This window comes from Salinivibrio sp. AR640, from assembly GCF_001995405.1.
In the GTDB taxonomy this organism is placed as follows: domain Bacteria; phylum Pseudomonadota; class Gammaproteobacteria; order Enterobacterales; family Vibrionaceae; genus Salinivibrio; species Salinivibrio costicola.
This window is the reverse complement of record NZ_MUFD01000012.1, coordinates 1-86,746: the sequence shown is the minus strand read 5'-3', so window position 1 is coordinate 86,746 and position 86,746 is coordinate 1. Positions and strand designations below refer to the sequence as shown.

Sequence of the window (86,746 nt, the reverse complement as noted above, 5' to 3'; positions counted from 1 at the left end):
TGATAAGAGTTTGCTGATATATTCATCTGTTCTTTAAGAAAATTTTCAAAAATATTAAATTTACTTTCATTAAAATAAGTTGGATCTTGTTCGCGAAGCCTAAATGCTTCTTTCATAATCGCGGCTTGAGTTGGTGCTCCTGCCTCTACTGAAAATCCAGCTCCTAATATATAAACCGTCTTCACTAACTTACTTTCTCCTTAGCTGAATAAAGTTAACGCTTTAATAACCGGCAGCCATCGGCGAAGCCGTGCATTTGGCTGTCCGGCGCCGTAGGCGCGAAGTTAATTGACTTGTTAGGTTTACCACTTGTAGACGCTATTGATCTCACATTCTATAGAGTCGATTTTTACGTTAATAACTTCTTGGTACGAGCTAAACGAAAAGTCAAAATCCATATCACCAGATTCTGAACCATATGAATAAAGCGAATGACTATCTGATTCGCTATCTGAATCTGTACTCCACGAATAGCTATCTTTTTTCTTGTATTCGATTTCTACTTCACACTCAACATCCACATCAAGGTAGTCATCGCCCTCGTAGTCTGTTGAAAGATCGTATTCGACTTCTATTTCACAACTACGATAATAGGAACCATCATAAGATTCTCTACAATCGATATCTGCATCAGTTGCTGTGACACATACCTGTGCATTTGAGTCATACTCATATTCGCAATCGTCACCAGACACACCATAAGATTGTGATGTTCCTGAACGATTTCCGGAGTTAACAACTTTAAGGTAGGCGCTACTTACCCAACCATATCTGGCTTTGCTGGGATCATTCCCAGGCAGATGCATAATCATTGCCCAGCTCCCTTGCACACGTATCACGCCTACGATTGAGTTTTGCGGCAAAGAAAACAGTGCTTTTCCATTTGGCTCTGATCTTACATTTAATGAGGATGCTGTTGTTTGAGCGATTGTTGTTGCTAAAACACTCAAAGAAAAAAAGGTCGTAAAGAAGAATATTATCAGTTGTTTCAAATCTGCCTCTCTGGAAACCTAACATTGTATTAGTGTGCGTGCTCAATTTGTCAAAATCGTTATACGCCCTGTTTTATCCATAACCTCATGATACGCATGTTGTTTTTCCATCTCTCTCATCAAGCTCTCTTCGGTGATAGTGTGCATGCCGCCTATCCCGGTTGAGGTATTCACATTATCCCCGCGCTTGTACTTTTAACCGATTGATTATTCGTGCTTTTTATTTTTTCGCCTAGGGAAAGTGTGAATCAGTCATGAGAAAGCGTGCATCCATGTGGGTGCTTTTGTTGCGTTCCACGCTACCGCCCTTCGGTTGGCGGCGTCCAAAAGGCCATGTAAGGGACATAAATATAAGGGTTAGCGTACCAGAGTGCAGAATAGCTGTTTAGACAGAATCGCCTAAAATGTTGGTGAGGTCAGAGTTTGGGAGTTTGCGGGGGAGTAAATGCAAAAAAGCCGCTGACTGAGCAGCGGCTTTTTAGTATGTGGCGGAGAGATAGGGATTTGAACCCTAGAAGGGCTATTAACCCTTGCCGGTTTTCAAGACCGGTGCTTTCAACCACTCAGCCATCTCTCCGGAACGGGGCGTATAGTAGAGGCTACTCAGTGCGATGTAAAGTGTGTTTTTACTTTCTCGCGCTTAAGTGCTGAAATTATCAGCAAACACCTATTTGAATAGGTTTCCCCTCTGCCACCCCGTTGCTTATTTAACCAAAACGACCATTGATATAGTCAGACGTCAGCTTATGCTCAGGATCATTAAACACTTTTTGTGTTGTGTTAACTTCGACCAAGCTACCAAGATGGAAATAAGCGGTGCGATCGGACACACGAGCTGCTTGCTGCATGGAATGCGTCACAATCACAATGCTGAAGTTCTTCTTCAAATCCGAGATCAGCTCTTCAATCACCCCAGTGGCAATCGGATCGAGGGCTGAACACGGCTCATCCATCAAAATAACTTCCGGTGCGACCGCAATAGTACGTGCAATACAAAGTCGCTGTTGCTGACCACCAGACAAGCCGGTTGCCGGCTGATCCAGGCGATCTTTAACCTCATTCCACAAACCGGCGCGTGTCAGCGATTGCTCCACCAGCTCATCCAAGTCAGTTTTACTGTCGACCAAGCCGTGAATACGCGGCCCATAAGCAACGTTGTCATACACGGATTTAGGAAACGGATTAGGACGTTGGAACACCATACCGACTTGTGAGCGCAATTCGACAATTTCACTCTCGCGGTGGTAAATGTCAGTGTCTCCCAAAATGATGTCCCCCGTCACCTCACAGCCCGGGATCGTATCATTCATACGATTTAAGCAACGCAAGAATGTCGATTTACCACAGCCTGATGGCCCAATCATCGCAAGCACTTCTTTCTCGCCGATATCAAGGCTCACATTTTTAATCGCCGGCTTAGATCCGTTGTCATAATTAACGAACACATTTCGTGCTGTCATGCGTGGCATATCAACAAACGGAATGCCACAGGTTTCATTCGGTGCCTGTGTGCTTTGTGGTGCGGCTTCTACTACATCTTCAGTCATGGTTAGGTTGTTCATTGTTGTCGTCGTCATGATTTTCTCTCCCGACTTACCAGCGTCGCTCGAGACGCTTACGCATAATCACCGCACAGGCATTCATAAAGGCTAAGAATGCCAGCAGTACCATGATTGCGCCTGAGGTATTTTCGACAAAGCCCTTTTCAGGATTCTCTGCCCATAAATAGATTTGCACGGGTAACGCTGTGGCCGCATCGAGCGGACCGGATGGCACATCAACGATAAACGCGATCATCCCGATCATCAGTAGCGGTGCCGTTTCTCCGAGTGCTTGTGCCATCCCGATAATGGTACCGGTTAACATGCCTGGCATCGCCAATGGCAAGACGTGGTGAAGCACCATTTGCATCTTAGATGCACCTACACCCAAAGCCGCATCACGGACCGAGGGCGGAACCGCTTTAATCGCCGAACGACTCGATATAATAATCGTCGGTAATGTCATGAGCGTGAGCACTAAACCACCAACGACTGGCGCCGAGCGTGGCAGATCAGCAAAGTTCAAGAAAACAGCCAGACCCAGCAAGCCAAACACAATCGAGGGGACGGCTGCTAAGTTGTTAATGTTAATTTCAATAATTTCGGTAATGCGATTACGTGGCGCAAATTCTTCCAAGTAAATCGCGGCTGCTACACCAATCGGGAAACTCAACGCCAGTGTTACCAACAAGGTGTAGAAAGACCCAACAGTCGCGCCCCAAATGCCCGCTAATTCAGCATCACGGCTATCACCATTGGTGAAGAAGCGCGTGTTGAACACGGTGCGCACGCGATTATCATCTTCTAGCTGGTTAAACCAGTTTATGTGCTTGTCTTTAAACTGACGATTTGACTCTGGGAGTTTGCCGTCGATGTTGCCTTTGTTAAATTGGTTGACGTTATCACCCGCCAATGCCCAAATCTCAATCTTTTGTCCGACCAGATCGGGGTTTGCGGCAACGCGGTCACGCAAATCGTATTCCGCGCCCGTAGAGATAAAGCGAAATAGATCACGTTTATCGCCCCGCGAGGTCACCTCTGGCATCGCATTAAATATGGCCTTCGCCAATACCGAACGATAACTGAGGTACTCCAATGTTTCATCGTTCAGTGGTTTTCCCTCAATGCCCAAGCTTTGCTCACTGAGATCAACCGTTAAACGGATTTCGGTGGTGTAAAACGCCGTATACCCTTGAGAGACAATCGACCCAATCAGCAATACCAAAAAGGTGAAAGCGAGAAAAATCGATGTCATACCATACCAACGGAAACGCTTTTCTTTTCCGCGACGTTTCGCAAGGCCTGCTTTTACCCTAGCACGCTTCTCTTGCGCAATTTTTTCGATTTTATCAGTCATATTGTTCTCGATATTTTTTCACGATGCGTAGCGCCACGAAGTTGAGCGCTAGCGTCACAACAAACAGCGTGAGACCCAAAGCAAATGCAGCCAACGTTTTAGGGCTATCGAACTCTTGGTCACCGACCAACAATGTCACGATTTGAACCGTGACTGTGGTCACCGATTCCAAGGGGTTCGCCGTTAAGTTAGACGATAATCCCGCCGCCATCACCACGATCATGGTTTCACCAATTGCGCGTGATACCGCCAGCAATAAACCACCGACAATGCCTGGTAACGCGGCAGGAATCACAACCTGACGCACGGTTTCAGAGGGGGTAGCGCCTAGCCCTAATGAACCATCACGCAGTGACTGAGGCACGGCGGATATCACATCATCGGACAGCGAGGAGACAAACGGAATGATCATAATGCCCATCACCGCACCAGCTGCGAGTGCACTTTCTGACGATGCACTGGTAAAGCCGATCGCATGAGCCACATCACGAATAAATGGCGCCGCAACTAACGCTGCGAAAAAGCCGTAAACCACTGTCGGGATCCCCGCAAGGATCTCTAAAATAGGCTTAACAATGCCACGAACACGGGGCGACGCGTATTCAGCCAAATAAATGGCACTCATTAACCCAACCGGTGCCGCGATACACATGGCGATGAATGAAATCATCAAAGTGCCGGTAAATAGCGGGATCGCACCAAAAGAACCACTTGAGGCTTGTTGATCTGCACGCAGTGCAATCTGTGGCGACCATTCGGTGCCAAAGATGAACTCGGTCACGGGGATCATTTGGAAAAATCGCATCGCTTCAAACAACACCGAGAGCACAATGCCGAATGTGGTTAAGATTGCGAGGGTTGAGCAGAACAATAAAAAGCCCTGCATAACGTTTTCGACCCGGTTGCGGGCACGTAAACGCAGTCGTAGCGAGCGCCAGCCAAAGGCTAATCCCGCCAACGCAAGTGCAGTCATTGCGGTGAATCGTAATGTGGTCCCTAAATGGTTCAGGGTTTGATAATGGTCCGCCGCAGCCAACAAGACAGCATCGTCAGTTTGGGTGATGCCACGAGCAATATTACCGATTTGACTGTATAACAAATCCGCATTGCCGAACTGCGTGACGTACGTATCGGAAATTTGTGCCATCACCAAACTGTGGATCAAGTTCGGTTCTACCGCTTGCCACAACAATAAAAGAACCAGTGCCGGAATCGCCGCCAAAATGGCGACATATGAGCCGTAATAGTTAGGTCGAGAATGCAGTTTGCTCAAGCCACCAGCCATGTTGGCAAGCTTAATAGAACGCGTTCGAGCAATAAAAAAGCCGGAAATTGCAATAATAGCAATCACGGTCATCAGCATGGGTGTTGTCATTGTTCCTCCTGAACACGAATAAAGGGGGTACGTGACACGTACCACCCTTTCGTATTCACAATGCGCTTACAAGTTTGGTTTTAAATCGACGGCAGCACTGCGTACTTGTTGCCACTCGTTTTCACCCAGTGGAATAAGGCCACGGTCAGCGAGATATCCCATGCTGCCCATTGCTTCTTCTGAGGTGAACGCTTTCACATAATCGGTCAGGCCAGGAATCACGTTCTCATGCGCCTTTTTAACGTAGAAATACAGTGAACGTGATACGGGATACTCGCCGGTACCAATGGCATCAAATGTTGGCAGAACACCCGAGATTTTAGAGCCTTGTACTTTGTCTGCGTTTTGCTCAAGAAAGCTGTAACCGAAGATGCCAAGCGCATCTGGGTTTGCTTCAAGCTTTTGCACGATCAAGTTATCGTTCTCACCGGCTTCGATGAAAGCACCGTCTTCGCGCATGCCGTGACAAATCGCTTTGAATTTGTCTTCGTTACTGTCTTCAAGTGCTGCGACTTCGGGATACTCGGAGCAGCCCGCTTCCATGGCTAGCTCAACAAACGCATCACGTGTCCCTGATGTTGGTGGTGGACCTAGCACCTCGATTTTGGTGTTAGGCAGTGATGGGTTCACGTCTTTCCACGTGTCATTGGGGTTGTCGATAAAGTTGCCGTTAGCGTCTGGGACGGTTTTAGCGAGTGCGGTGTAGATATCTTTTAGGGTGAGATCATACTGTTGCGATACTTTCGAGTTTGCGATAGCGATACCGTCATAACCGACTTTGATTTCGACAATCTCGTCGACGCCATTTGACTGACAGCGTTCAATTTCCGAGCTTTTGATTTTACGTGATGCGTTAGTCACATCTGGGGTGTTTTCACCGACGCCCGCACAGAACAACTTAAGTCCACCGCCTGAGCCAGTCGATTCGATTTTGGGTACTGAATATTGCGACGTGCGACCGAAGCGCTCAGCAACAACAGTAGCAAAAGGGTAAACAGTAGAAGAGCCAACGATGCTAATGTAGTCACGGCTTGCAGCCGTTGCGCTACCTGAGGCCAGCACGGCCATTGATACTGTCGTCGCTGCAAAGAGAGCTTTAAGTTTCACATCAACCTCCAAGTCGATTATTTAAGTTAGTGCTGTGTAAATCAATTTATCTACACATAACGAAGAACTCGGTTAACGAGGAGACACATTAAGCGCACAAAGTGACAGTTCCTTTATGCAATGATGAAGGTTTGATGACAGCCAGAGGCATTGGTAGCACACTCAAAAGTTGCTCAAGGTGCGCTAGCGCTGCGCGCGGAAGTGACTAGGATAGATGAAACATCGATAGCATAGCAGCGAGATAACATCACCATTGAGATGTTAGCTGCGAACAATTTGGATAAAGAAGGCAATGACAGATGCTAACCACAATGAGGACACACGGTTGAACACGGATACCAAGCCATTGGTACTCTTTTTGTGTGATGGAAAATACGGCGCGTCGTTAATGGCAGCCGCAATGATGAAAAGCAAAGCCAATAGTTTTTTTGATGTGCACTGTTATCACACAACGCAAACCATGAGCACCGATAAGGCCGCACAAGCGCTGATCCAGTTTCAAATATCGACTTACGATCTGGCGCCAGCGCCATTGGATGCACTGACACTCGACTATGTCGATTATTTAATTGCTCTGAATCCCGCATCGGTACAATCGGGCCTGCCATTGCCAAGCTACGGCAAATTCATTCCCTGGGATGTGACCGAAAACAGCGACGCCGGGCTTGCTGCCGTTTTGCGTGCTATCAACCAAAATGTGAATTACTTTCTCTCTCTGTATTTATTTCGATAAAAAAATGCGCCACTTAGGCGCATTTTTTGTTGTTATGCAATTACGGGTAACAAACCATGAAAAGCTACCACACTCAAGGTGAGCCGATCGCGCATCGTTTGGTACCCCGCTGGCTGATCGTTTTTCTGTTGACGATGTCGAACCCACCGTTCGGTAAGCCACACTAAAAAGTAACCTGCCGTAAGCACGCTTACGGTCAAGGATAGAGGTGTCGCCCCTTTGACCAATGCGCCCCATGCAAGCAAGGCGAACACATTACTGAGTACCAACGCATACCGACTCAATGTAGGCGATGTGTTATCCAGGCCGTTCCCCCACAACACGCCGGATAGAAAGCTTAAAATCACGGCACTGTAGGTAATAAACAATTGTTCGCCAGCTAAGCCAAAAACTGTCAACCCAGTCCAACTGACCACGAGGGCCCCCGCGAACGGTAATAGGCCAAGATAGCCTAAATTCAACATGGTGCGATCCGCTGACAATGAACGAACATCGGGTTGGGGCATTGTTTTACTCCTACTCATAAACCAGTTCAGCCAGTTTATACGGTATCACTGCCATGATGGCTGATAGCCCGTGTCGGTTTGCTGCTTTTCTCATCACTTTATACTTCACTACCGTGATAAAAGCCTCTTTTTTTTGCAAAGAAAACGCACCTTGCGTAAATTGTTGCGCGTTTTGTTGTTTAAAAAGGAGTTACTCATGTCAGCACGAAGTACGTCGGATGCGAGCAATGCCAGCACATTGCAGCATCCGTTTGCCGATTGCGTCACCCAAACGGGGCCGTTTAAGGGCGTTCATAAAAATATGATGATCGCCGCTACCCTTCTGGTTTTCGTCTTCGTTTTTTTTACCGGGTTTAACACTCACCTAGCAGCCAGTGTGTTTGCTGCTGCTCGCGGATGGGTAGAGTCTACGTTCGGTTGGTATTACATGTTGGTGCTTGTTCTCTTATTGGCCGCCAGCTTCATTATTGCAGTCACCCGTTTTGGTAGTATTCGTCTGGGTGACGACGACGATCGCCCCGAATTTAGTACTTTTTCGTGGCTATCGATGTTATTTTCCGCCGGTGTCGGTGTTGGCATATTGTTTTTTGGGGTAGCCGAACCCACGCTCTACTTTGATACAAGTGGTGCGTTCGGCTACCCCAACAACCCATATGCTGATATGGCAGGCGCAACCACCATGGGATTTGATCGCGCGGCCGCTGCTCTGCGTGTTACTTACTTTCACTGGGGCTTTCATGGCTGGGCCGTGTACGTCATTGTTGGCCTCGCGCTGGCGTATTTCTCGTTCCGTAAAAAACTGCCGCTCGCGCTGCGATCCACCATTTATCCGCTGATTGGCGATCGGATCTACGGCCCCATTGGTCATATCACCGACATCTTGGGTGTCCTGGGCTGCGTATTCGGTGTCGCTACCTCGCTCGGGTTAGGTGTCAGTCAGATCGCGGTGGGGCTCGATCGCTTATTTGGCGTCGACCCGGGTGTCATGACTCAGGTTATCCTGATCGTTTTGATTTCTGTGGCCTCAATCATGTCGTCTCTGTCTGGCGTCGGCAAAGGGATCCGCATTATTTCCGAGTGGAACATTATCGTCTCGGCATTGGTGATCGCCTACTTCTTATTTGGTGGGCCAACTACCTGGTTAATCCACGTCTTTGGTGCTTCACTCAGTGACTATTTGGTCGGTTTTATCCCGATGGGACTGTGGTTTCCTGAAACACCAGGCCCAGCCGCATGGCAAAATGCCTGGACCATTTTCTACTGGGGTTGGTGGATTGGCTGGGCGCCCTTTATTGGCTTATTTATTGCCCGCATTTCTCGCGGACGTACCCTGCGTGAGTTTGTGGTTTGTGTGCTTTGCGCGCCAACGCTGATGATTTTTGCCTGGTTGGCCATTTTTGGCGGCAATGCGTTGCATCAAGAGCTTGTTGCTGAGACGGGTGTCGGTACAGCGGGAATCATTGATTTGGTGAATGGCTGGGACTTGCCTGCGGCATTGTTCGCCACAGCCGATGGCATTACCGGCGGCGGTATCTGGGGTTGGATACTGAACGCCATGATGATCTTTTTGCTGTTTAGCTGGTTTATTACCTCGTCCGATTCCAGCACCTTGGTGCTCACCACCATTCTGTCGATGGGCAATGATGATCCGCCGAAACGCTTCCGTGTTTTCTGGGGCACCATGATCGGCGCCGTCGCCGCGGTGCTTTTGGTCGCAGGCGGCTTAAGAGCCTTACAAACGGCCAACATGGTGACTGCATTACCTATCAGTGTATTGGTGATCTTAATGACCATCAGTGTGATGAAGTCTTTACTGGCAGAGCCGGTTGGCAAGCCCACCGCCTCGACGCCATCACAAGCGAATCACTAGACCGGTTTCACTGACCAACGAAAGCGCCACCTCATACGGTGGCGCTTTTTATTCAAGGTCGTCTTATTCGAGGTCGTCGTCGCTTTTATGGGTTGGTACCATCGACGGCCATCGCCAGCACACTGACCGGATGCAAGGCTTCCAACGGTGTGTTCTCTTCAATTTGCCATTTGCAGGTTTCACAATCAGTGATAGCAAAGTCGGCTTCTGCAGCTTTAATCTGAGCAAACAAACCACTACCGATGGCAATCGAGGTTTGATAGTTCTCGGTTTTAAAGCCATAGGTGCCTGCCAAACCACAACACTCGCTATCGAGCACAATCACCTCTAGCCCGGGGATCATCCGCAATAGCTCAATGGTGAACATCGCATTGCCACTGCGCTCCAAGTGACAAGGGGTGTGATACACCACCCGTTTATTGACGGGTTTTAGCTTGGGCATCTCGCCATTCATTGCCGCTTTGAGTAAAAAACGGGTCACGAAGCTAATTTGTCCTGCCACATGCTGATTGTCGACGCCCAATACATGCGGATATTCTTCTTTGAGTGTCAGCGCACACGATGATGACGTCGCGATCACTGGGCGCTCGTCGGCAACAGAATCGGCAATCATCGCGGTATTGGCGGTGGCATTACGTCTTGCTTTATCATAAAAACCGTTAGCAATTAAGGGGACACCACAGCATTTGTGTTTCTCTAATAGCTGAACGCCATAGCCCATCGCATTCATTACTGTGACCAAGTCTTTGCCGAGCTGCGGATTGTTAAAATTCACATAACAACCGTGAAAATAGCTGACTTGTTTGGGGTATTCAGCTTGTGCCGCCGTTTGGCTTTTCATCCAGCGGCGGAAGGTACCAAAAGAATACTTAGGCAAGGATTTATGTTTATCTACCCCAATGGTGGCATGCATCACCGCTTTTACCGGTTTTAGATCCGTCATCGCATTCACAATCGGTGCCACCGGGTTCGCCAAGGTACCAAATAAATCAGTGTGGCTGAGCACGTAATCACGCATCAACTTAGGATTGATGTTTTTCTCGCCATGTTTACCCCGAGCGACGGCAATGATATCACCAATTTTTACCCCAGAGGGACAGGCGGTTTCGCAGCGTTTGCAGTTGGTGCATAGTTTGAGTAGGTCGTCATAATACTCTGGATTTTTAATCCGCAGACGCTCGCCGTCCGGCCCACACTCTTTGGGGCCCGGATACGCCGGATTCACTTTCGACACGGGGCAGTACACAGTGCAGACGGTACACTTGATACACTGGTCAAAACTGGTGGGCTGCGGTGCATGGTCGCGATATTCTCGCTGTTTAAGCCATTCAGTTAACATATGGCCTCCTTAGCGTTTGCCATCACGGCAAGTGCTCGTTGTGCCGCGGCGTAGCCTGTTGCAACCGCAACGCCTCCGCCGCAACCTTCAAAGACGGGGTCGTAACCACTGAGTACTGCCCCACATACAAACACGTTTTGACAACGTTTTCCGCGCGCGGTAGGCCGCAGTTGGTTATCGGTGTTAATACCGAAGGCCATAAAAGGATGACTTTTCTGGCTGAAAAAGTCGTCATTGCGCCATTCGCTGCGGTCAGGGCTTTGTACCATATCTAACCCCAGTGTTGGCTCGCTAACTTGGGTGCGATCCGCATTCAAGCCGCGGCTAAAATAGCTTCCCGTCGCCAAGATCACTGCCTCTGCGGTTAACGGAATATCCTCTAACTGACGGGTATGTAATGCGGTGAGGCGGCCACTGTCGTCAAACTCGCCGCTGGTAACTTGATCACCGCGCAGCAACATGCCACCTGCGCTGGCAAACGCGCGCTGCAGGGCCTCTTCTATTCGAATCCCGAGTAACGAAGGCGGCATGGTGGGCACTTCATGGAAGCAACGATCGGTGCGCTGTTTAAGTGCATCCATGCCCTGCTCGCCCGCGACGTTGGCAATAATAGCAGGCAAAATCACGAGCTCATCCGGTCCAGATTGCGCGATTAACTGCTCGCACAGGCTGTCAAAGGCGTTAGGCTCGGCCAGTAAGCGTGACAGATCAACCGAGCGCAATTCATTGCGGTTACGGCGCAGACGCTCCGCACCAGGAATCGAAAGCGTCATGGTACGACTCGGGCAGGAGGCAAAATCACGCTGCGCGGTAATGGTGTCTTTGGCTAACGTCGGTTGCGCATCGCGATAGCCGTCAATGGCGGCAAAACAGAGACCCGAAAAACGGCGCGGGCCACGATGTTGATACACGTGCCCTTGCGATAACCACGTCGGACGCACGGTGCCCAGCGGCGTGATCCGGCCATGATTGGCGTTGTCTTCTTGGTGATACAAACATACTTTTTGCGCACTGAGTTGCTGTTGGAACCAGGTTAACGAATCGGTGATCTCATCAAGGCTCACCTTGGCATAAGGGTGCTCAGGGTGCTGGCGGACCAATTTGGGAATCGCCTCAAACGGTTGGGTAACCGGCTCACCATTAGGAAAATGGCCCAGTACATCAATTGAACCCGAGGAAAAATGCAGTGCACTTTGTCCCGCACTGATCATTACCGTTTTTTTGCCGGCTTCCAATGCACGTATCGCTGCCGTATACCCAGCAATGCCACCGCCAATCACCGCAATATCATAGTGAATCATTGTGAGACCTCCTGATCGACAGCTTGAGTGGACACTTGCTCATTCATTTCCGTTTTTGACTCCTCGCTCGACGACTTAGGCACATCACCGGCGCCAAATAATCCTTGATAAATCCAGTAACTAAATTCGGCTTCGCGTAAAGCGTCCCCCCAGAAGATAGGCTTGACGCCCTTCCAGCGCTCTTCAAGAAAGTCCACCAGCAGCCCAGCACTCGCTTGCCCATCTAATCCTCCGCACTCACTGAATAAGCTGGCGGCGCGATAACTGCACAACTCGCCCTGACACGGCCCCATTCCAAGACGGGTGCGACGGCGTAAATCAGTGATGTTTTTTGCATCCAACGATTGAATGGCGTAATTCACCTCGCCTTTGGTCACCATTTCGCATTCGCAAATCACCGCTTGGCTGTCGTCACTTTCATCCAAGAAATGGCTGACGCGTTCGCCATGGCGATAATAGGCGGATTGATAGACGGGTTTGACCAAGCTTGCACTGGCTTTGCTGATCCCTTTGGAGGGCTCAGAGCCCGGTAGCGGCCGTGTCGCGGTTTGGCAGACATTGCGGTTACCCAGTTTTTCAGCCACCAAATCTGTGGCTTGCTCGGCCATCAGTCGATAGGTCATGAGTTTGCCACCGGTAATGGTGATCAAACCGTCAAGGCCATCGCGCGCTTGGTGGTCAAGCAACACGATGCCGCGGCTAATATTACGACCACTGCCATCATCGTCCACCGAGACCAATGGACGTACGCCTGCATAAGCCCGTAACACCCGAGTATTGGCCATGATGGGAGCCAGCTTGGCGCCCTCGCGCATCAGCACATCCACTTCTTGTGGCGTCACCGCCAACTTATCAATTTGGTCGTACTCAATATGCTCAGAGGTGGTACCGATTAAGGAAATGGTGTCACCGGGCACCAAGATGTCGGCGTCGGCCGGTTTGCGACAGCGGTTGATCACTCGATTATTAATGCGGTAATCGAGGATCAGCAATGAGCCCTTGGCAGGAAACATTTTGATGTTGAGATCGGCATACTCACAGATAGTCTGGCCCCAAATCCCTGCCGCATTGATCACTTGCTGGGCCATAATCGAAAAGCGCTCACCCGTAAGAGTGTGGATACAATGAACCCCTTGTACCGTCGCGCCTTGGCGAATTAATCCAGTGACTTGGGTATGATTAAATACCTTGCCGCCATGCTCTTTACCGTCTAACACATTTGCCGCACACAAACGAAAGGGGTCAACCGTGCCATCGGGCACTTGCACGGCGCCTATCATGGCCGGGTTAGCATTGGGCTCTAGAGCGAGCGCCTCATGCGGTGTGAGTTTTCGTGTCGGAATACCGGCTTTATCACAACTGGCGATAAAGGTATCTTGGTAGGCCAGATCGTCTTCCGGCAAGGTAATAAACAGCCCCTTGGTATCTTCCACGCAATGACGCGCCACAGATTTAAGAATGGTGTTTTCTTGGATGCATTCGCGTGCCGATTCGGTATCCGTGACCGCGTAACGAGCCCCAGAGTGCAACAACCCATGGTTGCGACCCGAAGTGCCTGCCGCAATATCGTCACGTTCGAGCAAAATGCACGAGATGCCGCGAAGCGCACAATCGCGCATGATGCCAGTGCCGGTCGCACCGCCACCAATGATGACCACATCCGTTTCAATATAATGGCGAGTTGGCATGGGGCCTCCTTGTTACTTTATCGTAACCAGAGTGTGGCATTTCCCGTGCAACAATGACGGCGACAACATCACACTATGCGCGAAAGCGAAAAGGAAACTGCGGCTTGTTTGATTTAGGACAAACTTTTGCGTGGCGGATAGCGCGCGAATGGTGACACGGCAAATGGGTACTACAAGAAATCAGGCCGCGTTTATCCGCCATTTGAGGAAAACACCTAGGGATAGCATGGTCGTGAAAAAGAAGACAAAGAAGACAAAGACGCCATGCTCGAAAACGCGCATTGTTAATACATTGTGTATTTATTGGCTATTATTGCCCGATCTCAAATGTTGTCGAGTCATGGTGGCGCGATAACACAGTGCCACCACGAAGCATAATCCCGCCGGAAACAACAAGGCCGTAAAGTGGAAATGCGCAAATAGCGCCGCCCCTACCACGCCGCCGACAATAAACCCCGACGCAATCAGTAAAAACAGCATCAGTTTACGCTTATCAACGCGGTTACCGCGCAGCTTGCCGCCCAACATTAAGCCTAAATCGGTGATAATACCGGTTAAATGGGTTGAGCGTACAATCGCACCACTATAGGTGGTCGCCATCGCATTTTGCAGGCCACAAGCCGCCGATGCCGCCAGTTGACCAATGGCAATGCCGCGGGACAAAAAATAAAACGCCACCACAATTAACCCGGCTTCAACAAAGAGTGCCGAGTCATAATGGCGGCCCAGCTTTAGCGTGCTGCCATGCAATAAGCAGCCGGACACCGCAGCACCAAGGAAAAAGGCCAACAATAAGCCACCCAGCTGAACAACGTGCATCCACTGGCCCGCAAACAGCCCCGAGCCAAATTGCGTCGCAGTGCCTGACACGTGTGAGACGGCTTGGTGTTCAAAGCCCAACAGACCGATCGCATTGATGGTGCCGGCGATCAGCGCCAACACGAACGCCCCGGATTCAACCCACCGAGGCAAACGGGTAATCATTGGCTTTCCTTGCGTTAGTTAGTCGGTGACGATGCTGGCGGGTCGAGCCTATCGAGTTGGTTATGACGGATCATCGCTTGCAACTCTTCCACATAGGCCTGCCCACGCTCAGAGTAGCGCCCTAACCCATTGGCGAGCACCGCGCCTGAAAGCGTTTTGTTTTGCTCTCGCAGACGGGCGCGGATCTCGCGTAGTCCTTGATATGCGGCATGGGTATTAAGGTTGTTGATATAGCTTTCTACCGAGGCTTGTGGCCCTTCAAACGCAGCCACTTCATGGGTTTTGCCTTCCGTTCGCTGCTTAGGCACCAGACCACAGCCTTTGCTGAAACACCACTGCCCAAAGTAGTTATTGCCTTCACGTGCAAACCGTGAGGTGCCCCACGCACTCTCATTGGCTGCCTGCGCTAACACCAGCGACGGCGGAATGATATCCACTCGTTGGATCAGCGCCATCCAATTTGCTTCCTGGCTAACATCAAAGTCTGCTAACTCGTACTGATTCGCCAGCGCTTGGACGCGTTTTGTTTCTCGGCTACTTAACGCATTTTTACGCGCGTGCCATGCCAACAATGCGGTACGATCGGCCCGTATTTGGCTATTTATCGTATTGACAACGGGCGTGAAGTAATCAAAAAATGCCTGCTTGCGCTCTGCCCCCGCGGCAAAAGATTGGAAATCAGGAACAAGGGGAGCTTTGGGCTGCTGACGCGAGATCAAAATGGTGATAGCCACAGCAACAATAGCCATGCCAATCAAGACAAAGTTACGATGTTTCATGATGCCCCTGATGTTGTCGATGTGAGCGGTATTATACGCGAAATACCCGTTGGCGACGAATACCGCCCTCTCAACTTTATACTGGCAGTGCCACATCTATTTTAACAGGGAAAAATCACCCGAAAGCACGCCCCACCTAAATCACTATGGTCAACCTCAACATGGCCGCCGTGACGAGTGACAATTTGTTTAACGATCGCAAGCCCTAAACCATAGCCGGAACGCTTTTTATCGCGGGAACGATCCGCACTGTAAAAGGCATCAAAAATAAACGGCCAGTGTGACGATTCGATCCCCTCACCATCATCGTGTACCGCGATCACCAGCTGAGTGTCCTCACAATAGACACGCACGGCTATTTGACTGGTCGCATACTTCTCCGCATTACCGATTAAGTTTGTGATCACTCGGTTGAGCAGGTGAGGGTCGGCCTTAACACTGGGCAAATCTTGTGGTGCATCCAAACTCACGGACTTAGTGCTCAGCGTTTGCCAACGCGGCCATTGTGCATTCATCCACACAGACGTATCGAGCGTTTGCAGCGAAAATAGCGTGTTAGGATGATCAACACGGGCCAGATACAGAAGCTCATCGACCAGTGACGTCATTTCATCAGTGTCTTCAATAATACTCGCCACTTTTTTTTGCTGCTTGCTATCTAACTGGCTTTCTCCCAACAATTCAGCTTGCCATTGAATTCGAAATAACGGCGATCGCAATTCATGCGCCACCGCATTGGTTAATGCTCGGCTACTCGTAACTAAATGACCAATGCGATCGGCCATATGATTAAAGGTGCGATTCAGTGATCCAACACGCTGGTGGCTCCGCGTGGACGCACGTGCGGTAAGATTACCGTCTGCAAACTGATGTGCTGTTTTCTCGAGCGCACGGACACGACGACTTAAAAACCACACCATAAAGAAGCTATAGATGGCAAACCCGCCGAATAAAAACACAACCAGCAAGTCTTCATTAAACGCAACGGATTGATGTAGCTCAGAGTCTGGCGCATTTTGCATACTGTAAAACGTTTGATGATCCGATAGCTTGAGCCATAGCGTGTCTTCATCATCGTAAAAGACATCAGCGTCACGGCTTTGCTGGTTAAAATAGGTTGCAACAGTTGCCGGGACAGTGTGCGTGTTGTACACATCCAGCTCTAATTCGACCTTGTCAACGTAGCCTCGGAGTACCTGCAAGGCAGCCTCTGTACCAGACGTCGCTTCAATGGCATCGAGCATATCTACAATGCCATCCGCTCTTCTTTGTTCGAGTATGGCGTCATAATCACCGAGCACGCCCTCTTCAAAGACAAAAAAAGAGGTCATGGTGATAAAAAAAACAACCACTAACCCCACATAGAATTCAATATATATTCTGCGCATGCCCGTACCTTAAAACGCGAATGATGAGTATGAATAGACAGTCCTTGCTGCTTGTCCAGATAGTGCTCATGCAGATAATGCTTATGCAGAACCAGACGATATCATGATACTAAATCATCTGCGCATCGACTTCTGTCGGTGGTTTGTCACGATCCTGAACCGTATTTTTCAGCGCATTACCTTGATGGCGACATCCATTGACCACTTGTCGACATAGACAGACAAAAAAGTGACATTCATCGCCCTTTATATTGAGTACCCTGCAGCCCTATAACAATCAGGGGTGTAAATCATGAAAACACATTCAATGCTCGTTATTTTAGCATTAACGTCATCAGCCTCTGCGATGAGTGTCAATGCAAAAGAAAATACAGAAAATCGTTACTTTATCGGTTTTAAACACGGCAACACTATTTTTACAGACGCCAAATCACCGAAAATAAGGCATTGGGACATAGCAGAAGGATGGAGCAGTCATCCTGACTCGCCGTCAGGTGCAGACTTTGATAAAGTGTCAACAACATCGATCAACATCGGGAAAAACGTTTATCAGCATGGCAGCCATAGTATCGACATGTATGGTTTTTATGATTTGGGAGGCTCTACGTTTACGTCCTTGAAAGACCGTTCAGAAACCAAACGTCATATAGATACCTTCGGTCTAGGCGGAAAATATAAGTATTCGATCAGTGCTACTCTTTATAGCTTTGCTGGATTGGAAGTCGGTCATTATAAAGACACGCTCAAGCATAAGGCGATAACCGAATGCAGTAATAGCAGCTATTGCTACGAAACCGAAAAAAGTCAAACCTCCAAATCTGGACTAATGACTGCCGCATTTATTGGTGCAGGTGTTAACTTAAACGAAGATGTAGACGTTGAGTTAGGGTTAAGACACCAACGCCTCAATAAAAACAAATACGATGACGAGTTTGATTTCAAAAAGTCAAACCAAATCTATCTCGGCCTTAACTATCACTTTTAATCTTCTACTAGGCAGTCATACCATGGCTGTCTAGTTCTACTAGTCATACGGTCATGTTAAACAGAACATTAGCCCTCATTGCCACACTTGTTATAGTTTTATATTGTTATTTTATATCAACAACTTATTCGCCTAGCAACCAACGAAACATGGCGCTTGTTGATCGCGTTATGCTCAATGAATTAGACGCATTATTTTCTTTTCCACCTCAGGACATATGGAACAATCAGTATGTGTTACAGGATCACCCTATAGTATTGGTGAGTAAAAAAAAGTGGAATATATACAGCACAATATTTATCGTCAATAAACCGGACAACTACGATAGCGTTTGGCTAAAAAAAGTCGATACCTCACCATACCAGAACATTAGCAACCTCTACAGCACACGCTGGTATGATCTAAGCACGCTGTTATGGCGATTTATTGCGAACTTCACAAACACAATGATTGAGGGTAAAGACGCATTAGTGTTTTATTATTCTGAAGGGTCTTTCCTCATTAATGACAATAAAGGTGCAGCGTTTTCACAATTTATGTCTCATGAAGCATTCCACCTGTATCACCAAAAAAGATGGCATTATGATCAAAATGGTAATGAATTTATCGAACAATACCCACATAATCATGAACACTATCAGCTACTCGCGCGCGAAATGACGCTACTTGACCAAGCGTTAGACAATTTATCAGACAAAAACGTATTAAAAAGCACGCTGCGAGAGTGGATTGCGATTAGAGAAAAACGCTATCAGCAATGGCCCCAACTCGTCGCGGAGACGAACAGTGAAACAATGGAAGGAACAGCAACATACGTAGAGCTCAAACCCTTTCTTCTACACTATGATGAAATGTTTGTTCCTGCCGCAAATGACACTGTTCTCTCATTTAATGACTATTTTAATTGGATCATTAGCAGTAACAATCACCATTTACTCGAACGAAGAATGTCTTATGAAAAGGGATTGGCGCTATGCCTCATACTTGACCAACTCTCAGAGACGTGGAAACAAACCCTTGGTGAAAATGCGCCTACGCTCTACGCGTTGATCAAAACAAGGGTCGTCACGTCAGAGCAAACTTACCAAGTGTCAGGAACAAATAAGTAACCTTTCCCCCGTACCGTGATAATACGGTGCGGGCTCGCCGCGTCATCCATCAGTTTTTTTCGCAGTGTAACAATCTTATTGTCTACCGTTCTGTCGATACCGTCATATTCAATGCCCCGTAGCGCTTTGGTCAGTGTATCTCGAGACTGAACCGCATCGGGGTGTGACGCGAGCTGCCACAGTAAGTCAAACTCACTTTCCGTTAACGTAATGCTTTGTTCATCCAACTGGCACTGTCGGCGCGCTTGATTAAGCACAAGCCCACCATATTGCAACAGCCTTGACGGTGTTGATGGCAGGGTAACTTCTGATTGACGACGCAATAACATCCGTACTCGCGCCATCAGTACTCTTGGTTTAATGGGTTTACTAACAAAGTCATCGGCGCCAATTTCCAGTGCCGCGACATGATCAAAGTCGTCATCACTGGCGGTTAACATCATAATAAGTCCGTGAAAATCATTGCGTATCTGTCGACAAATTGTCAATCCATCATCGCCAGGCAGCATCAAATCCAGCAAGACTAAATGAGGCTGATCCGCTAAAATGCGTTCTGCCGCCCCCGTCCCCTGCTCTAATGCCGTTACTGTGTAATTTTGTGCCTCGAAGTAGTCTGTCAGCATTTCGCGCATTTTCGGATCATCTTCAACCACAAACAAATGTATTTTTTCTTCCATTTTCACTCATAACAACGTGATTATCTTACCTATGGTTACCTCAATTGTAGTCTAATTTCTACCGATTATTTCGTTTACAAACACCAGACAATTCCATACCAACTTAAGATACTTTTATTGCATCGCTGCGTTTAGAGTACTGCCAATCCGAGCGTTAGACACTTTTAAGGTAAAACACATGAAAAAACTAGCTATTATTATCGCAGCGATCGCGTCAAATGCAGCCTATGCGGGCGACACATATATCCGCAACGGCAATATCTACTCACATGAAGGACAAGCGGTCGCTGAAGTGGGTATCAGCACGACAAGTGATCTTTACAAAAGCCAAGATGACACTACCTATCTGAACCTAAACCTTGGCTATCGCGGTGAAGACTTCAACGCTGATCTAACAAATGGCCTTAACTACCGTTTTTTCGGCAATAATGATGACAGTGTGAATATCAACGCTTTTATCGGTCATGCATCAAAGGGTTACGAGAGCAAAGACGCTGATAGCCTGGCTGGCATGAAAGATCGTAATGCAGGGATCAATGGCGGTTTTAATATGGATATCAATACCGGTATGGGTGGTGTTCTTTCTACATTTGTAGGGCACGATATCACGGGCGAATACGACGGTCTCAACGCTGGCATGAAGTACATGCATATCACACACTTTGGTAAAATCGACTTTGTTCCATTCGCGGGTGTGAACTGGCTAAGTGATGATTATGTTGATCATTATTTTGGTGTAAAAGACAGTGAAGCGACCATGCAACGTTCGGCTTATAAAGGCGATAACAGCTTTACTTACAACTTAGGATACAAGCTTGTGATGCCAATGGGCGAAAACTGGGATATCAGCCAAAGTACGCAATACACCCGTTTGGGCAGTGACATTGCTGATTCGCCAATTGTAGATAGCGCTAATCAGTGGGATGCACAAGTGACCATGAGTTATCATTTTTAAGATCCCGAGCTAAGATCAGAACTATCTCAATAAGGCCTCCGCTTCATCCGGAGGCCTTGTCACGTCATGGAGTTCGCTTAATGAACACGACGACACACGTTTAGCTATCTCGCTGATTCAGACGTCTCGCTGGTCCCCCATTGCAGGCAGTAATTCAGGTGGTGGCATGGTCACGGTTTGCAGTCCTGCCGTTTGCAAGGCGACTTTTATGATATCAAGATGCGCTTGTGTTGCCTCTAGCCAGTTGCTGGCATCGCCCTTCACGCCTGCTCGATGAAAACCATTTAAACGCACGGAAAACACATTTCCCTGCGTCAATTGCATTTGCTGCAAATTATATAAATAGGCGCAGAGTGACGACAGGTTAGCTTGCCAGTCGGTATACCCGGGGACCAGTAACAGCCGCACTTCCTGCAATTTTCCCTGCTGCGCCAGCCAAATTAGGCTATCACGCACACGGCGGGGTGAATGTCCGGTCAAGGCTCTATGCGCGTCATTACCCCATGCTTTCATATCCACCATGGCACCGTCCATGTAGGATGACAACGCCTGCCAACGCTGACATGACACACTGCCGTTAGTATCGATCAAGCATGTAAGGTGGGCTAATTCAGGGTGCTGTTTGACCGCGCGAAAAAGCGCGCGGACAAAGCGCCATTGCAGACTGGCCTCACCACCACTGACGGTAATTCCACGAATAAAGTGCCGTTGTTGATAAATCGCCGTCACTGCCTCGGCCAAAGACATATCGAATGAGCTTGCGCTGTCACGTTCAATGGTTTCAGGGTTGTGGCACACTGGACAACGAAATTGGCAACCTTGCAGAAAAAACACCATCCGATTACCGGGACCATCGACACAGGAATAGGGCAACACACTCGCCACCCGAGCCACTGACCCCGATGTTTTCTCCTGCTTAGGATGGCTCATGAGTGTCCGTCCAACGCGCGCCGGCGAGAAACTCCGCACTCACAACTCGCGGCTGCCGTGCTGTCACTGTCGTCATATCAGAAGCTTCTGCGCCCAATACCGTGGTGTTGGTCCGAGAGCCCGATTGTTTAAACTGGGCAATCTCGGACTTTTTCACCATATAGCCGGTGATACGCACAAGATCATTCCCATCTGTATTCGCGGTGAATTCACGCAGCCCGGATTGCAGCGCCCCTAAACATAAATCGGTTAATGCATCGGGATTGCTTTTTATGGTTTCATCCAATGTTAGGATCTCGCTCACACCCGCTTCAAAGTAAGGATGTAACGGCGCAAGCGCCTGTAAATGGGTGACAGGATCCGGTTCACAACCGTAACGAATCCTCACCCCCGGAGTGGTCCCTTGGTCAATGGATAACCCACCTTGCGCATGCAGCAACGCTCGTCCACGCCAGCCATACTTCACTGGCGTCTCTGCTACAAACGTACTCAGTGCTTTGGTGATATCGTGTGCCATCTCATTCGCCGCTGCATCGTGACCATATTCGCCACATAGACCTTGGCGTGCCATCAGGGTATTGACCGCTTCAGCCATCGCGTACACGCCAAACATGGGTACAAATTTTTTCTCATCAATTAAGCCTTCCTGCACCAGAAAGCTATTAAAAAAGTGTGATTCTTGATGCAGGAAGTGACTGCGTGCATCGATCAGCTCCACCATCAATGCACCGTAATGTGGCAAGGTGTGCGAGAGCAATGTCGAGAGATCATTGGCTTCTTCTGCGACTTTCTTTAAGTTAAGGCGTACCAAGGTGTTCGCACCGCCTCCAATCGGTAGCGCGTTGTAGCAGCTCACAATCCCCATATTGGGCCAGTGAGCCTCTGCATCACCAAATGTGGCTTGGTGTACCGGCCAGTTAGCAATATGTGGCTTGCTACAGGCAATGATGTTATCTGTCGCCTGCCGAACTAGGGTGCGCGCGGTACGAGACGGATCTACCATCAAGGTCAGGTTGGGGGCAACTTGCTGCAGTTCTGCATCGATGCGCAAAATCATGCGACAAACACGATTATCATCTGGGCCAATATTGGCATGCATAAATGCGTCTGGCAGTGTTCTGTCGAGTTGGATCCAGAATCGCTTGAGCGCTTGATACAAATGTTCATCACTCACATCCTCGCAATATGGCAGCAGGAGTTGATCGAGGTAACCCAAAAACACCGGGATATTGGTCACCGAAGGCACATGATGGTACAGCACCATGAGCTTCATAAGCGCATCCTCTAGATCGGTTGCCGGCGTTAACGCCAAATACTCCGACCCGCGTTTTAAAAAGCGGACATAATCGGGCAACACATAACGCGGTTTAAAGGGAGCGTGACCCTCAAACATATCGCCGATCACACCCTGCTCCATCGCTGCCGTAAGTTCTCGGCTGCAAGGTACGTAGAGTAAAGCAGCATCAGCTTGCGCAGCGAGCGCTAACGTTTTCTGCGATGGGGTTAAGTGTGGATGGGTCACAATGGCGTGCATAGCGTCTGTCATGCGGAAACTCCTGGCGAACTGAATTCTGAAAGTAACCACATGAGGATAAAGGGTTGTTTTCTCAGAATATGTTAGCTTGCCCACACGGTGGGAAACCGCTACCTCTTACGTGATGCTTCCACGTGTGTCGTGTGACCTTGTGCTTGTTCTGGTCGCGTAAATTCAATCACCACAAGCAGCAACCATTCTGGGTGGGAGATCAGATCGTTTACGGTGCATTTCGCTGTACTCGGGTGCTTAGTTTTAATCGTCGCCGTAGTATTGCACGCCGAGCTTAATTCGCTCGCGTCCTTGCGCTAGGCGGTGTTTATTCGTATCCCGCAGCGAATAAATACACCCGCAGTATTCCTGCTGGTAAAAACGCTCGCGCTTGCTGATTTCTATCATTCGCTGACTACCACCTTGCTTGCGCCAGTTGTAATCCCAGTAGCTTACGTCTGGATATGGGGCGGCTGCGCGATGGCCACAATCATTAATTTGCTGCATGTTCTTCCAGCGCGAGATACCCAGTGAACTACTGATAAACCGGAAACCATGTTCGGCGGCATATAACGCTGTACGCTCGAACCGCATATCAAAGCACATGGTACATCGGATGCCGCGCTCGGGTTCAAACTCCATCCCCTTTGCTCTGGCGTACCAGTTATCGGTGTCGTAATCCATATCGATAAACGGCACGTCATGATCTTCTGCAAAGCGAATATTCTCCTGCTTGCGAATTTCGTATTCTTTAACAGGATGTATGTTGGGATTATAAAAAAAGATACTGTAGCGGATCCCGCTTGCTTGTATAGCTTCCATCACCTCTCCCGAACAAGGAGCACAACAAGAGTGAAGGAGTAACTGGTCGTTGTCGCGATCAAAGTCAGGCGGCAAAGGCAACGGCGTACGTGTAAATTCAGGCATGGCAATTCCGTGTTCACAATGCAAAAAATAAAACGCCAATATTCATATATTTGCGTATGTAACGGATTCTAGCACGCCATCGCCCAAATTTGCAGACGTTGTGATTTTCGAGCGGTGTTTTGCGCTTATTTATGATGAACTTTACATCACTTACTCGGGCGAGTGTGAACAGACTTCGGAAAGAGAGGGTTAAAATAGATACAAAAAAGCCGCTGATTTTTCAGCGGCTTTTTTAGATTTGGCGGAGGGACAGGGATTTGAACCCTGGAAGGGCTATTAACCCTTGCCGGTTTTCAAGACCGGTGCTTTCAACCGCTCAGCCATCCCTCCGAACAGTTTTGTATACTAATGATGCCCTAGTGCAATGTAAAGTACTGCAACACTATTTTTTGTTTAAGTGATGGATATTCATCCATTACTGACATGACGCGGCTTCACATTCGGTGAACAAGTTGGTACAACGTGCATATACTCTCCATTGAGAGCTCGCATGTTACTAACTCAGGAACCGACATGACCTTAGACAGCTTTCTCGCCAAGGTAACGCAAACACCCGATATGGTAATGTTTGATGAGACGATGGCGGTGATAGATGCACATTACGACTACGCGCCCACGCGATTTACTAACGGTAACCTCGCCAATAAAGCTGGACAAAATACAGGCTCTTGCAAAGTGCTCGCGTTTTGCCAGCTGCATGAGTTAACGGAAGCGCAAACGCTCGCGTGTTTCGGAGGGTACTACCGCGAGGACGTGTTGAGCCATCCCTCTGGGACTGATCATAAAAATATTCGTAATTTTATGGTAACCGGATGGAAAGGTGTGTCGTTTGACAAAATGCCCTTGAAAGCAAAAACGCGAACGCATTCTTAAAGGACGTCCGATCAAAAACGGCGACCCGCGGTCGCCGTTTGCCTATGACGCCAGACTTGATCGAACGCTAGCTAGTATGCTGACGCGGCAGAAATATCTCCCCCATCATACAACGTACGCTACCGCCGCCAATTGTCTCTATTGTTGTGACATCGATAGGAACCAGTTTCCCAAACTGGCGTAATGTACGCTTTTGCGCTTCTGTAAAAGCACTGTAAGCAGACAACGACATCACAATCACCGATTCGCCATGTCGATTTCGCAATTGCAAGATATTGCCACAAAGCTGATTCATTTGTGATTCACTGATCGAGACGAGCGTTTTGTCTTCGCTCAGTGTATTGCAGACCAAATCCCGCTGCCCGGCCTCTATTACCTCATCACAAACCACGGCAAACGCTTCGCCCACAGCCATCATCACATTGGTATGATAAACCGGATTGCCATCGCTCATCTCGGTGTTGAAGCTCACGACTTGTCGCATGCCCACCTTTGCTGCCCATTCGGTCAATAAAATACTGTCACAACGGTGTGAAAGCGCCGCATAAACACGCTGGTTAAGGTGATCGACAACCATTGCGCCTGTGCTTTCGAGAAACGCCTCTTCTTTATCATGACATTTGACCTTATGCACATGATTAACGTCATAGCCGGCACGATCCAATGCTGCCATTAAACGCTCTGGCTTTACCTCCAACTGACGGTTTGGGCATGCCATAGGGTAAAGATAAAGCTCACCACTGGGCAAGGTGCTAAACCAGTTATTCGGGAAGACGGCATCCGGTGTCGCCGGATCCGAGTCAGGGTATTCCATCACCACCACATCAATACCGTGGCGACGCAAAATCATCACCATGTTATTAAACTCTGCCATGGCGCGCGTTTTTACTTCCTCGTCGGGCAATGAGGGAGCGTGTTGAAAACCATTATCCTCACTGGTTTGTGCATTAAACTTAAAATGAAGCGGGGGCACCATCAACACGGCCGACGCTGCGTGGGGATGGGATAGCGGATATTGGGTATCATAGCTCGCTAAAAACGCCATAAGCAAACCTTCTAAAACAACATGACTGAAAGAGTATAGATGGGCTATGGGGTACGCGATCAGTTTTAAACGCGCAACAGCCTCACCCGGTGGAATGAATAACCGCGGGAAAATATCATTGAAACAAGTTTTTTACAAATCGGTTTTTACACCCCGGTTTATACAAATCATTTTTTTTACAAATCCAGGTGAATCCGCACATTGCAGGGCGGAAGTTTAGTTAACTACACTATTAAAATAAACAGGGAGAACAAAGCATGAAACCAGCGCAGCCAACTCGCCACGAAGATAAGCGTCTTCACGCCTTGTACGATCTAGGGATATTAGATACGGGCCGTGAAGATCGATTTGAGCGAATTGTGCGTGTCGCAGCCTACGTATCTGATTGCCCGGTGGTTGCGATTAGCCTGGTTGATGAAGATCGCCAATGGTTTAAAGCCAAACGTGGGTTAGCCGTTAATCAGACTGGGCGCAGTGAGTCCATTTGTGGGCATGCTATTCATCAACTCGAACCATTTATCATTGAGGACACGCTTAATGATCGTCGATTTGATGATAACCCATTGGTAACCGGTCCTCCTAACATCCGTTTTTATGCTGGATTCCCTTTTAGTCTTGATAGCGAGCACTTGCTTGGTACCCTCTGTGTCATCGATCACAAGCCTCGTCAGCTCACTGACGCCTGTGAGCGCGCGCTGTCAGATCTCGCGCGAATCGTGGAACATGAGCTGGTCATGACTCAACAAAATGTGATCGACCCTTTGACAAGCGTATTTAATCGCCGTGGCTTTTACCGAGAAGTAACCAGCTATTTGACCGATGAGATGGTGATCGAAGATCAACATACTTTGTTGCACTTTGACGTCCGTCAGCTACAAGGCATAAATCGGCACTATGGCAAGCATGCGGGTGATGGCGTCCTGAGAGCATTTGCCGCCTGTTTAAGGGATGTCTTTGATGATACAGGCTGGATAGGACGTTTAGAAGGCTGTGAATTCGCCGTATTATTGATTCAACAAGACGTTGACGCCGTCGAAGCCCAATTAGATCGATTTTACCTAAGGCTCTGCCGGCGTTTATCGTCAGAACGTTATCCGTTTGTCTATTCGGTCGGCCTCGCCCACTTCACCCAGATCGATGAAACAGTGACATTAGAAACCATGTTATTAGACGCAACGAACGACACTCGGACATACCCTGTGCCTTCGGAAACACGTGATATTGGATAACGCTAACAAAATAGGTGAGATAAACGATGAGGAGATTGGAGCGACATACGAGGTTCGAACTCGTGACCTCGACCTTGGCAAGGTCGCGCTCTACCAGCTGAGCTAATGTCGCTTATTCAATCAAGCGCTTAAAAACGCTTAGAAAATTGGTTGCGGGAGGCGGATTCGAACCACCGACCTTCGGGTTATGAGCCCGACGAGCTACCAGACTGCTCCATCCCGCGTCCGTAACATCAATCATGCTTGATGTGGGCAAAACTTGGAGCGACATACGAGGTTCGAACTCGTGACCTCGACCTTGGCAAGGTCGCGCTCTACCAGCTGAGCTAATGTCGCCTATGCAATTAAGCGTTGCATCACGCTTTGTAAAAATTGGTTGCGGGAGCCGGATTTGAACCGACGACCTTCGGGTTATGAGCCCGACGAGCTACCAGACTGCTCCATCCCGCGTCCGTAACATCAATTATGCTTGATGTGGGCAAAACTTGGAGCGACATACGAGGTTCGAACTCGTGACCTCGACCTTGGCAAGGTCGCGCTCTACCAGCTGAGCTAATGTCGCCTATGCAATTAAGCGTTGCATCACGCTTTGTAAAAATTGGTNGGGCAAAACTTGGAGCGACATACGAGGTTCGAACTCGTGACCTCGACCTTGGCAAGGTCGCGCTCTACCAGCTGAGCTAATGTCGCCTATGCAATTAAGCGTTGCATCACGCTTTGTAAAAATTGGTTGCGGGAGCTGGATTTGAACCAACGACCTTCGGGTTATGAGCCCGACGAGCTACCAAACTGCTCCATCCCGCGTCCGATTTTACTGTGCACCTAGAGGAACTTGGAGGCGCGTCCCGGAGTCGAACCGAGGTACACGGATTTGCAATCCGCTGCATAGCCACTCTGCCAACGCGCCTTTGTTTTGTTTCCGTCTCTGCGGTACGGGGAGGCATTCTACGGATAAACGTGATCGAGTCAACACTTATTATTTAATAAAAGTTTCAGATGGCTGTTTTACAAACAAAAGCGTCAAACTTCGACCAATCCGCTGTTATTTTCAGCATTTATTACTGCCATTCCCCTATTCGTTGCTAAAAATCTCACGCGTCTTTCCTAAAAATTTCACGCGATCGCATAGACGAGGCGTAATGCGATAGTGACTTGTTCACCGCAGGCGATCAGCTTGCTTTACTTAGCCTCTTCACTGTTTAACCAACGAAACGTCAGGTTGATTCGCTCACCCAGCGGCTTTTGCGTTTTGGGCACACTATGTTGCCAGTGGGTTTGCGTCTCGCCTGCCATCACTAACAGTGAGCCATGATCGAGTAAAAACTCACGCTTTAGCTGTCGCTTGGGGTGACGGAATAAAAACCGACGACTCGCGCCCAGACTCACCGAGGCAATGGTCGGCTGCCTCCCCAATTCCAATTCATCGTCTCTATGCCAGCCCATGTAATCGCTACCATCTCGATAGAGATTGAGCAAGACGGTATTGAAACGGGCGTGGGTGGCGGCTTCAACACGCGCTTTCAAATCCAGTAACTCTGATGTCCAAGGACGGGGAGATAATGTGAGTCCACTGTAGGTATAAGCATGATCACCATACCAAGCTAACAAGCGCGGCTGCATCACGGTCCGCCCAAACATCGAAATAGGAAGTTGCTGCCAAGCCGTTTGTGCGCGAAGCGATGTAAAAAACGCATCCGCTTGATTGCTCGCTAGCCAGTTTGGGGACCAATAGACGTCAGCTTGGGGCATAGCTCCACCTTGCTGCGGATCAAACGTCGTGTCGGTAAAAAAACATTGTTGCTGTGGGGGGCGTGCCATACACAATTGTCACCTCGGTTCTCATATGGCATTCAGTATGGCTGTGGTTAACGAATTGGATCAACACGTCGGCCGCTCATGCCATTTAACCGATACCAACCCGCAATACTAAACCGTTGCCTTTTGGCCGGGAGCACTTCATGGGGAAACGCTTCGGATAAAAAAGTGACCAGCCGTCCCGCTTTGGGCCACAGCGTTTGGCGATGCGACCCATCAGGGTTGTAAATCACGATTTCACCACCGTCTTGCTCAGACCAATCGTGGTTTAGATAGAGTACCGTCGTGACTTTACGATTTGATCGTCCCTCAAACGCATCATAATGTTTGGCATAAAAATCACCGGGATTGTACTTAGCAAAATGCGCCTCGTACTCAAACAATCCCAAGAATAAATGCCGATTGAAGGCGTACTGCAAATTCGCCATTTTATCCAAAAGCGTATCGATAGCGGGCGCCGTATCACGTTCTAACCAATAGATTTTGTCGCGACGAATTTGGGTGTTGGTATGCTGTTTACGCTCTCGGCCGATTGCCGCTTGATTCCACTGAGCGGGTAAGCATGCCTGCAAATCGCTAACCGCTTGCGCCGATAAAAAATCGTCACAAACACTAAGGCCATGAGTCGCAATATCATCGATGATGGTCAGTTCGTTCAAATACTTATCTCCGCCGCCAATTAGAACGGTTACCTTACTGCCTTTTGACTGGGGGGCAACCTATTTTCTTTATCGTGACGATAAGGACTATTTATAGAACCGTCGGTGTCATCACCCATATCACTCACCTTGTCTTCGGCGCGAGTTTAGGGGGCGAGCACGGCATTATGCTACTGTTTAGCGGAACCTTTAAAAAGGCCGAGATTGATCAAGAAAAGGCTTTTATACAGAGTCTGGGTGCAATATTATGCGCTCGACGTGTACTCGGCCAATTAGCCATTGAAGGACCATGATAATGAAGAAAATCACTCACGGAATCACCGCAACAGCACTTGCACTCACGACTGTATTCGCAAGCGGCGTCCATGCCGAAGATAAGGTGCTCAATCTTTATAATTGGGCAGAGTATATGCCCATGGATGTCATTGAAGCGTTTGAAGAAAAATACCAGGTTGATGTGAACTACTCGACATTCGAGAGTAACGAATCCATGTATGCCAAGCTTAAGCTGCTAAACAGTGAAGGCTATGATCTGGCGTTTGCCTCAACCTATTTTATTGAGCGCATGATCAACGAGGATATGCTCGCTAAAATTGATAAAAGCCAGATTGGTCATTTTGACCAGTTACGCCCAGGCTTGCTCGGCCAATCATTTGATCCAAAGAATGACTACTCGCTTCCTTATGTTTTTGGTGTCACGGGTATTAGCTACCACAGCGATTACATCGACGGTAGCAAAGTGACAAAATGGGCAGATTTATGGCGCGACGATTTTCGTGGCCAAGTCATGCTGCTGAATGATGTGCGCGACGTGTTTGGGATGGCGTTAAAAGCCCAGGGCCATAGCATTAACAGCACCGATGAAGCGGAAATTAAGCAAGCCTATCAGTCCCTGCGCGATCTGCGTGATAACGTGGTGGTTTATAACTCCGATGCGCCACACGTTCCGTTTATTACAGGCGAAGTCAATATTGGTCAGCAATGGAATGGCAATGCTCATATGGCTCAACAAGAGATCGATGGGATTGAGTTTGTCTACCCGCAAGAGGGCGCGATATTATGGATGGATAACTTTATTATCCCGAAAAACGCTGAGCACAAAACCTTGGCGCACCAGTTTATCGACTTTATGTATCAGCCTGAAAACCAAGCAAAATTAGTCGAAGAGTTTGGCTACCCTGCCCCCAACACTGGCGCCGCGGAGTATTTAGATGCCGATCTACGAGAAAACAAAACGATTTTCCCGTCTGATGAAGCCGTCAATAACGGTGAATTTACTGATGATGTTGGTGAAGCGGTGACGATCTACCAAAAATACTGGCAAATGCTGAAAAGCTAAACAGTGACGCTTTTCGAGCTTACGCCAACCGTAGGCCCTCGCTGATAGAGGGCCTTTGATGATAAGGATGTTGCCTGATGATTGATTTTCGTTCTGACACAGTGACTCAGCCTGACGAGGCGATGCGAACGGCGATGGCGAATGCCCCCGTCGGCGACGACGTGTATCGCGATGATCCTAGCGTCAATACACTAGAAGAGTGGGCCGCTTCACGCCATGGCTTTGACGCTGCCCTCTTTACTGCCTCAGGAACCCAAGCCAACCTAATGGCCTTAATGGCCCATTGTGAGCGTGGTGATGAATATTTATGTGGTCAACAGGCCCATAATTATAAGTATGAAGCCGGAGGCGCCGCCGTATTAGGCTCGATTCAGCCCCAACCGATAGACAATGCCCCAGACGGCAGCCTTCCCTTTGATAAGCTCGCGGCTGCAATCAAGCCAAACGATTTCCATTTTGCGCGAACGAAACTCTTAAGCTTAGAAAATACCATCGGCGGTAAAGTTTTACCTTTATCCTACCTGGCCGAGGCGCGCATTTTTTGTGATCACCACAAGCTGCAGTTACATCTCGATGGCGCGCGCGTTTACAATGCGGCAGTCGCGTTAGGCGTCGATATCACCGCCATCAGTTGTCACTTTGATTCAATGACCATTTGTTTATCCAAAGGACTTGGCGCCCCCGTTGGCTCTCTTCTTCTTGGTTCTCAAGCCTTTATCAATAAAGCAAGACGCATACGGAAAATGCTCGGTGGGGGGATGCGCCAAGCGGGGATCTTAGCGGTTGCCGGTCAGAAAGCACTCAATGAAAATGTTGACCGCCTGGCTCAAGATCATGCCAATGCGCAGTACTTAGCGAGTAAATTGCATCAACTTGACGGCTTTTCAACTGACGCTTATCAGGTCCAAACCAATATCGTCTACGTCGATATCGCCGATACGATCGAGCGTACACGGCTTCAAATGCGGCTGATTGAGAAGGATATTCGCGTCACGTTAAGTGGTCATCCCGCTCGTTTGGTGACCCATAAAGACATCAGCCGTGAGGATATCAATACCCTTATTCGTGCAATAGCCGACTCTCTTTAGTCGCTATCATCGAAGCGCAGACTTTCTTCCTTCGCGATAAAATCGATAAAAAGCGGGCGCATAAGTCCGTTTTTTGTTTATAAAATAACCAGCCAATGTAAAACTGTGACCCTATCATCGCTTTCTCCACCAAAGTCACTAAAACAATCACTTACAGTCGCTACACTAAAATCAGTAACGATTAAACGCCAATACGGGGACAGCCATGGCTCTCACTCAGCTCACCAGCGATCGCTTGTATCGTGAATCTAGCTTGAAACACAGCGACATTACGTCAACCAAGCATCTTGCGCCACTTGACGAAATTGTCGGTCAAGATCGCGCTCGCCACGCCGTTGAATTCGCGATGTCAATTAAAGAAAAAGGTTACAACATTTACGCCATCGGTCAGAACGGACTCGGTAAACGCACCATGATGATGCGCTACCTTAACCAGCACTGGCAGACTGATTCACCCGTTTATGATTGGTGCTATGTTGCGAATTTCCAAGAAGCACGTTCACCACAAGTCCTAAAACTCCCCGCGGGAAAAGGTAGTGAATTAAAAAAGCATATTGAACAGCTCATGGGTAAGCTCGCCAATGCCCTGCCAATGGCGTTTGATAATGAAATGTACTACCAACGTGCGGAAACCTTAAAAAATCAACTCACTGAGCGGCAACAAACGATTCTGCAAGGCTTAAGTGAAACCGCAGAAAAAAACAGTGTTAGTCTTTCTATCACGCCACAAGGGGATTATCAGTTCGTTGCCCTTAACGGTGAGGAGCCACATACTGAAGACACCTTTGATGCTTTATCACAAGATGAACAGATGGCCTTCGGTAAAGTGATTGATAAGCTTGAGACTGAATTACGCGGCGTTGTTCGCCAATTGGGTGAATGGGAGTCAGAATACGCAGACAAACAAAAAGCGCTTGATGAAGACATTGGCCAAGAAGTGATTGCCACCCATATCGCGCCACTGAAAAAGACGTTCGCAGAGCTGCCCGAGATCATCACTTTTCTCGAGGCAATGCAGGCCGACATGCTGGAACACCTTGATATTTTTTTAGAAGACAGCGAAGAGCAAGCGGCACTCGCCTACGCGGCGTTAGATAAAAAGCTCCCTCGCCGTTATCAAGTCAATGTATTAGTTAGCCAACACGACGCGCAAGCCCCCATCGTGGTCGAAGACAGCCCCAGCTATCACAATTTATTTGGCTATGTTGAAAACGCCACCTTTAAAGGCACGGTCTTCACTGACTTTTCTCTCATTCGCGCCGGCAGTTTCCATCGCGCCAATGGCGGTGTGTTGATGATGGATGCCATCAAAGTGCTCGAAAAACCTTACGTATGGGAAGGCATTAAACGTGCCTTGAGCAGTCGTCAGCTCAGCGTCAGTGCGCTAGAGCGAGAGGTAACCCTCAGCGGAACCGTGTCACTCGATCCAGCCCCCATTCCACTTGATCTCAAAATTGTTTTATTTGGCGATTATCAAACGTATCAGCTTTTACAACGCTACGATGCAGAATTCAGTGAGCTGTTCCGAGTCACAGCAGATTTTGAAGATGACATGCCGCGAACAGAGAGTACTGAGCACCAATACGCCAAATTTATTTCCAGCATTATCCATGATGGCAACCTGTTACACTGTAGCCGCAGTGCTATCGCTCGTATTATCGAGCACAGTGCACGACAAGCGGAGGATCAAAACCGTTTGTCGCTTCATTCAGCTGACATCGCTAACTTATTGCGCGAGTCCAATTACTGGGCCACGCAAGCAAAAGCGAATACCGTTGGCGCGCTGCATGTTGAAAAAGCCCTTGCCAGTCGAAACATGCGGGTAAGCCGCTTACGAGACAGCATGATGCAGAATGTAGAAAACGGGGTAACTTTGATCAACACCCAGGGAACGGCTCTCGGCCAGATTAACGGCCTGTCAGTGCTCAGCACCTCTGACTACAGCTTTGGTTTACCCAATCGCATTACCGCGACCACCGCGTTTGGCGAAGGTGAAGTACTCGATATAGAGCGTAGCGTAAAACTAGGCGGGCGTATTCACTCAAAAGGGGTAATGATTTTATCCGCGTATCTTGCCACGCTTTTGGGTAAAACCGATAAGATCCCGCTTAAAACGCATCTGACCTTTGAACAATCGTATGGCGGCGTCGACGGTGATAGCGCCTCCATGGCGGAATTTTGTGCGATTTTCTCGGCAATGACTGAGGTGCCACTGCGCCAAGATATCGCCATCACAGGATCCATGAACCAATTTGGCGAAGCACAACCGATTGGCGGTGTGAATGAAAAAATCGAAGGCTTCTTTGACGTCTGCACACTCAAAGGGCCAAACCACCAGCAAGGGGTAATTATTCCTGCCGCCAATATTCAGAATCTGATGTTGCGTAAAGATGTGGTACTGGCGGTTGAAAAAGGCGAATTTCATATTTATGCCGTTTCGCACGTCAGTGAAGCACTCTCGCTTTTATCAGGAGAGAAAGCGGGCTTCGGCCCCGAGGGTAAAGCCCCCAACGGACTATTGACCATCGCGATGGATAAACTGAACAATCAACGCGATGCACATCGTACTTCCGCAAGTTAAAGATAGCGGCCAACACTGGCCGCTTTTTTCTTCTTAGCTCACATCAGGATCGTCACTTCTCATTGTGGCAGCAATCACGTTATTGACTTTCACCATAGCTTGATCCGACGCAAAAAAAATGGCGACCTTTGCGCGTAATATGCAATGAAAACCATTCTTATTTGGATCTCGCATTATGAAACTGTCAACGCTTGGTCGCGGTCAGTCCGCGCGTATTACCAGTGTCCATCATGTGCCCGCTGTTATCCGTCACCGCCTTGCTGTTATGGGGTTAATCCCGGGCACCGCGGTGGAGCTGGTTCGGCGAGCACCGCTTGGAGACCCATTACAAATCCGGCTCGATAACGAACAACTCGTCGTTCGTCGTGACGTTGCCAAATTGATTGATGTGGAGACACTGTGATGAAAAAAAAACGCATTCTTCTTGCCGGTAACCCAAACTGCGGCAAAACCACATTATTTAATGCGTTAACCGGCTCTCGCCAAAAAGTCGGTAACTGGGCTGGTGTCACGGTTGATAAGAAAGTCGGCCAGCTCACGTTCAATCAAACAGCGAACGACAATACAGAGTGTGAAATTACCGATTTACCCGGTTTATACGCGCTAAATGCAGGCTTTGATGCCAGCCTAGACGAACAAATCGCGACGTATTCAATTGATAGCCACGACTGTGATGCGATCATTAACGTGCTAGACGCCAATAGTCTTGAAAGAGGACTGTACCTTACCTTGCAATTACGCGAGCGCGGTGTCCCGATGATAGTGCTGATCAATAAGATGGATCGGTTAGATCGCAACGGACAACAGCTCGATATCGGGAAGCTACAAGAATGGCTTGGTTGTCCCGTGCTTACCGTTACCGCATGCCAAGCCGACAGTGTGGCGACTTTCCGCCATCAGCTCGCCCACATGATGATGGAACTTCCGCATTGCGACGCCATGCAGTTAAACTATGGTGAGCATATCGAGGCATGGATCCAATCTCATCTTGGCGCCCCGTTTGCAGGCTCGGCAGCGGCACAAGTGAATCAACGCGCCCATTTGCTTGAGTGCCTAGAGCGAGATCGTTTGCCCGATGGCAATGATACGTCCCTACAAGCGTCATTTTCCCAGGCTTGCCAATCGCTGGCCGGACAAGATACCGACATTCTTATCGCCGATACACGCTACAGCTATATTCGCGATCTGGTACATGACACACGACGCGAGCACCGCCATTTAAGCCGCAATAAAACCGAAAAACTCGACAAGGTGATCCTCAATCCTTTTTTGTCGCTGCCTATTTTGCTTGCCGTACTCTATGCCATGTTCGTATTTGCCATCAATATTGGCGGCGCCTTTATCGACTTTTTTGATATCGCCGCTGGCGCTGTTTTAGTGGATGGCACCCATCAACTATTAGATGGCATATTGCCCGAAGCGATAGTGACACTCGTTGCAGATGGTGTGGGTGGTGGTATTCAAACCGTGGCGACCTTTATCCCAGTGATTGCTGGGCTGTATCTTTTTCTCACCGTTCTAGAAAGCACCGGTTACATGGCGCGCGCCGCCTTTTTGCTCGATGGTTTGATGCAAAAAATTGGCTTACCGGGTAAAGCCTTTGTCCCCCTGATCCTCGGCTTTGGCTGTACAGTGCCTGCCGTCATGGCAACGCGCACTCTTGAGCAAATTCATGAGCGCAAAACCGCCGCAGCAATGGCCACCTTTATGTCCTGTGGTGCACGGCTCCCCGTTTACGCCTTGTTTGCCGCAGCGTTCTTCCCGCAAAACGGACAAAACCTGGTATTTGCGCTCTACTTACTCGGGATTGCAGCGGCCGTGCTCACTGGTTTGATTTTGCGCCACACCCTTTATCCGGGCCAGAGTGAAAGTCTGTTAATGACACTGCCGGACTACGAGCTCCCCCGTATGCGCCACGTGTTGAGTCATACCTGGCAAAAGCTGCGCCGTTTCGTATTGGGGGCAGGTAAAACCATCGTCATTGTGGTAACCCTCTTAACTTTCTTTAACTCTCTCGGTACCGATGGCAGCTTTGGCCATGAAGATAGCGAGACATCCGTGTTATCGAAAGCAGCTCAAGTTGTCACCCCTGCTCTCTCACCCATTGGTATCGAAGAAGATAATTGGCCAGCTACTGTCGGCTTAGTGACCGGACTATTCGCCAAAGAAGCAGTGGTTGGTACCTTAAATAACCTCTATGCCCCAACCAATGCAGAACAAGACGAAGGCTCGATCAGTGATGCGCTTGTTGACGCCGTTCAAAGCATTCCCGAAAACTTATTTGGCATTGATTACAGCGATCCATTCGCGATGAGCGTGGGAGAGATAGAAAACACCGAAGCCGCTGCGCAAGAGCAAGCAGTGAGTATGGCAACGTTTGACAATTTACACCGCCAATTCACGACGACGGCCAGTGTTATGGCTTATCTGATTGTGATCCTACTGTATACGCCCTGTGTTGCCGCGATAGGAGCCTATACCCGTGAGTTTGGCCGTCGATTTGCGCTATTTATCGCGGGATGGTCAATGCTCTTAGCTGTCAGTGGTGCCACACTGTGCTTTCAAGTCAGTCAAATCGGCGTGGCGACCACTCAGGCGACAGTTTATATTGTCAGCCTTTCTGCCCTACTGATTACCGTGATCGGCGTAATGCGTTATGTTGGTCGCCATCCTCATTGGTTTAAGGAGATCTATTATGATCCTGCAAAAGCTCAAAGCCAGTGTCACTCAGGCGGGTGTCATTAGTCGAGAAGCGCTTGCAAAAGAGTATGGCCTCAGTCCCGACGGTGTTGAGGCCATGATGGAGACTTGGATCAGGCGGGGCACGATCATCCGCCAATGTACTTGTCACGATCAGCAAGAGGTTCAATACCGTTTAGCGCATCATAACGAAATACAATGCTTGAGTATGGTATAGCGAGACATACAAAAACGGCGACCATTAAGGTCGCCGTTTTACTTTGTAATGGTGCCCCGGGCCGGACTTGAACCGGCACAACGCGAACGTCGAGGGATTTTAAATCCCTTGTGTCTACCAATTCCACCACCAGGGCACGCAATTCTTTTCAGCCGCTTACGCCACTGTTTTTAATTTGGAGCGACATACGAGGTTCGAACTCGTGACCTCGACCTTGGCAAGGTCGCGCTCTACCAGCTGAGCTAATGTCGCTTATTCAATCAAGCGCTTAAAAGCGCTTAGAAAATTGGTTGCGGGAGGCGGATTTGAACCACCGACCTTCGGGTTATGAGCCCGACGAGCTACCAAACTGCTCCATCCCGCGTCCGTTTTGTACTAGCCAGAGTTCTATGGAGGCGCGTCCCGGAGTCGAACCGAGGTCCACGGATTTGCAATCCGCTGCATAGCCACTCTGCCAACGCGCCTTCGCGCTTCACCTCTCGGCTAAGTGGTTTGAATTCTACATAAGTTTTTCTGGCTGTCACGTACAAATTATCGTTTTTAGGTTTAACCGTCGATTATTTATCCAAACATCGCATTAATACCCTTTTATTGATCACAATTCGTCCGAAACATGAAGATAAACACGATGAAAAGTACCGCAATAAAAAAGTCGCCGATCCGCAGATCGGCACGCGCGCCTTAAAAAGGAGATCAAACAGCAGATAACAGGCGCTCACGTTCATCTTCTTCAATCAGTTTCCAATGCCGGCCTTGTTGCGCCCCTGCCAATTTCCAAAGCAAACATAAATCAAGATCGTTACCATGCGTCACTTGCAAACGACGAAAAATCTCTTCCGGCGCCATGCTGTAAAATGTGGAAATATCTTCTACCCCCGACTTTTTCAACATCCGCTCTATCGTCAAACGCAGGTTAGGGAGATCGCGCAAACGACGGTGATGTCCCCCAGCTTTATATGCTCTATCATTCAGCGCATGATCGCGCGACGCCTTAACCAAAACCGCCAGTTCAACATCGTCCTCAATAAAGAGTGCAGTCACGTCATAATAATTCACAACCGCAGACGAGCTTTTCTTCACGTGAACAAACTTTTTACACCCTTTATCAACCAACGCATCAGTTACTATGCCGCCACCACGCAGATAAAATCGCTTATCGGTGAGTAGCGCAAACATCGCATCCTGATGGAAAAACCCAGTACCACCAAACATTGAGCGCTGCTCCATCTCGCCGAAAGTGTTTAAAAAACATGTCACTTGGGTTTTTAATTGCTTTTTCATCAAGGGCTCCTCCTATTAGCAAGTGATTAATAATGGCAATAGCATTTTTGACTGATAAATTAATTATTTTGCATGTTTATTTGCGCAAAGAAGAGTGCATCAAATTGATATGAAATACTATGCATTTGATCACTCATCCCCATAAAGACCACTTTCATATTGTGGAATATGTCGCATTTATGACAGGTATTTTCATCAGCTTAAAAAAGTCTTCAATTAAGAAAGCTTTATCCATTGCACTACAGTGCGCTAAATTAGAAGTAAGCCAGTCATGAGTAGGGAGCCGGTATGTCGATACACCCTTTGCTGATTGAAACCAATCATTTATTACCAGGTGGCGTAAACACGTATAGTGTGTCTGAGGCTTTCTACTTAGACGCACTCCCACAAGCAGGCGAGCCACCGCGATTACTTGTGGCCATGATAGATATGGACGAAATCAGCCCCCAGGCTCCGTCGACTCCGCGTCCTTCCACGATTTCCCCGATTGTGACACTTTGCCAAGTGGCTGATTTTAATCGCCATGATCCCCAGCAGATCGCACTGACATTACAGGGCATTGAAAGTGTCAAGGTGGAGGCTATCGAACGAGGAGAAAGGGATATTGACTTGGCACGGCATACTCCATTGCCGATATGGCGACGTCAAACCGTTCCTGAGCCCTATCACTATCTGAGTGACAAGCTAAAACAATACTACCGTTCCAATCCTGGGTTGCATGACCATTTTCATCTGACCCAATATGACGACATAGGTTGGGTCTGTTTACGCTGGTTAGAGCTGCTTCCCATTGAAGTTAAGCAAAAACAATTGTTACTTTCACAGCCTAACGCCTTATTCGTTGCCGAATTTATTGATAAACTATTGCGTTATCCGCTTACCGACCCTGAATAGGCGCGAGTTTGCTGTTTAAACCATCACCAAAGACGCCATCAGGCGCACTGATTCGATCAAAGGCGGTTCTATTTTGCTTTTGGCCGCATTACCATGCCGTCTGGTGACAAACACTATCGGGACTTATGGATCATCTGTCATTTTTCTGGGTCTCACCGGATCGCGATAAATATTTGCGCTCCCTCGAGACCGAATTTTATAAACGCGCTGTCGAAACCGTTCGCGTTAACCGCCTCTCTCTTCCCCCTTTACCGGACGCCATTCTGTCCATACAGCACGCCAGCAAGCAGCCTGAAACCACGATGCGAGATATTGCTAACTTGTTGATGGAAGATCCTAGCTTGTGCGGCGCGGTACTCAAAGCGGCAAATTCCGCCCTTTTTGCGCCGAGGGCAACTGGACAATGCAAAGATGTTCAAACCGCCGTTTCACGTCTAGGGGTCGACCGTGTTTTAGGTATTATTACCGCAGCGGCCATTCACCAATTGAAAAGCGATGCGACGTTTTCTCGCGACTGCAACGCGCTTTTGAAGCAAAGTGCACAGAAGTCGCGTGAATTTGCCGCGGCAATGGCATTAGTGACCCAAACCATCAGACATTATTGTGATGAGCCGCTATCGGTCGAACCAGAAAAAGCACTGATTGTCGGTTTACTGGCCGACATCGGTTTATACAGTGTGATTGGTGAATTCCAGCGCTTTATTCATGAAGGTCACTACCTTCAATTTGATATTGCCGAGCAAGTCTTTTTTGCGCTCGCCGGCGATTGTAGCCGGTTAGTCCTGAAGCAATGGGCATTCGATCGCGATTTTATTGAAGTGGCTATCAATAACAAGCTTTACACCAGACCGCGTCCTGATATCACCTATCTTGATGTGGCAAGAATGGCGAACCACTTATTGATGTTTCGCAACCACGATGACGCGATTGAAGAGCATGAAGTAGAAATGACTGCGCCAGGCGCCGAGGCGTTATACGAACTCTCCAATCTGGATGATCGCGAGTTTTCACGTCAACTCAACCGTGTTATCGACGCCACGAGCATCTAGTAGGATGCAAACGTTTGATGCAAACGTCTCATACTAAACCCGCTGCATACTCCCTCCGCTAGCAAGTAACTAGAGTGGCTCTGATGTTGAAGGCGCAAGTCACTCTGGTCTGATTTTATTGACCTGCCTATTAACTGATTGATAACCTCGAAGTCCCTTTCTTAACACCGAGCATCATCTAATGTTTTCAGGGATGTTATTTATCTTCGCGCCACTTATCGTTGGCTACTTGATCCCACTCAAGCAGCCCCGCCATGTTCATACCGTGAATACGCTAACGATGCGATTGGTCATGGTTATCCTGGTGTTAATGGGGCTTAGTCTCGCGGGCTTAGACAACCTCGGCCAACATATCTCCACCATTTTGCATTTTGCCGCCACTTTCTTCATTTGTATTGGCGCCGCTAACCTTTTAGCGCTGCCAATTCTCGATAAATGGATGCCGACACAAACGCAAGGCCACCAATATAAGCTGACGTTACGTGGCATGATGTCTGAATCTGGAAAACTGATCGGCGCGGTCGCCACAGGTTTAATCGTTGGTCTACTGTGGCAACAAGATCTCTCTTGGGTCGACGCCGCCAGTGAAGGTATTTTGTTATTGTTGCTATTACTGATTGGCATCCAGCTACGCAATAGCGGCATGACGCTAAAACAAATCATCCTCAATAAGCGTGGTTTGATGATTGCCGCACTGGTGGTGGCAACGTCTTTACCTGGGGGGTTACTGGCAGCTTGGTGGTTGGGTATTCCCTATCACCATGGTTTAGCGATGGCCTCTGGGTTTGGCTGGTATTCTTTAGCCGGCATTTTAATGGGCGATGGCTTAGGCCCTGTCTATGGTGGCGCCTCGTTTATTCTCGAGTTAGGACGCGAGCTTGTAGCGATTATGATGATTCCAATATTGATTCGTCGCTATCCACTTACCGCCATTGGCTACGGCGGCGCAACCGCGATGGACTTTACTCTGCCGATCATTCAAAGCACCGGGGGTATCCGCTGTGTGCCGATTGCCATTGTCAGCGGGTTTATTCTCAGCCTCTTGGTTCCCGTCCTTATGCTCTTTTTTCTTTCTTTAGGCGGTTAATCACCCAGCCAGTTGGATCAAAAAAGGGGTAGCACCCGGCTACCCCTTTTGCAAAATGGATAATGGTAGCGCTTATTGCGCGCGCATCCAGTTGTCCATTTCAGTTCGTAGGTTGTCTGACTTGGTACCAAAGATAGCTTGTACACCACCTGATACTTTTACAACACCCGCTGCGCCAAGCTGCTTCAACTTCGCTTCGTCAACAATGTCAGTATCCGCCACAGAGACGCGCAGACGTGTGATACATGCGTCTAAACCAGTAATGTTGTCTTTACCACCGAAAGCTGCAACCAAGTCACCCGCTAGTTCAGAGCCTGTCGCTGTCGATACATCCGCCACGGCTTCGTCTTCACGACCCGGGGTTTTCAGGTCAAGGGCGCGAATCACCACGCGGAAGACAATGTAATACAGCACACCATAACCAAGACCAAGTAGTACCAGAGTAGTCACGTTTTCAGCACGTGGCATCTGTACGATAAAGTCAATGAAACCGTTCGAGAAGGTATGACCGTGAACCACACCCAGTGCGTTCGTCAGCACATAAGCAGCACCCGCCATGATGGCGTGAATACCGTAAAGTACCGGTGCGATGAACAGGAACGAGAACTCAATGGGTTCAGTGATACCGGTCAGGAACGACGTCAGAGCGGCCGATGCCATAATACCCATGATTTTGGCACGGTTCTCTGGCTTCGCTGAGTGAGCGATAGCAAACGCAGCGGCGGGTAGACCGAACATTTTGAACAAGTAACCACCGGCTAGCTGACCAAAGCCGTTACCTGCTTCACGCGTTACGTCGTTAGCGGTCAAGAAACACGTCATGATACCGTTGACTTGCTCACCGGCGTTGTTAACACAGCTACCTGCTTCATAGAAGAAAGGCACGTTCCAGATGTGGTGCAGACCAAATGGGATCAATGCACGCTCTACCACACCGTAGATACCAAAGGCGGTAACAGGGTTTTGCTCTGCGGCCCAGTGAGAGAAGGTAGCGATCGCACCACCGATTGGCGGCCAGATCACAGACAGGATCACACCCAGAGCAATCGAAATAAAGCCGGTGATAATAGGCACAGAGCGTTTGCCGGCAAAGAAGCCGAGGTAGTCTGGCAGCTGAATCGTGTAGAAGCGATTAAACGTCCACGCTGCAACACCACCAGCGAGAATACCACCAAGCACACCTGTCTTGATCGTATCTACACCCATAACGGGTGCCATCACATCCAGCGTAGCCACCATAATGCCGTAACCGACAATCGCAGATAGGCCCGATACACCGTCGTTATTGGTGAAGCCAAGTGCCACACCTACCGCGAACAGCAAGGCCATTTGACCAAACACCGAGCCACCCGCTTGTTCCATCATGTGAGAAATGATGTCTGGCATCCAGCTAAAGTTGGCCGCACCAACACCTAATAGTATACCTGCAACCGGTAGCACAGATACTGGAAGCATCAGCGCCTTACCGACTTTTTGCAGATTAGCAAAGAGGTTTTTTGACATAGTTCTTGCTCCTAACAAGGACGTTTAACAATTGTGTCTCTGAAGACAGACCTTTCGATTCCCCCCGCAAGAGGTCACACGATATAACAGGTGCCCAGAGAACAAACGATTTGTGATTATTGAACTCACCCAAACTATAAGGGGGGAATCAGTACCTTGCCTATCCGTAACGACTTTACTGATTAAAAAGTAAATATAGATCACAAACCGAACGGGTGACAAAAACAGCAAAATAAAACGTAACACTATGACTAAAAAGGACTTTTTACACTCGCGGCGGATAAAAAGACCGCATAAAAAAACAGCGACTTAAAAACCTCAAAAGTTATTTCATGTAACGAAAAATCTCATGCACACGATAAACGTTACAATGGCCACTTTTTCTTTATTTTCCATGTAGTTATGAGAAAATTGCGCCAGATCAAATTTCGAGCCGCATTCAGTGCAAAGCAACAACCTGAGGAAAAAACAACCAATTATTGACGACAGTATAGCCAAATCATCAACAAAACGACGCGCTTGATAGCGATAAAAAGCCGCGCTTTTTGTCGTTATCATTCATGGGGACATTCAGGTAGGAAAAAAGCCCGATTGAACAATCGGGCGACGTGGATTATTGCGGATTCGCATTCGAAAAAAGCGCAAAAAAGTTCCGGCTAGTGATATCACACACCGTTTCAACAGACTCACCTTTTAACATCGCCACGTATTCAGCGACCTCTTTCACGTAAGCCGGTTGGTTTTGCTTGCCACGATGCGGCACCGGAGCCAAATAAGGCGAATCCGTTTCGACCAGCAATCGTTCAAGCGGCAAACGCCGCACCACATCCTTTAGCTCCGCCGCTTTATTGAAAGTGACGATGCCAGAAATCGAAATGTAGAAGCCTAGCTCAATTGCCGCTTCTGCCATTTCATAGCTCTCTGTAAAGCAGTGAAGCACACCGCCTACACGCTCAGCGCCTTCCTCGCGCAAAATCGTCAAGGTGTCCTCTCGCGCGGCACGGGTATGAATAATCAGGGGCTTATTTAGCTCGACGGCGAGGCGGACATGCTGACGGAAAATCGCTTGTTGCTGCTCGGCCAGTTCCGGTTGGTAGTGATAATCCAACCCAGTTTCCCCGATCGCGACCACGCGCTCATCCGCGGCCAGGGCTTTCAGTTGCTGATAGTCAAACCCATTTTCTATATCTAAGGGGTGAACACCACACGAGGCAAAAACATGAGGATAAGGGCGGATCATGTCTAGCATCGCCGGGAAACTATCCAATGTAACGCCAACAGAGAGAAAATAATCGACACCCCTTGCCTGTGCTTTATCCAGAACATCTTCCACATTCTGGTGCAGCGAATCATAGTCCAGTTTGTCGAGATGGCAGTGAGAGTCTATTAACACGTTATTCTCCAATCGATAATAGCCATTGGCTAAGTACCAATTCGGTATTTAGCCCAGTATGCGTTTGCAGCTGACGCTGCAGTTGATGTAATTGTCGCAATTGCGTATGGACGTGCTGAGTCGCCATCACATTCGCCACCTCAGCCACCAAGGCGTGATGATGGCGATGCAAAATAGCGTGTTTTGCGCCTTGTCGCCATTTGAGCACATCAAGTAGAAAATGGCTCAGCCAGTCCAGTGAGGCGGGATAGTGTGCGACCAACACCTCTGACGTGTCAAATAAGCCAGAACGGCTTTTTACGTAGGTCGCAAAGCCATTGATCACCGCATGATGATGATCGAGTCCTCCAGATTCAACAAAATCACGTGCTGCCAATGGCGCACCGCGGTAAAGCGTGACCGCATGATCAGGAACCGTGCGCTTCAACGCTTGCTCAATCCAATGCTTCGCGGTTTCGTTATCCGGCTGTGGCGCTTTCCAGACGCTGCACCGACTGATAATCGTCGCTAACAAGCTATCAAGTGACGCGGTTAGCAACACGAAGTAACATCCTTCTGGCGGCTCCTCTAATGATTTTAATAGCGCGTTAGCCGCCGCCTCACCGAGGTTTTCAACGCGCTCAATCACGATAAAACGGGCACCGCCTAGCTGCGACGTTTCCATCGCTTGACGTTGCACCTTACGCACCGCATCAATGCCTATCTGCTTACCGGGTTTTTCAGGCATCAACCAGTGCATATCAGGGTGATTACCGGCATCAAATAACTGGCAACTATGACAACACCCACATGCTTGATCGGCCTGCTGCTTGCACAAACGCACCTTGGCCAAATGACTGGCCATTGCGCGCCGGCCGCTTCCCGGAGGGGCAGCCAGTAATACGGCATGTGGAAAGCGTGCGGTCACTAACAGTTGCTGCCAGTGCGTCCATACCGTATTAAACCAAGGAAACACGTGCGGGGCGGGATGGTGCGCGACGACTGACTCACTCATAACATTTTCAGTTGCTTAAGCCACGTCGATAACGCCGTTTTAATGCTGGCGGTCACCACCTCGAGTGGTTGACTGGCATCGATAATCACCACACTCGGATCCTGGTGCGCTAACGCCAAATAACGCGCGCGAGTGCGCTCAAAAAAGTCGATCTGCATTTGCTCAATCCGATCGAGCTCACCGCGGCCACGGGCACGCGCCAACCCCATTTCAGGGTCAATATCCATATATAGCGTCAAGGCGGGAGCAAAGTCGCCGAGGACAGTCGCTTTTAAGCTTTCCATTAGTGCAGTATCCATCCCGCGTCCACCGCCTTGATACGCTTGGGAAGACATATCATGACGATCGCCAATCACCCACTGCCCTTTTGCCAACGCTGGTTTGATCACGTTTTCAACCAGTTGAACACGAGCCGCGTATAGCATTAATAACTCGGCTTTATCTGTTAAAGGCTCCTCAGGATGACCTTGTTTTACCAAGGTTCGTAACTGCTCCGCAAGTGGCGTCCCACCTGGCTCACGCGTAGTGATCACATCATGAATGCCGGCATCGTGGAGTACCTGCTTCACTTGACTAATGGCGGTACTCTTACCCGCCCCTTCAAGGCCTTCTACGACGATAAAATGATTGTTCATTGATTTCTCAACACTTTTAGGTAATCACGCACAGCTCGATTGTGTTCGGCCAATGTCGTGGAAAATTGATGGCCCCCTTTGCCTGTCGCGACAAAGTAGTAATAATCAGTATGTGCCGGTTGCGCGGCAGCCATGATCGACGCTTTACCTGGCATCGCAATGGGCGTAGGCGGCAACCCATTAATCACATAGGTATTATAGGGTGTCGGCGTACGCAAATCGCGCTTACGGATATTGCCATCATATTGCTCTCCCATGCCATAAATGACCGTGGGGTCCGTTTGCAAGCGCATGCCTTTGCGCAACCGGTTAACAAATACAGAGGCCACGTTTTCACGCTCACTGGCAACGGCTGTCTCTTTTTCGATGATAGAGGCTAAGATCAATAACTCATAGGGCGTTTTAATAGGCAAGTCGTCGGCACGGTGTTGCCATGCTTTCTCGAGTGTGGCCTCCATGGCGCGCACGGCACGCTGTAACAGGTCAATATCCGTATCATTCACGTCGTACGCATAGGTTTCAGGTAGTAATAGTCCTTCTAACTGATCACGTGATACCCCGAGCTTATCGGCAATGACCGCTTCACTGACACCCTCTAGTGTATGATCTAAGTGCGGTGCTGATTGCAACTGCGCACGCCACTGTGCGAACGTGCTCCCTTCGACAAAAGTGATTGATGCCTGATACTGCTGTCCTGATCGGAGGATGGTGAACGCTTGCGCGAGCGTTTGCCCAGGTTGAAGTTGAAATGTCCCCGCTTGAACGCGGGTTAACTCAGGATACAGATGAGGAGCAAACTTGGCCCAGAGACTTGATGCCACCCAACCTTTGGCTTCAAATTGCCTTATAACGCGTTGATAGTGCGCACCAGCCGGCACAGTGAATAATTGAGGAGATTGAATCGATAAGGGCGTCGCAACGAATGCTTTCGTCTGCCATATTACCACTGCGGCGGCCAGCACAACCAACGCCATTATCGCGCTGATCCCCCCTAAAAGTCGCTTTTTTAGCACGCGTTTAACCTCTGTTGTAACACCCGAGTCAGGGTATGTGTGTTAAATGGTGTGTCGTTGATTGCCGTGACCGGCACCACTTTCATTAAGGTGTTGCAGATAAAGACTTCATCGGCCTGGTAAAGCGCCGTCTCATCGGTGCTCACCATATGGCATTGAACATCCCCGACGCCCTCTAGCACAGCCATCACTTTATCGCGCATCAATCCAGCCACACCGGCATACTGTAGCGCCGGCGTATAAACCACTGGGCCACTACGCCAAAAAATATTGGCAGCTGAGGTTTCCACTACATGGCCAAACATATCGCTTACCACCAGGTCATCGGCTGTGGTGTCGGCGAGTCCCTGTTTGAGTAACACTTGCTCGAGCCGATTTAAGTGCTTTAACCCCGCCAGCGGTGAAGCGCCCAATTGAATGGACGTGGTTGCCAGCGAGATCCCCTGTTGCTGCCACTGGCGGTAATAGGAGGGAAAAGGATGCAGACTAACGATAACCGTCGGTGCCGTGCACCCTTGAGGGCTATAGCCACGTCCACCTTGACCACGGGTGATGATCACTTTCAGAACTTGCTCACCTTGAGCCTGCTGACAGGCCAAATCAAGGGTGTGCGCTAATAGGGGCCAGTCAACGTCTGCAATGGCTAAACGCTGACAGGTATCCTGGAGGCGAAGAAGATGTGCATCGCGATCGAGCAACACCTTGGAATACACATGACCTGTGGTAAAACAGCCATCACCAAATTGTAAGCCCCGATCGGACACCGCAATCTCGGTGCTAAGCTGTCCATTAACCCAGTACATGATTCCTTGCCACCTCACCAATAAAAACGGCCCGACAAATCGGACCGTTATTATATCAAAATCTCTCAATCAAAATCTCTCATCACGTAGCGCTCACTGCGCGTGTCATTAGATTTTTTTGAAGATCAAAGAGCCGTTGGTGCCACCAAAGCCGAATGAGTTACACAGCGCATAATCCATTTTTACATCACGCGCATGATGTGGCACATAATCGAGATCGCACCCTTCATCAGCATTATCAAGGTTAATCGTCGGCGGTACAATTTGGTCAATCAATGACATCGCGGTAATGATCGACTCCACCGAGCCTGCCGCGCCAAGAAGGTGTCCTGTCATTGATTTGGTCGAAGACACCAAAACGCTATCCGCGGCTGCCCCCATCGCACGGCGCACGGCCTTACTCTCGGCGACATCACCCGCCGGGGTTGAGGTGCCATGGGCATTGATGTAACCAATTTGCTCAGGCGTGATGCCTGCATCACGAATGGCAGCTTCCATCGCAAGTGCCGCGCCAGAGCCGTCTTCACTGGGTGATGTCATATGATACGCATCACCACTCATACCAAAGCCGACGAGCTCACAATAAATCGTCGCCCCGCGAGCTTTAGCGTGTTCATATTCTTCAAGCACCATCACACCGGCACCGTCGCCAAGGACAAAACCATCACGATCTTTATCCCAAGGACGCGAGGCCGCTTGAGGATCATCGTTGCGGGTCGACAGCGCTTTCGCTGCAGCAAAACCACCGATACCCAGCTCTGTCGAGGCTTTTTCGGCGCCGCCTGCCACCATGGCATCGGCATCACCAAACGCAATCATACGCGCCGCATGGCCAATATTGTGTAAGCCGGTGGTACACGCGGTTGAAATCGAGATATTTGGACCGCGCATGCCATAGTTAATCGACACGTGACCGGCAATCATATTGACGATGGTTGATGGCACAAAGAAAGGGCTAATTTTACGTGGACCCTTCTCCACAAATGCACGGTGGTTCTGTTCAATTAAACCAAGGCCACCAATGCCCGATCCGATCGCAACACCAATACGGTGCGCATTGTGGTCGTCAACTTGCAGTCCGGAGTCTTGAATGGCTTGAACACTGGCCGCGATGCCGTATTGAATGAACAAGTCCATTTTTCGTGCATCTTTTTTCGACATGTAGTCTTCACAGTTGAAGTCTTTAACCATGCCGGCAAATTGAGTAGCAAAGGCGCTGGCATCAAAATGCTCAATGGCGGAGATACCGCTTTGTCCGGCTAGCAGAGCTTTCCATGAGGACTCAACTGAGTTACCGACGGGTGATAACATACCCATGCCAGTCACAACAACACGACGCTTAGACACGATGATATTCTCCGGAGAATATTAATTTGGATTGTAGAGTAGAGTAAAAAAAACACAGGCGGTCAAGGAGACCGCCTGGTAGGATTCTGAGATTACGCTGAAGCGCCGACTACGTAGTCGATAGCGGCTTGTACAGTCGTGATCTTTTCTGCTTCTTCATCTGGAATCTCTGTATCGAATTCCTCTTCAAGAGCCATTACCAGCTCAACGGTATCCAGAGAGTCCGCGCCCAAGTCGTCTACAAATGAAGCTTCGTTTTTCACTTCTGCTTCGTCGACACCTAGTTGCTCAATGATGATTTTCTTTACGCGTTCTTCGATGTTGCTCATATTAATACTAGTCCTTACAAGATTCGCAGATGCGATATGTGCTGTAGTTTATTCATTAATGTGGAAGTTGCAAGACCTCCACGGCTGGTCAAACCACGATTTGGGGACAAATCAATCGGAGTTTGACGTGTGTCATTCCAGATTGCAACGGTCTCGATCAAATCATGTACATGCCGCCGTTAACGTGCAAGGTTTCGCCTGTCATGTATGCGGCATCGTCTGATGCTAAAAAAGCGACCGTCGCAGCAATCTCTTTAGGATCGCCTAAACGTCCCGCTGGCACTTGTGCCAAGGTTGCTGCACGCTGATCGTCACTGAGGGCCTTCGTCATATCGGTTTCGATAAACCCAGGCGCAACGGTGTTAACGGTAATGCCACGCGCAGCCACTTCACGTGCCATGGATTTAGTAAAACCAATGACACCTGCTTTTGCCGCAGCATAGTTGGCTTGTCCCGCATTCCCCATCACACCGACGACAGAGCCGATATTGATGATTCGGCCGCAGCGTTTTTTCATCATCGCACGCAAGACTGCCTTTGATAAACGGAAAATCGACGTCAAGTTGGTATCGATGATATCTTGCCACTCGTCGTCTTTCATACGCATCAATAGGTTATCACGAGTGATACCCGCGTTGTTAACCAGAATATCAACATCACCAAATTCTTTTTTGATCGTGGCTAAAACGTCCGCCACTGAATCCGATGATGTGACATTCAGGGCCAACCCTTTACCGTTTTCACCGAGGTAGTCGCTGATCGCTGCGGCACCGTTTTCACTGGTTGCCGTCCCGATCACTGTTGCACCGCGCTCAGCCAAAAGCTCTGCCGTTGCTCGGCCAATACCTCGGCTCGCACCTGTCACTAGTGCTACTTTTCCATCTAGTTTCATTCGGTTACCCTTTTAATTGATTCTGCCGACATCGGCCGGCAGTCACAGAATACTATTACCGCACAGTCACACTTAGGCTGTTGCTGCCGCCAAGCTGGCGCTATCGTTAACAGCCGCACTGCTCAATGATTTGTTGATGCGTTTGGTCAATCCCGTTAGGACTTTACCTGGCCCAAACTCGAGAAGCTGCTCAACGTCTTCAGTCGCCATACGCTCAACGGTTTCCGTCCAGCGGACTGGACTATGCAACTGGCGCACCAGTGCTTCTTTAATGGCGGCTGGGTCCGTTGGTGTCGCTACGTCGGCATTATTGATCACAGGAATGACAGGCACATTAAACGTCACAGATTCAAGTGCTTGCGCTAACTTTTCAGCAGCAGGTTTCATCAATGCACAGTGTGACGGCACGGATACCGGCAACGGTAGCGCCCGCTTAGCGCCCGCTTCTTTGCACAGTGTATTGGCGCGTTCAACCGCGTCTTTATTCCCAGCAATCACGACTTGACCGGGCGAGTTGAAGTTAACCGGCGAAACGACCTGATCTTGAGCGGCTTGTTCGCACGCCGTTGCGATAGCGTCATTGTCGAGACCAATAATCGCTGACATCGCACCGACGCCTGCAGGGACCGCTTCTTGCATTAATTGGCCACGTAACTCGACAAGCTTGATGGCTGCTTTAAAGTCCAATACTCCTGCACAGACCAAAGCTGAGTACTCACCCAGGCTATGACCCGCAAGTACCGAAGGCGTTGCACCACCTTGCGATTGCCAGACCCGCCAAATCGACACTGACGCCGCCAACAAAGCAGGCTGAGTGCGGTGGGTTTGATTTAAATCTGCCTCAGGACCTTGTTGAACCAACGCCCACAGATCATAGCCAAGCACCTCAGAGGCCTCTGCAAACGTCTGCTGAACCACACCATATTGTTCAGCTAACTCACCGAGCATACCCACGGCTTGCGAGCCTTGGCCCGGAAATACGATCGCTGTTTGAGTCATATTCGTTTCCTATTAGTTTAGAACCTGACCAGTGCAGAACCCCATGCAAAACCGCCACCAAATGCTTCGAGCAATACCGTTTGACCACGTTGAATGCGTCCATCACGCACCGCTTCATCAAACGCAGTCGGTACAGAAGCCGCTGATGTGTTGCCATGACGGTCTAGGGTCAACACCACTTGATCCATCGACATCGCGAGTTTTTTCGCGGTCGCTTTAATAATTCGGTAGTTCGCCTGATGAGGAACTAACCAATCAATGTCTGATTTTTCGATTTGGTTCGCCTGAAGGGTTTCCGTGACAATATTCGCCAGCTGCGTTACCGCCACTTTGAACACTTCATTGCCGGCCATATAGAGCCAGGCTTCATCCGATACGTGGGATTGGCCTCGTTCGGGATACTTCAGTTTCAAAAGCTCACCAAATTTTCCATCCGCTTTTAAATGGGTGGACAAAATACCATCTTGCTCATCGGCCGAAAGCACGACGGCTCCCGCACCATCGCCAAACAAAATAACGGTAGACCGATCCGCGGGATCGCAGGTGTGCGAGAGACGATCGGCACCAATCACGAGGGCATGTTTTGCCAGCCCATTTTTAACGTATTGATCGGCCACACTCAACGCATACACAAAACCAGAGCATGCAGCGGCAATATCAAACGCTGGACAACCTTGTATCCCCAACATCGCTTGCACATCACAGGCAGCGGCTGGAAACGCACGTTCACCACTGGTCGTGGCAACAATAATGAGATCGATATCATGTTTGTCGATGGCGGCCATTTCAATCGCCTGTACGCCGGCTTGATAAGCCATTGAGGCAACGGTGTCTGTCGGTGCAGCAATGCGACGTTCTTTGATCCCCGTACGGGTCACAATCCACTCGTCACTGGTGTCTACCATCTGTTCAAGGTCAGCATTGGTGCGAACCTGTTCAGGCAAATAGCTGCCTGTGCCCAAAATCTTACTATACATGAAGACTACTAATGCCTCTCGAGAAGAACTGCCTCTAAACGGTCACTTATCTTAGTTGGGATTTGCCGTTCGACCTCGTGCACCGCTTCAAAAATAGCGTTTTCGTAAGCGGCGATATCTGCGCGTCCGTGGCTTTTTACAACGATGCTGCGCAATCCTAGCAAACTTGCGCCGTTGTACTGGTCGGGTTTCAGCTGTTGGAGTTGATTTAAAAGCTCAGAAAATAGCCATTTCGCGATCCAGCGCTTGATAGGATGAGGATTAAGGTGCGCTTTCACCTTATCAGTGATCAAACGGGCGACGCCTTCGCTGGTTTTTAATGCGACATTGCCAACAAAACCATCACAGACAATCACATCCGTTTCACCGGTGTAAATCTGGTCGCCTTCGACATAACCCGTGTAATGCACCGATGGGCTATGCAAAAGCAAGTCAGCACAACGACGCACCCAGTCATTCCCTTTGATCGCCTCTTCACCGATATTTAATAAGCCAACCCTTGGCGTACGGCCAAGCTCTGCTTCGGCTAACACCGCCCCCATCACCGCAAACTGGAAGAGCGTATCCGCGTCACAGGCCACATTCGCCCCTAAATCAAGCAACCATTTACGTTGATGATTGGCACCGGGCAGCGCAGTGACTAGCGCCGGTCGGTCGATACCGGGTAATAATTTCAGAAGGTATTTGGACAACGCCATCAAAGCACCGGTATTGCCGGCACTGACACACGCATCCGCCTCACCACTGGCGACGCATTCAAGCGCGACACGCATGGAGGTATCGGCGCTACGTCGCAATGCGGTAGACGGGCGCATGTCATTAGGGATTACGTCCGGGGCATGGACGATCGATAGTCGAGGATGATGCTGGGCATTAAGTTGACGAAGCGACGCTTGGATGCAAGATTCATCGCCCACTAGCATCACTTTTAGGTCCGCAAAACGCGACAATGCCTGCACGGAGGCAGGCACTGTGACTTGGGGACCAAAATCCCCGCCCATCGCATCGAGTGCAATGGTTAGCCTAGTCAAGGGTCAACCTTACTTGTTGATAACCTTGCGGCCACGGTAGAAACCGTCTGCAGTCACATTGTGACGCAGGTGAGTTTCACCGCTGGTTTTGTCTACAGATACAGCTTGAGTACCCAGTGCATCGTGTGAACGACGCATACCACGCTTAGAACGGGTTTTACGGTTCTTTTGTACGGCCATTGACCCTACTCCTCGTTACTTTGCTTTAAGTTTTTTAGTGCGGCAAACGGATTTGGACGCTCATCAGCAAGTGGGATTTCCCCGAACACCATGTTGTCCGTACTGACTTTGCAGTCTGTATCTTCGTGCATGGCAACTTGTGGCAAAGCCACAATCAACTCGTCTTCGACCAATTGAATCAGATCAATCTCACCGTTTTCGTCGACTAATGCCGGCTCATAAGCATCCGGTAAATTGCCCACCTGGTCTTCATTGAAAACCGGGCTATAAACGAATTCAGTTTCATAGCGATACGAGAACGGCCCCCAACAACGTTGGCACTCAAGACTCACTGAAACGGCTGCTCGACCCGTTACAATTTTCAAGCCTTGGGCATCAATGTCGAATGAAAGCATGACCTCTGCATCACTATCGATGCTTTGGGTTGCCTCACCGAGGCGCAACAATCGCGACTTGTCTACAATACCATCGTAGTCGAGTTGCTTTTGGGCGCAACGGAACGGATCAACCGTCAGCGGTAGCTTTACCTTCTGCATAGGGCGCGAATATTAGCCTCCAAATGCGCTGGAGTCAAAGAAAATGTTACCTACGCGTCGCTGTTTAGGCTCGATAGCCACTCGGCCGGTTTGCCGACATCGCGCAAGTTATCTTTTCAGGTTAGACTGAGTGCGAACAATTAACAAAAATCGATCACGCGCGAGTCGTCTAAACACACTGGCGCGCTTAAAAAAGGAACGGTCATGCATACCACACAACCGCCAAAAATTGTGCTGGCATCAAGCTCCCCCTACCGCCAGGCCCTCTTAAAAAAGTTCGCCCTCCCCTTTTCGACTTTTTCACCTGCCATTGACGAAAGTCGACTCGAGAACGAACGCGCCACTGACTTAGTGGAACGGCTCGCACTCGAAAAAGCGATGGCCGGGATGCCGCTGTTCGATAACGCCATCATTATAGGCTCTGACCAAGTGTGTGTGATTGACGAGGAAGTCTTAGGTAAGCCGCATGAGCGAGACGTTGCTATTGAGCAGTTAAAGCGCGCCAGCGGCAAGAAAGTGACCTTTTACACGGGGCTGGCGGTGATTAATAGTGAAACCGGTGAGCATCAATCGGACGTTGAACCTTTTCATGTCGATTTCCGTGAGCTCACCGAGCAGGAGATTGTCCGCTACATCGATATCGAGCAACCGCTAGATTGCGCGGGCAGCTTTAAATGCGAAGGCTTAGGGATTGCCCTCTTTAACGCCATGCATGGCCGCGATCCCAATACATTAGTGGGGCTGCCACTGATTCGGCTACGCGAGATGTTAGAGAAAGAAAGGATTAGGGTTATCTAAGTTGCAGCAATGGCGTGTATCGAGCAGATCTCGATACAACTTGCTTTCTAAAAAGGCAGAAAGATTTACCACAAGATCGCATGTATGACGAAAAACCAAGCTAGTCAAGCTAGTTTATACGCCAGCATACTGTGCGTATAAAATGTCTGCAAAATCAAGCTCATTAATTTCGCCTATGACAAGATCTCGCACAGCGTCAGCGAGAAGTGAATTGTCATGCGTTAGTTCAAAGTCATTGAGCGATAGATACTCCAGTGCAACCGCTAAACCAGTACGCTTATTGGCATCGGGAAGCGCGTGAGCTACAGCGATACAGGCTGTGTATTTTGCTGCTATCTCGAACACATCATCAAGCCCATCGTAAATAATAGCGTTATCAATGCGACTCAATGCTCCTTGCAGTTTTCCTAAATCAATAGCACCTTTCATCCCAGGGCCTGAATCCAGAATTAGCGCATTTATCTCAATGACACGTTCAAAGGGAAAGCTAATAATATCCATTACATATCAGCGAGCTTTTTAAAGGTATTAGAGTGTGTTCGTAAAGCCAGCTTGGTTTCTGACTTGACAATCTGACGTCCTAAAACACCCGATAAATCAAGACTTTTCTTGGCTTTGATTTTTGGCCTCTGTATTGCACCAACACCATAGGCCTCTAGTTTTCTATTCATGCCTTTTACTTCCTATACAATCTATTACTCAATAATCGCCGATAACATGGGGGACCGCAAGAAGCCGATTTAAGATTTAGCCGGTTGTAACCGGCGCGTGATCTATCAATGCGGTGAGGCTGTCCAATACAGCAACGGGACCAAAGGTCGTTAGGCTAGCGTGATCTTCAACGCCCCAGGTAACAGCCAACCGTGCCATATCCGCATTGACGGCTAACTGCATGTCATGGCCCGTATCACCGATCATAATCGCTTTCTCGCGCGCGATACCCGTTTGCGCCAACACTTCGTCTAGCATTTGTGGGTCAGGTTTAGATGCCGTTTCATCCGCGCAACGCGTCGCAACAAATAAATCCTGCGTGCCTGTCTCTGCCATAGCTCGATCTAAGCCTGCTCGTGATTTTCCGGTCGCAACCGCTAATTGAAAGCCTTGTGCTTTTAATGCCACTAATGTGTCTTTGACGCCAGAAAAAAGCTGGCACGGTGTCGGATTGTCATGGACAAATTGCTGACGATAATGCGCAATCCAGCTCGGATACCAAGCCGGATCAGCGCCGGGATAGAGTAATTGATAGCCCTTTTCCAGACTTAAACCGATCATGGCTTGCAAGCGTTCAGGCGGTAACACTGGCAACTGACCGGTTAAACGTGCTGCCCTATCAAGGCTAGACACAATCCGCCCAATGGAATCCATCACCGTACCGTCCCAATCAAAAATCAGTAACGAATAAGAGGCAATGGCAGGATGCGGCTTTCTTATTGCCATATTTGACGCCGCATCACAATCAACAGTGGTCGGTGGTTCAATGTGCATTTTTACCTCGTGTACTCAACACTTACTGTTGCAAGACGCAGCGACAAAATACTGCGTATTGACGATCTGGAAATACGGAAAAAATTATGCGTTTTTCGCCCGTAGCCCTTCAAGGGCACGCTCAAGCTTGGGCTCCATCGGCGCGCTGAGCGTCATGGTGTCTTCATTCCCCGGATGCACAAAACGGATATTGGCAGCATGAAGGAACAAGCGATCCAGCCCGACTGACCGGGTGTATGCATCAAAACGCGGATCACCATAGCGATCATCCCATGCTAAAGGATGCCCGACATACTGCGCGTGTACCCGTATTTGATGCGTTCGTCCCGTCACAGGGCTAGCCTGCACCAAAGTGGCTTCAGCAAAGCTTTCAATCACTTTAAAACGCGTTTCAGACGGTTTCCCCTTAGGGTTAACACGCACAATGCTATTCACCTCATTTTTTAATAGCGGTGCGGTGACTTTGCGCTGTTTGGCTGGCCATTTGCCCATGACTAACGCGTAATACTCTTTTTGCACCGTCTTTTCTCGAAACTGCGCCTGTAAATGTCGCAGTGCCGAGCGTTTTTTCGCAATCAATAAAATCCCTGAGGTGTCACGGTCGATCCGATGAACCAGCTCTAAAAAACGCGCCTTAGGTCGCAATGCACGCATGGCCTCAATGGCACCGAATTGCAATCCACTGCCTCCGTGTACCGCGGTCCCCGATGGCTTATTGAGCACTAACAGATGATCGTCTTCATGCAAAATACAATGTTCAAGCGCCGCTACTTTGCCTAACTTGGTGCTGGGTGCGGCTTTTTCATCTTTGTCGGGAAGACGAATAGGTGGCACGCGCACCACATCTCCCGGTTGGAGTTTATATTCCGGTTTTATCCGTTTTTTGTTAACTCGCACTTCGCCTTTACGAAGCACGCGATAAATCATACTTTTCGGGACATTTTTCAGCTGATTTCGCAAAAAATTGTCAATACGTTGGCCGGCGATATCATCATCGATGTCGATAAATCGCACTTGAGATTTTTGTTCTGTCATAACTTATTATTCTACCTCTAAGTGTGCTGACATGCACCTGTTGAGCGTGCTAAAGCCGTTAAATCACGTGATAGCTATGCCGCAAAATCGCGGCAAAATCCGTTGAGTTCCGCTCTCTTCCTGCCGGGAAATCGTGCAAAAAAACGCCATATTCACTGGGTTTTTCTATCAAGGCAACATAAGCCAATAAAGCCGATTGCTGGACTCTGGTCTCCCTGCTATAGTTGCGGCGTTAGTCAGAAAAGCAAACGCTTAGCTGACACACGGTTTATCGCCTGCGATAGAGATATCGCGCTTGGCAAACACGTGGCGCTCGGGGTATAAAAACGCGAGCGGTGCGGTTGCGAATCGAGCAGTCGGTAACCGTCATGCGGTTAATCCCGCAATAGCACCATAATTCCGAATGCTTTTAAGGCGTTACGCGGCAATTGGCGTAAGACGTAAACCCAAAGCACCCGTTAGTGTGTTGACACGAGGCAGTGAGTCAGTGTCAGAGCTCTCCGCCATCGGTAAAAAACGGCGGACGCCAACTGTGTAATCCGGTGAGCCATAAAAACCGTTGCAGCTGGCCGATTAAAACTTGCCCGAGCGCACCCCTGATTTTCTCCAGCCGGGAGGCTGCATCATATCAGACTTGGGGTCAGGCAGCATTGGCGACTGCTCTCGTCATCAACCGCTAATAACAACGATAAATAAATGAGAAAAATCAGATGAAAAGAATGTTGATTAACGCAACTCAGAAAGAAGAGTTGCGCGTCGCATTGGTTGACGGTCAACGGTTATACGATCTCGATATCGAAAGCCCTGGCCATGAATCGAAAAAAGCTAACATTTACAAAGGACGCATCACCCGTATTGAACCCAGCTTGGAAGCGGCATTTGTTGATTACGGCGCAGACAGACACGGTTTCCTCCCGCTCAAAGAAATCGCCCGCGAATACTTCCCTTCCGGTTACAGCTATCAAGGCCGTCCCAACATCAAAGATGTGGTGAAAGAAGGCCAGGAAGTTATTGTCCAAGTAGACAAAGAGGAACGCGGTAATAAAGGTGCGGCACTGACCACCTTTGTTTCTTTAGCCGGTAGTTATCTGGTTCTGATGCCAAATAACCCGCGTGCAGGCGGTATCTCTCGCCGTATCGAAGGCGAAGAACGCAGCCAGCTGAAAGAAGCCATGTCGGGCCTCGAGCTACCACAGGGCATGGGGCTGATTGTCCGCACGGCTGGGGTCGGCAAATCGGCCGAAGAGCTTGAGTGGGATTTAAAAGTGCTTCTTAACCATTGGCAAGCGGTGAAAGAAGCGGCAGCGGCAAACCCTGCACCTTTCCTTATCCATCAAGAAAGTAACGTGATTGCGCGCGCAATCCGTGACTACTTGCGTCGCGACATTGGCGAGATTTTGATCGACAGCGAAAAAGTCTTCACACGGGCGCAAGAACACATCAAGCTGGTTCGTCCTGACTTTGTCAGCCGCATTAAGTTTTATGATGGCGAAGTTCCACTCTTTAGCCATTATCAAATCGAGAGCCAGATCGAATCGGCCTTCCAACGCGAAGTACGTTTGCCATCCGGTGGCTCGATTGTTATCGATCCGACCGAGGCACTGACGTCTATCGATATTAACTCTGCCCGAGCCACCAAAGGCAGCGACATCGAAGAGACAGCTCGCCAAACCAACGTCGAAGCGGCAGAAGAAATTGCTCGCCAATTGCGTTTGCGTGACTTGGGCGGTCTGGTGGTGATCGACTTTATCGACATGACCCCAGTACGTCATCAACGCGAAGTCGAAAACATGCTCCGCGATTCGGTACGAATGGATCGTGCTCGCGTACAAATCGGCCGCATCTCGCGCTTTGGCTTGTTAGAAATGTCGCGTCAGCGCTTAAGTCCTTCATTGGCGGAAGCCAGTCATCATATTTGCCCACGCTGTAAGGGCACAGGCGTCATTCGTGATAACGAGTCACTGTCTCTTTCCATCCTTCGTTTGATGGAAGAAGAGGCAATGAAGGAAAACACCGCACAAGTACTCGGTATTGTTCCTGTCCCTGTGGCCTCTTATCTGCTCAACGAAAAACGCCGCTCCGTCCAGCACATTGAGAAGTACCACAATGTCAAAGTGGTGGTGGTACCAAACGCCGAAATGCAGACCCCGCACTTTGATGTGGTTCGTGTGCGCGGTGGTGAAGAGATGGCTGACCTGTCTTATCAATTGCCCGGTCAAATCGACGCGTTGAAAGAAGCAGAAGCACGCGAAGAGCCACAACAAGCACGTCCAGCGAAAAAACGTGAAGAGCCTGTTCTGCAAGGCTTTGCCGCACCCGCGACACCAGCGCCAAGTGCGCCAGCTCAAACGGCGTCGACCGAGGCATCCGTTAAAGCGACAACACCGGGGTTATTGGCAAAAGTCGGTCAGTTTATTGCTAAGCTATTTAGCGCGCCTGCCAGTGATGAGGCGACGAGCCAAACCACACAAAAGCCTGAAGCATCAAGTCAGGAACAAGGTCAGAAATCATCACGCGACCAACAAAATCGTCGCAATCAGTCTCGTGGTAGTCAATCGCGTGGCAACTCATCGCGAAGCAACCCATCGGCTAGCAACCATAAGCCCGACGTGCAAGACGAGCAAAGCGATAACAGCAGTAACGATCGCGGTCGTAACAATAAGCAACGTCGTCAAAATAAATCCCAAGAAGAACGTCGCGACACCAATCGTAAAGGCAAGAAGCCTCGCAACGATAACCGTAGCGACAAAGCGAAGAAAACCGCAGAGCAAGCACCAGCGGTCGAACCACAAGACGACAGTAAAGCGGCTAAACCGCAAGCTGAAAAAGCGGATAATAAAGGTCAGAAGCCAAACGATCAGAAGGCGGAAAAAACCGAACAGGTTAAACAGCGCCGTCAACGTCGTAAGCTAAACCGTAGCGTGCGGATTAATAAAGACATCGCAGAGACACACGCGCCGGTCGAGACTGCCGCCGAGCCAGGCAAAGACTTGCATCAAGTCGGTGCCGAAGTCGCCCAACAAGCGAAACAGCAACCGGAAAACGGCAAAAAAGAAGGCCAGCAGGACAAGCGTCGTAACCGTCGCTCACCTCGCCATCTTCGCGCCAGTGGCCAGCGTCGTCGTCGCCGTCCAATAGTGAAAAGCCCAATGCCGCTCACCACGGGCATGGCCTCACCGGAAATGGCAATGGGTAAAGTGTGGTCAGCAGAGCAACCGGTCAAGGTGAAGCAAGATCGCCGTCGCCAAGATAAACGCCAAACCCATCAACCGATTGTGAGTGGTGTGGCGCGTCCTGAAATGGCGATGGGAAAAGTCATTATCATGCAAAGCAAACCGACTGACGCGGCCCCGGTCTCAACCCGCCCTGCATCTTCTGTAGGCACACCCGCGGCTGAACAGATGCCTGCTGTGCAGCCCGTGCAGACGCCTGAGGTGGAAGCCACACCGCAAGTGGGTGTTTCACCCGCACCGGCCACGACACCGGAGCATGATCCGAACGTCGATTTAGTGACTGAGAAAGTGATTGAGCGCGAGGTGGCAATCAATGCACCGACCGCCACTATCCAATATCGCCGCGCAACATCACCGATGATGAAAGCGCCGGCACCGAATGAGACAGTCGATCACAGCCCTGTGGCTATCGCCGCGTTTAACGCGCCAAACGCAGACGCCAAAGCAGCAGGTAGTGCCTGCGCTCGTGCATCAGCATATGCGCCTGCGACCAAGCCCCAGCACTAATCGCTAGGCTTAACGGCATTCTTCAAAGGCCTCGGCATATGCTGAGGCCTTTTTTTAGATTTATTCCGCCGACGCAATACCTGTCACCCTACCCTCACTTGCAGCGATACATAGAAAAGTGCGTCAATCAACACGCTTCTATCGATACTTCCTTGTCAAAGCGAAAAAACGCAGTAACGTCGTAACAGGATGCGTTCCTCAAGCCTGATTATTCACGTTAACATTGACTCAGACAGGACGAGTGAACCCACAACCTTTATTAAAGTGCTGTAGGGAAAATGCTGTTTATTATGAAGAAGTTTCTCGCTGTCTACCCATTTAAACGCCTTCATCATACCCTGATGCTGGCATTCTTGTTATTAAGCCTTCTTCCACTCACTTTGGTGGCATTGTTTTTTTTAAATGCTTATAGCCAGGATCTGCAAAAGCAAAGTACCTCGCACCTTTTATCGGTTCGAGACAGTAAGCAGCAGCAAATCAATGATTACTTGAATGCCCAAGAAGCCGAAGTGCTAGGCTTTGTGGCCTCTGAGCTAGCCTATGCCAGTGGCGGTCATTTTTATGGTTTGATCGATGCATTTCGCCGCTTACGCCCTGACATTGAACAAGCCCGTCAATACGCCCAACGCCGTTATCTTCCCGAGTCAGGGAACAAAATAAAAACGCCTGTCGCCAAAGACGATCCCAACTATTCAGCCACTGAGCGTTATCGGCTGCTCCATCAACGCTATCATCGCGCTTATCAGGCGTTACTGGCACGCACGGATTTTGATGATGCTTTACTCGTCGATAAACAAGGCAACGTCACCTACTCGGTGAAAAAATACGCCAACTACGGCACCAATTTAATCACAGGGCCATTCCGAGATACCTCATTGGGGCACACCTTCTCAGTCTTGACACAGCACAGCCAAAAGATACAAGGCAAACTTGACCCGACGCCACATGTCGTTATTTCAGATTTCTCACCCGAGCAAGATGGGATACCCGTAGCTTGGCTAGGTGCACCGATTATTCAACAAGGATACCTTCATAGTTATGCCCTGTTTCGGCTACCCAACCAGGCCCTTGCCGCATTAATGGCACCGAGAGAGTCCAATGGTATTCAAACCTTATTGGTGGGAAAAGACGGCCAAGTACGTGCGCAATCAGCAACCTCTAAAGCAATCACCAACAGCACGCCAGTGATGGACAAGGCGCTAGCGGGGAACACAGGTGTCACCCGTTACCAAAGCCCCTCGGGCAACACATTACTCGCCGCTTATACCCCCATTGATAGCCATGGTTTAAAGTGGGGACTCGTCGCCGAGGTACCCACGCAAGTTGCGTTTGCACGGATCCACCAATTAGAGCAGCTATTTATTGTCGCTATGCTGCTCGCGACCCTCGCCGTGGTCGTTGCATCGCATTATGTGTCTAACTTTATTACTCGACCGCTCCTTCAGCTGACGTGGGCCGCCGAAAAAGTCAGTGCCGGTGATCTCGACACCCAAATCCATCACACACGCCGGCCTGATGAAGTGGGTCGGCTAGCAGTGAGTTTTGCGCGCATGCGTCATGCCATTCGCGAGAAAATCCAGTTAATTCAACAGCAAAATCAAACCTTAGAAGCCAACCTCACCATCATCAAAGCTCAGAACCAAGAGCTGCAGTTGGCCAACACGCTAAAAGATGAGTTCCTCGCCACCACGTCACATGAACTACGCACGCCGCTACACGGTATGATAGGTATTGCAGAAGCAATGATTGATGGGGCGAACGGCCCAATTAGTCGCGATCACCAATACCAATTGTCGATCATCGTGAACAGTGGTCAACGGCTAGCAAAACTGGTTGATGATCTTCTCGATTATCACAAAATGCGTTATGGCCAACTGGATCTCGAACAATGTCCTGTCGATGTTAACGCAATGACACAATTGGTCCTTTCACTCGCCAAGCACCTTAAAAAAGATAAACCCTTGGAGATCATCAACCAGCTGAGCGATTCGCCAGTATGGGTATACGCCGATCCGCAACGGCTCGAGCAAGTTATGTACAATCTGCTTGGCAATGCGATCAAGTTCACCGATGCAGGCAAAATAGTGATCAGTGCCGATACCATTGATGACCGTATTCGCGTTCAAGTGGTTGATACCGGCAAAGGGATCCCCGCCGAACAACTCAGCCGAGTCTTTGAGCCGCTTGCCCAAGCAGTAAGCGGCCACTATCACTATCAACACGGTGCGGGTCTAGGGCTATCGATTAGCCGACAACTGATTGAACTGATGGGCGGTCAACTCTATGTCAGTAGTCAACCACAGGTCGGAACCACGTTCAGTTTCACGCTTGCCAAAGCACATGAAATGCCCGCATTGACGGATGAGACAGATCAGCATATCTCGATGTCCGAGCATATCCACCCCTTAGACGCGGATCAACACTTCCCCCACCCAGCTGAAGCCAGCGTCCCCGCTCCAGCCGAAGACGCGCTGCATATTATGGTTGTCGATGATGAGCCGACCAATCAACAAATCCTAACCAGCTTTCTTCACATGGAAGGCTACCGTGTTTCAACCGCCAGCGATGGCCGCACTGCGATAGATAACGTGATCGCCACACCGCCAGATCTGGTACTTTTGGATGTACTGATGCCGGGAATGAGTGGCTTTGACGTCTGCGAGCAACTCAGGACACACTTCGATCATGCCGCACTTCCCATCATTATGCTCACTGCACTCAACCAGCCGGATGACAGGGTCTATGGCTTTAGCGTGGGTGCGAATGATTACCTCAGTAAACCCTTTGATAAACGAGAGCTGGCCGCACGGATTGCCACCCACCTAACCGCAAGTCAAGCTGAGCAGCGACGCCAAGAAAATCAACGCCTTGAACAGGCACTAGAGCAAAGCGCACAACAACAAGCCAGCCTGCTCGAAACACAATCTTGGCTGATCTCACAGCTGTCTCTTGCGCCCGAAGCCATGCTCGGCATGAGTCGTGATGGCCAAGTTAGGTTCGTCAACGAAGCGGCAGCACGCTTGTTTAAGCGCGATAAAGAAGACGTAAAACGCATGCACGGCCACGCACTCGTTACCGCCCCCGACCACGCCCAACATAGCGAACGCTATCAAGGGCCACTTACCGCCTTTATTGACGGAACGCCTGAGCACCTTGATGGCATGTTGTTACGCTTTCCTGCAGAATCTGATATCGACAGCCTCTACGTGATCAACAACGATGCCCCCGTTTCTCAAACCCGTATACAAAGCCTTGAAAGTGCGATTGAAGCCCTCTCTGGGTATGCATTAGGCGGCGACATTCGCCAACTGGACGCATTAAAAGCCATGGGCGGTGAGTTTGAGGCGCTGGCAGAAAAAGCTGAACATCAACAAGAAAGTAAAATCAACACCCGTAGGCAGCTCATTGTCGAAGCCATGATTGCAGGGTTAGATTACTGGGAAGAAGCCACCGGCAAAACCAAGTTCGACTTTGCCGAACAAAGCGGCTTATGGCGCGTATACCTTGATCGTAGCAGCTTACAAACGCGCACTTTAGACAAGTACCTCTTGCTAGAAACCCTTCCCAAAACGCCAAGGTGGCGCACTGTGCTGAATTCCATTCGCTTTATCCTCGATCATTGCGACAAACGTAGCACTACCCGCACTCAGCTAGAATCTTACTACCAACAACTGCGCCAACTACTGTTAGACGACTAACAACACACCCACCAACGCAATAAAGTGCCTCCCCTTCCGGGGACAGACACTTTAAGTCCCGGGGACAGATATTTTCTTACGGGGACAGGCACCTTAGTCATAAGGTGCCTGTCCCCACAATCAATAAAGTGCCTGTCCTCACTATCACCCTCCTATTAAATTAATAATCGACACAAAACAACATTATGAATCTTCCTCTTCAGCATGGCTAAAAGCCATCTAAACCAAGATTAAAAGTGAAAGTGCGCGCTTTATCACAACAAAAATAAAGATAAATTTTTCGACGAGAAATAAGAGAAGGAAGGTGTGTGACATGGGTCGATATATCAATTGATAACACTGTAAATAATTGATAATAAATAATTTAAAGTTTAGTTTATTGAGGATGAGCTTCACGGTTTTGAGACTAACTGCATGGAAAATCGTCTTCTCAAGCCCTTCATTTTAACGAAAATAACGGCGATTAAAGGTGTTTTTACGGTTTTAACGATTTCGACCGTTGCAGCAAAGGGGCAACTGGGGCTTATTGAAGGGAGTTGCTGGCCGACCTCTTGCAATAACACCATGACGACAACCACAGCGGAACGTTAGCAACCGGTAACATTGAGCTCACAGGCGGTCCATTAAAGAGCTCACCACTATCCATCACGTGAACTGAAAGCAACAGTAAGGAATGGCTATGTTTTCGAGTAACAGTAGAATTGCCAGCAAGACCCTACTTGCCTCTGCAATAATTGGTGCGTTAAGCATGAGTGCTGCCGCAAGTGCTGCTGAGCGCAGTGAGCTCACCATTCATCCCAAAGAATTCAATACCTTCGTCCGTAACTTTAACCCCTATTTAGGATCGACCTATCTTCACACGACGACCGACTTTATCTATGAACCTTTGGTCGTCTTTAATGAACTACAAGGCAACGAGCCCGTTTATCGTATTGCGACGGGTTTCAAAATGGCAGACGATTTGAAAAGTGTCATCTTTACCCTACGTAAAGGGGTGAAGTGGTCAGACGGTGAAGCCTACACCGCCGATGATGTGGTGTATTCGTTTGATTTGGTCAAAGCGAACCCAGAACTCGACCAATCGGGGATTAACCAGTGGATCGACGATGTGAAGAAAGTCGATGATTACACCATCCGCTTTGAGCTCACTGAAGCTAATTCGAACGTCCCTTATGAGATTGTCAAAGTCCCCGTGGTGCCTGAGCATGTGTGGAAAAACATCGACAACCCCTCCTCATATACCAACGAGAATCCTGTCGGGTCAGGCCCCTTCACCACTGTCGATACCTTTACCTCGCAACTCTATATTCAGTGCCGCAACCCGCATTATTGGGATAATGATAATCTCGACGTCGATTGCCTGCGTGTGCCACAGATTGCCAATAACGATCAGTTTTTAAGTAAGGTGATCAATAGCGAAATGGACTGGACGTCCTCGTTTATTCCTGACATTGATCGCACCTATGCCGCGGCCAATCCAAACCATCACTATTGGTATCCGGCTGCCGGCACTCAGGCCTTTATGGTCAACTTTAATGACCCCGATCCTGCCAAGCGCGAAGCGCTGACCAATGTCGATTTTCGCCGTGCTTTCTCGATGGCGATTGACCGTCAAACCATCATTGATATCGCTTTTTATGGCGGAGGCACGGTGAATGACTTTGCATCCGGCCTTGGCTATGCCTTTGAAGCCTGGTCAGACGACGCAGTGCATGAGAAATATCGTCAATACAATACTTACGATCTAGACGGCGCCAAAGCCCTGCTCGCTGAAGCCGGCTTTACAGATCAAGACGGTGATGGCTTTGTTGAAACACCATCGGGCAAATCGTTTGAGCTAGAAATTCAGTCGCCCAATGGCTGGACTGACTTTAATAACACCGTACAACTGGCGGTTGAGCAACTTGCCGATGCCGGTATCAAAACAAAAGCACGTACCCCGGATTTCTCGGTGTATAACCAAGCCATGCTCGAAGCCGATTACGATGTGGCCTACACCAACTATTTCCACGGTGCCGACCCTTACACTTACTGGAACAGTGCGTATAACTCTAACTTGCAAGACGGCGATGGCATGCCACGTTTTGCGATGCACTACTACCAAAATGCCGAGCTCGACAAGTTGTTAGACAGCTTCTACAAAACCGCGGATAAAGATGAGCAGCTGGAAATTGCTCACCAAATTCAAGCGATTATCGCCAAGGATCAAGTCACCATTCCGGTGCTTTCTGGCGCGCAAATGTATCAATACAACACAACCCGCTTTACCGGTTGGTGGAACGAAGACAATCCGAAAGGTCGCCCCTCTATCTGGGCCGGCATTCCCGAGCGTCTTCTCCACGTACTGGACCTTAAACCCGTTCAGTAACCAATATCGGGCGCATTGTGCGCCCGCTTTTCCACGGTGTTCACGCCACGAACATCACCACTTCGCTGTGTAAGGTGTGGGTTATGGGTTATTTTTTCCGACGGCTAACTTTTTACATGATTGCCCTTTTAGTGGCAGCAACACTCAATTTTATTATTCCTCGAGCCATGCCCGGTGATCCTGTCACCATGATGTTTGCCAACGCCTCGGTGCAAGTCACCCCAGAGCGGATTGAGGCAATGAAACAACTGCTGGGCTTTGTCGATGGCCCGCTCTATATGCAGTATTTCACCTATATGAAAAACGTGCTGAGCTGGGATTTAGGGACCTCCATCCAATTTTATCCATTATCAGTTAACGAGTTGCTGGGCAAAGCGTTTGGCTGGTCGCTCTTTCTCGCCGGCAGTGCCGTGCTGCTCTCTTTTTCACTGGGCTCGATTTTGGGCATTTTTGCCGCCTGGAAACGCGGCGGGAAATACGATGCCATGATCACCCCAGGCATGCTGATTATCCAAGCGGTACCGCAAGTGGTCATTGCGATGCTCGCGCTGTTTATTTTCGCGATTGGGTTGAAATGGTTTCCGACCGGATACGCCTACACGCCAGGCGTCACGCCCGACTGGACCAGTTGGACCTTTATTAAAGATGTGGCCTATCACGCCGTACTCCCGCTTTTTTGTGCCTCCATCATTCAAGTAGGCGGCTTTTTGGTCAACATGCGCAACAACATGATTAATCTGCTGGCGGAAGACTACATCACCATGGCGCGCGGTAAAGGGTTAAGCGAAAACCGCGTGGTCTTCAACTACGCGGCCCGTAACGCGCTCTTGCCCAGTGTCACTGCGCTGTCGATGTCGCTGGGTATCGCCATCGGTGGCCAGCTGATTGTAGAAATTATTTTTAACTATCCCGGTCTTGGCTCGGTGCTTTTGAATGCGATTAACGCGCGAGACTACCAAGTCCTGCAAGGCCAGCTGCTGATTATGACCTTATTTATGCTCTCGTTTAACTTAATTGCTGACATGCTGTACGTAGTGCTTGACCCACGCCTGCGAACCGGAGGAAAAGAATCATGAAAGATCTCCTCACGCTTATTCTGCGCAACAAAATCGCGCGCGCGGGCTCCATCATTGTCGGCTTATTTATCTTAATGGCGATATTCGCTCCACTGCTAAGCCAGCATGCACCTGATAAACGCACCGGTAACCCGCATGAATACCCAAGCTTTGTGGTTAAAGCCGCACAAGCCAACCCAGATGGCTGGATCGCCACCCACTTAGCAGACCATCCTCGTACCTTGTTAATGTCAAAAGACGCGGAGCATGCCCTCGGCACCACCCGTATGGGCCGCGATGTCTGGTCCCAGTTACTCCATGGTGCTCGCGTTTCACTGGCAGTCGGTTTTGGCGCCGGGATCACCGTGTGTGTGCTCGCCACCTTAATTGGCATTACCGCCGGCTATTTAGGCGGTTGGGTTGACGATGTACTCACCGCCGCGATGAACATCATGTTGGTGATCCCGCAATACCCACTCTTGTTCGTGCTCGCCGCGTTTATCGGCGAAGCCGGGCCGCTGACGATCGCCATCATTATTGGCTGTACCTCCTGGGCGTGGGGAGCACGGGTGGTTCGCTCACAAACCCTTGCCCTGCGCGAAAAAGAGTTCGTGAAAGCCGCTGAAGTGCTGGGCGAGTCGCGCTTTCGCATCACCTTTGTCGAGATCTTGCCTAACCTCGTGCCCATTGTCGGCGCCAGCTTTATTGGCTCAGTGATGTATGCCATTGCCATGGAGTCAATTATTTCCTTCTTAGGCCTTGGCGATCCCAACACCATCAGCTGGGGGATCATGCTCTACAACGTACAAACCTCTTCGTCCATGCTGATTGGCGCGTGGTGGGAGCTGCTCGCACCTTGTATCGCACTGACCTTACTGGTGACAGGCCTTGCGTTGCTTAACTTCGCAGTGGATGAAATAGCCAACCCACAATTACGTGCGCAAAAAGGGATGAAGCGCTGGAAAAAACTTAACCAGCAAGAGAAGAAAGCCCGAGACGAGAATCCCGTTGCCGAACACATGCTGATCAGTGGAGATAAATCATGAGTCGCACCCCACTTATCTCAATCCGTGATCTGTGCGTGGACTACATTACCGATGCCGGTGATGTACGAGCCTGCGATCACGTCAGTTTTGACATTGCCCCCGGTGAAGTATTTGGCCTGGCTGGCGAATCGGGATGCGGTAAATCCACCGTTGCCTTTTCGCTGATGCGTCTGCATAAGCCACCCGCATTTATCACCGGCGGCGAAGTGCTATTTAACGGCGAGAATATCCTCAACTATAGCGATGCCCGCATGCGTGATTTTCGTTGGCGAGAAATGTCGATGGTGTTTCAAAGCGCCATGAATGCCCTCAATCCCGTGCTGACGCTTGAAGATCAATTTTGCGATGTATTAATGCGTCACACCAATATGACCCGTAAACAAGCGGTCAATCGGGCGCAAGGCTTGCTGGAAATTGTCGATATTCACCCCAGCCGACTGACCGATTATCCGCACCAGTTTTCGGGCGGGATGCGTCAGCGCTTGGTGATTGCCATTGCACTGGCCCTCAACCCGAAAATGATCATCATGGATGAGCCCACCACCGCATTAGATGTGGTGGTGCAGCGCGAGATCTTACAAAAAATCTACGCGTTAAAAGAAGAGTTTGGCTTTTCGATTCTGTTTATCACCCATGACTTATCGCTCATGGTCGAGTTTTCCGACCGGATAGGGATCATGTATTCCGGTGAGCTGATTGAAGTCGCGCCGTCCAAACAAGTACTTACCAATCCCTATCACCCCTACACCGAAGGGCTGGGCAGCTCATTCCCCTCACTCACCGGGCCCAAGCGCCAACTGGTGGGTATCCCAGGTAATCCGCTCAACTTACTCGAAATCCCGACCGGCTGCCGCTTTCAAGCACGTTGCGCGCAAGTGCATGAACAGTGTCGAACCACCCAAACCGTGCTGCGCCAAATCGAACCAGGCCGTTATTCCAACTGCCACCTATACGACGGCGAGCCGATCGCCCAACAAAAAGTCTAATATCGTGCCAATGTGAGGAAGTCAGTGATGAGTACAGGTCTTGGAGAACTGCTGGTTGAAGGTAAAAACGTGGTGAAAGATTTCCCTATTAATAGCCATGCCCTTAAACAACCCATGATGCGAGCGATCAATGATGTCTCGTTCAAAATGTACAAAGGCCGTGGACTTGCGGTGGTGGGTGAATCAGGCTCGGGCAAATCAACCACCGCGAAAATGATCGCCAAAATGTACGCCCCGACCGACGGCTGCATTGAATACCGGGGACGCGATATCACCACCATTAAAAAACGTGATGAGCTGATGCGCTATCGCGAAGGCCTGCAAATGGTCTGGCAAGACCCTTTTGGCTCGCTCAATCCCACGCATAATGTGTTTCACCATATTGCGCGTCCGTTATTGATCCACAAAAAAGTCGCCAAGCGCGACAAAGCCCAATTGAAAGAAAGGGTGTTCGAGCTGCTCGAGCAAGTGGGCCTCACTCCGGCCAAAGAAACGGCGGAGAAATTCCCCCACCAGCTGTCGGGCGGCCAACGTCAGAGGATAAACCTAGCGCGTAACATCGCCGTAGGCGCGGAAGTGGTACTCGCCGACGAACCCACCTCGATGCTGGATGTGTCGATTCGTGCCGGCGTGCTTAACCTCATGGAAGAGATGAAAGTGGAGAAGCAAATGTCGCTGCTCTACATCACCCATGATATTGCCACCGCGCGTTACATTGCCGAAGACTTGGCAGTGATGTACGTCGGCCATATGGTCGAATGGGGGGACACCGAAGAGATTATTCATCGCCCTCAACATCCTTACACCCAGTTATTGGTCTCAGCCGTACCCGACCCCAGCAAATCCATTCACGAGGAACTAAAGGGCAACAAGGGTGAGATCCCACTGTGGACACCAGATTCCGTCGGCTGCCCTTTTTCCGGCCGCTGCCCGCATGCCACCGCTAAATGCACCGAACAGCTACCCGGCGTGACCAAGCTCGCCGACAACCACTACGTGCGCTGCTATTTGTACGAGCAATAGCGACCAATAAGGATACCATCATGCAAGTGCTGACCAATCACATTGGCTACTCGTTACACGGTGACAAATACGCGGTAATCGTCAGTGACAGCGACCTTCTCACCGGCACGCCCGTAGCACTGATTGCCCTGCCCCCTCTTAAGGGGACAGGCACATTTCTTAAGGGGACAGGCACATTTAGCACTGCCGATAAAACTGCCTCCTCTTCCGGGGACAGGCACTTTTCTTCCGGGGACAGACACTTTAACGAGGCCGCAGAAAGTGCAAACAATTTTACCGGGACAGGCACTTTAAAATTTACGGGGACAGACACTTTTGTTCGTGGGACAGACACAGTATCACTCGATAAAGTGGTCGCGCAGTTTGAATTACACCAAGGAACACAGTTAAACAACTGGCAGATGGGCACGGCTTATATCCTCGATTTTTCTGCCTTTGCGCATCGCGGACGCTATCAACTCGTGCTATTAACAGACACACCGGTATATTCGCATCCGTTTGAGATCCGAGATGATTGCCTGTTTCACACCACGTTTTCCGACCTGCTGCATTACTTTAAATCGCAGCGGTGTAGCGGTATCTATGAACACGCGGATCAGCACGCTAAGGTATTTGGCTCTGATGAACGTGTGGATGTATCCGGCGGTTGGTACGATGCCTCTGGGGATGTGAGCAAATACCTGAGCCACCTTTCCTATGCCAATTACTTTAATCCGCAACAAATCCCGCTGTTGGCTTGGGGGCTGGCCGATCTTGCCAGCCAATTTAGCTCGGACACGCTGTCTGCGTTTATGCGCACACGCTTAGCTGATGAAGCGAAACACGGCGCCGACTTTCTTCTCCGTATGCAACACCCCAGTGGCTTTTTTTACATGACGGTGTTTGATCAATGGTCGAAAGATCCGGAGCGCCGCACCCTTTGCGCTTACGCGACGCAAGATGGGGTGATGAGTGAAGCTTACCAAGCCGGCTTTCGTCAAGGCGGCGGCATGGCGATTGCAGCCCTTGCCGCCGCAAGCAGAGCCTCACTTTGCTCAGAGCCTGACCAACAAGCACGCTATTTAGACGCTGCCATTCGTGGCTACTGGCATTTGGTTGAACATAACCATCACTACCTTGATGACGGTGACCCCAATATTATTGACGAAACCTGCGCCCTTCTCGCCGCATGTGAGTTGCATCACGCCACTCGGCAATCTACCGAGGAGCAACCTACCGGGGACAGTAACCTACCGGGGACAGGCACCTTTCAACCTACCGGGGACAGTCACGCTTATTTAACGGGACAGGCACCTTTAGGTTCTGGGGACAGACACATTAGTGCGAACGGTGACTGTCCCTTCTTGAGCGAGGCTCGAGGCTGGATGACAAAGCTGGTCGCGCGGCAGCGCAGTGATGATACTTGCCAGTATTATTGGTCAGCAAATGCTGATGGCGGCCGCCCGTTTTACCATGCCGCTGATGCCGGTCTGCCCGGCTTAGCATTAGTTCGCTATCTCGATATAGAGACCGATCCTCACCACCAAGCTATCGCACAAACAGCATTGGAACGCGCCTGCCAGTTTGAGCTGAGCCTAACACAAACCGCCGATAATCCATTCGCGTATCCACGTCAGTACGTCAAACCCGTCGATGGCGTTAAACAGGTGCGTCACTTTATTCCTCACCACAATGAAACCGGCTATTGGTGGCAAGGCGAGAATGCACGCTTGGGATCCCTGGCAACCTTTGCGTGTCATGCCACGCGCCATATTCAAGACGATGCGCTGAATGCGGCCCTCCACACCTTTAGCCAACGGGCGCTTAATTGGATCCTCGGTTTAAACCCATTTGATATCTGTATGCTCGATGGACATGGCCACAACAATCCAGATTACCTACCGCACTTGGGCTTTTTTAATGCCAAAGGGGGGATCTGCAATGGCATTACCGCAGGGATGGAGAATGAAACACAGATTGCATTCAACCCCGCGCCATATTGCGATGATATGGCGCAAAACTGGCGATGGGGCGAGCAGTGGTTGCCACATGCAAGCTGGTTTATGCTCGCCATCAGTGCGCAAACGCTGGTTGGCAACGGCCACTCGAACAAGGAGAACGCGTGATGACTTACCGCCTCGATCTTAGTGTGATCAACGAGTATCCCAATGACACCCCGCCGCGCAGCCGAATGGGGTTAACCTTGCATAATCTCACCGACCGTTCGTTGGAAGCGCTGTCCATTGCGGTATTGTTTGATCGCTTCATCAACCCCAATACCCTGTCACAAGGCAGTATTGAGCAAGTTGGCAGCTATTGCGTCATTACACCGGCGCATCAAACTCTCGATGCCAATCAAAGCTTATACATCGAGTTTGATGCCCACACGCCACCATTACGGTTTCTTTGTGCGGGCTTTAAAGATGCACTGCTCTATGCCAATGGCGAGCAATATTCAGTGATGCTCACTCCCATTAACTTGGCACACACTCATACCACACGATCAACGATTCCAGATGTTCATCCCGCCGAGCACGCCATTATTCCGGTGCCCAAATCGGTGCGCCACCAGCCAGGATACTTTACGCTTTCACCCACAACACCGTTAATCGCGGTGGATTCACAGGCGCTTCCCGCCGCGCAGTGGCTAAGCAACGAATGGGTTCGCATGTATCCGCAAGCTGATATTGCACTCGACCCACGCCACCAAGATGCGGTCACTGGCGATCATGCCATTATCTTACGGCCTTTACCCGACTCTGCACTTCGAGATATCACACACCGTGATGAGGCCTATCAGCTCACCGTCACCGACCAAGGCGTGGTTATCCAAGCCTGTGCTGAGCGCGGGTTTATTCACGGCTGCGCCTCGCTGTTGCAACTTTGCCAAGAGCAAGACACACAGCTTCGAATACCAGCAATCAAAATCAGCGATGTACCACGCTTCGCTTACCGAGGAATGATGCTCGATTGTGCACGCCATTTTCATTCAGTCGACACGGTAAAGCGACTGATTAACCAGTTAGCCTATTTTAAGTTCAATACCTTTCACTGGCATTTAACCGACGATGAAGGCTGGCGACTGGAGATTAAAGCCCTGCCTGAATTGACGCGCTATGGGAGTCAACGCGGCCCCAATACCCGCCTTGCTCCGCAGTTCAGTCACATTGCAGAACGTCACGAAGGTTATTATCGCCAAGAAGACGTACGTGACGTGATTGAATACGCCGCAGCCCGCGGTATTACCGTCATTCCAGAAATTGATATTCCCGGTCACTGTCGCGCAGCCATCAAAGCACTGCCTGATTGGCTACACGATGCCGACGATCGCTCGACTTACCGCAGCGTACAGCACTATACCGATAACGTATTATCGCCAGCCCTTGATGGCACGTATCGATTTTTAGATACGGTATTAAGTGAAGTCGCCGAGCTTTTCCCCGCCTCATGGGTTCATATTGGTGCCGATGAAGTCCCTGACGGAGTATGGACGGATAGCCAAATTTATCGGGACAGACGCATGAACGGAGAAACGACCGCTTCGCTACAGGGACAAATACTGACCTATGCTGAGCAAAAGCTTCGCGCCTTGGGCAAACGTATGGTTGGCTGGGAAGAAGTGCAGCACGGCGATAAAGTCAGCAAAAACACCGTGATCTATTCATGGCAAAGCGAAGATGCCGCACTGCATTGTGCGCAGCATGGTTTTGATGTGATTTTGACCCCCGGTCAGGCGACCTATCTCGATATGGTGCAAGATTATGCTGCCACCGAGCCCGGTCTCGACTGGGCGGGCGTCACGCCACTAGAAAAAGCCTACCAATATGAGCCGCTTGCAAGCCTCGCCAGTGACGATCCCGCCCGTGAGCATATGCTAGGCGTACAATGTGCACTCTGGAGTGAACTGATCACCAATCAGGACAGGCTCGATTACATGGTGTTTCCAAGGCTTACCGCCATTGCGGAAGCGGCCTGGAGCCACAGTGAGCGCCGTGACTGGCTCGATTATCTGGCCAGACTCAAAGCGCAATTACCGCGTTTAGACAAGTTCGGTATTCAATACCGTTCCCCTTGGGCATCGAACAAGTAGGCCGAATTCGCCCACCTGGCAGTGCTTCCTGCGCTGCCAGCTCTTTGCGCTCGCATCCCATCTGTTTATAATGCCCAGCCATTGTTGTCAGTCTGAGAGTGTTTTCGGCATGCTACGCCAAGAAATTAATACCCTACTCACCCCTATTCATGGTTTTCTGCACTGTCAAACCCCCGACAGTTGGATTGACGCGGCCATTCAGCCTGACAATCAATCGATTCTTTTGCGCGATCACGCAAACTGCGAATTAAAAGCCAGCCAAACCGCGATGTGGTTGATCCGTAAATATGCGGTTGACGCGGCGAGTGGCGAGCAACTGCTGGCATGGGCCAAACCCTATGAAGACTTTGTTTATCGCCGCATTCGCGATGGGATCTTCCACGCGCGCAAAAACGGTCTCAGTGCGCCTTTAACCCCTAAAGCGGGGTTTGCCCACGGCCAAGCCTTGATTGATAAAATGGTCCGGTTAATCAAAGAAGAGTTTCATCACTTTGAGCAAGTGATTGAAATCATGGACGCACGCGGTATTCCTTATCAACCGTTAGAAGCAGGTCGCTACGCCAAAGGATTAATGCGCGCGGCACGTACTCACGAACCGGCAACCTTGGTCGATAAACTGATTATTGGCGCCTACATTGAAGCACGCTCCTGCGAGCGCTTTGCCAAAGTCGCCCCACACCTCGATGATGAACTACAAAAGTTCTACATCTCGCTACTGCGCTCGGAAGCACGCCATTATCAAGATTACCTGACGCTCGCAGAAACCATCGCCGGCGAAGACATTCGCGACCGTATCCAAACCATCGGCGAGCGCGAAGCAGAGTTGATCCAAGCGCCCGACAGCCAATTCCGCTTTCACAGCGGCGCCCCTGCCTAACTTCTTATGGCAGCTTCTCTTTGTGGGGACAGGCACTTTTAGTTTTCGCCGGATACAAACACCTCTTGGTGACTGTCCTGGTAGTTTGCTTTATAGCCCGCTTGTCCTCGTTGTTTACTAATCGGGACAGACGCCTTTAGTAACTAACCAATCTCACAGTTACAGTATTTCTTGTACTGTCACGAAAAACCAGGCCAGAAAAGATGATAACTGTTTATTTATACAGTACCTTTTACATACACCCATCTACCAAAAGGGACTGACGATGACTAAAGCTCGCGCATCTTTAGTGAACCTAGCAGCCACACCCTATTATCATTGCGTCTCACGCTGCGTGCGCCGCTCTTTCCTGTGTGGCTATGACGCTCAATCGCAAAAAAGCTATGAGCATCGTCGCGCATGGATAGAAACGCGTTTACTTACACTAGCCAAAGCTTTTTGCATCGATATCTGCGCTTACGCCATTATGAGCAATCATTATCACGTTGTCCTAAATATCAATGCAAAAGCCGCCCAATCCCTGACAAATACCGACGTTATCGACCGCTGGCTAGCCTTTCACCAGGCTCCAGTACTCATCCAACGTTTTCGTCAGGGAGAATCTCTCTCCAAATCGGAGTACAAAGCGTGCTGTCGGATCATTGAGAGCTGGCGCGAGCGTTTGATGTCTGTCAGTTGGTTTATGAAGCTGCTCAATCAATATATTTCAGCGCAAGCGAACCGAGAAGATCAATGCACGGGGCATTTTTGGGAGGGACGCTTTAAAAGTCAGGCCTTGTTGGATGACAAAGCTCTGGCTGCGGCAATGGCCTATGTCGATTTAAACCCCGTGAGAGCAGGTATCGCCAAACAGCCCAAGCATTCGAATTACACATCGATAAAAAAGCGACTTGAATCACTCGAGCAAAACAAAGCGACCCCAGCAGGCTTATTCGCCTTTGCAGGAAATCCGAGGAAATCTATGCCCGACGGCATTCCGTTTCGGCTAATGGACTATTTAGCACTTGTTGAATGGACCTGCTACAAGGGACAAGACGCGGGCTCAAATCAGCGGCCTCCCCTACTCACACAGCTGAATATGTCGAGTGAAACCTGGTTGGCCACATGCGATCATTTAGAGTGCGGAAATGTTGTGGGCTCACTGTCGAGTATCCAAGCCGTATTACCGACACTGGGCCTAAAACGCATGACAGGCGTCATGATCCCAAATCGTTGAGGCTAGCACTAAAACACGCATCAATGCGTAAAGGAATCGTCATACTAGCCTGAAAATCTACCCTACCCAATAAGCCAGCACCATTATAAACACGAACAAAATACCTACCGCTTTTAAGAGCGGCTTTAGCCCTTTGGACCCACCTTCTGGGGACTGATTGCAGCACCCCATATTATCTCCTGACCGTTTTCCCAGAAGAATAAGCCTTCCAGTAACAGGAAGGTAAAGGGATATTCAGGTTTGATTCTAGCTTGTTGGGGGGACAGACACTTTAGATGCTTAAGTACCTGTCCCCCTAATACACTCACTAATACACTGTACTCAGAAATCTGGACTCTGTATCCTAGTGGCTATTAACATCTATCAAGGACAACAACGATGTGGTATCTCATTTATTCACAAGACTTCGAGAACAGCCTACCGCTACGCAAGCAAGCGCGTGACGCACACCTTGAACGCTTACACCAACTGGAAAAAGAAAACCGCTTGATGATTGCCGGGCCAAACCCTGCCGTTGACAGCGACGAGCCAGGCGAAGCTGGGTTTACGGGCTCGACCGTTATTGCCTGGTTTGAGTCACTATCAGCCGCAAAGGCATGGGCCGACAAAGACCCTTATGTAGCCGCTGGCGTTTATGCTGAAGTGACCGTAAAACCGTTCAAAAAAGTGCTTCCGCAGGACCCAGCCTAATGCGATATGTAAAAATACTGATGATGGCCTGCCTGGGGCTAGTGCTCAGTGCATGTAGCAGCCCCCAGCATGACCAAGCCGCAGAAGCCGCAATCCAACGTGCAGACATGATTGCACAGCTACTGCCGATGGATATTGAAGGCTACTCACTGGTTCGAGCACGTGCGCAAGATGCCATCATCGAGCTGACGCTTCTGGATAAGAATGCCAAAAAAGCACCAGGAGAGCTCTTTTCCGGTTTAAAACGTCGTTATTGCCAAGATAGCGACATACGCAGTATGTTAGACAGTGGTATCAGCTATACCATTTTGGTTCGCGATACCCGCGGCCGACAAATCCTCAATAACGCTATCAATGCACCCAGCTGTGCTAGCTAATTAAGCACCAAGGCTGCTCCCACTCCACAGGTAAAGTAGGCCACAACTCGCCTTGGCTCGGGGGCAGCACATAGCTGTAGTGCTTATCCGGTTGGTCGTCGGCAAAACGACAGGTAAATTGCAGCCCATAAGCGTGTAAGTAGCCACGATCGGCAGGCTCGCCGCCATAGTAATCATCACCGATAAGCGGTGAGCCAATACTTTTCATCGCCACGCGAATTTGATGGGTTTTACCCGTGTAAGGCCGACAGAGAAAAAGGCGTTTCCCCTCACCGCCTGCAATAGAGATAAAACGCGTCCTCGCAGGGTTATCTTTGCTGGCAAGCAACTTCCAACTGCCTCGCCGACCTTTACCCATATCGCCGACAATCAATCCCTGTTTCTTACGCGGCTTTTTCGCACTTAATGCCAAATAGCACTTTTCTATCTCGCGTGACGCGAACAATCCTGAGAGGACAGACGCCGCATGAGAGGACGTTGCCAGCAGCAGCAAGCCCGACGTCATCTTATCTAAACGATGTACAAGGTAGACCTTCTCAACCCCAATATACGCCGCGACCGCAGGCAACAGTGCCGCTTCATCGATCTCTTTTTGCACGCTAACGCCATGGTGCTTATTGATCACCACAAAGTGTTGGTTTTGGTCGACAATTGAAAACATAACGAAGGGATTTACCGGTTGGCCATTGAGGACAGGCATCATAACGACTTCCCCCTCAGCCCGCTAGAGCAATCATAAAAGTGCCTGTCCCGTTAGTTCCCTACCGTTAGTTCCCGTTAGCTTAAAGTGTCTGTCCCCGATAGCCCCTGTCCCTGGTAGCTGCAGTAGCTGCTGCTTAAAAGTGCCTGTCCCTGGTAGCTAAACCCGCTTCACGCTCTCGCGCACCACCAGCGTTGGCTCTAGCTGCACCGTTTGGCTTTCACTATTAGGGGCATCAAGTTTACTAAGAAGCGTTTCGACCGCTGCTTGACCGAGACGATATTTGGGCTGGTGAATGGTAGTCAGGGAGGGCGAGATAAATTTAGCCAAGTGAATATCATCATATCCAATAATAGAGAGATCATCGGGTACGCAAATCCCTAGCGCGTTAGCAGCATTGATCGCGCCCATCGCCATCATGTCATTGCCTGCAAAAATGGCGGTGGGTAAGGATCCACACTCAGCAATCGCCTGCAAACCTTGATAGCCGCCTTCACACTCAAAGTCCGCTTCCACCATCCAATGTGGATTTTCAGCAAGTCCAGCATCGCGCAGTGCATCTTTAAAGCCTTGAAAACGCATTTGCGCTTGATACCTAACAAGAGGCCCACTGATGCAGCCAATCTGGCGGTGACCACAATCAATCAAGTGCTGGGTCGCTAAATAGCCGCCTTGATAGGAATTGTCTTGGATTTTATCGCAGGCAAAATCAATCGGCCCCCAATCCATCACCACCACAGGAATATCCGGATAACGATCAAAGCCTTCAATCCGCTCCCCTTCCAAGGTGGAGCACATCAAAATCAAGCCATCGACCCGCTTTTGCAGCAGCGTATCAATCGAGGCACGCATGCGTTCAGCATCACCTTCCGTGTTGCACAGAATCAAACTGTAACCATTGTGGTAACAACTGCGCTCGACGCCTTTTACCACTTCACCAAAAAACGGGTTGGTAGAGGTTGTCACCAGCATGCCAAACGTTTTAGTACGATTGACTTTTAAACTGCGCGCCAATGCCGAGGGAGCATAGTAGTTGAGCTCTTTCGCAGCTTGGTTAACCTTCTCAGCAATCGTCTCACTGACATAGCGGGTGTTGTTAATCACATGACTGACCGTCGACGTCGACACGCCCGCCCGTTTGGCTATATCTTTCATGGTCGCCATTTATCGCGCTCCGCTACCAAGGTTGAAATGAAGATTAGGCATCTTGATGGGCTAAAAACGCATCGATATCCACGCGCGAGGGAATCGACGTTTGTGCGCCGCGCTGAGTGACGGATAAAGCGGCCGCGGCATGCGCAAACCGAATCGCCTGATCAAGTGTCTGTCCCTCTATCAATCCAGTGACGAGTGCGCCATTAAAGGTATCGCCAGCGGCGGTGGTATCCACAGCATCGACAACAAAACCCGGGATTAATCTCCCTTCCTTTCGCGCTTTGTCACTCAGCCACACGCCCTGTTTACCCATAGTGATCAGCACTGTCTCAATCCCTTTTTGGTGCAGCACATTTGATGCCGCTTGCGCACTCTCAGAATCTGTCACCACAATACCCGTCAGACTTTGTGCTTCTGTTTCATTCGGCGTGATAATGTCGACCGCCGCCAAGAGCGCATTGCTCAAAGAAGCCGCAGGGGCCGGATTAAGCACCACTTGGGTATTTGACGCTTTGGCATGAAAAGCCGCTTTTTCAATCCCGCACATCGGCGTTTCTAACTGCATCAACAAGTAATCGGCTTGGGCTATCGTATCGAGATCGGCGGTAATGGCCTCCGCTGTCAGCGCCGCATTGGCCTCCGCCGATAACGCGATACTGTTCTCACCTTGATCAGTGACTTGAATCATCGCAATCCCGCTCGGCGTATTCGCCTGTACCTTCATCGCACTGATATCCATCCCCTCTTGCGCATAACACTGACGAATCTGCTGGCCAAAGGCATCGTCCCCCACACTGGCAATAAAGGCGACATCCGCACCGCAACGCACCGCCGCCACCGCTTGATTTGCGCCTTTGCCACCCGCAATCACCGCATAATCTCGACCGTGTAATGTCTCTCCGGGACGCGGAAAACTGGAGACGCGTAAAACATGATCGGCATTAACACTGCCGAGCACAACTAATGGACTCATTACCCTTCCTTACCGTTCAATCAATCGCGCACCGTCCAACACACTGGGCCAGACGGTGCTTATTATTGTATCTTCCCGTGCGACCCTTATTCAGCGATCGTTTCTTGACTGATCACTTTAAGCGGTACCGGAATATAGCTGTCGACTGACTCGCCTTTCAGCACTTTATCCGCCGTTTCAACACCGAGCTCACCAATCATACCCGGCTGCTGAGCGATAGTCGCTGCCAAGTGGCCACGTTCTACTGCAGCAATGCCATCTTTAGTGCCATCAAAGCCCACAATGGTGACATCTTTGCCTGATGCCTGCACCGCACGCAACGCGCCAAACGCCATTTCATCGTTTTGTGCAAACACCGCCTGCACCTCTGGATACGCAGCAAGCAAGTTCTCCATCACATTCAGACCTTTGGTACGGTCAAAATCCGCTGGCTGACTGGCCAGTAACTCTACATCCGTACCTTCAATCGCATCCATAAAGCCTTCACCCCGCTCACGCGCTGCCGACGTACCGGCAATGCCCTCAAGCTGGATCACTTTGGCACGCTCACCGACTTTACCCATGATAAATTCCGCCGCCATTTTACTGCCTTGCGCGTTATCAGAGGCAATATGGCTCACCACCTCCCCACGGCTGGCGCCACGGTCTAGCGTAATCACCGGAATGTCAGCGCGATTAGCAATACGAATTGCATTCGAGACTGCATCCGAATCAGTGGGATTAATCAAGATGGCTTTCACACCACGAATGGTTAAATCCTCCACATTCGACAGCTCTTTACTGGCGTCGTTTTGCGAATCGAGCACCAACAGCTCATAGCCAAGATCTTGCGCTTTTTGCTCCGCGCCTTCTTTCATGGTGACAAAAAATGGGTTGTTTAAGGTTGAGACCACGATCGCCATTCTATCTTCCGCCTGCGCACTGATGCTAAGCGTTGACGACAAAAGCGCGGTGGTAATCAAAGTAGTCAGTTTTTTCATGCGTTCAGTCCTTTTGTGTTTGTAGGGTATTGTTTTTAATTGCTAATCAAACAGAAATAAAAGTGTCTGTCCCGACAAGCTATCCGACAAGCTATCTGTCCCGACAAGCTAAAGTGCCTGTCCCAACAAGCTACCTGTCCCAACAAGCTATTTGTTTTTGTTATCCACCAGCACGGCGAGTAAAATCACCACGGCTTTGGCAATCATTTGGTAGTAAGACGACACGTCCAGCAGGTTAAGGGCGTTGTTCAAAAAGCCGATAATCAGCGCACCAATCAGCGTGCCCATGATCTTGCCTTTACCTCCCATGAGGCTGGTGCCGCCCAGTACCACCGCCGCAATCGCGTCAAGCTCATAGCCAGTGCCAGCAGTCGGTTGGCCAGAGGACAGACGTGAAGTAACGATGATCCCCGCCAGCGCGGCAAGCATGCCGCAAAGGCTGTAAACACCGATTTTAATCCGATCGACATTGATGCCAGACAGACGCGCCGCTGACTCGTTGCCACCGAGTGCGTAGATATAACGGCCAAAGCGGGTATGATTAAGCAAGTACCAGGCACCGATAAAGACGATGGCCATCAGCCACACGGGCACGGGAATACCCAATAAATAACCGGTCCCAAACCATGCAAAGGCGTCCGCCGTTTCAGTAAAGCCCGCGGAAATGGGGCGACCATCGGTATACACCATGGTCACGCCACGATAGAGCGTCATTGCGACCAAGGTGGCAATAAACGCCTGCACCTTGCCTTTAGCCACCACCACACCAGTCATGGCACCAATTGCTGCGCCGGCAAACAAAGCGGTGGGCACTGCGATCAACACCGGCACTTCGACTGCTATCAGACTCGCGGCAAAGGCACCGCACAATGCCAGCACCGAGCCGACGCTCAAATCGATACCCGCGGTTAAAATCACCAGCGTCATCCCCACCGCGATAATCGCGTTCACCGAGGTTTGGCGCAGGATATTGAGCAGGTTATCGACCATGAAAAAGTTGCTGTTTAAAAATGACATCACCACGATCAGCGCCAACAAGGCGATCAGTGATTTTTGCTCAATTAACCAGGCTTTGCTGAACATAGGTTTGCGTCCATCCTCTGACGGCTGGGACTTATTGACTGCATTTGAGCTCATGCTGCATCCTCATTGGCATCTTTGCCTACCGCACAGGCAAGCAGAGTTTCTTGGTTAGCGTCCTTGGCACCAAATTCACCGCACACGCGGCCTTCGTGCATCACTAAGATGCGATCACTCATGCCAAGCACTTCGGGCATTTCTGACGACACCAAGATGATGCTCATGCCCTCGGCTTTAAATTGATTAATTAACTGGTAAATTTCTTTTTTGGCGCCCACATCGACACCACGCGTCGGCTCATCCAAAATCAGCACTTTCGGCTTGGTCATCAGCCCTTTGGCGATCGCCACTTTTTGCTGGTTACCGCCCGACAAGTTGCCAATAATTTGACCACGATGCGGGGTTTTAATATTAAAAAGACGAATAAAATCATCCACCGCCATCACTTCATCGCGCGGCTGAATTTTGCCCCAATGGGTGAGCTTATCGAGCGCGCTGAGTGACATGTTGTCTTTCACCGATAACCCCAGCACCAAGCCCTCGCCTTTGCGGTCTTCAGAGATATAAGCAATGCCATTGGCCAGTGCATCTTGCGGACTGACCGGATTAATCACCTTGCCATCAAGCCGAATAACGCCGGCTTCACGCGGCATGGCGCCATAGATAATTTTCATTAACTCCGTGCGCCCGGCGCCCATCAGGCCCGATACACCCAGAATTTCACTGCGGTGCAGCTGAAAACTCACCGCTTCCACCCCGTGGCCGCTGACATTTTCCACCTCAAGGCTTATCCCATCAGGGGCGACGTCGCTTCGCGGGTATTGTTCGGCAAGTTTACGGCCCACCATCATTTCAATCAGGCCGTCTTCATCGGTATCACTGACGGCACACTCACCAATAAACTTGCCGTCGCGTAACACGGTGATCCGATCGCAAATCTCAAAAATTTCTTTTAAACGGTGTGAGATATACACAATGCCGCAGCCCTGCGCACGTAACTCATTGATCACCGCAAACAGCGAAGCCGTCTCGGTGTCGGTCAGCGCATCGGTCGGTTCATCCATAATGATCACCTGCGACTCAAACGACAGTGCTTTAGCAATTTCCACCATCTGCTGCTCGCCCAGGCTAATGCTCCCCAGAGGCGTCGAACCGCGCGCATTGACATTTAACCGCGCCAGCAGCTTATCCGCCTCTTCAACCATTTTGACCCAGTCAATCTTGCCAAAACGATTAGTAAATTCACGACCCAGAAAAATGTTTTCGGCAATGGTCAGCTCTGGGATCAAATTCAGCTCTTGGTGAATAATACTGATCCCCGCTTGCTGCGAATCGCGTGGCCCTTTAAACGAGACAGGTGTGCCTTGGTAATTCACCTCACCGCTATCGGCGCGATAAATCCCGGTTAACACCTTCATCAAGGTGGATTTTCCCGCGCCGTTCTCGCCCAATAACGCCATCACTTGGCCGGGATACACATTCAAGCTTGCCTCATCGAGGGCGCGAACCCCAGGAAAGGTTTTTACGACTTGGCTGAGCTGTAAGATAGGTTGCGTCATCGTGGTTACTCGCTTAGGCCCACCTAAAAGGTGACACCGGCTTGAAAAATCACATTGGCATAAGGCGTACATTCACCGGTGCGCACCACCGCTTGGCTCTGCGCCGTACGTGCTTTAAATGCCTCGTGGCTGATAGTGGTCACCCCTATCGGCTGTTGGCGTGCAGCATTTTCTTGTTCTAATCGCCCAAGCAACGCTTGGTGCAGCGCTGGGCTCACCACTGCGAGCTCTTCTGCAATCACTACAGATTCAATGCAAGCGTGCGTTAACACCGCCTCGACCGTCTGCATAAAGCTCGGCACGCCATCAGTCAGCGCCAAATCAATGCGCGACACCGAGCTTGGGATCGGAAGCCCCGCATCACACACCGTAAACTCATCGGTATGTCCCACTTGCGTAACCAGCTGTGCGAGCTTTGGATGGAGCAAACCATGCTTATTCATTCATCACCTTCTCACTCTCGATTGGATCATTCAGCGCTTACACCCCACTCAACGCGGATACGCCTTCTTTTATCGCGCTTTCTCGCAGAAAACACGCCATCGAAACGTTTCGATATTAAATAAATAATAAACGGCGATATAAAATTCACCATAAGCAAGATACACAGGTGTGAAGCAGATCGACTATTGATATCGCAGTCACTAGCAAAGAGAGGGGAAGATCACACTAGGGGGTTGGGAGAGATAGAGACTAGAGACTAGAGACTAGAAAGAGCCTAGGGGACGGAATACGGAATACGGAAAAAGCGTATAGTGCCTGTCCCCGCTCTTCTGCGTATCCTGTAAGCGAAGCGCTCCTTTTTCAAGATCCCGAATCAAGCCTAGGTCGGACAAGCACCAATGGCACCACCGAAATAAAAACCAGGCGTAGGTCGGACAAGCGCCAGTGCGATGTGAAAATATTAATTCAATGTAAACCGCGCGCCTCCGACATTAAAGCCAAAGTTGGCGCCGGTGTTAAATTTACCACCGATCGTGACAGGTGCTGTAGATAAAGGGCCTAGGCACTGCTTCTCGCTCTTCTCCGTACTCCCTTTTCCAAATCATACGTAGACTAGACAAGCATCAATGGCACCATTGGCGTAGATACCATCTCTCCGAACCATCCGTAAAGGGTTATGTAACCACTTGCGGGTGGTATTCGCTTTGATGTTTTACAACACCAAAACAAATCTGTACCAGCTTGCGCATTCCAGCTCCTAAAGCCTGCATTTTACTTTTACCGTTTTCCATTAGGCGCTGATATTGTACCTGGATATCCGGGTTATATCTCAAGC

Annotated in this window: 76 protein-coding genes and 14 tRNA genes; 30 read left to right on the top strand and 60 right to left on the bottom strand. The window is 49.7% G+C overall.

Annotated elements, in window-relative coordinates:
• From BZG75_RS08185 to BZG75_RS08155, 7 genes are all read right to left on the bottom strand, one after another.
• The coding region (locus BZG75_RS08185) for a hypothetical protein (protein ID WP_199878873.1) at positions 1–185 on the bottom strand (185 nt) is incomplete at its 3' end.
• A gap of 117 nt (positions 186–302) precedes the next feature.
• Positions 303–992 (bottom strand): SH3 domain-containing protein, encoded by a 690-nt coding sequence (locus BZG75_RS08180; protein ID WP_131825138.1) that lies wholly within the window; start codon positions 990–992, stop codon positions 303–305.
• A gap of 486 nt (positions 993–1,478) precedes the next feature.
• A tRNA-Ser gene (locus BZG75_RS08175) sits at positions 1,479–1,569 on the bottom strand.
• Positions 1,570–1,699: 130 nt separating this feature from the next.
• Positions 1,700–2,452, bottom strand: a complete 753-nt coding sequence (gene pstB, locus BZG75_RS08170) for a phosphate ABC transporter ATP-binding protein PstB (protein WP_443216191.1) — start codon at positions 2,450–2,452, stop codon at positions 1,700–1,702.
• Between the two features lie 133 nt (positions 2,453–2,585).
• A complete protein-coding gene (gene pstA, locus BZG75_RS08165) occupies positions 2,586–3,890 on the bottom strand; it encodes a phosphate ABC transporter permease PstA (protein ID WP_077576674.1) in 1,305 nt (434 codons plus the stop codon).
• On the bottom strand, positions 3,883–5,265 hold the full coding sequence (gene pstC / locus BZG75_RS08160; protein ID WP_021023114.1) for a phosphate ABC transporter permease subunit PstC: 1,383 nt from the start codon (positions 5,263–5,265) through the stop codon (positions 3,883–3,885). Before pstC ends, pstA begins: the two co-directional genes overlap by 8 nt.
• Before the next feature lie 66 nt (positions 5,266–5,331).
• Positions 5,332–6,372, bottom strand: coding sequence for a substrate-binding domain-containing protein (locus BZG75_RS08155; RefSeq protein ID WP_077461247.1), 1,041 nt, complete (start codon positions 6,370–6,372; stop codon positions 5,332–5,334).
• A gap of 292 nt (positions 6,373–6,664) precedes the next feature.
• Between BZG75_RS08155 and BZG75_RS08150 the strand changes: the two genes are divergently transcribed.
• Entirely contained in the window at positions 6,665–7,105 is a 441-nt protein-coding gene (locus BZG75_RS08150) for a hypothetical protein (protein ID WP_077576673.1), read from the top strand.
• A 32-nt stretch (positions 7,106–7,137) separates the two neighbouring features.
• Here BZG75_RS08150 and BZG75_RS08145 read toward each other — a convergent pair whose 3' ends face one another.
• Positions 7,138–7,611 (bottom strand): DUF3429 domain-containing protein, encoded by a 474-nt coding sequence (locus BZG75_RS08145; RefSeq protein WP_242413591.1) that lies wholly within the window; start codon positions 7,609–7,611, stop codon positions 7,138–7,140.
• A 196-nt stretch (positions 7,612–7,807) separates the two neighbouring features.
• Between BZG75_RS08145 and BZG75_RS08140 the strand changes: the two genes are divergently transcribed.
• Positions 7,808–9,481, top strand: coding sequence for a BCCT family transporter (locus BZG75_RS08140; protein ID WP_077576672.1), 1,674 nt, complete (start codon positions 7,808–7,810; stop codon positions 9,479–9,481).
• Between the two features lie 85 nt (positions 9,482–9,566).
• On the opposite strand, the gene glpC is transcribed toward BZG75_RS08140, so the two are convergent.
• The 6 genes from glpC to BZG75_RS08110 form a co-directional block, all read right to left on the bottom strand.
• Entirely contained in the window at positions 9,567–10,820 is a 1,254-nt protein-coding gene (glpC, locus tag BZG75_RS08135; RefSeq protein WP_077576671.1) for an anaerobic glycerol-3-phosphate dehydrogenase subunit GlpC, read from the bottom strand.
• Positions 10,814–12,121, bottom strand: coding sequence for a glycerol-3-phosphate dehydrogenase subunit GlpB (gene glpB, locus BZG75_RS08130; protein WP_077576670.1), 1,308 nt, complete (start codon positions 12,119–12,121; stop codon positions 10,814–10,816). The genes glpC and glpB overlap by 7 nt, the downstream gene beginning before the upstream one ends.
• Positions 12,118–13,809 (bottom strand): anaerobic glycerol-3-phosphate dehydrogenase subunit A, encoded by a 1,692-nt coding sequence (glpA, locus tag BZG75_RS08125; protein ID WP_077461242.1) that lies wholly within the window; start codon positions 13,807–13,809, stop codon positions 12,118–12,120. The genes glpB and glpA overlap by 4 nt, the downstream gene beginning before the upstream one ends.
• A gap of 300 nt (positions 13,810–14,109) precedes the next feature.
• The gene (locus tag BZG75_RS08120) at positions 14,110–14,793 is read right to left on the bottom strand and encodes a YoaK family protein (RefSeq protein WP_077461241.1); all 684 of its coding nucleotides are present in this window, start codon (positions 14,791–14,793) and stop codon (positions 14,110–14,112) included.
• A 14-nt stretch (positions 14,794–14,807) separates the two neighbouring features.
• Positions 14,808–15,572, bottom strand: coding sequence for a glucosaminidase domain-containing protein (locus BZG75_RS08115; RefSeq protein WP_021023126.1), 765 nt, complete (start codon positions 15,570–15,572; stop codon positions 14,808–14,810).
• 101 nt (positions 15,573–15,673) lie between these two features.
• Positions 15,674–16,960, bottom strand: a complete 1,287-nt coding sequence (locus BZG75_RS08110; RefSeq protein ID WP_077576669.1) for a HAMP domain-containing histidine kinase — start codon at positions 16,958–16,960, stop codon at positions 15,674–15,676.
• A gap of 292 nt (positions 16,961–17,252) precedes the next feature.
• On the opposite strand from BZG75_RS08110, the gene BZG75_RS08105 reads away from it, so the two are divergent.
• Both BZG75_RS08105 and BZG75_RS08100 read left to right on the top strand, forming a co-directional pair.
• A complete protein-coding gene (locus BZG75_RS08105; RefSeq protein WP_077576668.1) occupies positions 17,253–17,945 on the top strand; it encodes an outer membrane protein in 693 nt (230 codons plus the stop codon).
• A 149-nt stretch (positions 17,946–18,094) separates the two neighbouring features.
• On the top strand, positions 18,095–19,054 hold the full coding sequence (locus BZG75_RS08100) for a hypothetical protein (RefSeq protein WP_077576667.1): 960 nt from the start codon (positions 18,095–18,097) through the stop codon (positions 19,052–19,054).
• On the opposite strand, the gene BZG75_RS08095 is transcribed toward BZG75_RS08100, so the two are convergent.
• Positions 19,027–19,731: a response regulator gene (locus tag BZG75_RS08095; RefSeq protein WP_077486929.1), complete on the bottom strand. Its 705-nt coding sequence runs from the start codon at positions 19,729–19,731 to the stop codon at positions 19,027–19,029. The genes BZG75_RS08100 and BZG75_RS08095 overlap by 28 nt on opposite strands.
• A 178-nt stretch (positions 19,732–19,909) precedes the next feature.
• Between BZG75_RS08095 and BZG75_RS08090 the strand changes: the two genes are divergently transcribed.
• Positions 19,910–20,686: a MipA/OmpV family protein gene (locus tag BZG75_RS08090; protein ID WP_077576666.1), complete on the top strand. Its 777-nt coding sequence runs from the start codon at positions 19,910–19,912 to the stop codon at positions 20,684–20,686.
• A gap of 117 nt (positions 20,687–20,803) precedes the next feature.
• Here BZG75_RS08090 and BZG75_RS08085 read toward each other — a convergent pair whose 3' ends face one another.
• From BZG75_RS08085 to BZG75_RS08070, 4 genes are all read right to left on the bottom strand, one after another.
• The gene (locus tag BZG75_RS08085; protein WP_199878871.1) at positions 20,804–21,616 is read right to left on the bottom strand and encodes a 4Fe-4S cluster-binding domain-containing protein; all 813 of its coding nucleotides are present in this window, start codon (positions 21,614–21,616) and stop codon (positions 20,804–20,806) included.
• Entirely contained in the window at positions 21,603–23,162 is a 1,560-nt protein-coding gene (locus tag BZG75_RS08080) for a YjjI family glycine radical enzyme (RefSeq protein WP_077576665.1), read from the bottom strand. Before BZG75_RS08080 ends, BZG75_RS08085 begins: the two co-directional genes overlap by 14 nt.
• Before the next feature lie 243 nt (positions 23,163–23,405).
• Positions 23,406–24,068 carry an epoxyqueuosine reductase QueH gene (locus tag BZG75_RS08075; protein ID WP_021023127.1) on the bottom strand — a complete coding sequence of 221 codons (663 nt, stop codon included), beginning with the start codon at positions 24,066–24,068 and terminating at the stop codon, positions 23,406–23,408.
• Positions 24,069–24,307: 239 nt separating this feature from the next.
• Positions 24,308–24,398: transfer RNA gene (locus BZG75_RS08070), tRNA-Ser, on the bottom strand.
• Between the two features lie 183 nt (positions 24,399–24,581).
• Here BZG75_RS08070 and BZG75_RS08065 point away from each other — a divergent pair.
• A complete protein-coding gene (locus BZG75_RS08065) occupies positions 24,582–24,941 on the top strand; it encodes a HopJ type III effector protein (protein WP_077461234.1) in 360 nt (119 codons plus the stop codon).
• A 67-nt stretch (positions 24,942–25,008) separates the two neighbouring features.
• Here BZG75_RS08065 and BZG75_RS08060 read toward each other — a convergent pair whose 3' ends face one another.
• A complete protein-coding gene (locus BZG75_RS08060; RefSeq protein ID WP_077576664.1) occupies positions 25,009–25,986 on the bottom strand; it encodes an arginine deiminase-related protein in 978 nt (325 codons plus the stop codon).
• Between the two features lie 257 nt (positions 25,987–26,243).
• On the opposite strand from BZG75_RS08060, the gene BZG75_RS08055 reads away from it, so the two are divergent.
• The gene (locus BZG75_RS08055; protein ID WP_077461232.1) at positions 26,244–27,215 is read left to right on the top strand and encodes a sensor domain-containing diguanylate cyclase; all 972 of its coding nucleotides are present in this window, start codon (positions 26,244–26,246) and stop codon (positions 27,213–27,215) included.
• Positions 27,216–27,251: 36 nt separating this feature from the next.
• On the opposite strand, the gene BZG75_RS08050 is transcribed toward BZG75_RS08055, so the two are convergent.
• The 10 genes from BZG75_RS08050 to BZG75_RS08005 form a co-directional block, all read right to left on the bottom strand.
• Positions 27,252–27,327: transfer RNA gene (locus BZG75_RS08050), tRNA-Gly, on the bottom strand.
• Positions 27,328–27,362: 35 nt separating this feature from the next.
• Positions 27,363–27,439 (bottom strand) — tRNA-Met (locus BZG75_RS08045).
• Positions 27,440–27,475: 36 nt separating this feature from the next.
• Positions 27,476–27,551 (bottom strand) — tRNA-Gly (locus tag BZG75_RS08040).
• Positions 27,552–27,588: 37 nt separating this feature from the next.
• Positions 27,589–27,665 (bottom strand) — tRNA-Met (locus tag BZG75_RS08035).
• Positions 27,666–27,701: 36 nt separating this feature from the next.
• A tRNA-Gly gene (locus BZG75_RS08030) sits at positions 27,702–27,777 on the bottom strand.
• 52 nt (positions 27,778–27,829) lie between these two features.
• Positions 27,830–27,905 (bottom strand) — tRNA-Gly (locus BZG75_RS08025).
• A 37-nt stretch (positions 27,906–27,942) separates the two neighbouring features.
• A tRNA-Met gene (locus BZG75_RS08020) sits at positions 27,943–28,019 on the bottom strand.
• 29 nt (positions 28,020–28,048) lie between these two features.
• Positions 28,049–28,122: transfer RNA gene (locus BZG75_RS08015), tRNA-Cys, on the bottom strand.
• Positions 28,123–28,394: 272 nt separating this feature from the next.
• Positions 28,395–28,964, bottom strand: a complete 570-nt coding sequence (locus BZG75_RS08010; protein ID WP_077576680.1) for an alpha-ketoglutarate-dependent dioxygenase AlkB family protein — start codon at positions 28,962–28,964, stop codon at positions 28,395–28,397.
• A 116-nt stretch (positions 28,965–29,080) separates the two neighbouring features.
• The gene (locus BZG75_RS08005) at positions 29,081–29,689 is read right to left on the bottom strand and encodes a 2OG-Fe(II) oxygenase (protein WP_021023132.1); all 609 of its coding nucleotides are present in this window, start codon (positions 29,687–29,689) and stop codon (positions 29,081–29,083) included.
• A 295-nt stretch (positions 29,690–29,984) separates the two neighbouring features.
• On the opposite strand from BZG75_RS08005, the gene BZG75_RS07995 reads away from it, so the two are divergent.
• From BZG75_RS07995 to BZG75_RS07970, 6 genes are all read left to right on the top strand, one after another.
• Positions 29,985–31,028 carry an ABC transporter substrate-binding protein gene (locus tag BZG75_RS07995; protein ID WP_021023133.1) on the top strand — a complete coding sequence of 348 codons (1,044 nt, stop codon included), beginning with the start codon at positions 29,985–29,987 and terminating at the stop codon, positions 31,026–31,028.
• Between the two features lie 80 nt (positions 31,029–31,108).
• Positions 31,109–32,116: a low-specificity L-threonine aldolase gene (ltaE, locus tag BZG75_RS07990; RefSeq protein ID WP_443216190.1), complete on the top strand. Its 1,008-nt coding sequence runs from the start codon at positions 31,109–31,111 to the stop codon at positions 32,114–32,116.
• Between the two features lie 205 nt (positions 32,117–32,321).
• A complete protein-coding gene (locus BZG75_RS07985; RefSeq protein WP_077576663.1) occupies positions 32,322–34,697 on the top strand; it encodes a Lon protease family protein in 2,376 nt (791 codons plus the stop codon).
• 175 nt (positions 34,698–34,872) lie between these two features.
• The gene (locus BZG75_RS07980) at positions 34,873–35,100 is read left to right on the top strand and encodes a FeoA family protein (RefSeq protein WP_021023136.1); all 228 of its coding nucleotides are present in this window, start codon (positions 34,873–34,875) and stop codon (positions 35,098–35,100) included.
• Entirely contained in the window at positions 35,100–37,442 is a 2,343-nt protein-coding gene (feoB, locus tag BZG75_RS07975; protein ID WP_077576662.1) for a ferrous iron transport protein B, read from the top strand. Before BZG75_RS07980 ends, feoB begins: the two co-directional genes overlap by 1 nt.
• Entirely contained in the window at positions 37,393–37,614 is a 222-nt protein-coding gene (locus tag BZG75_RS07970) for a FeoC-like transcriptional regulator (RefSeq protein ID WP_158009972.1), read from the top strand. The genes feoB and BZG75_RS07970 overlap by 50 nt, the downstream gene beginning before the upstream one ends.
• A 49-nt stretch (positions 37,615–37,663) precedes the next feature.
• On the opposite strand, the gene BZG75_RS07965 is transcribed toward BZG75_RS07970, so the two are convergent.
• From BZG75_RS07965 to BZG75_RS07945, 5 genes are all read right to left on the bottom strand, one after another.
• Positions 37,664–37,750, bottom strand: a tRNA-Leu gene (locus BZG75_RS07965).
• 40 nt (positions 37,751–37,790) lie between these two features.
• A tRNA-Gly gene (locus BZG75_RS07960) sits at positions 37,791–37,866 on the bottom strand.
• Between the two features lie 35 nt (positions 37,867–37,901).
• Positions 37,902–37,978, bottom strand: a tRNA-Met gene (locus BZG75_RS07955).
• 26 nt (positions 37,979–38,004) lie between these two features.
• Positions 38,005–38,078: transfer RNA gene (locus tag BZG75_RS07950), tRNA-Cys, on the bottom strand.
• Between the two features lie 229 nt (positions 38,079–38,307).
• Entirely contained in the window at positions 38,308–38,895 is a 588-nt protein-coding gene (locus BZG75_RS07945; RefSeq protein WP_077461225.1) for a TfoX/Sxy family DNA transformation protein, read from the bottom strand.
• A gap of 288 nt (positions 38,896–39,183) precedes the next feature.
• On the opposite strand from BZG75_RS07945, the gene BZG75_RS07940 reads away from it, so the two are divergent.
• The 3 genes from BZG75_RS07940 to BZG75_RS07930 all read left to right on the top strand — a co-directional run bounded on the left by BZG75_RS07940 (position 39,184) and on the right by BZG75_RS07930 (position 41,925).
• Complete coding sequence (locus tag BZG75_RS07940; RefSeq protein WP_077576660.1) at positions 39,184–39,789, top strand: LON peptidase substrate-binding domain-containing protein; 606 nt, start codon at positions 39,184–39,186, stop codon at positions 39,787–39,789.
• A gap of 125 nt (positions 39,790–39,914) precedes the next feature.
• Positions 39,915–40,838, top strand: coding sequence for an HDOD domain-containing protein (locus BZG75_RS07935; protein ID WP_077576659.1), 924 nt, complete (start codon positions 39,915–39,917; stop codon positions 40,836–40,838).
• A gap of 181 nt (positions 40,839–41,019) precedes the next feature.
• Positions 41,020–41,925, top strand: coding sequence for a lysine exporter LysO family protein (locus tag BZG75_RS07930; protein ID WP_021023143.1), 906 nt, complete (start codon positions 41,020–41,022; stop codon positions 41,923–41,925).
• A gap of 72 nt (positions 41,926–41,997) precedes the next feature.
• Here the strand turns inward: BZG75_RS07930 and ptsG are convergent, their stop codons facing one another.
• The 14 genes from ptsG to yceD all read right to left on the bottom strand — a co-directional run bounded on the left by ptsG (position 41,998) and on the right by yceD (position 54,557).
• Positions 41,998–43,428, bottom strand: a complete 1,431-nt coding sequence (gene ptsG, locus BZG75_RS07925; RefSeq protein WP_077576658.1) for a PTS glucose transporter subunit IIBC — start codon at positions 43,426–43,428, stop codon at positions 41,998–42,000.
• 613 nt (positions 43,429–44,041) lie between these two features.
• Positions 44,042–44,821 carry a TatD family hydrolase gene (locus tag BZG75_RS07920; protein ID WP_077576657.1) on the bottom strand — a complete coding sequence of 260 codons (780 nt, stop codon included), beginning with the start codon at positions 44,819–44,821 and terminating at the stop codon, positions 44,042–44,044.
• Between the two features lies 1 nt (position 44,822).
• Positions 44,823–45,815, bottom strand: a complete 993-nt coding sequence (holB, locus tag BZG75_RS07915) for a DNA polymerase III subunit delta' (RefSeq protein ID WP_077576656.1) — start codon at positions 45,813–45,815, stop codon at positions 44,823–44,825.
• Positions 45,812–46,450, bottom strand: coding sequence for a dTMP kinase (gene tmk, locus BZG75_RS07910; protein ID WP_077576655.1), 639 nt, complete (start codon positions 46,448–46,450; stop codon positions 45,812–45,814). Before tmk ends, holB begins: the two co-directional genes overlap by 4 nt.
• A complete protein-coding gene (gene mltG, locus BZG75_RS07905) occupies positions 46,447–47,463 on the bottom strand; it encodes an endolytic transglycosylase MltG (RefSeq protein WP_274532550.1) in 1,017 nt (338 codons plus the stop codon). Before mltG ends, tmk begins: the two co-directional genes overlap by 4 nt.
• The gene (gene pabC / locus BZG75_RS07900) at positions 47,457–48,266 is read right to left on the bottom strand and encodes an aminodeoxychorismate lyase (protein WP_077576653.1); all 810 of its coding nucleotides are present in this window, start codon (positions 48,264–48,266) and stop codon (positions 47,457–47,459) included. Before pabC ends, mltG begins: the two co-directional genes overlap by 7 nt.
• Before the next feature lie 108 nt (positions 48,267–48,374).
• The gene (gene fabF, locus BZG75_RS07895; RefSeq protein WP_077461217.1) at positions 48,375–49,613 is read right to left on the bottom strand and encodes a beta-ketoacyl-ACP synthase II; all 1,239 of its coding nucleotides are present in this window, start codon (positions 49,611–49,613) and stop codon (positions 48,375–48,377) included.
• A gap of 92 nt (positions 49,614–49,705) precedes the next feature.
• Entirely contained in the window at positions 49,706–49,942 is a 237-nt protein-coding gene (acpP, locus tag BZG75_RS07890; protein WP_025673161.1) for an acyl carrier protein, read from the bottom strand.
• Between the two features lie 157 nt (positions 49,943–50,099).
• Positions 50,100–50,834: a 3-oxoacyl-ACP reductase FabG gene (fabG, locus tag BZG75_RS07885; RefSeq protein WP_021023151.1), complete on the bottom strand. Its 735-nt coding sequence runs from the start codon at positions 50,832–50,834 to the stop codon at positions 50,100–50,102.
• Between the two features lie 72 nt (positions 50,835–50,906).
• Complete coding sequence (fabD, locus tag BZG75_RS07880) at positions 50,907–51,833, bottom strand: ACP S-malonyltransferase (RefSeq protein ID WP_077576652.1); 927 nt, start codon at positions 51,831–51,833, stop codon at positions 50,907–50,909.
• 17 nt (positions 51,834–51,850) lie between these two features.
• Positions 51,851–52,810 (bottom strand): beta-ketoacyl-ACP synthase III, encoded by a 960-nt coding sequence (locus BZG75_RS07875; RefSeq protein ID WP_077576651.1) that lies wholly within the window; start codon positions 52,808–52,810, stop codon positions 51,851–51,853.
• Positions 52,811–52,818: 8 nt separating this feature from the next.
• Positions 52,819–53,841: a phosphate acyltransferase PlsX gene (gene plsX, locus BZG75_RS07870; protein WP_077576650.1), complete on the bottom strand. Its 1,023-nt coding sequence runs from the start codon at positions 53,839–53,841 to the stop codon at positions 52,819–52,821.
• Between the two features lie 9 nt (positions 53,842–53,850).
• The gene (gene rpmF, locus BZG75_RS07865; RefSeq protein WP_021023155.1) at positions 53,851–54,021 is read right to left on the bottom strand and encodes a 50S ribosomal protein L32; all 171 of its coding nucleotides are present in this window, start codon (positions 54,019–54,021) and stop codon (positions 53,851–53,853) included.
• Positions 54,022–54,026: 5 nt separating this feature from the next.
• Positions 54,027–54,557 (bottom strand): 23S rRNA accumulation protein YceD, encoded by a 531-nt coding sequence (yceD, locus tag BZG75_RS07860; RefSeq protein ID WP_021023156.1) that lies wholly within the window; start codon positions 54,555–54,557, stop codon positions 54,027–54,029.
• Positions 54,558–54,761: 204 nt separating this feature from the next.
• Between yceD and BZG75_RS07855 the strand changes: the two genes are divergently transcribed.
• A complete protein-coding gene (locus BZG75_RS07855) occupies positions 54,762–55,355 on the top strand; it encodes a Maf family protein (protein ID WP_077461213.1) in 594 nt (197 codons plus the stop codon).
• 114 nt (positions 55,356–55,469) lie between these two features.
• Here the strand turns inward: BZG75_RS07855 and BZG75_RS07850 are convergent, their stop codons facing one another.
• The 4 genes from BZG75_RS07850 to rluC all read right to left on the bottom strand — a co-directional run bounded on the left by BZG75_RS07850 (position 55,470) and on the right by rluC (position 57,875).
• Complete coding sequence (locus BZG75_RS07850) at positions 55,470–55,856, bottom strand: type II toxin-antitoxin system death-on-curing family toxin (RefSeq protein ID WP_077461212.1); 387 nt, start codon at positions 55,854–55,856, stop codon at positions 55,470–55,472.
• Positions 55,856–56,026, bottom strand: a complete 171-nt coding sequence (locus BZG75_RS07845; protein WP_077461211.1) for an acetyltransferase — start codon at positions 56,024–56,026, stop codon at positions 55,856–55,858. Before BZG75_RS07845 ends, BZG75_RS07850 begins: the two co-directional genes overlap by 1 nt.
• A gap of 76 nt (positions 56,027–56,102) precedes the next feature.
• Entirely contained in the window at positions 56,103–56,840 is a 738-nt protein-coding gene (locus BZG75_RS07840; RefSeq protein ID WP_241824079.1) for an HAD-IA family hydrolase, read from the bottom strand.
• Between the two features lie 84 nt (positions 56,841–56,924).
• Positions 56,925–57,875 carry a 23S rRNA pseudouridine(955/2504/2580) synthase RluC gene (gene rluC / locus BZG75_RS07835; protein WP_077576649.1) on the bottom strand — a complete coding sequence of 317 codons (951 nt, stop codon included), beginning with the start codon at positions 57,873–57,875 and terminating at the stop codon, positions 56,925–56,927.
• 719 nt (positions 57,876–58,594) lie between these two features.
• On the opposite strand from rluC, the gene rne reads away from it, so the two are divergent.
• The 13 genes from rne (at position 58,595) to gspS2 (ending at position 79,020) form a co-directional block, all read left to right on the top strand.
• Positions 58,595–61,615 (top strand): ribonuclease E, encoded by a 3,021-nt coding sequence (gene rne / locus BZG75_RS07830; RefSeq protein WP_077576648.1) that lies wholly within the window; start codon positions 58,595–58,597, stop codon positions 61,613–61,615.
• Between the two features lie 290 nt (positions 61,616–61,905).
• Positions 61,906–65,313: a hybrid sensor histidine kinase/response regulator gene (locus BZG75_RS07825; RefSeq protein WP_077576679.1), complete on the top strand. Its 3,408-nt coding sequence runs from the start codon at positions 61,906–61,908 to the stop codon at positions 65,311–65,313.
• Between the two features lie 679 nt (positions 65,314–65,992).
• Positions 65,993–67,681, top strand: a complete 1,689-nt coding sequence (locus BZG75_RS07820) for an ABC transporter substrate-binding protein (protein ID WP_077461209.1) — start codon at positions 65,993–65,995, stop codon at positions 67,679–67,681.
• An 83-nt stretch (positions 67,682–67,764) separates the two neighbouring features.
• Complete coding sequence (locus BZG75_RS07815; protein WP_025673154.1) at positions 67,765–68,757, top strand: ABC transporter permease; 993 nt, start codon at positions 67,765–67,767, stop codon at positions 68,755–68,757.
• A complete protein-coding gene (locus BZG75_RS07810; protein ID WP_077461208.1) occupies positions 68,754–69,782 on the top strand; it encodes an ABC transporter permease in 1,029 nt (342 codons plus the stop codon). Before BZG75_RS07815 ends, BZG75_RS07810 begins: the two co-directional genes overlap by 4 nt.
• Entirely contained in the window at positions 69,779–70,768 is a 990-nt protein-coding gene (locus BZG75_RS07805; protein ID WP_077461207.1) for an ABC transporter ATP-binding protein, read from the top strand. The genes BZG75_RS07810 and BZG75_RS07805 overlap by 4 nt, the downstream gene beginning before the upstream one ends.
• A 27-nt stretch (positions 70,769–70,795) precedes the next feature.
• The gene (locus tag BZG75_RS07800) at positions 70,796–71,791 is read left to right on the top strand and encodes an ABC transporter ATP-binding protein (protein ID WP_077461206.1); all 996 of its coding nucleotides are present in this window, start codon (positions 70,796–70,798) and stop codon (positions 71,789–71,791) included.
• A 20-nt stretch (positions 71,792–71,811) separates the two neighbouring features.
• Positions 71,812–73,896, top strand: coding sequence for a glycoside hydrolase family 9 protein (locus tag BZG75_RS07795; RefSeq protein ID WP_158009971.1), 2,085 nt, complete (start codon positions 71,812–71,814; stop codon positions 73,894–73,896).
• Positions 73,896–75,860 (top strand): beta-N-acetylhexosaminidase, encoded by a 1,965-nt coding sequence (locus tag BZG75_RS07790; RefSeq protein ID WP_077576647.1) that lies wholly within the window; start codon positions 73,896–73,898, stop codon positions 75,858–75,860. Before BZG75_RS07795 ends, BZG75_RS07790 begins: the two co-directional genes overlap by 1 nt.
• A 109-nt stretch (positions 75,861–75,969) precedes the next feature.
• On the top strand, positions 75,970–76,737 hold the full coding sequence (gene miaE, locus BZG75_RS07785) for a tRNA isopentenyl-2-thiomethyl-A-37 hydroxylase MiaE (RefSeq protein WP_077461204.1): 768 nt from the start codon (positions 75,970–75,972) through the stop codon (positions 76,735–76,737).
• A gap of 265 nt (positions 76,738–77,002) precedes the next feature.
• The gene (locus tag BZG75_RS07780) at positions 77,003–77,953 is read left to right on the top strand and encodes a transposase (RefSeq protein WP_077576646.1); all 951 of its coding nucleotides are present in this window, start codon (positions 77,003–77,005) and stop codon (positions 77,951–77,953) included.
• Positions 77,954–78,331: 378 nt separating this feature from the next.
• A complete protein-coding gene (locus BZG75_RS07775) occupies positions 78,332–78,643 on the top strand; it encodes a YciI family protein (RefSeq protein ID WP_077576645.1) in 312 nt (103 codons plus the stop codon).
• Positions 78,643–79,020, top strand: coding sequence for a type II secretion system pilot lipoprotein GspS-beta (gspS2, locus tag BZG75_RS07770; protein ID WP_077576644.1), 378 nt, complete (start codon positions 78,643–78,645; stop codon positions 79,018–79,020). Before BZG75_RS07775 ends, gspS2 begins: the two co-directional genes overlap by 1 nt.
• Here the strand turns inward: gspS2 and BZG75_RS07765 are convergent.
• The 7 genes from BZG75_RS07765 to rbsD form a co-directional block, all read right to left on the bottom strand.
• Entirely contained in the window at positions 79,013–79,681 is a 669-nt protein-coding gene (locus BZG75_RS07765) for a TIGR01621 family pseudouridine synthase (RefSeq protein ID WP_077576677.1), read from the bottom strand. The two genes, gspS2 and BZG75_RS07765, sit on opposite strands and share 8 nt — an antisense overlap.
• Positions 79,682–79,879: 198 nt before the next feature.
• Complete coding sequence (locus BZG75_RS07760) at positions 79,880–80,884, bottom strand: substrate-binding domain-containing protein (RefSeq protein ID WP_077576643.1); 1,005 nt, start codon at positions 80,882–80,884, stop codon at positions 79,880–79,882.
• 34 nt (positions 80,885–80,918) lie between these two features.
• A complete protein-coding gene (gene rbsK, locus BZG75_RS07755; RefSeq protein ID WP_077576642.1) occupies positions 80,919–81,848 on the bottom strand; it encodes a ribokinase in 930 nt (309 codons plus the stop codon).
• Between the two features lie 86 nt (positions 81,849–81,934).
• Entirely contained in the window at positions 81,935–82,828 is an 894-nt protein-coding gene (rbsB, locus tag BZG75_RS07750; RefSeq protein ID WP_077576641.1) for a ribose ABC transporter substrate-binding protein RbsB, read from the bottom strand.
• Between the two features lie 147 nt (positions 82,829–82,975).
• On the bottom strand, positions 82,976–83,965 hold the full coding sequence (rbsC, locus tag BZG75_RS07745; RefSeq protein ID WP_021023174.1) for a ribose ABC transporter permease: 990 nt from the start codon (positions 83,963–83,965) through the stop codon (positions 82,976–82,978).
• Positions 83,962–85,467: a ribose ABC transporter ATP-binding protein RbsA gene (gene rbsA / locus BZG75_RS07740; RefSeq protein ID WP_077576640.1), complete on the bottom strand. Its 1,506-nt coding sequence runs from the start codon at positions 85,465–85,467 to the stop codon at positions 83,962–83,964. Before rbsA ends, rbsC begins: the two co-directional genes overlap by 4 nt.
• Positions 85,468–85,490: 23 nt before the next feature.
• Positions 85,491–85,910, bottom strand: a complete 420-nt coding sequence (rbsD, locus tag BZG75_RS07735; protein ID WP_077576639.1) for a D-ribose pyranase — start codon at positions 85,908–85,910, stop codon at positions 85,491–85,493.
• Positions 85,911–86,746: the final 836 nt, after the last annotated feature.

Bases quoted from the DNA above. Each gene is read 5' to 3' on its own strand.
- acpP (WP_025673161.1), bottom strand. From the start codon at position 49,942: ATGAGCAACATCGAAGAACGCGTAAAGAAAATCATCATTGAGCAACTA.
- BZG75_RS07780 (WP_077576646.1), top strand. From the start codon at position 77,003: ATGACTAAAGCTCGCGCATCTTTAGTGAACCTAGCAGCCACACCCTAT.
- BZG75_RS07795 (WP_158009971.1), top strand. From the start codon at position 71,812: ATGCAAGTGCTGACCAATCACATTGGCTACTCGTTACACGGTGACAAA.
- BZG75_RS08090 (WP_077576666.1), top strand. From the start codon at position 19,910: ATGAAAAAACTAGCTATTATTATCGCAGCGATCGCGTCAAATGCAGCC.
- gspS2 (WP_077576644.1), top strand. From the start codon at position 78,643: ATGCGATATGTAAAAATACTGATGATGGCCTGCCTGGGGCTAGTGCTC.
- rluC (WP_077576649.1), bottom strand. From the start codon at position 57,875: ATGACAGAACAAAAATCTCAAGTGCGATTTATCGACATCGATGATGAT.
- BZG75_RS08085 (WP_199878871.1), bottom strand. From the start codon at position 21,616: ATGAGCCATCCTAAGCAGGAGAAAACATCGGGGTCAGTGGCTCGGGTG.
- BZG75_RS07760 (WP_077576643.1), bottom strand. From the start codon at position 80,884: ATGGCGACCATGAAAGATATAGCCAAACGGGCGGGCGTGTCGACGTCG.
- BZG75_RS07995 (WP_021023133.1), top strand. From the start codon at position 29,985: ATGAAGAAAATCACTCACGGAATCACCGCAACAGCACTTGCACTCACG.
- BZG75_RS08065 (WP_077461234.1), top strand. From the start codon at position 24,582: ATGACCTTAGACAGCTTTCTCGCCAAGGTAACGCAAACACCCGATATG.
- BZG75_RS08080 (WP_077576665.1), bottom strand. From the start codon at position 23,162: ATGACAGACGCTATGCACGCCATTGTGACCCATCCACACTTAACCCCA.
- BZG75_RS07800 (WP_077461206.1), top strand. From the start codon at position 70,796: ATGAGTACAGGTCTTGGAGAACTGCTGGTTGAAGGTAAAAACGTGGTG.
- BZG75_RS08060 (WP_077576664.1), bottom strand. From the start codon at position 25,986: ATGGCGTTTTTAGCGAGCTATGATACCCAATATCCGCTATCCCATCCC.
- BZG75_RS08010 (WP_077576680.1), bottom strand. From the start codon at position 28,964: ATGCCCCAAGCTGACGTCTATTGGTCCCCAAACTGGCTAGCGAGCAAT.
- BZG75_RS07805 (WP_077461207.1), top strand. From the start codon at position 69,779: ATGAGTCGCACCCCACTTATCTCAATCCGTGATCTGTGCGTGGACTAC.
- BZG75_RS08110 (WP_077576669.1), bottom strand. From the start codon at position 16,960: ATGCGCAGAATATATATTGAATTCTATGTGGGGTTAGTGGTTGTTTTT.
- BZG75_RS07790 (WP_077576647.1), top strand. From the start codon at position 73,896: ATGACTTACCGCCTCGATCTTAGTGTGATCAACGAGTATCCCAATGAC.
- BZG75_RS07845 (WP_077461211.1), bottom strand. From the start codon at position 56,026: ATGAATAGAAAACTAGAGGCCTATGGTGTTGGTGCAATACAGAGGCCA.
- glpC (WP_077576671.1), bottom strand. From the start codon at position 10,820: ATGTTAACTGAATGGCTTAAACAGCGAGAATATCGCGACCATGCACCG.
- BZG75_RS07775 (WP_077576645.1), top strand. From the start codon at position 78,332: ATGTGGTATCTCATTTATTCACAAGACTTCGAGAACAGCCTACCGCTA.
- BZG75_RS07980 (WP_021023136.1), top strand. From the start codon at position 34,873: ATGAAACTGTCAACGCTTGGTCGCGGTCAGTCCGCGCGTATTACCAGT.
- BZG75_RS07875 (WP_077576651.1), bottom strand. From the start codon at position 52,810: ATGTATAGTAAGATTTTGGGCACAGGCAGCTATTTGCCTGAACAGGTT.
- BZG75_RS07815 (WP_025673154.1), top strand. From the start codon at position 67,765: ATGGGTTATTTTTTCCGACGGCTAACTTTTTACATGATTGCCCTTTTA.
- rbsK (WP_077576642.1), bottom strand. From the start codon at position 81,848: ATGAGTCCATTAGTTGTGCTCGGCAGTGTTAATGCCGATCATGTTTTA.
- BZG75_RS07855 (WP_077461213.1), top strand. From the start codon at position 54,762: ATGCATACCACACAACCGCCAAAAATTGTGCTGGCATCAAGCTCCCCC.
- rbsB (WP_077576641.1), bottom strand. From the start codon at position 82,828: ATGAAAAAACTGACTACTTTGATTACCACCGCGCTTTTGTCGTCAACG.
- tmk (WP_077576655.1), bottom strand. From the start codon at position 46,450: ATGAACAATCATTTTATCGTCGTAGAAGGCCTTGAAGGGGCGGGTAAG.
- BZG75_RS08145 (WP_242413591.1), bottom strand. From the start codon at position 7,611: ATGCCCCAACCCGATGTTCGTTCATTGTCAGCGGATCGCACCATGTTG.
- rbsA (WP_077576640.1), bottom strand. From the start codon at position 85,467: ATGACGCAACCTATCTTACAGCTCAGCCAAGTCGTAAAAACCTTTCCT.
- BZG75_RS08095 (WP_077486929.1), bottom strand. From the start codon at position 19,731: ATGGAAGAAAAAATACATTTGTTTGTGGTTGAAGATGATCCGAAAATG.
- BZG75_RS07840 (WP_241824079.1), bottom strand. From the start codon at position 56,840: ATGCACATTGAACCACCGACCACTGTTGATTGTGATGCGGCGTCAAAT.
- BZG75_RS08120 (WP_077461241.1), bottom strand. From the start codon at position 14,793: ATGATTACCCGTTTGCCTCGGTGGGTTGAATCCGGGGCGTTCGTGTTG.
- rpmF (WP_021023155.1), bottom strand. From the start codon at position 54,021: ATGGCCGTACAAAAGAACCGTAAAACCCGTTCTAAGCGTGGTATGCGT.
- BZG75_RS08140 (WP_077576672.1), top strand. From the start codon at position 7,808: ATGTCAGCACGAAGTACGTCGGATGCGAGCAATGCCAGCACATTGCAG.
- holB (WP_077576656.1), bottom strand. From the start codon at position 45,815: ATGAGTGAGTCAGTCGTCGCGCACCATCCCGCCCCGCACGTGTTTCCT.
- ptsG (WP_077576658.1), bottom strand. From the start codon at position 43,428: ATGTCAAAAAACCTCTTTGCTAATCTGCAAAAAGTCGGTAAGGCGCTG.
- rbsD (WP_077576639.1), bottom strand. From the start codon at position 85,910: ATGAATAAGCATGGTTTGCTCCATCCAAAGCTCGCACAGCTGGTTACG.
- glpA (WP_077461242.1), bottom strand. From the start codon at position 13,809: ATGCCAACTCGCCATTATATTGAAACGGATGTGGTCATCATTGGTGGC.
- feoB (WP_077576662.1), top strand. From the start codon at position 35,100: ATGAAAAAAAAACGCATTCTTCTTGCCGGTAACCCAAACTGCGGCAAA.
- BZG75_RS07850 (WP_077461212.1), bottom strand. From the start codon at position 55,856: ATGGATATTATTAGCTTTCCCTTTGAACGTGTCATTGAGATAAATGCG.
- rne (WP_077576648.1), top strand. From the start codon at position 58,595: ATGTTGATTAACGCAACTCAGAAAGAAGAGTTGCGCGTCGCATTGGTT.
- pstC (WP_021023114.1), bottom strand. From the start codon at position 5,265: ATGACAACACCCATGCTGATGACCGTGATTGCTATTATTGCAATTTCC.
- BZG75_RS07825 (WP_077576679.1), top strand. From the start codon at position 61,906: ATGAAGAAGTTTCTCGCTGTCTACCCATTTAAACGCCTTCATCATACC.
- miaE (WP_077461204.1), top strand. From the start codon at position 75,970: ATGCTACGCCAAGAAATTAATACCCTACTCACCCCTATTCATGGTTTT.
- BZG75_RS07970 (WP_158009972.1), top strand. From the start codon at position 37,393: ATGATCCTGCAAAAGCTCAAAGCCAGTGTCACTCAGGCGGGTGTCATT.
- BZG75_RS08100 (WP_077576667.1), top strand. From the start codon at position 18,095: ATGGCGCTTGTTGATCGCGTTATGCTCAATGAATTAGACGCATTATTT.
- BZG75_RS07930 (WP_021023143.1), top strand. From the start codon at position 41,020: ATGTTTTCAGGGATGTTATTTATCTTCGCGCCACTTATCGTTGGCTAC.
- BZG75_RS08105 (WP_077576668.1), top strand. From the start codon at position 17,253: ATGAAAACACATTCAATGCTCGTTATTTTAGCATTAACGTCATCAGCC.
- BZG75_RS08115 (WP_021023126.1), bottom strand. From the start codon at position 15,572: ATGAAACATCGTAACTTTGTCTTGATTGGCATGGCTATTGTTGCTGTG.
- BZG75_RS07810 (WP_077461208.1), top strand. From the start codon at position 68,754: ATGAAAGATCTCCTCACGCTTATTCTGCGCAACAAAATCGCGCGCGCG.
- BZG75_RS07945 (WP_077461225.1), bottom strand. From the start codon at position 38,895: ATGAAAAAGCAATTAAAAACCCAAGTGACATGTTTTTTAAACACTTTC.
- BZG75_RS08075 (WP_021023127.1), bottom strand. From the start codon at position 24,068: ATGCCTGAATTTACACGTACGCCGTTGCCTTTGCCGCCTGACTTTGAT.
- BZG75_RS07985 (WP_077576663.1), top strand. From the start codon at position 32,322: ATGGCTCTCACTCAGCTCACCAGCGATCGCTTGTATCGTGAATCTAGC.
- BZG75_RS07765 (WP_077576677.1), bottom strand. From the start codon at position 79,681: ATGTTTTCAATTGTCGACCAAAACCAACACTTTGTGGTGATCAATAAG.
- pabC (WP_077576653.1), bottom strand. From the start codon at position 48,266: ATGTACTGGGTTAATGGACAGCTTAGCACCGAGATTGCGGTGTCCGAT.
- pstB (WP_443216191.1), bottom strand. From the start codon at position 2,452: ATGACAGCACGAAATGTGTTCGTTAATTATGACAACGGATCTAAGCCG.
- rbsC (WP_021023174.1), bottom strand. From the start codon at position 83,965: ATGAGCTCAAATGCAGTCAATAAGTCCCAGCCGTCAGAGGATGGACGC.
- pstA (WP_077576674.1), bottom strand. From the start codon at position 3,890: ATGACTGATAAAATCGAAAAAATTGCGCAAGAGAAGCGTGCTAGGGTA.
- glpB (WP_077576670.1), bottom strand. From the start codon at position 12,121: ATGATTCACTATGATATTGCGGTGATTGGCGGTGGCATTGCTGGGTAT.
- BZG75_RS07935 (WP_077576659.1), top strand. From the start codon at position 39,915: ATGGATCATCTGTCATTTTTCTGGGTCTCACCGGATCGCGATAAATAT.
- BZG75_RS07940 (WP_077576660.1), top strand. From the start codon at position 39,184: ATGTCGATACACCCTTTGCTGATTGAAACCAATCATTTATTACCAGGT.
- yceD (WP_021023156.1), bottom strand. From the start codon at position 54,557: ATGCAGAAGGTAAAGCTACCGCTGACGGTTGATCCGTTCCGTTGCGCC.
- BZG75_RS08055 (WP_077461232.1), top strand. From the start codon at position 26,244: ATGAAACCAGCGCAGCCAACTCGCCACGAAGATAAGCGTCTTCACGCC.
- fabD (WP_077576652.1), bottom strand. From the start codon at position 51,833: ATGACTCAAACAGCGATCGTATTTCCGGGCCAAGGCTCGCAAGCCGTG.
- BZG75_RS08150 (WP_077576673.1), top strand. From the start codon at position 6,665: ATGACAGATGCTAACCACAATGAGGACACACGGTTGAACACGGATACC.
- BZG75_RS07820 (WP_077461209.1), top strand. From the start codon at position 65,993: ATGTTTTCGAGTAACAGTAGAATTGCCAGCAAGACCCTACTTGCCTCT.
- fabG (WP_021023151.1), bottom strand. From the start codon at position 50,834: ATGAAACTAGATGGAAAAGTAGCACTAGTGACAGGTGCGAGCCGAGGT.